The organism is Nocardioides sp. CPCC 206347 (assembly GCF_048654605.1).
Lineage (GTDB): Bacteria > Actinomycetota > Actinomycetes > Propionibacteriales > Nocardioidaceae > Nocardioides.
Genome location: NZ_JBMCYZ010000001.1, coordinates 227,477 through 341,188, shown reverse-complemented (window position 1 = coordinate 341,188; position 113,712 = coordinate 227,477). Strand labels below are relative to the sequence as shown.

The window sequence follows — 113,712 nt, the reverse complement described above, 5'->3', positions numbered from 1 at the left end:
GATCGGGGTCCAGATGCCGTCGCGCACGACGCGCATCGGCTTGTCCTTGAGGCCCTGGCCCCAGATGGTGTGCTCGAGCTTGTCGCCGGGCAGCGGACCCAGGTCGCGCAGGAGCACGACGGCCGGGAGACCGACCAGGCCCATCGCGCCGAGCAGCGAGTTGCGGATCAGGGGACGCCGGCCGATGCCGGACTCCTCGATGCCGACGTTGAGCGCCTCGAGCGTGGCGACGCGGTCCTCCTCGGGGGAGTTGGCCGGGTGGCGGAGCTCGGAGATCTCGTGGTCGGCCATCAACTTGCGCGACCAGTGGATGATCCCGATGCCGATGAACATCAGCGACAGGCCGAGGGTGGCGCCGAGCGCCATCGTCGAGGCACCGAAGCCGGCGAACACGTGCCAGTTGTCGTCGATGTCCAGGGTGAAGTACGCCACCAGGAACAGGACGGTGCAGATCGCGGAGAGCCCGAAGAATCCGGCGACCTGTCGCTCCGCGCGCTTCTCCTTGGCGGGGTCGACGTCCGTCGGCCGCCAGGTGTGCGCGGGCAGGCCCGGGTCGGCGATCGGGTCGGCGACCGCCAGTTCCCCTCCGTGGGGGTCGTTGTTGTGTGCGTCGCTCACGCTTCCGCCTCGTCCTTCTTGTTGCTCGAGCGGGTGGTGTGGGCCGCGATCCAGACTGCGAAACCGACCAGGGAGCCGATGCCGACGAGCCAGGCGATGATGCCTTCGCTCACGGGACCGAGGCCACCGAGGGTGAGTCCGCCGTAGCTGGGCGCCTTGTCGAGGGTGTCGAGGTAGGCGATGACGGCCTTCTTGTCCTCCGGCGGGATGTTGCCGTCGGAGAACGTGTCCATCGACTGCGGACCGGTCAGCATCGCCTCGTAGATGTGCTTGGAGTCGACGCCGCGGATCTTGGGGGCGTAGCCGCCGCGGGGCATGGCGCCGCCGGAGCCCTCGAAGTTGTGGCAGGCGGTGCAGTTGGCGAGGAAGATCTGGCCACCGCGGACGACGAGCTCCTCGAGCTCCTTGTCGCTCATGCCCTCGGTGGAGTACAGCTCGGTGTCCGGGATCTGCGGACCGGTGCCGAGGGAGCCGACGTACGCGGCCAGCGCGGCGGTCTCCTCCTCGTTGTAGGTGACCTCCTTGCGGGGGGCCTGCACGCCGGGCTGGGCCATCGGCATCCGGCCGGTGCCGACCTGGAAGTCGACAGCTGCCTCGCCCACATCGGTGAGCGCCGGGCCGTACTGCGAGCCGCCCTGGGTCAGGACGCCCTCGCCGTTCTGGCCGTGGCAGAAGGCACAACCCACGAGGAAGAGCTCGCGGCCCTCCTTGACCAGTTCTTCCTGGCTCTGGGCGGAGTCGGCCTGGGCCGGAGCGAACGCGGCGTACAGGCCACCGGTGAGCAGCAAGCCGCACACCAGGACCATCAGGCCGGCGATCGGGCCACGGCGGTGCCGGGAGAGGCGACCGGCGGAGCGGTTCAGAAGGCGCACAATCAGTCCTTGCGGGTCCGGGTCGGATCGGTGGGCGTACAACAGTTCTTCATCGCAGCGGTTCCTGGTGTCACTTGACCAGGTAGATCGTCGCGAACAGCCCGATCCACACGACGTCGACGAAGTGCCAGTAGTAGGAGACGACGATCGCGCTGACCGCCTGCTCGTGGGTGAAGCGTCGCGCGATGTACGTGCGCCCGAGCACGAAGAGGAAGGCAATGAGACCGCCGGTCACGTGGATCCCGTGGAAGCCGGTGGTGAGGTAGAACATCGTGCCGTAGCCGTCGTGCGGGATGGTCACGCCTTCGTGGATCAGCTCGGCGTACTCGAGCGCCTGGCCGCCGATGAAGATCGCGCCCATGACGTAGGTGAGGATGAACCACTCACGCAGGCCCCAGCCGGTCTTGCCGCCCCAGAACTTCCAGATGGGGCCGCCGCGGCCGACCTGCCCGCGCTCGGCGGCGAAGACGCCCCATTGGCACGAGAACGACGACAACACGAGGATCGTGGTGTTGATCGCGGCGAACGGCACGTTGAGCAGGGCGGTGTTGTCCGCCCACATCTCGGACGAGACCGATCGAATCGTGAAGTACGACGCGAAGAGCGCCGCGAAGAACATGAGCTCGCTGGACAGCCAGATGATGGTGCCGACGGCGACCATGCTGGGTCGGTCGTGCTGGCCGTGAAGGCGCGAGGCCGGGAGAGATGCCGTTGCTGTGGTCGCCACGGGCGTCATTATGGCGGTTCCTGACGGCATCGGCATCCCGACCCCCCGATCTGGCGCGTCAACGGGCACGACCTACGCTCGATCCAGTCGAGGAGGTGCCCCGTGGGGTTGGTCGTGACAGTGGCCGCAACAGCAGTGGAGACGCTGCCCCGGTTTGATCTCGGTGCCGTCTGGACCGAGTGGTCCCTGGCCCCCCTGCCGCTGATCGCGACCGTCTGGGGCGTCGGTCTCTACGCCCTCGGGGTGTCGGCGATGCGTCGCCGCGGGGACCGCTGGCCGATCGGGCGGTCGATCGCGTGGGGCATCGGGATGTTCGCCTTCTACTTCGCGACCTCATCGGGCCTGGCGGCGTACGACACCGTCCTGGTGAGCGTCCACATGGTCCAGCACATGGTGCTGTCGATGGTCGTCCCGCTGTCGCTCGCGCTGGGCGCGCCGGTGACGCTGGCGCTGCGCACGTTGCCGAAGACGCCTCGTGGCTGGCTGCTGGCGTTCCTGCACTCGCCCGTGGCGAAGGTCCTCGGCTTCCCGCCCCTCGCGTTCGCCCTCTACGTGCTCTCGCCGTGGGCGCTCTACTTCACTGGTTGGTACGACGCCTCGCTCGAGTCGGTCTACGTCCACGAGATGATGCACGTCCACCTGGTGGCGGTCGGCGCGCTGTTCTTCTGGCCGATCGTCGGGATCGATCCGCTGCCCGGGCGGGTCCAGCACCCGTTCCGGGTGCTCCTCACCGTGATGACGCTGCCGTTCCACGCGTTCCTCGGCGTGACGATCATGGGACAGAACACGCTGCTCGGCGGCGACCACTATCCGTCCCTGCACGACGGGCCGATGGGTGCGTGGCTGCCGGACCCGTTCGATGACCAGAACCTCGCCGGCGGGATCCTGTGGGCCGCGGGCGACCTGGTCGGCATCGGGTTCTTCCTGGTGCTGTTCATCCAGTGGGTGCGGGCGTCGATGAAGGAGGCCGAGCGCGAGGACCGCCGCCTCGACCGACTCGAACGGCAGCAGCAGGCGCGGACCGAGTAGCATCGCGCGGGTGACCTCACCGAAGACCCTGAAGGTGCTCGTCTACAGCGACGACGTGCACACCCGCGAACAGGTCATCCTGGCGCTGGGTCGCCGTCCGCACCCCGATCTCCCGGAGCTCGAGTACGTCGAGGTCGCGACCGAACCGGTCGTGATCCAGCACATGGATGCCGGCCACCTCGCGCTGGCGATCCTCGACGGCGAGGCCGTGCCGGCCGGCGGGATGGGCATCGCCAAGCAGCTCAAGGACGAGATCTACAACTGCCCGCCGCTGCTGGTGCTCACTGGTCGGCCGCAGGACGCGTGGCTCGCCACCTGGTCCCGTGCGGACGCCGCGGTGTCGCACCCGATCGACCCGATCGTGCTGGCCGAGGCCGTCGTCTCGCTGCTGCGCGCTCGCGTACCGGCCTGAGATGACCTGGCCAGATGTCCTCGGCTCGCTGGTGGCCGGGGAGAACCTGACGCCTGCCCAGTCGGCCTGGGCGATGGGCGAGATCCTCGACGGCGCGGCGACGCCCGCCCAGATCGCCGGCTTCGTGGTGGCGCTGCGCGCCAAGGGCGAGACCACCGAGGAACTCACCGGACTGGTCGACGCCATGTACGGCGTGATGACGCCCATCTCGGTGCCCGGCAGGTTGCTCGACGTGGTCGGCACCGGCGGTGACCGGTCGTTCTCCGTGAACATCTCGACCATGTCGGCGATCGTGGCTGCCGGTGCGGGCGCTCGCGTCGTCAAGCACGGCAACCGGTCCGCCTCCTCGCAGGCGGGCACCGCCGACGTGCTCGAGGCACTCGGCGTCCGGCTCGACCTGCCGGCCGACCGGGTCGCCCAGGTCGCGATCGAGGCCGGCATCACCTTCTGCTTCGCCGCCTCCTTCCACCCCGCGATGCGCCACGCGGCGGTGCCCCGCAAGGAGCTTGGTATCGCCACTGCCTTCAACGTGCTCGGCCCGCTGGCCAACCCGGCCCGCCCCGCGGCACAGGCCATCGGTTGCGCCGACCTGCGCCTCGCGCCGGTGATGGCCGGCGTCTTCGCGGACCGTGGCGTCGACGCCTGGGTGTTCCGCGGCGACGACGGCCTCGACGAGCTGACGACCACCACGACCTCGCAGGCCTGGGTCGTCCACGGTGGCGAGGTCGTTCCCACGACCATCGACCCCCGTGCGTTCGACCTGGCCCCGGCGACCCCCGAGGACCTGCGTGGCGGCGACGCGGCGCACAACGCGGACGTCGTACGACGGATGCTGGACGGTGTCCGGGGGCCGGTGCGCGACGCCGTGGTGCTCAACGCCGGCGCGGCCCTCGCCGTCTACGACGCGCCCGGATCACCGGTCCAGGAGGCCCTGGCAGCCGGCGTCGTCCGGGCGGCCGAGGCGATCGACTCGGGCGCAGCGAAGGCCACCCTCGACCGCTGGGTTGCCGCAGCTGCAGGCTGAGCCCGGACCAGTCGGTCAGTCCGTGCGGGGCTGGGTCAGGTAGACGAGGTCGTTGTTCGTCGTGACCGTGTCCCAGCCGTGCTCCTCGAGTGCCCCGGCCAGGGGCGCGTCGTCGGGAAGCAGCGCGACGTGTGCGTCGAGGTCGGCGAGCGTGGCCTCCCAGCCGGGAACCAGCTTGAACAGGTCGTCGTACGCGTTCAGCTCGTCGTCGGTGTAGACGTCGCCGTACCCGTGCATCGGGACGTCGAGGCCCGGCTCGGTCCAGAGCAGGACAGCGCCGTCACTGCGATCGGTCAGCACGACGGTGCCGTCGGGGAGGTCGTCGAGGAGGCTGGCGAACGGACGCAGGTCGTCGGCGGGGACATCGCGCAGCGGCAGTGCCGGAGCCAGTACGACGACCCCGACCGTCAGTGCGGCCACGACCGACAGTTCGCGCCGACCCGCCACGCGGGTGCCGGTCGCGGTGCCGCTCTCCCGGCGCAGGGCGGTCAGTTCGCTGGCGACGACGAGGGAGAGGACGACCAGGGCGAGCGGCAGCGTGCGGTTCGAGTAGATCGCGAACACGCAGCCGAGGCCGAGCAGCGCCATGTCGTAGGGACGCACCCCGTTGCGGCGGACGAGGAGCACGACGGCGACGGCCAGCAGGACGGTGACCGGCGCCGCGGCGAGGGTGATGAGCTCCGGCGCGCGCCACTCGCGGAAGTGATCGCCGCGTGAGTTGACCAGGAGGATCGCCGACACCAGTCGCGGACCGACCGGCGTGACGCAGGCGGCGAGCAGCATGCTGGCCGGGACGGCCAGCATGCGCAGGACCTCGGTGCGGGTGCCGCGGCGCTCCAGGCACACGGCCACGGCCAGGACCGCGCTGGCGCCGACCCCCAGGATCCACATGCCGTGGCTGGCGGCCCACACCCAGGCGAGCGGCACCAGCCACCAGGGGAGACGCCCGGTGCGGCGGGCCAGGCTCCAGGAAGCGAGCACGGCCACCAGGAAGAGGTAGCTGAGGACCTGGGGTCGCAACGAGAGACTGGGGAGGCAACCGAGCAGGGCCACGGCAGTGAGCGTGGCGGCGGTGCCGGGTGTGGTGTGCGCGCGGACCAGCAGGTAGACCGCGGCGGCGAATCCGCTGACGAGTGCAGCGAACAGGACGACCAGACCGGTGTCGCCGAACGCATCGGCCAGCCAGGACATCCCGATCTGGGGGAGCCACTGCGTCGGCGCCCAGTCGTTGGTCGAGGCGGTGCTCACCTGGCCGGGACGGGCCAGCGACCAACCGTTGCGGAACTCGTCGCCGAACCGCAGGTGGAAGTACGTGTCGAAGGCCCGGAACGGCCGACTCGCCAGCATGGCGAGGGCGGCGGCCACCAGTACCCCCGCGAGCGGTGGCCACGCGGCAGCGAGCAGCGGGAAGCGGCCGGCAACCTGCGTCGGCGGGGCCGTCGCCACCGTCAGTCGAGCCCGATGGAGAAGGCGGCCTCGAGGTCGTGGCGCGAGTAGGCCCGGTAGGCGATGTGGGTCTCGGTGTCGACGACGCCGTCCACCTTGTTCAGCCGGTCTGCGACGACCGTCGCGATGTCGTCGTGGCTCGCGACGCGGATCAGCGCGATCAGGTCGATCTGTCCGGTGACGGAGTAGACCTCGCTGACTCCCTCGAGGGCGGCGATCGCCTCGGCGACCTCGGGGATCCGCGCGGTCTCGGCCTGCACGAACACGATGGCGGTGATCATGCGCCCACTCTAGGAGACACCGGCGTGTGCAGGAGCGACTCCCGGTGTCGACCTGCTCCGGCCACCGGACACACCCACTCGCCGACGACGTCGACGAGCCGGATGCCCGGAGCCTCGAGCCAGCGCAGGATGCGCTCGGACTCCTCGGCGGTCGCCGCAGGTGCCGGACCGATGGACGGCACCACCGTCTCGGCGGAGGCGCGCAGGCCCGCCACGTAGGCGAGGGCGTCGCCACCCGTCGGAATCACGCCCGCTGCCGCCAGGCGGCCGTGGCGTACGACGTGGACCGACCAGCGGCCGTCGTCGCCCCGTCGTGCTGCGACCACCTCGGGGCAGCCGGTCAGCGCGGTCAGCCGTTGGGAGCGCGCGGCGCCACGGATGAAGTCGGCCAGCCGGTCGCGGTGGTGGGCGGCCTCCTCGAAGCGCTCCTGGTCGGCGAGTGCCGTCATCTTCGCCTGCACGAGGTCGACGACGTCGTCGGGACGGCGCAGCAGCGTGTCGCGCAGCTGGCGCACGACGGCGGCGTACGTCTGCGCGTCGGTGCTCCCGTCGCAGGGCGCGAGGCAGCGCGCCATCTCCGCGAGGACACAGGCCGACCGCGAGGGCCGCAGGCCGAAGCGGTCGTTGCACTGCCGGATCGGGAACACCTCGTGGAGGGCGGCGAGGGCGCTCTCGGCCGAGGACTTCGAGGAGAAGGGGCCGATGTAGTCGGCGTCGTCGTCCAGGACGCGCTTGACCAAGGACAGCCGCGGCCACGGCTCCCGGGTGAGCTTGAGGTAGGTGACCTTCTCCGGGAAGCGGGAGCGGCGGTTGTAGCGCGGCTTGTGCTCGGCGATCAGGCGGAGCTCACGGACCTCGGCCTCGAGCGGCGTCGCGCACTCGACACCGGTGACCGAGGTGGCGATCTGCACCATCTCACCGATCCGGGTCCGCTTCTCCGATGCGGTGAAGTACGACCGCACCCGTCGCCGCAGGTCCTTCGACGTGCCGACGTAGAGCACGTGCTCCTGTGCATCGCGGAAGAGATAGACCCCGGGAGCGTGGGGGAGTCGGTCCGCAAGGTGGCGCTTGCGACGCGCCGCCGGTGCCACCTTGGAGGAGTAGCCCTGCAGCTCCTCGAGGGTGTGGACGCCGAGTCCACCGAGTCGTTCCATCAGCCCGTGGAGTACGTCGACCGTCGCTCGCGCGTCCTCGAGGGCACGATGGTTCGGCGTGGTGCCGGCCCGGAAGACCCGGGCGAGCGAGGACAGCTTGTGGTTGGGCGCCTCGTCGCGGGTGACGACGTGGCGCGCGAGCTTGACGGTGTCGAGCACCTCGAAGTCGGGCCACACGAGGTCCTGCTCGCGGCAGAAGTGCTTGAGGAACCCGACGTCGAAGCGTGCGTTGTGGGCCACCAGGACGGAGCCGGCGGCGAACTCGAGGAAGGCCGGTAGCGCCGAGGTGATCCGCGGCGCGTCGGCGACCATCCGGTTGGTGATGCCGGTGAGCACCGCGATGAACGCCGGGATCGCGGTGTCGGGATTGACCAGCGTCTGGAACTCGCCCAGCATCTCGCCGCCCCGGACCTTGACCGCGCCGATCTCCGTGATCCGGTCGCCGTCACCCACCGAACCGCCGGTGGTCTCCAGGTCGACGACGCAGAAGGTGACGTCACGGAGCGGCTGCCCGAGCTCGTCGAAGGAACGCTGCGCCTCCCACCGGCTCGGCGGTGTGGTGGTGGCGCTGACGGTCATGTCCTCACGGTAGGCAGGACGTCCGACACGTCGTCACTCCCGCGCCGAGGAGAGGCCCGTGGTCGTCGGCCGGGCGCACCCGGCCGCCCATCAAGTGTCGGACCCCCCTGCGACTCTCGAGGCATGACAACGAGGATCGATTGCGACACGTGCGTGGTGCGCGGGCTCGCGTGCCACGACTGCGTGATCACGGTGCTGCTCGGGCCGCCGCCCGAGTTGCTCATCGACGACGAGGAGCTGCGCGCCCTGGACGTGCTGGCCGAGGGCGGACTGGTCCCACCGTTGCGGTTGGTGCTCCCCGTCGACGGCCCGCACGTCGAGTCGGCCTGACGGTGGGTCCTGGCGCGTTGCCCCCGGGGCATGTGTGACAGGTGTGGCCGGTGTGATGTGCGCCTCACCTGTTCGGTCCCCAACACGCCAGCTGAGGTTTGGCGTCCCCGCGACCCCCGATTAGGCTGCCCCCTCAGGTGTTCGAGGAAGTGGGTCGACCGACCCGCGCGGACACCGCGTTGAATCCAGGGCCGCTTGCGGCTCCGGAGCCGGGGAACCAACCACATCTGGGGTGAATCCCGCACGAGGTGCGACCTCGACAATCCCGACCGGATTGAAGAGGACGCGAGGAGTGCGGGTAGGGCAAGTCGTGCCCGAATCCGTCAGCTCACCCGGTAGGCGTACGACACGAAGGGGACCGCCAGCTCGTGCTGAACGGCCGTAACCGCACCACCGCTGCGCTCGCTGCGCTCGCTCTCACCGGAACCCTTGCTCTCTCCGTGAGCACCCCCGCCCAGGCGGAGCCCGACATCGACACCGTGCGTGATCGTGTCGAGAAGCTCCTCCACCAGGCCGAGCAGGCCTCGGAGCGCTACAACGACGCCAAGCTCGAGCTCACCGAGCTGAACCGCGAGCTGCGCTCCCTCAAGGCGGACCAGTCCCGTCAGGGCGACGCGCTGGACGGCGTCCGCTCCGATGTGCGCGACTCGATCATCCAGCGGTACCAGACCGGCGGCCTCGGCCCCACGGGCGAGCTGCTGTCCTCCGACTCCGAGGCCTTCCTCGACGAGCTCTCGACCCTGTCGACCATCACCGGCCTCCAGGACGGCTTGCTGTCGGACTACGACAACGAGCTCGAGGCCTACTCGATCCGTGAGAGCCAGACAGCCAAGCGCCGCAACGACATCGCCGACCTCAAGGCGACCCTGGCCGCGGAGAAGAAGGCCGCTGACTCCAAGCTGGCCAAGGCCGAGTCGCTGCTGTCGCGCCTCGAGGAGGAGGAGCGCGCGGAGATCCTGTCCCGTGACGGCGGCGTTCGCGCCCCCGATGCCTCCTCGATCCCGGCCTCGGGCCGGGCCGCTGTCGCGATCAAGTACGCCCTCGCCCAGGTCGGTGACTCCTACGTCTACGGCGCAGCCGGCCCCAACGCCTGGGACTGCTCGGGCCTGATGATGGTCGCGTGGGGCCAGGCCGGCGTCGGCCTGCCGCACTCCTCGCGTGCCCAGGCTGGTGCTGGTGCGCGAGTCTCGAAGAGCCAGTTGAAGCCCGGCGACCTCGTCTTCTACTACAGCCCGATCAGCCACGTCGGCATGTACATCGGCAACGGCATGATCGTCCACGCGGCCAACCCGGGCGCCGGCGTCAAGGTGTCCAGCGTCGACGAGATGCCCTACTCCGGGGCCGTTCGTCCTGGCTGACCAGGTGATCAGGTGACCCGCCGGGTCCTCCCGGGGGTCGTCCTCGTCGTCGCCCTGGCGACGGTTGGCTGTTCGCCCGACGAGTACGTCGCCCCGCCGCCGGCACAGGGCACCGAGGTCGCCGCTGCGGCGACCGCTGCGGACACGCTGGCCGCACTTCAGGATGCCGTCGCTGCCGGTGACGGTGCTGCTGCGTCCGATCTGGCGACCGCTGGCGCGCGGGCGCTCGTCGAGTCGGTCGCGACGAACGCGCACGCGATCGGCCTCACCGACGTCACGTTCCGCTACGTCACCGAGACCGGGCGCACGTCCGGAGCCGATGCCTGGGACGGGTTGGTCGCCCTGACCTGGCGGGTCGACGGCTTCGACGGGGCCTCCGCCCGTGCCGAGGTTCCCATGTCGTTCGCCGACGGGGGTCGCCGGATCGCCGCCATCGGTGACCAGACCGGTCGGCTTCCGGTGTGGCTCACCGGACCGGTGACCGTCGAACGGGTGCCGGGAGCCCTCGTGCTCGCCTCGGACGACCCGTCGGGCTCCCCGACCGGCCGGACGTCGTACGCCCGATGGGCCCGCAAGGCCGTGGCGGAGGCGCGCGCGGTCGTGGGTGGTCGGACCGGACTCGTGGTGGAGGTGCCTCGTGACGCGACCGCGCTGCACCGGGCCCTGGGAGCAGACCCGGGTTCCTACGGCTCCATCGCTGCTGTCACGGCACCGGTGGACGGGTCACGGGTCCCGGGGAGTCCGATCCACGTCTTCCTCAATCGCGCCGTCTACGACGACCTCGATGCAGTGGCCGCCCAGGTCGTGATGACCCACGAGGCGGTGCACGCCCTCACCGGGGCGGTGCTCGCCCGGAACGTGCCGCTCTGGCTGGTGGAGGGTTTCGCCGACTACGTCGCCTTGCGCGACGTGGGGTTGCCGTTGGCGAAGACGGCCGGTCAGATCCGGTCGCAGGTGCGCAAGAACGGTGTACCGAAGGCGCTGCCCGAGGACGCCGAGTTCAATCCGGCGGGGACTCATCTCGGCGCGGTGTACGAGGCGGCGTGGCAGGTCACGGTCACCCTCGCCCACCGCCGTGGCGAGCAGGCACTGGTCGACTTCTATCGCGCGATGCTGGGTGGCAAGAAGCTCGCGCCGGCGTTGCGTGCGGCTTTCGACTGGTCGGTCGCCGACCTCACCGCAGGATGGCAGGCGCAGCTGGCCATGTTGGCGGGCGTGCCACAGTAGGGCCGTGGATCCACGCCCTGCTGCCGATCGGGTGGCGCTCGGCACTGCCCTCCTCGGTGTTGCTGCCTTCGTGCTGATCGCGGCCAATCGAGTGCCCTGGGAGCCGGTCCCCGGGGGGATGCCCTCGCCCGTGGCTGCTTCCTCGGTGTTCTCTGCCGACGAGATCGCCCGTGCCGAGCACTTCGCCCAGTGGGGCCGGATCTGGAGCTGGTCCTCGCTGGCCGTGTCGCTCGCCGTGGCGGCCTGGTTCGGGTTCAGCCGGCGGGGGCGCCTGTGGGCCGACCGGATGCCGGGCTGGTGGTGGGTGCGCGTCCTGCTCGTCGTCGCGGCGCTGACCCTGGTCGCCCGGTTGGCGACCTTGCCGTTCGGGATCGCACTGCGTCGACTACGCCTCGACGAAGGTCTCGCTGCCGGCTCCTGGTCGGCGTGGGCACTGGATCTCGCGAAGGGTGAACTGGTCACCATCGTCTCGACCTCGATCGCGCTGATCGCACTGGTCGGTTGTGCGCGGCGCTGGCCGCGGATGTGGCCGGCGATCGGGGGAGTGCTCGCGGCGGCGCTGGTCGTCGCAGGGTCGTTCGTCTATCCGCTGGTCGTGGAGCCGCTCTTCAACCAGTTCGACCCGCTGCCCGACGGCGCACTGCGCACGGAGATCCTGGCGCTGGCCGACAGGGAAGGCGTCGACGTGGACGACGTGCTCGTCGCCGACGCATCACGTCGTACGACGACGCTCAACGCCTACGTGTCCGGGTTCGGGCACACGCGCCGGGTCGTTCTCTACGACACCCTCGTCGACGACACGCCCCGGGCCGAGACCTTGTCGGTGGTGGCGCACGAGCTCGCCCACGCGAAGTACGACGACGTCGTGACGGGAACGATGCTGGGCGCCGCTGGTGCGTTGGTGGGCGTCGGCCTGCTGGGGCTGCTGCTGCCGCGCCGACGCCTGAGCGGTGAAGTCGCAGACCCGCCGGACGTCGTACCGCGGGGGATCGCGATGAGTGCGGTCCCCACGGTCCTGGCGCTGGCAGCACTCGCAACGGTGCTCGCCGCGCCGGTGCAGAACGGCGTCAGTCGCAGGCTCGAGACCCGGGCAGACCAAACGGCGCTGGAGGTGACCAACGCCCCTCAGGCGTTCGTCGACCTCCAGCGCCGTCTGGCGCTGCGGTCCCATGCCGACCCCACACCCCCGGCATGGTCACAATGGTGGTTCGGTTCGCACCCGACCGTGCTGGAGCGACTCGCGCTCAGCGGGCCTCAGGAGCGGTGACCGGTCACCAGCGACTGTCGTTCGAGATTTCGAACAGGCCGAACACGCTGTCGCCGAAAAGGAGCACGGCAGTGATGATCACGCCGGCGATCAGGGCGATCAGGAGCGCGTACTCCACCGCCGTCGCGCCACGGTCGGACCGGCTAGCGGCAAGTGCGAACACGGGTTCCCCCCGGGGAATCGATGGGTCAAAAGCGGATCGGCCGCGCCACCGTGGTGACGCGGCCGATCACAGGCTTCGGTTTGCTCGATCAGCCGATGCTGCTGTTGACGTCGGTGAAGGCGTCCTTGAGGTTGTCACCCAGAATGGCGACGATGCCGACGATGACGGCGGCGATCAGGGCGACGAGCAGGCCGTACTCGACAGCGGTGGCGCCACGCTCGTCCATCTTCGCGATGCGGGCGTTGAGCAGGATGGTGAGGTACTGGACCATTGGGGTTCTCCCTTGAACTGTGGTGCTTCGGTGTCCCCGGGGAGTGTTCCCCGATGAGAGAACTCTGCCCGAGTTGACCGGGCCGCGGATCGGGAGTTCGTCTTGTCGCACCTAGTCACTTAGGACTACCGGTCGACGCGTTCCGGAAGCCCCTCAACGGGCCGACGGCTGGACCGTCGAGAGCAGTCCGATCCGCATCGCGGTGACCAGGGCCTGCGCGCGGTTGGAAGCGCCCAGCTTCTGGTAGATCCGGGCGATGTGCGACTTGGTGGTCGACTCGGACAGGTAGAGCTTCTGGCCGATGGCGGCGGCGTTGAGGCCTTCGGCGAGGAGGAGCAGTACGTCGTGCTCGCGCTCGGTCAGCGCGGTCGATTCAGCCGACTGGCGACGCATCATGGCGCCGACGAGGCCTGCGCACACGAAGGCCTTGGGGGACACCGCGGCGTGGCGGGCCGTCTTGATCACCTCGGTCGAGGGCGCGTCCTTGCCGACGAACCCTGACGCGCCGGCCTGCATCGCTGCGAAGATCTGCTCGTCGCCCGAGTGCATCGTGAGGACGATGAGCCCGACCGTGTCGCTCTCCTTGCGGATCGTGCGGACCACGTCGAGCCCGGTTCCGTCCTGCATCTGGAGATCGGTGATCACCACGTCGGGCTGGAACTGCCGCCACCGCTCGATGCCCTCAGCGACCGAGCCGGCGGTGGCCACGACATCGAGGTCCTCCTCGAGGTCGAGCACTGCCCCGAGCCCGTTGCGGATCAACTCGTGATCGTCGATCAGCAGGACCGTGATCTTGTCGCTCATCGCGTCTCCTCTGTGGTGGTCAGGGCCGGTACGGCGCCGACAGGATTCCGTGTGGTCTTCACCGACACCGAGACGGTGAGACCCCTGCTGGCATTGTCGCGTACCACGAGTTCCGCGCCGATCAGTCTTGCACGTTCGCGCATGATCTTGAGGCCGTGTGAGTCGCTGCGTGCGGTCTGGAGGCCGACGCCGTTGTCGGTGATGGTGATGATGGCGTCCGGGGCGTACACCTGGCACCGCACGTCGATCGCGGTGGCGCGCGCGTGCTTGACGGCGTTGTTGATGGCTTCCTGGGTGATCCGGAACAGTTCGGCCTCGACCTCGGGACGCAGCCGGGTCGGCTGTTCGTCGAGCCGGACCCTGATCGGGATGCCGGAGGACTCCGACAGGTGGCGGGCCACGCTGCTGATGGCTCCGCCCAGGCTTTCGTTCTCCCCGATGCTGGTGCGCAGGTTCATCACCGATTGCCGGACCTCGGCCACGACCTTGGTCACCCGCTCACGCAGCATCGCGAGGGCCTTGGCTTGTTGTTCATCGGCGGGCCGGGCCGCAAGCGCGTCGATGATGTAGCCGAGGGACGCAATGTCCTGCGCGACGCCGTCGTGCATCTCGCGCGCGAGCCGGTTCCGCTCGTCTGCCGTTGCTGCATCGCGGAACTGGGCGAACAACAGGGCGGCGTCCAGCTTGACGGCGTTGCCGGTGAGCTGGCTGGCCACGGCAGCGAGGGGGAGTGGTTCGGTGGTGTCCGATCCCGAGGGCCGCAGGCCGGCGACGATCGCCTGGTCGCTGACCCGGAAGGCGAAGCCCTGCCCGATCTCCACCGGGCCGGCCCTGTTCCCGGTGCTCTGGCGTACGTCGTTCGCCAGTGTTTCGCTGGCGACGGCATCGCCCGCTTCGAGCTCGACGGTCGAGGCGACGGGCGTCAGGGAATCCCCCCGGGCGACGTACAGGACCAGGCCACGGTTCGGGATCTGGTCGCTGACCTCGCTCAGGAGCTCGCCACCGAGCGCGCCGACGTCCAGCCCCGAGCTGAGGCTGCCGGCCAGGTCCAGGAGCTGCTTGAGGTGCTCCTGGGCGTCGCGATAGGGCGCGAGCGGGTCGGGGACCCGGTCCGAGGAGAAGGTCACTGCGGCGATCAGGCTCAGGCCCAGGCCGGCCATGATCCAGGTGAAGATGCCGACAGCTTGGTCGGAGGTGATCTTCTCCCACCACATCAGGCCGAGCGCGACCACGGCGATCAGCTCGACCAGGACGGTGCGCACCATCGTGCGCAGGCCAGCGACGGCGGTGGCGTACAGCGGCGGGACGACCAGTGCGGCGAGGACCGACGGCGCGTAGTTCATGCCGATGGCACCCACCACGCCGAGCGCGGCCGCCTCGGTCGAGGGGCTGAGCGAGAATCCGAGGTCCCGCCGGATCGACGTCACGCCCTGGTAGCCCCAGATGGCCGTGAGCGCCGCGAGCACCAGCAAGCCCTGCTCCTGGTGGAACCAGAGGATCGGTCCACCGATGGCGAGCAATGCAAAGAACCGCGACGCCCCGACGACCGCGTAGGCCTGGCTGCTGGGCATGTGCTCAGCCTAGGCCCAGCTACTGCGCATTGAAGCTGTCCATCGCCGAGAGGACGGGTGGACCCATGACGACGACGAACAGGCACGGCAGGATGAACAGGATCAGGGGGATCATGATCTTCACCGGGACCTGCTGTGCCTTCTCCTCGGCGTACTGCCGGCGCTTCGTACGAATCTCGGACGACTGCACGCGGAGCACCTGGCCGACGGGGATACCGAAGGCGTCTGCCTGCACCATGGCACCGACGAAGGTGTGCAGGTCCTCGACCTGGCTGCGGGTGCCCATTGCGCGCATCGCCTCCGAGCGCCCCATGCCCAGCTGCATCTCACGGAGCACCCGCGAGAACTCCTCGGAGATCGGGCCAGTGGTGTTGCGTGCGACCTGCTGGAGGGCGCCGTCGAACGCGAGACCGGCTTCAACGCTGATGGTCAGCAGGTCGACGGCATCAGCCAGGGTGCGCTTGATCTGGTCGGCACGCTTGGCCGCGGCCTGGTACAGGTAGAGGTCGGGTCCGAAGAAACCCAGCAGGAGGGCGGCGACAGCCGCGAGCAGCATCGTCGACACCGACAGGTTGAGAAGGGCGCAGTAGGCCAGTGCGCAGAGCGGCAGGACGACGGCGCAGATCACCTTGAGCGACACGACGCGGTCGACGGACCAGCCGCGGGGGTTCCCGGCGAAGTCGAGCTTGCGACGGATGCGTTCGGCCTTGTCGGCACCCGTGATCCGGCGCCCCAGGGTGAGCGCCCTGGCCTGCATCGGGTCCACGACGCGATCGGCAAAGGACCTGTCCGCCTCTGCAGCGAGCTCGTGGCCGGCCGTGCCGGACCTCTCGAGCGCCTGGAGGGCCCGCTCGAGGCCACGCGGCTGCTCCTTGGCGAAGGCAGCGGCAACGGCGGCGATGGCGCCGACGAACAGAAGGAAGGCAAGCAGTAGCAACATCAGGTTTCCACCTTCACCATGCGTGACATCCAGAAGGTCCCGATCGCCATCCAGACGACCCCGAAGCCCAGCAGTGCGTAGCCACGGACATCGGCGACGAGAGGATCAAGGAAGTCGCGGTTGGTCAGGAACAGATAAAGAGCGAAGACAGGCGGCAGCGCGCACAGGATCACGGCGGACATCCGGCCTTCCGCCGACAGCGCCTGCACGTGTCGGCGAAGGTACTGGCGTTCGCGCATGGTCGCCGCCACCGTGGTGAGGAGTTCGGCGAGGTTTCCGCCGACCTGGCGCTGGATCCGGATGGCCATCACGGCCCACGCGAAGTCCTTGCTCTGGAATCGCTCGGCGACGCCGTCGAAGGCGTCTTCAAGGGCCACGCCGATGCGGGCCTCGACCAGCACCCGCTTGAACTCGGAAGCGATCGGCTCGGAGCCTTCGCGGACCACTGTGTCGACGGCCTGGGCGAGGGACAGTCCTGCGCTCAGGGCGCCGGAAATCAGCTGCAGGACCTCGGGCAGCGCTTCATTGAACTTCTTGCGTCGCCGTCCCGCCTTGAATCGCAGGTAGACCGGCGGAAGGACGAACCCGAGGAGGACGAACAGGAGACCGATGATGATGTTGCCCTTGCCGAGCAGCAGCCCGACGACGCCGGAGGCGAGCACGACACCAACGTGGACGAGCAGCCATTCGGAAGGCTTGAACTCGCTGCCCGCGCCCGCGAGACGCAGGCTCAGCCGCTCATTGAGCGCGCTGTTGCGTTCCAGCACGCCGGCGGCGGCCGCCTTGGCCTGTTCGAGCACTGGCTCCCCGGCGGACTTCTCGTCCGACGGCTCGTCGCTGCGCGAGGTGAGGGTGCTGTAGGCAGTCACCCGGTCGGCAATGCTCATCGGTGCTGCAGGCGCAGGGACGAGGAGCATGGCTGCAGTCACGAGCCCGGCACCCATGACGGCAAGACCGACCCAGAGCAACCAGCCCGGTGCGTTCCAGCCACCCTCGTTGGGCAGGGTCGGGATCGCGTCCGGAAGGTCGGGCGTGCTGGCTGCCTCGATGGGAACCAGTCCCCGCGCCACCACCGGCTCGCCCGAGGTGGGGAGCGTGACGACGACGTTCGCGACATCGGCGTCGAAATTGGCGGGCAGGGGAGCGGTGACGAGCACCTGGTTCGCGATCGCCTGCGCCTGACTGGCGAACGCGTCGCCCAGCGCCGTTCCCGTGGAGGTGATGACGTCACCCTTGCCGGCGCGCGCAATGGTGCGCAGGGGGGCCAACTGCCGGTCGGCCAGGTCGAGGCCGATGATGTGGACGCTGGTCGCGTTGGTCTCGACAGCAGAGACAACGGCGTCGAGATCGGCCTTGCTCCCGGTGTCGGCACCGTCGGAGAGGACGAGCACGGTCCGCTGGCCGGATGTGCCCGCTGCGGTGACGGCGGCCATCAGGCCGTCGTACAGCAGCGTGTTCTGGCGCAGCGTCAGTCCGTCGATCACGGTCTCCGCGGCGCCACGGTCGGTCGTCGGCGCGAGGGCGACGTTCACCTCGGAGTCGAAGGTGACGATGCCGACCTCGACGTCTGGTGGCACGGTCTCCAGATAGGTCGTCGCCGCCTGCTTGGCCGCCTCGAAACGACCGGCCTCACGCATCGAGCGACTGGTGTCGATGGCGAGCACGGTGGTCCGCTTGATCACCGAACCGCTGCTCGTGGCCGACGCCGTCGCGTCCAGGTCCGTTCCCTCGAGTGTGGCGCTGACGCCGTCGAGGTCGGTCTGGACTCCGGCCGGTACGTCGACCAGGATCCGGAGGCCGTCGGCTGTGGACTCGACGTGGGCGATCGAGCCGTCCTCCGCCGACGCCGGGCTCGCAGGGAGCAGCAGCGCGGCGACCACGACGACGAGCAGCGCCGCGAGGCGGTGGAGTGCCCGACGCCCCGGCATCAGATTCGTTCCGTTCGGAAGATCGTCGGATCGACGGCGACGTTGGCGTAGGCGAGCTTCTCGAGGAACTTCGGTCGAAGTCCGGTCGTGCGCAGACGACCGAGGATCCGGCCGTTCTCGTCGAAACCGGCCGAGTTGTCGAAGACGAAGATGTCCTGGAGGGTGATGATGTCGCCCTCCATCCGCTCGACCTCGGTGATGTGGGTGATGCGACGCGAGCCGTCCTTGAACCGGGTCTGGTGCACGATCAGGTCGACAGCGGAGGACACCTGCTCGCGAATGGCCCGGATCGGCAGGTCCATGCCCGCCATCAGCACCATCGTCTCCATGCGGGCCAGCGTGTCGCGCGGGCCGTTGGAGTGCAGGGTGCAGATCGAGCCGTCGTGGCCTGTGTTCATGGCCTGGAGCATGTCGAGCGCCGAGGCGTCACGGACCTCACCGACGACGATGCGGTCGGGGCGCATGCGCAGACAGTTGCGGACGAGGTCACGGATGGTCACGGCACCCTTGCCCTCGATGTTCGCGGGACGCGACTCGAGGCGGACGACATGGTCCTGCTTGAGCTGGAGCTCGGCAGCGTCCTCGATCGTGACGATGCGCTCGTCGGTCGGGATGAAGGACGACAGCACGTTGAGCGTCGTGGTCTTTCCGGCACCCGTACCGCCCGACACGATGACGTTCAGGCGCCCTCGCACGCAGGCGTCGAGGAAGTCCGCGGTCTGCGGGGTGAGCGAGCCGAAGTTGATCAGGTCCTGCACCGTCAACGGATCCGTGGAGAACTTCCGGATCGTGAGGGCGGAGCCGTCGATCGCCAGCGGCGGGACGACAGCGTTGACACGGCTGCCGTCAGGCAGACGGGCATCCACCATCGGCGAGGACTCGTCGACTCGTCGGCCGATGCGCGACACGATCTTGTCGATCGTGCGGCGCAGGTGCGCCTCGTCGGCGAAGTGGGCATCCGACTTCGTGAGCCGGCCATTCTTCTCGAGCCACACGCTGTCGTAGCCGTTGACCATGACCTCGGAGACCTCGGGGTCGCGCAGGTGCGGGTCGATCGGTCCGTAGCCGAGGATGTCGTCGGTGATCTCCTGGGTGACCCGGCTGCGGTCGCCCGCGCTGAGCGGTCGGTCCTGTGCGCCCAGCACCTCGGACAGCACGGAGCGCACCTTCTGGTCCAGCTCGTCCTGGTCCATCTCGGCGTCGTACAGGTGCGGGCCGAGCTGCTTGAGCAGCTCGGCGTGCACGCTGCTCTTCAGCTCCTCGATGCGGTCGGCTTCCTGTGCCGCCATGGTCCGGCGTGCGCCGGGGCGCCCTTCGGTGGCGGCGACGGCGGTGCGCGAGGACAGCGGGCCGGGTGTCTTCGCCTTGGACTCCACTTCGGCCGCCGCGGTGGGGACGGGGGCGTCGGGGGTACCGGCTCCCTCGACCGCGAGGTCGTCCTCGGTGGAAGGTGCTGCGTGCTTGCCCTGGGCGGCGGCTGCTGCTTCCTGGCGTGCCGCGGCGAGGCGATCGGAGAGGCTGGACATCAATTCCTCCCGCGGCGGAAGAGTCCGCGCGACCGCGTGTGATCGGTCTGGTCGGTGGTTCTGGACTGGGGTACCGGGACCGGCTGACCGGTCACGGAGGCGGCAAGCCGGGTGTAGGCGATGCTGGCTGCGTGGCCCGGCTTGTGCGTGATGATCGGCGTGCCGGCGTTGGTGGCCGCCGCGATGTCGACCGCCGTGGCGACCTGCGCCGAGACGGGCATCGACAGGATGCTCTCCACCTTCTCGACACTGATCCCGACCTCGTCATCGGCACGGTTGAGCAGCAGGTGCCGGTGTCCTCGGGCGATGTTGAGCATGTCCATCGTCTCGAGTGCGACCTTGACGTTCTTCAGGGTCGGTACATCGAGCGTTGCGATGATGACGCACTCGTCGGTCTCGTCGAGGGCGGTGAGGGTCGCGTCGTCGAACGACGGCGAGGTGTCGACCACGATGTAGTCGAAGCCGTCGCGCAGGGTGCGCAGGATCCGTGAGATCAGCAGCGGGGTGATCCGCTCGCGGACGTCGGGATGGGCCGGCGCAGCCAGCACGACCAGTGAGTCCTGTGCGCGCGTCAACAGGCCTTCGATCATGCCGAGGTCGATCGAGTCCTCGGCGCCGACGGCCTGCTCGATCGAGTGCGTCGGGAACAGCTGCATGGTGATCGCGACGTCGCCGAACGCGAGGTCCAGGTCGACGAGGCACACCTTGCGGGCGCCGCCATCGGTCAGCGCGAGCGCCAGGTTCACCGATGAGGTCGTCTTGCCCACGCCGCCCTTGGGGGAGAAGACGGTGACGATCCGCCCCAGCTGGCGTGCCCCACCGGGGCCGCGCAGTGCCTGGTGCAGCTGGTGGGCGCGCTCGATGGCTCCGGTGAGCGACTTCTGGTCGGCTGCAACGACGACGTCGCGGACCCCGGCGTGCATGGCACGCGTGAGGACATCCGTGTCGTACTGGTCGCGGACGAGGACGACGCTCACGGTCGGGCGCTTGATCCGCAGGTCCTCGGCCGTGGCGAGTGCGACGGCGAAGTCCACGGACGGTCCGAACGCGACGACGTACTCGTCGGCGTGCTGGTCGAGCCAGGCGAGCCCGCGTTCGCTCGTCCCGACGGCCTGCGAGCCCGGCGGCATGCCACCGAGGAGCTGGTCGACGAGCGAGGAATCCTGTTCTACGAGAACCGGCATGAGGACCTCACCGAGCGTCGCGGATGGTGGCGCAAGGACCGGTCTTGTCGACCTTGACGTCACTTGCCGAGTTCAGCAGGGCGACGGACAGCACGCCGCGCTTCTTGCCGTCCTCGATCTGCTCGAACTGCTCCTGCGTGACCGCAAGGTGCAGCGCGGGCGATGCTCCGACCACAGGCGCTTCCTCGCCCTCGGGTACGACGGTGGTCGTCGCGCCGACGGAGATGACCGAGACACGGTCGATGAGGAGACAGGTCGGGGTGCTGGCGTCCGTGGTCAGGAAGACCGCGAGCTGCGAGCCCGGCAGGATGAACGAGCCCACCGGAAGGTCGAAGGACTGCGGCTTGGCGATCATGCCGGCCGGCAGTGGCAGCGTGGCGACGTCGATCGTGTCGCCCACCCCGCCGAACTTCGTCGACAGCAGTTGCTCGCCGGCGTACAGCGTGGTGAGTGCGACCTTGTCGTCCAGGCTGGTCAGCTCGCTCTGGCGAAGGGCACTCTCGAGGACCGAACCCTTCGGGACATCGGTCTCGCTGAGCTTGCCGGAGTCGAGCGCCGACTTGATGCTCTCACCCGGCAGGACGGTCTTTCCGGCAGCGACGGTGACGACCTTGGTCGTCTCGTACTTCTCGGCCGCCCTCGACTCTGCGCCGCGCGCAAAGATGAAGACGAGTCCGACACCGAGGGCTGCAATCACTGCAGCAACAACAAGCATCAACCTGCGACGGTCCACTTCAGAGCCCTCCCGCTCCCCATGCGTTGTCCGGGGCGATCCCTCCCAGGACCCCGGCAACAACTCACTCCGAAAGAAAATGTCAGTACGCCCGCCCTCCCCGGCTGTGGCGCATCGCGAGGTTAGCGAAAGACGCGGTATGGAGGTGACGAAAGTCGCAAAATCGCCACCATTCGATACCGGACCGAGACCAGACCCGGGACCGCCTGGTCAGATCGGATGGTTGAACTCTGACCGATCGGTGGTCGTCAGGCGTACAGGGCGGCGATCTCGTCCCGGCTCTCGCGCATCACGACGTTGCGCTTGAGCTTCAGGCTCGGGGTGACCTGGCCGGCTTCCTCGGTCCAGTCGTACGGGAGGATCGTGAACTTGCGGATCGACTCCGCCTTGGAGACGGCCTTGTTCGCCTCGTCGACCGCTGTCTGGATCGCCGCGCGCAGGTCCTCGTCCTCGACCAGGTCCGCGATCGTGCCCGACTTGCCGTGCTGGTCTGCCCATGCGGGGAAGGCCTCTTCGTCGATCGTCACGAGCGCCCCGATGAACGGCTGTCCGTCGCCGACCACCAGGCACTGGCTCACCAGGGCGGCCGAGCGGACCCGGTCCTCGAGGACGGCAGGGGCGACGTTCTTGCCGCCCGCGGTCACCAGGATCTCCTTCTTGCGACCGGTGATCCGGACGAAGCCCTCGTCATCGACCTCGCCGACGTCCCCGGTGCGGAACCACCCGTCGGCATCCAGCGCCTCGGCCGTGGCCGCATCGTTGTTCCAGTAGCCGGCGAACACCTGGCCACCGCGGAAGAGCAGCTCGCCGTCGTCGGCGATCCGGACGGCGACACCCGGCAGGGGACGTCCGACCGTGCCCACCTTCTGGGCGTCGGGCAGGTTCACGGTGAGGGCGGCCGTGGTCTCGGTGAGCCCGTAGCCCTCGAGGACCGTGACGCCGACACCCCGGTAGAAGTGCCCGAGGCGGTCACCCAGCGGTGCGCCGCCCGACACGGCGAACTCGCAGTGGCCACCGAGGGCTGCGCGGAGGCGTCCGTAGACGAGCCGGGAGAAGAGGGCGTGCTGGGCGCGGATCCGGACGGGGATGCGGCCGTTGTCCTGCGCGCGGGAGTAGGCGATCGCCGTTTCGGCGGCGCGGTCGAAGATCTTGCCCTTGCCGTCGGCCGTGGCGTTCTGGGACGCGGTGTTGAACACCTTCTCGAAGACCCGAGGGACGGCGAGGATGAACGTCGGCTGGAACGTCGCGAGCTGGGGGAGCAGGGTCTTGATGTCGGACGTGTGGCCGAGTCGGGTGCGGGACTTGATGCAGCCGACCTGGATGATCCGCGCGAAGACGTGCGCGAGCGGCAGGAAGAGCAGGGTCGAGGCGTCCTCGGAGTCGAAGAGCCGGTCGAGCTCGGCCACGGCCGTGGTCAGCTCGGTCTGGAAGTTCCCGTGGGTCAGCATGCAACCCTTCGGGCGGCCGGTGGTTCCCGACGTGTAGATGAGGGTGGCCAGGTCGCCCGGGCCGGCCGTCGTACGGCGGGCTTCGAGCTCCTTGTCGCTCACGCCGGAGCCGAGACCGGTCAGCTCGGCGACGGCGTCGCCGTCGATGGTCCAGAGGTACTCGAGCTCCGGCAGGTCGGGGCGCGAGGGCCGCACCCGGTCCGCGTGCCCGCGGTCCTCCACGACGATCGCCCGGGCACCCGAGTCGGAGAGGATCCAGCGGATCTGTTCCTCCGACGAGCTCTCGTAGATCGGCACCGTGGCAGCGCCGGCGAACCAGATCGCGTAGTCGAACAGCGTCCATTCGTAGCGTGTGCGCGAGATCACGGCGACCCGGTCGCCGGCCTCCACGCCGGCCGCCATCAGGCCCTTCGCGACTGCCGAGACGTCGGCGAGGAACTGGGCACACGAGACGTCGTACCACCCGCCGGCGTCGTCCGAACGGCTGAATTGTGCCTCGTCAGGAGCCTGTTCGGCGTTCCTGACGACATCGTCGGTCAGGTTCCCGGACGTCGGGATCGTGATCGTCTGCGGGGTGGAGTACTCGCGCACCGTTCCTCCTGCTGTGGGGCCGCACGAAGGGTACTCCGCCGTCCGGCCCCTGCCATCCCCAGGGACGAAGTCCGGTAGCCTGCCGCCATGGCCGAACAGACGTCTTCGTCGATCGTTGTCGACGCCCCCGCAGCGGATGTGATGGCCGTCATCGCGGACTTCCCGGCGTATCCCGCGTGGGCCAAGGGTGTCACCGTCGCGGACGTCACGGCATCCTTCGACGCTGACGACGATGCGCAGCGTGGCCGGGCTCGTGAGGTGTTCTTCGCGCTGGACGTGTCGCCGATCAAGGACGAGTACACGCTTGCCTATGAGTGGGACGGCGACAACCAGGTCACCTGGTCGCTGGTCGAGGGCAAGATGCTCAAGGCGCTCGAGGGCGCGTACGTGCTGCGTGAGACTGCGCCGAACACGACGCAGGTGACCTACCGACTGTCCCTGGACGTGTCGATCCCCCTGATCGGGATGCTCAAGCGCAAGGGCGAGAAGATCCTGATCGACACCGCGCTCAAGGGCCTGAAGAAGCGCGTCGAGTCCGGCGCCTGAGGCGCCGCGGATGCAGGACCAGTCCGTGCGGATCATTCTGTTCACCGGCAAGGGTGGCGTCGGCAAGTCGACCGTCTCCGCTGGTACGGCTGCGCTCGCAGCCGCCCGCGGACTGCGCACCCTGGTGATCTCGACCGACGCGGCGCACTCCCTGGCGGACGCCTACGGCGCGCCCGGTGACGCCCGCCCGTCCGAGCCGACCGAGGTGGCACCGAACCTGTTCCTCCAGCAGGTCGACGCCCAGCTGCGGTTCGAGCAGTCCTGGGCCGACATCCAGCGATACCTGTTGACCGTGCTCGACGCGGTCGGCATGGATCCGGTGGCGGCCGAGGAGATGACGGTCATTCCGGGCGCCGAGGAGGTGCTGGCGCTGCTCGAGCTGCGCCAGCACGCGCGCTCCGGCACGTGGGACGTCATCGTCGTCGACTGCGCCCCGACGGCCGAGACGCTGCGACTGCTTGCTCTCCCCGAGGCCCTCGGCTGGTACCTCGAGCGGCTTCTCCCGATCCAGCGCCGCCTGGTCAAGGCTCTGCGCCCGATCCTGAACCGTGCGGCCGGTGTGCCCATGCCGGGCGATGACGTCTTCGATGCGATCACCCGGCTCCACGCCGAGCTCGACGACGCGCAGGCCCTGCTGTCGGGCCCCGACGCCAGCGTCCGGCTGGTCCTGACCCCCGAGAAGATGGTGCTGGCCGAGGCCCGACGGGCGTTCACCAGCCTGTGCCTGTTCGGTTACCGGGTGGACGGCGTGGTCGCGAACCGGGTGTTTCCCGCCGACGCGGCCGACGAGTGGCGCGCCGGATGGGTGGCTGCACAGCAGGGCGTGCTCACCGAGGTTGCCGAGTCCTTCACCGGCCTGCCGATCTTCACGTCCGAGTACCAGCCGGCGGAGCCGGTCGGGGTCGAGGCGGTCGCTGCCCTCGCCGCAGCGTTGTACGACGGCGCCGACCCACTTGCCCCGCCGATCGGGGAAGGCCCGTTCCGGGTGTCCCGACCCGACGAAGGCGGGGCCGTGGTCCACTTGTCCCTGCCGTTCGTCACCCGCTCGGAGGTGGACCTTGCCCGCAACGGAGACGAGCTCGTCATGACGGTCGGTTCCTATCGCCGGTTGCTGACCCTGCCCGCCGGGCTTGCCCGGCTGCGGGTCGCCGGTGCGCGCGTGGTCGACGGCGAACTACGAGTCCGGTTCGCCGAGCCGACACCGGCGGCGGCATCTGCCGGCACAGGCGAGGAGCGCCGATGACCGACGAGAAGGAACCCGAGATCGGCAGCGTCGGCGAGGAGGCGATGAAGCTCTTCGGTGCCCTGGCCGATGCCGCGCGCCAGCAGGCGGGCGAAGCGGCCGGAAGCGCCGGCGGATTCGCAGCGCAGGCAGCCGCGATGGCCCACGAGGTCAGCGAGCACATCGCGACGGGCGAGGCGGAGTGCCGCTACTGCCCGGTCTGTCGTGTCGTGCACGCCGTGCGCCAGACCTCCCCGGAGGTCAAGACGCACCTGATGGTCGCGGCGTCGTCGTTGCTGCAGGCCGCTGCCGGACTCATGGAGACCCTCCCGCCGCCGCCTGGCGCGGACAGTGGGCATCCGCGGACTGCCGAGGTCGAGCACATCGACCTCGACGACGGAGACGAGACGACGTGACGACGATCCAGACCGGTGGCCTGACGTGCGGCATCGACATCGGCGGCACCAAGATCGCGGGCGCCGTGGTCGACGCCGAGGGCAGGGTGATCGCGGAGTCACGGGTGGAGTCGCCCGCCACGGACCCCGAGGCCATGGAGGCTGCTGCGGCAGGACTCGTCGCTGAACTGGTGGCGGAGCATCCGGTGACGGCCATCGGCGTGGGGGCCGCCGGTTACATCGCTTCCGACCGGTCGACGGTGCTCTTCGCGCCGAACATTGCGTGGCGCAACGAGCCCCTGGGCGTCGATCTGGCCCGGCTCACCGGACTGCCGGTCGTCGTCGAGAACGACGCCAACGCTGCGGCGTGGGGCGAGTTCCGGCACGGCGCCGGACGCGACGTCGACGACCAGTTGATGGTCACCGTCGGTACGGGTGTCGGCGGCGGAATCGTCACGGGTGGCCAACTGCTGCGCGGCGCCTTCGGCGTTGCGGCCGAGATCGGCCACCTGTGTGTCGTCCCGGACGGACGACTGTGCGGCTGCGGCAATCGAGGCTGTCTCGAGCAGTACGGCAGCGGCTCGGCGCTGGTGCGGGCGACGCGGGAGGCAGTCGCCGGGAGCTCGCTGCTCGCACAGGGCCTCCTGGACCGCGCAGGGGGCGACCCGTCCGCGATCACCGGTCCGATGATCACCCAGGCTGCCCAGGACGGTGACCGCTTCGCCATCGAACAGCTGGAGGAGCTCGGTGCGTGGCTCGGCCACGGCATCGCTTCCCTGGTGACTGTTCTGGATCCCGCGGTGATCGTCGTCGGCGGTGGCGTCAGCCTGGCCGGTGACCTCCTGCTGGACCCGTTGCGGGCGACCTTCGACCGCGAGCTGGCAGGGCGTGGATTCCGTCCGCGCGCCGAGGTGCGACCGGCAGCGCTCGGCAACCGCGCCGGCGTCATCGGTGCGTCCGACCTCGCGCGCATCTGAGGTAGCGCTGATGGCCGGGGACACGTGGGTCGGTGTCGACGTCGGTGGCACCAAGGTGCTGGCGGTGCGGGTGTCGGCCGACGGTGCGGTCGAGGCGATGGCGACCCGCCCGATGCCGGGCCGGAACGCCTCCGAGTCGGCCGTCGAGGACGCCGTCGAGCTCGCCGCCCGCGACGTGTACGACGACCGGGCGCCGGTCGCGCTCGGGGTCTCCGCCGCGGGGCTGGTCGACGCCGCCGGGGAGCGCTACCTGTTCGGCGCCCACCTGCCCTGGCGCAGTGCTCCCGTGCGGGAGCGGCTCGCGTCGCGGACCGGCCTTGTCGTCGTACTCGAGAACGACGCGAACTGTGCGGCCCACGCCGAGCTGGTCGTGGGGGCGGGGCAGGGTGTCGACTCGATGCTGATGATCACCATCGGCACCGGTATCGGCGGCGCGCTCGTCCTCGGCGGACGTGTGGTCCGCGGAGCCAACGGGCTGGCCGGAGAGTTCGGCCACATGCAGGTCGTGCCGGACGGCCTGGCGTGCGAGTGCGGGCTGCGCGGGTGCTGGGAGCAGTACTGCAGCGGGCGGGCCCTCGAGCGCGTCACGCGCGTGGCACTGGGCCGCCACCTCGACGGTCCCGAGGTCGCCGCCATGGCGTTCGCCGGTGACGAGGTCGCCCGGCAGGCCTTCGCGTCGATCGGCACCTGGCTGGGTGTGGGTGTCGCAGGACTGGTGTCCGCCTTCGATCCCCAGCTCGTCGTGGTCGGCGGCGGCGTCTCCGCGGTGGGGGACCTCCTGCTCGCTCCTGCGCGTGCCGCACTCGCCGACTCGTTGCAGGGAACCGCCTACCGTCCGGTTCCGCCGCTGGTCGCGGCGCAGAGCGGGCCCGAAGCCGGAGCCGTCGGCGCCGCGCTCCTGGCGCGCGACAGGGGAAGCCGCCGATGACGACGACGCGAACAGCCTGGCTGTGGTGGGCCACCACCCGACTGGTGCTGCTGATGGCCATGGTCACGGTCGAGACGGGTGTTGGCTTCGATCTGAACCATTACCGCGAGAGCCTCGCCGATCTCGGTGCAGACGGCGTGGCCGGGACACTGCGCGAGTACCCCGTGCCGGCACTCCTCGTCCTCGCGGTGCCCTACGCGTTGCTGGCCTTGATCGACGCCACCAGCTACTACTCGCTCGTCGTGATCCTGTTGGCCGTCGCGCTCGACGGGGCGTTCTTGCGCGTCCTCCTCGCGCGCAGGATCGTTGCGACACAAGGGCAGATGGGCGGACTTCCCCTGCCGTCAGCCGTCTGGCTGGCCGCCGTACCGGCCATCGGGTCGCTGACGTACGCGCGCTTCGACCTCCTGCCAGGTGTCCTGATCGCGCTGGCCCTGCTCGCGCTGGTTGATGCGCCGCGCCGGGCAGCCGTGTTCGGTGCCTTGGCGACGGGCGTGAAGTACTGGCCCGCACTGGTGCTGCCGACACTTGCCGCGACGCTGTCGAGCCGGGTTCGGGTGCTCGTGAGCGGTGCGGTGGCCGGTGCGTTCCTGCTGGGAGTCAGCTTGTTGCTCGGTGGCTGGGACCGGGTCGTGTCGCCTCTGGACTACCAGGGCGACCGTGGCCTGCAGATCGAGTCCGTCGCGGCCACTCCGGCGATGGTGCGCTGGGCCATCGACCCTGCGGCTTACGACGTCTCCTTCGCCAGAGCGCTGGCCTGGGAGATCGACGGACCCGGTGTCCCCGTCCTGATCACGGTTTCGACGATCGCGACGGCGGCGCTCTTGCTGGGCATGGTCGCGCTGTGGGCGCTCGGTTGGCGCTGCCTGAAGGATTTTCAGCACAGTCTGCCCGCGACGATCTGGCTGACCCTCGCGGCGGTGTCAGCGTTCCTCGTCAGCGGGAAGGTGTTGAGCCCGCAGTACCTCATCTGGCTGCTGCCGGCGTCGTGCGCCGGGCTGGCGCTGCTCGAGGACGCGGACGAGCTGCGGCGCCTGAAGCGCTGGACGGCCGCGCTACTGGTGACGGCAGTGGCCACGCACGTGATCTTCCCGCACGGCTATCTCGAGCTGGTCGAGCACACTTCGTGGAGCGGGGCAGTAGTGGCTCTGCTGGTGCTGCGCAACGTCCTGCTCGTCGGTCTGTGCGGCTACGCGTTCGCGTCCGCGACCAGGCTCGTCACACGACCGCGCCGTCGTCCCACGGATCACGCGGCGACCGCGGAAGCGTGAAGACGAGGTAGCAGAAGCCGAGGACGAAGCCGCCGACGAGGATCCAGCCGAGGACCTGCGGCATGCCGAGTCCCAGCACGAGGAAGACCAGCAGCACGGTCGGTGACCCGAAGACACCGAGCCAGGCCAGGAACCGGTCGGGCGGGGGCATCGGCACCGGCGGCGGGCTGTCGGGGACGAAGCGGTCGATCTCGTCGAGGGCGTCGTCGTCGAACAGGCTCGAACGCACCGGGTCCTCGTCGCGGAGGTCGGGATCGAGCGGGGTTTCGACGCGACCCTCATCGGCGCGGTCGTCGACAGCGTCGAGCTCGGCGCGTTCGCCGTAGTTCTCGACGATCTTCTGCCACGCGGAGTCCTGCTCCTCGGGGTTCTCCCGTTTCACGACTTCAGCCTACGCTGCGGGCGCTGACGCAGGTCGGTTCAGTCCGTGCAGAACGGGTGGTCGCCCACGGGGATGGCGTGGAAATGGGTGTACTTCCGTTCCCACCACGTCAGGGGATCGAGGGGGCGTTGGTCCGGTTCGGGGCCGAAGGTCACCCGTTCGCCGTGCAGGACGCCGGTGACGACCAGGTCGGCGTCGTCCATCGCCCGGGACCGCAAGGCCAGGAGCGGTACGGCGACGTCAGATCGGGCTGCGCGTTCGATCTCGCGATCGTTCGACGACTCGATGTACACGAGATCCTCCTGCCAGTCGGTCAGGTGGACCGAGGGCAGGAAGAGGTGATTGGCCTCCGTGCCTTCGGTTCGCAGGCTCGAGAACATCGTGAACGAGGCCGTGGTCCGCAACCCGAGGTAGGGATTCATCGCCCAGAACAGCGTCAGCACGATCATGGGGACGTGGATCCAGGTGATGCCCGCGAGGCGTGCCGGCGGCGCAGCCTGTCGCCAGGACCACACCGCCGCGATCACGATCGCGGCCAGCACCACCTTGCTGATCACGTTGGTCGCCGCCGAGGCCGCTGCGACGCTCGCGTAGCCGGCGAAGCCGATCACCGCGAGACCGAGGAGCGCCGCGAGGTGGGGGAACCGTCGAACGTCTCGCACCACCGCCGACTTCCCGGTGAGGCGCTGGAGTCGGTCAAGGAGGTGTTCGGCATCGGGTGCACTGAGGAACAGGAAGAACAGGGCGATGAGCGTCGCGCTGAAGTCCTGGACGCCGATGGCCGGACTGAGCGTGATCAGGCAGTGGAAGACCATGCCGACACGGACACCGTGACGTCGCGTCGCGGGGATCAGCAGCAGGATCGGGATCAGGCTCTCGGCCGTGATGGTGATCAGCATCCACGCCGGATCGAGCGGCAGGTCCCGGGTCACGCCGAACGATGCCCGGGACGCGATAGCGGAAGCGCAGCTGGTCACCGGGTCGAGGAAGGTGGTGTTGTACTTCGCCAGCGCCGCGGCCGAATAGGCGATCAGCAGGACGATCCGGATGCCCGGGACCGCGCGGCGCAGCGCGTCGAACGTGACCTCGCGGCGCAGCGCAAAGCAGGCGAGGATCGTCAGGCCGACGAAGCCGTCGAGCATCCAGTGGTTGGGGGAGTACGGCATCTCGGCGACCATGTCGGCGAGCTGCGCGACCAGCAGGACCCCGAAGAGGCGCAGGTCGTTCGGACGGATCAGTACGGCGAAGGCCAGTGCCGCGACCGCGATGCCCCACACGGTGTCCAGTCGGTGGCGATCGGCCATGCAGACGTGCAGCAGCAGCGCGAGGGCCCACAACCGTACGAAGGCCAGCAGCATCCGGTCGGAAGCGGTGCCGGTGCCGGTCGCAGTGGGTTCGGTGGCGGGTACGGTCACCCGGCCACCCGGGCGATGAAGGCCGCCGACTGCTCGAAGATCGTCGGGGCGTCGTTGTCGATCGTCGCGACGTGGTAGCTCTCCGGGAGCGGGACCCGGGTGACGTCGACCGACGAGATCTGCTTGCGGATGATCTTCTCGGAGGACTCATCGACGACGTGGTCGGCATCGGCCCGGAAGTAGATGACGGGAACCGTGATCTTCGGCAGTGCCTTGATGATGCCGGGCCACGCCTGCATCATCGAGTGGGCTGCCTTGAGGGGCGTCCGGTCGTAGCCGAGCTCGTCGGTGTCGGGCTTCTTGATGTCGTTCCCGATCGCGGGGAACGAACCGACGAGGTGCTTGAGGACCGGCAGCAGCTTCACGTCGAGCCGCTTCGTCGACACCGCCGGGTTGACCAGCATGACGCCCGCGATCTCGCTGTTGCGTGCGGCCGCCAGCTGCAGGACCTGGGCCCCACCCATCGACAGCCCGCCGATGACGACGGCGTCGTGGTCGGCCCGGAGCGCGTCGAAGGTGGAGGTGATCTCCGCGTGCCAGTCCGCCCAGGTGCGCTGGTTGAGGTCCTGCCAGGTGGTGCCGTGCCCGGGCAGGCGGGGTACGACGACGCCGTACCCGCGGTCGCCGAGGTACTCGCCCCACGGCCGCATCGAGGCCGGCGACCCCGTGAATCCGTGGCTCAGGAGGACACCGATGCGCCGGCCTCCGGTCAGCTCCGGTCGGGCGGCGATCGTCAGTGGCGCGGTGAGGGACGCGGGGCTCGGCGGCATGCCGCGATTGTGCCGTACGAACGCAGGCACGCGCGGGTGTCCGTGGAAGGCTGTGGAGGCACTAGGCTTCGTCGCAGGGAAGTCCAAGCGGAAGGTCGGTCGGTTGTTCTACTGGTTCCTCAAGTTCATCGCGCTCGGGCCGCTGTTGAAGTTGATCTTCCGGCCGCGTGCCGAAGGTCTGGAGAACGTCCCGCCGAGCGGTCCGGCGATCCTCGCCAGCAACCACCTGTCGTACGCCGACTGGCTGTTCATGCCGCTGGTCATCCCGCGGATGGTGCGCTTCGTCGCGAAGGCGGAGTACTTCACCTCGCCCGGCATCAAGGGCTGGCTGCAGAAGAACTTCTTCAGCGGCACGGGCAACATCCCGATCGACCGCACCAGCGGCGACGCCGCGTCCGGTGCCCTGGTCTCCGCGAAGCGGGTGCTGGCCGAGAACGAGCTCTTCGGCATCTATCCCGAAGGCACGCGCTCCCACGACGGCCGGCTCTACCGCGGCAAGACCGGTATCGCCCGCCTCACCCTGGAGACCGGTGTCCCGGTGATCCCGGTCGCTGTCGTCGGCACCGACGTGGTGGCGCCCCCGGGCAAGAAGTTCGGCCGGATCACCCGTCCGACCGTTCGCTTCGGCAAGCCGATGGACTTCTCGCGCTACGCCGGCCTCGAGAACGACCGCTTCATCCTGCGCTCGATCACCGACGAGATCATGTACGAGATCATGCGGCTCTCTGGCCAGGAGTACGTCGACATGTACGCCGGCCGCGCCAAGGAGGAGTCCAGGAAGGCCGAGCGCGCCGAGCGCGGCGAGCGCGGCGACGGCGACGAGCGGAAGATCGCGTCCTGACCGACTCCGTCGTGACCAGTGGTACGACGACCCGGGCTGCGGTCGCCGTCGAGAACCGGATGTTCCGGGCGCTCGCGGTGCTGCGGGTGGTCGTCCTGGTCTACGCGGTGACGCTCAACGCCTACCGCAGCAACTTCGAGCATCCCGCCCTCGGCTGGGCCTGTCTCGGGGTCATGGCGGCCGGCACCGTCGCGGCGATCGTCGTCTATGCGGCCCCGGAGCGCCGGGTCCCGGCGGTCCTGGTGGCCGACCTCGCACTGGCGGTTGCCCTGTTGCTCGCCACCCCGGTGGTGAAGGGGGAGTGGTTCCACGCGACCATCCCCGGCTACTGGATCGTCGGTGCGTTGTTGGCGTGGGCGGTTCGCTACGGCTGGCGCGGCGGCACGGTCGCCGCGGTGTTGCTCGGTGCGATCGACCTGCTCAGCCGCGCCGAGGTCCGCCAGCAGGACTGGGGAAACGTCTTCCTGATCCTGCTCGGCGGCTCGATGGTCGGCTTCGTGTGCGAGTCGCTCACGGCGATGGCTGCGGATCGTGACCGCGCTCAGAGCGAGGCCGCCGCAGCCGCCGAACGGGCACGCCTGGCCCGGGTGGTCCATGACGGAGTGCTTCAGGTCCTCGCGCTCGTCCAGCGACGCGGCGGCGAGCTCGGCGGAGAGGCGGCCGAGCTGGGCAGGCTGGCGGGAGCGCAGGAACAGGCGCTGCGCACGCTGATCCGGTCCCAGGACGCGGTCACCTCCGCCCGCACCACAGGGACGAGCGCCGACCTGGCTGCCGCGCTCGGGCGCCTCGGGGCCCGGCCGCACACCGAGGTGGCGCTGCCTGCGGGCGCGATCGAACTGCCGGCGCACGCGGTCGCCGAGATCACCGCTGCCGCGCAGGCCTGCCTCGACAACGTGAGCCGGCACGTCGGTGAGGACGCCCCGGCCTGGATCCTGCTCGAGGACCTCGGCGACCGGGTCGAGGTCACGATCCGCGACGAAGGCCCGGGCATTGCGGCTGGACGCCTCGAGGACGCCGAGCAGCAGGGCCGCCTCGGGGTGCTCGAATCGATCCGGGGCCGGATCAACGACCTGGGCGGGGAAGCCACCCTGGACACCGGGTCCTACGGGACGGAGTGGACCTTCGTGGTCCCTCGCGTCACCCCCTCACGAGGAGACCGATGACGATCCACAGCACGCACCCGTTCGCGGACGCCGATCCTGATCCGGCCCGGCGCTTCCGGGCCCGCGTCGGTGGTGCCGTCACGCTGTGGACCGCCGGTCAGGGCGGATCGCGAGCGGGGCTGACGGTCTCGTCGCTGATGGTCGCCCTCGGTCCGGCGCCGTCGATCCTGGCGCTCCTCGATCCCGACACCGACCTGCTCGACGTGCTCCGCGACGACGGTGTCGCCGTGGTGCAGCTGCTCTCGTGGGCCGATCGCGACCTGGCCGAGGCGTTCGCCGGCACCGCGCCGGCGCCCGGCGGGCCGTTCCGGCAGGCCGAGTTCGTCGACTCCGATCACGGCCCCCGGCTCGCTTCGGCCGACACCTGGGCCGCCGTGCGGTTGATCGGCGAGCGCGAGGTCGGCTGGTCCGTCGAGGTCGAGGTCGTGATCGAGCACGTCGAGATCGATGAGAGCGAAGCCGACGACGCGCTGCTGCACCGGCGAGGCCGGTTCCACCGAGCCTGAGCTCGCCGGTCTAGGGTCGACCCATGTCCGATCAGATCCGGGTGATGGTCGTCGACGACCACCCGATGTGGCGTGATGCGGTCGAGCGCGACCTGACGGCCGCCGGGTTCGCTGTCGTCGCCACGGCCGCCACCGGCACCGAGGCGATCAACCGGTTCCAGGCAACGAGGCCCCAGGTCGTCGTACTCGACCTGCAGATCCCGGAGCCCAGCGGCGTCGAGGTGACCGCCAGCGTGCTGGCCACCGATCCGTCGTCGCGGGTGCTGATCCTGTCGGCGTCGGGGGAGCAGGACGACGTGTTGGCGGCGGTGAAGGCTGGTGCCACCGGTTACCTGGTCAAGTCGGCGTCCGGGACGGAGCTGGTCGCCGCCGTACGCCGCGTGGCCGCAGGCGACAGTGTCTTCACGCCGGGACTTGCTGCGCTGGTGTTGGGGGAGTTCCGGCGGATGAACGAGCCGACCACGCCGCCGGGCGAGAAGCTGACCGAGCGCGAGACCGAGATCCTCAAGATGGTCGCCAAGGGGATGTCCTACAAGCAGATCGCCGAGCGGCTGGTGCTGTCGCACCGCACGGTGCAGAACCACGTGCAGAACACCCTGCGCAAGCTGCAGATGCACAACCGGGTCGAGCTGACCCGCTACGCGATCGAGCAGGGGCTCGATGACTGACGAGCTGACCGACGAGCTGCTGGAGATCGCCGACGAGCTCTACGCGCTGCCGCTCGCGGAGTTCACGCCCGCGCGCGATGCCCGGGTGAAGGAGCTCAAGGGCACGCCGCTGGCTCCCCGGGTCAAGGCGCTGCGTAAGCCGGCGACGGCTGCCTGGGTCGTCAACCTGCTCGTACGACGCGAAGCCGCGCAGGTCGACCAGGTGCTCAACGTCGGAGCCGCCCTCCGTGAGGCGCAACAGGCCATGTCGGCAGGGGAGCTGCGTGCGCTGACCAAGCAGCGACGCCAGGTCACCGCGGCCGTCACCACGCAGGCGCGCCGCCTCGCCGGCGACGAGGGCTTCCGGGTCACCGAGGCGGTGGCCGAACAGGTCGAGGCCACCCTCACCGCAGCAATGGTGGACGAGGCGTGCGGACGCGCGGTGCGCAGCGGACTGCTGGTCACGCCGTTGCACACGACCGGGGTGGAGCCGATGGACCCCGCCGACCTGGCCGGCGCGATCGCCGTGCCCGAAGCCCTGGGCTTCGAGGCGAGTGCCCGGGAGGCGGTGCTGCCCGGGCCGCCCGACCTGCACGTCGTCCCCGACCCGGACCGCGCGGCCAAGGCCATCGCGGCGGCCGAGGAACGGCTCGCTCTCGCTGTCGACGAGTACGACGACGCGAGCTCCACGCACCATGACGCGCTCGCCGAGGTCGAGCGGCTCTCGGCGCGGTCGCTGCAGGTGCAGGCGGAGATCGACGAGCTCCGCCGTCGGCTCGCCGACCTCGAGGAGCAGTCCGACGGGCTGGAGGAGGAGATCGGCGAGGCCGAGGAGGTCCGCGACGCAGCGGCCGCCGACCTCAGGACCGCGACGGCCGAGCGCGACGCGGCCCAGAAGGCCCTGGAGCGCGCAGCAAGCCGCTGAGCGCTGCGGGAGGATCAGCCGTCGCCGCGGACCACCGCGAGGATGCGTTCGTCGATCCACGAGAGGTCGGCTGCGACCCGCATCTCGTAGTTCTCGGTGCCGACCCACGCCGCGAAGTCGCGATGGCCCTCGCCGGCGGCGAAGGTCTCCAGCTCGGCACGCAGCGCGTCGTCGACGACCACCTTCTCGTCCTCGGTCGACGCCGTCAGGTAGAGCTCGTGCAGGTCCAGGAGGCGGGCCAGCTCGTCGATCGGTGCTTCGTGGTCATCGACCCGCAGGTCGACGGCCACGTCGTCGAGACCGCCGTACCCGGCACCGTCGCGGACCACCAGCATCGCCGCCGACTGTCGGCCCCGCCGGTCCCCACCCGCAGCGTCACCCGCGGCGAGGGCAGCGAGGAGACGGTCCTGCAGGGCCGCGTCGGCGTCGCTCTCGAGCCAGGCCTGTTCCATGGCGTCGACGACCTCGACGCCCGCCAGGCAGTTGCCCTGGATGGCCCAGCCGTCGCCCGTGCGGCTGCCGGCCCACGGGATGCACTCGGCGCCGGTGTGGGAGGCCGCACCGCCATCGAGGTCGACGATGCCGACCTGGCGCTGGGCCCGGCCCTCGTCCTCCTCGATCAGTCGCTGCAGCGCGACGGACGCGGTGGCGCCCTCGTCCAGGTGCGAGAGCGCCAGGCCCTTGTAGGCGACGTTGGCATCGGCCTGGGTCGCCACGGCGCCGACGCCGGCGACGGCAGCAGGAACAGCGGAGCCGACGGCCAGGAACTTCGAAGCGACGGCCACACCCCACGTGTCACCGTCGGCGGACCTGGCCACGATCGAGAAGGTCATGGCACAACCGTAGTTCCCGGAACATGGTTAGGGTCGAGACATGCGCGTAGGAGTGCTCACCGGTGGCGGCGACTGTCCTGGACTCAACGCGGTCATCCGCGCCGTCGTTCGCAAGGGCGTCAATGAACACGGCTTCGAGTTCGTCGGCTTCCGTGACGGCTGGCGCGGCCCGCTCGAGGGCATCACCATGCCGCTCGGCATCGAGCAGTGCCGCGGCATCCTGCCGCGCGGTGGCACGATCCTCGGCTCCTCGCGGACCAATCCGTTCGCCGTCGACGGCGGCGTCCAGCGGATCACCGACAACCTCGCGGCCGCCGGGGTCGAGGCGCTCGTCGCGATCGGCGGCGAGGACACCCTCGGCGTCGCCACGAAGCTGGCCGAGCTCGGCGTGAACGTCGTGGGTGTCCCGAAGACGATCGACAACGACCTCTCCGGCACCGACTTCACCTTCGGCTTCGACACCGCGGTCAACATCGCGACCGAGGCGATCGACCGGCTGCACACGACCGCCGAGTCGCACCACCGCGTGCTGGTCGTCGAGGTCATGGGGCGCCACGCCGGCTGGATCGCCCTGCACGCCGGCATCGCCGGTGGTGCCAGCGCCGTGCTGATCCCGGAGATCCCCTTCGACATCGACGCCGTCTGCGCCCACGTGCTGACGCGCTTCAAGAGCGAATACGCCCCGATCATCGTCGTGTCCGAGGGCGCCCTGCCGGCCGACGGCAGCGGCATGACCCTGGCCAGCGGGGAGAAGGACGCGTTCGGCCACGTCCGGCTCGGCGGGATCGGCGACCGGCTCGCCAGCGAGATCGAGCACCGGACGGGCAAGGAGGCCCGCGCCGTCGTACTCGGCCACATCCAGCGGGGTGGCACGCCCTCGGCCTTCGACCGCTGGCTGGCCACCCGGTTCGGGCTGCAGGCGATCGGCGCCGTCGCCGACGGTGAGTACGGCGTCATGGTGGCCCTGCGCGGTACGAACATCGTCCGCGTCCCGCTCATCGAGGGGACCGGTGCGCTCAAGGTCGTGAGCGCTGCCGAGTACGCCGAGGCGCAGGTCTTCTTCGGCTGACAGGTGCCGCGTGGCCCGTGACCGCGGCCCGTGACAAGGACGCCCGTTCGGGGCCACACTCGACTCGTGCAGGCGTGGCGTGCTCCCCGCGCGTTCGACGGCGACAGGTTCCTTCCGGGTGGGGCGACGGTGCTGGTCGAGGGCGACCGGATCGTCGGCGTGGAGTCGGCGGACTTCACTGCGCCGTCGGACTGCCCGGTCACCTCGTACGACGGAACCTTGATGCCGGGCCTGGTCGACGCCCACGTCCATCTCGTCTCGGACGGTTCACTCGGTGCCCTCGAGCGGGTCGGCGCGCTCGACGAGGAGGCCATCGATGCGGCGATCGTGCAGTCGCTGGCCGCGCAGGTCGCGGCAGGGGTGACCACGGTCCGCGACCTCGGGGACCGGGGCTATCGCACCCTGGTGGCACGGGATCGCGGTGCTGCCGGCTCCCCGCGAATCGTCGCCTCGGGGCCGCCCGTGACCACGCCGGGTGGGCACTGCCACTTCCTCGGCGCCGTCGCGGAGACCGAGGACGAGCTGCGGTCTGCGGTGATCGAGCGCCACGAGCGCGGCGCCGACGTCGTCAAGGTGATGGCCAGCGGTGGCTTCCTCACCCCGGGCACCGACATGGTCGGCGTGCAGTACGCCGTCACGGCCCTCAGGGCGGTGGTCGACACCGCGCACGATCGTGGTCTGCCGGTCCTCGCCCATGCCCATTCGCTCGCCGCGATCGAGGCGGCCCTGGCAGCCGGCGTCGACGGGATCGAGCACTTCACGGGGGTCACCGAGGACGGCGCCCAGTTGAGTGACGACCTGCTGGCACGCACGGCCGCGGCCGGCGTCGTGGTCGATCCGACGATGGGCAACGACATGTCACTCGTCGCGACCATGCCGCCGCCCCCGCCCCAGGTGCAGGCGATCATGGACCGGCTGGGGATGGACATGCTCACCTTCTTCGCCCAGCGGTCCGCTGATGTGGGCCGGATGCACCGACACGGTGTTCGGGTCGTCCCGGGTGTCGATGCCGGCGCGATGCCGCTCAAGGCCCACGGCAACGCCTGGCTCGCGGTGCTGGACCTGGTGGCTGCCGGTTGGACGCTCGAGGAGGCGCTGGCCGCGGGGACGGCCGGTGCCGCGGAGGCGTGCGGCCTCCGGACGGTCACGGGTCGGCTCCAGCGGGACCTCGCTGCCGACCTGCTCGTCGTCGACGGGGACCTGCACGCCGCGCCCCGAAGCCTCGGCTCACCCCTGGCCGTGATGGTGCGCGGCGACACGGCCGTGTCGCGGTAGCACGTCAGGTGCTTCACATTCGCGCCGCCGTGCGCGAGGGTGATCCGCGGGGACACAAGCCTTCTGACTCGGCAGGACGGGAAGCCCGATGACCACAGACACCACCAGTACCAGCGTTCCGGACCAGCAGGGACAGCCGGAGCTGAAGCGGGTCCTCGGGCCCGGGCTCCTCCTGCTCTTCATCGTCGGCGACATCCTCGGCGCCGGCGTCTACGCCGTCACGGGTCGCCTGGCCGGTCAGGTCGGCGGCATCGCGTGGCTGCCGTTCCTGGTCGCCTTCGCGGTCGCGACGCTGACGGCCTTCTCGTACCTCGAGCTCGTCACGAAGTACCCCCAGGCGGCGGGTGCCGCGTTGTACACGCACAAGGCGTTCGGCATCCACTTCATCACCTTCCTCGTGGCGTTCACGGTGATCTGCTCCGGCATCACCAGTGCGTCGACCTCGGCGAACCTGCTGGCCAACAACCTGTTGCTCGGCCTGAACGAGATCTGGTCGGGCGTGCCGACCACCCCCGGGTGGGCGCTCTTCGTCGCGCTGGTCTTCATGGGCCTGCTGGCCCTGATCAACCTGCGCGGTGTCGGCGAGAGCGTGAAGTTCAACGTGGTCCTGACCCTCATCGAGATGAGCGCCCTGGCGATCGTGATCGTCATCGGCTTCTCGGTGATCGCCAAGGGAGACGGCGACCTCGAGCGGATCACCGTGTTCGAGAGCCCGTCCGACAAGGGCATGTTCATGGCGGTCACCATCGCCACCGCCATCGCGTTCTTCTCGATGGTCGGCTTCGAGGACTCCGTCAACATGGTCGAGGAGACCAAGGAGCCGGAGCGGATCTTCCCGAAGATGATGCTGACCGGCCTCGGGATCGCCGTCGTGATCTACATGCTGGTGGCCATCTCGGTGATCATCGTGATCCCGCCGGGCGACATCGCGAAGCCCACCAACGCGGACGCCGGCATCCTGATCGACGTCGTGAAGCTCGGGGCGCCCGACCTGCCGATCGACGACATCTTCCCGTTCCTGACGGTGTTCGCGGTGGCGAACACCGCGCTGATCAACATGCTGATGGCCAGCCGGTTGCTCTACGGCATGTCGCAGCAGAAGGTGTTGCCGCCGGTCCTCGGCAAGGTCCTCCCGGGCCGGCGCACGCCGTACGCCGCCATCACCTTCACCACCCTGCTGGCCATGGGCCTGATCATCGCCGTGGTGCGGTTGCGGGACGCCAAGCTCGGGGACGCCGCCGAGGGCACCGAGGTCTCGGTCGTCAGCGCCCTGTCCGGCACCACGGGCCTGCTCCTGCTGGCGGTCTTCTCGATCGTCAACATCTCCTGCCTGATCCTGCGCCGCGAACCGGACAGTGGCCACTTCAAGGCGCCGACCGTCGTCCCGGTGCTCGGTGCGGCGTTCTGCCTGTACCTCCTCGGGCCGTGGGCACGGTTGGCGCCCGACCGCATCCAGTACGTCATCGCCGGGTTCATGTTGCTGCTCGGTGTGGTGCTCTGGGGCGTGACCCGGATCTTCTACAAGCCCGAGGGCGGACAGTTCGCCGACATCGAGCACATGGACATCGATCCCACGGACGACTGATTGATTTGCGCGAGCGCGTTTCCGGCGATGCCTTCGGGCGAGCAAGCTCGCAGCGATCGCCTCCCACCGCGCTGCCGCACGCGCCTTGTCCGCGAGGGGCCTCCCCCTCGGCGGGTCCCGGTGCCGCGCCGTACTCTTGGGGAGTGAGCAATCTCCCGTCCCTCGAGCAGTTGCACGCCATCGGCGCGAAGCAGCAGCCGTCGTACGACGACCCCGCGGCCCTGGCCGCGACCGTCGAACGACTGCGCACGCTTCCTCCGCTGGTCTTTGCAGGCGAGTGCGACGAGCTGAAGTCCAAGATCGCGGCGGCGAGCCGGGGCGAGGCCTTCCTGCTCTGGGGCGGTGACTGCGCCGAGACGTTCGTCGACGCGACGGCCGACAACACCCGCAACAAGCTGCGCGTGCTGCTGCAGATGGCGGTCGTGCTGACCTACGCCGCGTCCGTGCCGGTCGTGAAGGTGGGCCGGCTCGCCGGCCAGTACGCCAAGCCGCGTTCCTCGGACTCGGAGACCCGCGACGGCATCACGCTGCCGGCCTACCGCGGCGACGCGGTCAACGGCTTCGACTTCACTCCTGACTCGCGGCGCCACGACCCGCAGCGACTGCTGGACGTCTACCACGCGTCCGCGTCCACGCTGAACCTCGTACGCGCCTTCACCACGGGTGGGTACGCCGACCTCCGCCAGGTGCACACCTGGAACTCCGAGTTCGTCCGCAACAGCCCCGTCGGCCAGCACTACGAGGCGATGGCCGCCGAGATCGACCGCGCGCTGAACTTCATGCAGGCGATCGGCGCCGACCCCGACGAGTTCCACCGGGTCGACTTCTACTCCTCGCACGAGGCGCTGCTGCTGGAGTACGAACACGCGATGACGCGCATCGATTCGCGCACCGAGGCGCCGTACAACGTCTCGGGCCACATGGTCTGGATCGGTGAGCGCACCCGCCAGCTCGACGGCGCGCACGTCGAGTACTTCAGCCACATCCGCAACCCGATCGGTTGCAAGCTCGGGCCGTCGGCCACCGCCGATGACGCGCTGTCGCTGGCCACCAAGCTCAACCCGACCAACGAACCCGGTCGCCTCACCTTCATCACCCGCTTCGGTGCCAGCAAGATCCGCGACGGTCTCCCCGCGCTGGTCGAGAAGGTCACCGCCGAGGGCGTCGACGTCGCGTGGGTCTGCGATGCCATGCACGGCAACACCTTCGAGGCGTCGAACGGCTACAAGACGCGCCGCTTCGAGGACGTCATCGACGAGGTGCAGGGATTCTTCGACGTGCACCGCGCGCTCGACACCGTCCCGGCCGGCATCCTGGTCGAGAACACCGGCGACGACGTCACCGAGATCATCGGTGGCGGCGAGGAGCTCGACGAGCTCGGCCTCGCGCACCGCTACGAGTCGGTCGTCGACCCGCGCCTGAACCGCGTGCAGTCCCTGGAGTTGTCCTTCCTGGTGGCAGAAATGCTCCGCAAGGCGTGATCGACCTCCGCTCCGACACGGTCTCGCGTCCGACGGACGCGATGCGCGCGGCCATGGCCGCGGCCGAGGTGGGCGACGACGTCTACGGCGAGGACCCCACGGTCCGCGCGCTCGAGGAGCGGGTGGCCGGACTGTTCGGCCACGAGGACGCCCTGTTCACGCCGACCGGTTCGCTGGCCAACGTGCTGGCCGTCTCCCTGGTGGTGGCGCCCGGACAGGAGGTCCTCTGCGAGGCGCGCGCACACATCGCCCGCGCGGAGCTCGGGGCCCACGCCGCCGTCAGTGGCGTCACCATGCGCACCTGGTCCCACCCGCGCGGCCAGCTCGACCTCACGGCGCTCGACGACCTCTTCGCGCCCGACCTCGGCCCGTTCTTCGTCAGGACGGCCGCGATCTCGGTGGAGAACACCCACAACTTCGCCGGTGGCACCGTCGTGCCGCTCGCAGACCTCAAGGCCCTGCGCGCCTTCGCCGACGAGCGGGGCGTGGCCGTCCACCTCGACGGCGCCCGGATCTGGAACGCCCACGTCGCGACCGGCACACCGCTGGCGGAGTACGGCGCGGTGGCCGACGTGATGGCCGTGTGCCTGTCGAAGGGCCTCGGCGCCCCGGCAGGGTCGCTGCTGCTCGGCAGCCGCGAGCAGATGGTCGAGGCCCGCGTCCGGCGCAAGCGGCTCGGCGCAGGGATGCGCCAGGTCGGGATCCTTGCCGCGGCGGGCCTGCACGCCCTCGACCACCATGTCGAGCGGCTGGCCGACGACCACGAGAACGCCCGACTCCTGGCCGAGGCGTGCGGTGTCGACCCGGCCACGGTGGACACCAACATCGTCGCCTTCGACAGCGCCGATGCGCCCGGCTTCGTGGCCGCGGCGCGCGAGGCCGGCGTCCTGATCAGCGCCGTCGGTGCCCGCACGGTCCGCATGGTCACCCACCTCGACGTGACGCGCGCCGACGCGGAGAGCGCCGCCGCGGCACTCGCCGGACTCAGTCCGCGGTAGCTCCCAGGAAGCGGACCTCGCTGATCGCGGTGAAGTCGCGACCGTCCGTCTTGCCGGGTGCCGTGACGGTCAGCAGGTGGACCTTGATCGTCTGGGTCGTCACCGGACCGATGGCCGCCATCTGCATGGCCTGCTTGTCGCCGAACTCCTGCGTGATCCGGGTGCCGTCGTCGAACTCCCACTGGACCGCGCGGACGCGACGATTGCTGCGATACCAGTTGATCGGCCCGTCGACCTTGGCATAGCCGTTGATCATGCCGACGTCGGTGATGACGACCTCCTCGCCCAGGTCGAAGGTCAGCGTTTCGCCCGTGCCGTCGCCAGCCATCCGCCACGCGGTGCGGGGCCTGCCGTCCCACATGTTCGCGACCACGAACCTCACCGGCTTGCCCTTGCGGTCACGACTGGGCTGCGCGATCGACGGCACCGTGGCCGTGACGTCGCTGGTCAGGTCCTCGATGTCGTCGGGGTCGGGGGCATCGACCGGTGCGCCGGTGCCGGTGGCGTCGGGCTGCTCCGGAGCGCCCGGTTCGGAGCCCTCGCCGGACGGATCACCGCTCTGGCTCCGGTCGTCACGGCTGTCGTCGGCGGCCTGCTCGCCGTCGTCGCCGCCGAGGAGAAGGAAGGCGCCGAGGGCGGCCACGAGGGCGAGGACGACGAGCGCGATCACCCAGGGCAGCCAGGGTCGTGGGTCCTTCGGAGCGGCGGGGTACGACGGCGCCAGCACCGGGACCGGGGGCGGTGTCGGCTGCGGCCACGTGGTCGGGGTGGTCGGGGTGGTCGGGGCGGTCACGGTCGGCGGTGCGTCGGCGTACATCGGATAGCGCGCGGAGGGCGGGACCTGGTCGGCCGACGGCGGCACGACGGGTGCGGACCTGGGCTGCGGTGACGAGGCCGCCGACGGGGCTGCGGGCGCGCTGACAGTGGGCGTCGCCTCGGGGTGTCGGCCGGGGACGGGCCTGCCACAATTCGTGCAGAACCGGCCGATCCCGAGTTCGTGCCCGCAGTCGGTGCAAAAGGTCGGGGTGGTCATCGCGGGGGCAACGCTACCGCGAGCCAGCGTGGGGGGCGGCTTATCCAGCCATGGCGCGACGCCTGGCCTCGGCCTCGATGTCCTCCAGGTCGTGCTCCAGGACCTTGCGGGTGCGGTCGTAGCTGAAGCCGCCGAAGGCCGCCCAGATCGCGCGCGACATCGGTGAGCGATGGCTCATCTCCACCGTCGTCGTCATCGCCAGCCGGGTCTGGGCGCGGTCCTGCCCCGTCGGCGTGAGCCGGTACGCCGTCCGGATGATGTCGTGGCCGACCTCGGCCTCGACGACGGTGCGCAGCGGCGGCAGGGACTCGACGACCTGGATCTCCTCGGGACCGTGATGGCCGAAGAGGGTGCGCCTTTCGCGCCACGCCGTGCCGACGTCGTACTCGCCTTCGGTCAGCACCTCGGTCTCGCTGACGCTGCGGAGCACGTCGTCGGCATGGGCGATGTCGGTGATGACGTCCCACACCTGCTCGGGCGGAGCGGGGATCGTGCCGTGGACATGAATGACGTGACCAGCCATGGATTCACTCCTCAAGGTTCCCCCAGACCTCCATGGTGCGCCCGGTCGCCGTGGTGCGCCACCCCAGCGCGTGACAAAACTCGGACAGGAGCTCACACCGCGATGTGGGGTACTTCCCCCTCGATCTTGCGGCGGGGAATCGCCTCGACGACCAGCATCGCCGTCAGCACCATCGCGCCGCCGATCGCCATCCGGCCCGTCAGCGACTCGCCACCGAGCAGGACCGCGAAGAACGCCGCGAACACCGGCTCCATGCTCATGATGATCGCGCTGCGGGTCGGCGGCAGGTGCGCCTGAGCCCATGTCTGGGCCAGCAGCGCGGCGGCGCCCGCGACCAGGGCCATGTAGACGACCGAGGCCCAGTCCGCTCCGCGGTCCGGCAGTACGACGCCCGGCTCGCCCGTCACGAGCGCGGCCGCCGTGCAGATGGCGGCGATGACCAGCACCTGCAGGATCGACATGCCCAGGGCGTCGGCCGGCTTCGACCACGCGCCGAGCCCGACGATGTGGGCGGCGTAGAGCAACGCGGCCACGAGCGTGATGGCCTCGCCGTACCCGATCGAGAAGCCCTCGAGGGAGAGCACGCCGAGTCCGACGGTGGCCAGCACGACGGCTGCCCAGGTGGCCCCGGAGATCCGGCTGCGCAGGATGACGGCGGCGAACAGCGGGGTCGCGACGACGTACAGGCCGGTGATGAAGCCGGACACGCTGGCCGGTGTGTGGGCCAGTCCCGCCGTCTGCAGTATCTGTGCCACGCCGTACAGGCTGCCGAGGACGAGCGCGCGGCGGCGGACCTCGGGGGAGAGCCGGCTGATGGCGCGCGGGGCGACCAGCAGCATCGCGGCGCCGGCGATGAGGAAGCGGACGGCCAGGAAGTCGACCGTCGGTACCCGGTCGAGCAGGTCCTTGATGAGGAAGAACGTCGAGCCCCAGCAGGCCGTCATCGCGAGCAACGCGAGCGTTGCCAGCAGGGTGGTGCGGCGGCCGTCGGGCTGGGTCACCCTCAGACGATATAGAGGATGATCCGGCTGCCCTTCTTGACCCGTTCCCCGGCTTCCGGATCCGTGGCCCACGCCACCTGGCCGCTCAGGAAGATGGAGGCGTGCTCCTTCTTCACCTTGAAGCCGAGCGCCTCGAGCTTGTCGACGGCGTCCTTGGTGGAGAGGTAACGCACCGCCGGCACGGCCACGAGCTCGGGGCCCTTGGAGACGACCAGCTCGACGGTGTCGCCCTTGTAGACGACACCGGTCTTCGGGTTCTGGCTGATGATCGCGCCCTCGGCGATCTCGTCGCTGAACTCCGAGTCGGTCACCTTGACCTGCACGCCGCGGCTCTCCAGGCCCTTCTCGATCTTCTCTGCGTCGCGGCCGGTCCAGTCGCGCACCTTGATCGGCGTCTTGCCCTTGCTGACCACCAGGTCGACCGTCGTGTTGGGCGGCTGGGTCCGGGCGGCCGGCGTGCCGAACGCAGGGTTGGTCGCGACGACCTGGCCCTTCGGGACGGTGTCGGAGTAGGCCTCCGTGGTCTGGCCGAGGACCATCTTGACCTCGGCGAGCGCAGCTTCCGCCTCGTCGACGGTCATCCCGCGCAGGTCGGGGACGTCGTAGCGCTCCTTGCCGCGCGACACGGTCAGCTCGACGGTGTCACCGGGCAGGATCCGTTCGCCGGGCTTGGGATCCGTCGCGATCACGACGCCCGCGGCGACGCTCTCGGAGTAGACCTCCTGCTCGACGCTCGCTTCGAGGCCGGCGTCATCGAGCTTCGCCTCGGCGGCCGCCTGGTCCAGGCTCACCACGCTCGGAGTCGTCGTGTAGCGACCCCAACCGAGCCAGTAGCCGCCCGCGCCGAGCGCGGCGACGACCAGCGCCACCAGCAGGGCGAGTACGACGCCGCGTCGGCCGCGGCGCTCCCGGGGAGCCTGCTGCTGTGGTCGGGCCGGAGGGAGCGAGCGCGGCGCGGCCGGCATGGGGGCCGGGATCACTGTCGTCGACTCGCGATCCTCCGCAGTGGGCCGCCCATCGGACCGGGAGGGGACCAGGTCGGGCGTGCTTTCCCACAACGAGCTCACCGGCTCGGGCGTCGTGTCGTTGCCGGCGTCCCGGAGCTCGTCGGACTCGGCCACCCGCGCGTTGGGCAGAAGGTCGTCGACCAGTTCGGGATCATCGCGGACCCCGCTCTGCAGGGCATGGCTGACCCGGTGCACGTGGTGCAGCAGCACCGTCGCGTCGGAGGGGCGCAGGCTGGGGTCGCGTGTCGTTGCGCGCGCGACCAGCGCGTCGACGTACGCGGGAAGGCCGGGGACGACGCTCGACGGGGCGGGCACGTCGTGGTGGACGTGGCGGTAGGCCACGGCGATCGGGCTCTCGCCGGTGTGCGGCTTGGTGCCGGTGAGCAGCTCGAACAGGATCACGCCGACGGCGTACACGTCGGCGCGTGCGTCGGCGCGCTGCTCGATGACCAGCTCGGGAGCGAGGTACGACACGGTTCCGATGAGCACGCCGTTGGTCGCCGTGTGCTGGGTGTCGGAGCTCACTGCCTTGGCGAGGCCGAAGTCGGCGACCTTGATCCGGCCGTCGTCGGCGATGAGGACGTTCTCGGGCTTCACGTCACGGTGGATCAGGCCCGCCCGGTGGGCCGCGGCGAGCGCCGAGAGCACCGGGTCGATGATCGCCAGCGCCCGTTCGGGCGACATCGGCGCTTCCTTGGTGATCGTGTCGCGCAGCGTGTGGCCGGGGACGTACTCCATCACCAGGTAGATGGTGCCGTCGCCGGTCTCGTCCCGGCCCTGGTCGTAGACCGCGACCACGTTGGAGTGCGACAGCCGTGCCGCTGAACGTGCTTCGCGGACGAAGCGCCGGGCGAACGAGTCGTCGTCGTGGGACGTCGCGTCGCCCAGTCCCGGGTGCATGATCTTGACGGCGACGGTGCGATCCAGGCGGGTGTCGACGGCTTCGTAGACGCTGGCCATGCCGCCGCGGGCGATCCGCGAGCCGATCCGGTAGCGGTTGTCGAGCAGGCGCCCGCTCTGGTGGTCCTGGGTGCGGCGGGGGTCGCCCGGTCGCGCGGCGCCGTCGCCGCGGGCACGCTGATCGTCTCGCACAGCGACCCTCCTGTGCATGTTCCGCTGGGCCGGCCGGGGAAGGTGACCGGGAGGGACATCGTACGGCGCGAGGCCACGCTCACCGATCGGGCACGCCGTAGGGGAAGATGGGTCCATGAGTGAACCGCGACTGGCCGAACAGGACCTTGCCGCCCTCGTCTCCGACTGGTTGACGTGGGAGGAGGCGGCCGAACTGCTCGGCGTGACGCCCGCCAAGGCCCGCACGATGGTCCGCGACCACCAGCTCGCTGCCGCCGTCCCCGCCCTGGTGCCGACGACCGGTGTGAAGCAGGGGATTCCGTCGCTGTTCATCGTCGACGGCGAGCCGGTCAAGGGCCTCCCGGGGCTGCTCACCGTGCTGCACGACAACGGTTTCGACGACCGTGAGTGCATCGCGTGGATCTTCCTGGACGCCGACCTGCCCGGCCGGCCGATCGATGCCCTGCGGGAGAACCGCGGCGCCGAGGTCAAGCGCCGCGCCCAGGCACTGCTGCTCTGACCCGATGGTGCAGATGCCGCAGATGAGCCGGCGGACCCGACAGGTCGTCTCGACAGTTGTCACCGTGGCCCTGCTGCTGGCGGTCTGGTGGCTGCAGAACCGCGGCGCGGACGACGACACGAGGTCGCAGGGCCGCGACGACGCCAGCACGTCGTCGAGCCCGTCGGCCACCCCGTCGAACCAGCCGAAGCCTTCGCCGACCAAGGACGCAGGTCCGTCCGACCCGGCCACGTCGCGGACCGCCGGCGTCGGCAACGACAGCAACATGCCGGCCCAGGACCGTGACGGCTTCCGGTACGTCGCGGTCGACCAGCTGCCGCCCGAAGCGGCTGAGACGCTCGCGCGCATCGACGACGGCGGCCCGTACCCCCATCCGGGCAAGGACGGCTCGACCTTCGGCAACTTCGAGGGCGTCCTCCCGGACAGGCAGCGCGGCTACTACGCGGAGTACACCGTCGAGACACCCGGACTCTCGCACCGTGGCGCGCGGCGGATCATCGCCGGCGACGGGGGAGAGTTCTACTGGACCGAGGACCACTACGAATCCTTCGAGAGGATCTGGAGATGAGCCGGAGATGAGCGGACTGGCAGCCGTCCTCGCCGGACGCCACGCCCCGGGCGTGCACCGCTGGGAGTCCGGCCTCGACGTTGCCGACGTGCGGCACGCGGTGGAGCACGCCGGCTGGACCTTCGGGTACGTCGACGGCGTCGGTCTCGAGAGCCGCGCTGACGTGTTGCGTGCGATCGGGGAGGCGCTGGCGTTCCCGCCGCACTACGGCACGAACCTCGACGCCCTCAACGACTGCCTGCGCGACCTGTCGGGCCCGACGGTCCTGTTGTGGGACGCGTGGTCCGGCTTCGCCCGCGGCGCGCCGGCCGACTTCGCCCGCGTGACCCGGGTGCTCGGCGAGCGGGAAGAGAACGACCCCGTGCTGCAGGTCCTGTTGCGTGGACCCGGGCTGGAAGACGTCGTACCGCTGTTGGCCTAGTAGGCGCGGCTGGTCGCCGCGGCCGCCAGCTGCCGGAGCACCAGGCACGCCTGCGCGTTCCAGCTGCCGGCTGCCTGGCCGGCATCGAGTGCCGCCACCGCGCGGGTGGTCAGCTCCTCGATCATCGACTCGACCTGCTCGCGCGCCCCGCACCCGTCGATGACCGTGCGCAGCTCGGCGACCTCGGCCTCGGTCAGGGCCGTGCCGAGCGCTGCGTCCAGGCGAGCAGCGTCGGCGGGCGAAGCGGCGTCGAGCGCCAGCGCGACGAGCACGGTCCGCTTGCCCTCGACGAGGTCGTCGCCGGCCGGCTTGCCCGTGGTGGCCGGGTCGCCGAAGACGCCGAGCAGGTCGTCGCGCAGCTGGAACGCCTCGCCGAGCGGCAGTCCGAAGGCAGTGAGCAGGTCGAGGGTGGCGGCGTCGGCCCCGGCGAGTGCGGCGCCGACGTGCAGCGGTCGCTCGATGGAGTACTTCGCGGACTTGTAGCGCAGCACCGTCATCGCCTGCTCGACGCTGGCGCGGCCGCGCGCCTGGACGGAGACGTCGAGGAACTGGCCGGCGATCACCTCCGAGCGGCACAGGTCGAACACGTCGAGTGCCGGACCGACGCGGTCCCGGTCCAGGCCGCAGCGACGCAGCAGCTCGTCGGCCCACGAGAGGAGCAGGTCGCCCAGAAGGATGGCTGCCGCGGCGCCGTACTGCTCCGCGTCACCACGCCATCCGTCGGCGCGGTGCTCGGCCTCGAAGCCGCGGTGCGTGGCGGGACGTCCGCGCCGGGTGTCGGAGGCGTCCATCAGGTCGTCGTGGACCAGGGCGCTCGCGTGCAGCAGCTCCAGCGACGCGGAGGCGCGGCCGACGGCCTCGGCCTCGGTGCCGTGCGGGATGCCGGCGATCGCGGCGAAGCCCCAGTGGCAGAACGCCGCACGGAACCGCTTGCCGCCGGACACCAGCGCCCGGGCCTCGGCCATGAGCCGGGTGGCGTCGGTGCCCAGGGGAGCGAGGCGTGCTTCCTGCTCGGAGAGGAACGCATCCACCGTGGCCTGGACCGTCGTGCGAAAACTGGTCGGGTCCCACGCCTGCTCGTTCACCTGCCCGAGCCTAGTGAGGTGTCGGGAAGTCGAGACGATGCCCCCTGCCGTGCCCGCCACATCTAGACTTCCGCCCATGACTACCGGTGCTGGGCGCTCCCTCGGCGAGATCCTCCGTGATGGCGGACGGTCCTTCTCGTTCGAGTTCTTTCCCCCCAAGGATGACGCGGGCGAAGCCCAGCTCTGGGACGCGATCCGGGCCCTCGAGCCCTACCGCCCCACCTTCGTCTCCGTGACGTACGGCGCCGGCGGCGCCACCCGCGACAAGACGGTGTCCATCACCGGCCGGATCGCCCGCGAGACCGAGCTCGTCCCGATGGCCCACCTCACCTGCGTCGGGCACACCCGCGAGGAGCTCGAGGGCATCCTCGACTCCTACGTCGCCGAAGGCGTCAGCCACGTGATGGCGCTGCGGGGTGACCCGCAGGAGGGTCCGCGCGCCGACTGGACGCCCACCGAGGGTGGCCTCAACTACGCCGTCGACCTCGTCGAGCTGGCGCGCTCGCGCGGTGACTTCCGCGTCGGCGTCGCTGCGTTCCCCGAGGGCCACCCGTCCGCTGCGTCGCTCGACCACGATGCCGACGTCCTGGTCGCCAAGGCCGAGGCCGGTGCCGAGTTCGCCGTCACCCAGATGTTCTTCCGCGCCGAGGACTACTTCGGCCTCGTCGAGCGCGTCCGTGCCCGCGGTGCGGACATCCCGATCCTGCCCGGCATCATGCCGATCCTGAACCTGAGCGCGATCCGTCGCCAGGGCGAGCTGATCGGCACCAGCGTCCCCGACGACATCGTCGCGCGGATCGCCGCGTTCGACGGCGACCCTGCCGCCGTTCGCGCCGAGGGCATCAAGGTCGCGGCCGAGCTCTGCCACGAGCTGCTGGCCGGCGGCGCGCCGGGCCTGCACTTCTACACGCTCAACCGGTCGAAGGCGACGCTCGAGATCTTCGAAGCGCTGCAGATCACGGTCTGACCGACCGGTCCGAAGGCGTCAGGCGGGGCCGATCAGGCTCGCCACGAGCGCTGCCGACTGCGTCACGAACGGGACGCCGGCGCCCGGTGCGCCGTGCGCGCCGGCGACGTACACGCCCTGGACGGGTGTGGTCGGGCCGAGGCGGTGACGGACCGTGCCACGGCCCTGCCACAGCACGCCGAGCGGCGATCCGCGCCACTGCTCGACGAGGTCGCGCGGCGAGAGGTCGACGCGGGTGACGATGTTCTCCCGGATGTCGATGCCGTGCCGGACGAGGGCGTCGACCATGTCCTCGGCGATCTTGCCCCGACCGTGCAGCGTCCACGCGGCACCGCCCTCGGGTGCCTCCCCGCCCGGCCGCACGGTGATCAGCGGTTCGGCGTGGAAGACGATCTCGTGCGACAGGTCGGGGACGTCTCCCTCCAGGCCGAGGTGGGCCACGACCGGCGGAATGGCCGGCATGGTGCGTTCGACGTACGACGCCAGGGACGGCAGGCGACGCGGGTCGATCGCGACGACCACGGCGTCTGCGTCGGCCTCGCCCTCAGCCGTGCGGACACCTACGACGCGCCCCTCCCGGATGACCAGGTCGATGACCTCGGTGCCGGTGCGGACGGTGACCTCGCGCAGCGTCAGGCGCGTTTCGAGCAGCTCGAGCAGGCGACGCATGCCGCCGGGGATCCGCCAGCCGCCGAAGGTCTGCTCGAGGTACGACGTCACGCCCACCCAGGAGGGGGTGTTGCGGAGGTCGTGGCCCTCGGCGATGGCCAGGTGTCCGGCGATCAGCGCCAGGCGCTCGTCGCGGAAGTCGTGGCGCAGCCGCTTGTAGAGCGTCTCGCGGATGTCGAACAGGTCGTCGAGGTCCTTGGGGACGGCACCCTTCGTGCGCGGATCCCAGGGTGTCTCGACGTAGTGCTTGCGCAGCACGTCCCACACCGGACCATAGACGTCGACGTGGCGGGCCCACTTCTCGCCGAGGCCGGGACCGAGGGTGTCCATCGCGGTCATCTGGTCGGCACGCGAACCGCCGGGAACCTGCACCGACGTCCGGTCCGCGAAGCGGTGCTCGCGCAGGACGGGGAGCGGTTCGAGGTCGCACCCGAGCTCGGTCTCGAGCGGACGACCGGTCTTGCGGAACAGGTCGCGCAGCGCGGCCGGCACCAGTGTCGACGTCGGCCCGGCGTCCCAGGTGAAGTCGTCCTGGTGGACGGGCGCGAGCGCGCCGCCGAGGTGGCCGGCGGCTTCCAGCAGCGCCACCTCGTGGCCCTGCTTGGAAAGGCGGGCGGCGGTGGCCATGCCACCGAGTCCACCTCCGATGACGACGATGCGTGCCATGGGTGTCCGTTCTAGTCGACGTCGATCGGGGTGGCGCCGGTCAGCGCCAGGAGTTCGTCGTACGACGTCGAGAAGACCGCGGCCGGGTGACCGGCGGCGGCCCAGACGACGTCGTACTTCTTGAGCCATGAGTCGAGGTAGGTCGCGATCGGCGCCGGGTGGGCGATGGGGGACACCCCGCCGATCACCTGGCCGGTGTGCTGCTTCACGAAGTCCGGCTTCGCCCGTCGCAGCTCCGCGCCACCGATCCGCTCGCGGGTGAGCGCCGTGTCGACCCGGTGGGCACCCGAGGTCAGGATGAGGACGGGAGTTCCGTCGGCATCGAAGAGCAGACTGTTCGCGATCGCACCGACCTCGCAGCCGAGCGCCTCGGCCGCAAGTGCGGCCGTGTGGACCGTGTCGGGCAGAATGACAATCTCCCCGCTACCGCTGAGGCGCTCGTGTTCCTCGCGGAACCGGGCGATCGAGGGGTGGTCGGCCGACATGGGGAGACCCTATCGACCGGGCCCGCCCGCCGATGGACAGCCCGCTGATGCAGGAGGAACGATGACCAAGAGACCACCGGCAGTCGAGCTCGCGTGCTGGCTGTTGTGGTTCCTGCTGGCGGCCGGAGCGCTCGTGTGCGTGATGGTCGTGGTCAAGAGCGACGACCTCGGGGCCGTCTGGTCGCCCATGCAGGTCGGTGACAGCACCGTCCAGCCCGTCGAGTTCGTGCCCGTCATCCTGGTCCTGTACGGCGTCACGGCTGTCCTCGCGGCCACGCTGATCGCGCTCTTCCGCACGGGCAACAACTGGGCGCGCCACTCGCTGGCCTGCATCGTCGTCAGCATCTTCGTGGTCACCGTCGCGACCGTGCGGACCGACCCGCCGACGCTCGTCGAGTGGTCCGCGATCGCTGCGGCGGTGCTCAGTGCCGTGACGCTGGTCTTCATCTGGCACCCCCAGAGCCACCACTTCGTGCGCGACGCCGGTCGCGAGCTGGCGCAGAAGGACACGGCCCCGATCGACTCCTGATCGACTCCTGACCGACTCTTGACGTCGTGTCGGAGCCGGGGTGTACCTTCGAATCGTTCGAACAAGTGTTCGAACTTCGTTCGAAGGAGACCGTTCCGTGGACCAGCAGTTCGCCCCCTCGTTCCAGGTCGGCCCGCACACCCTGCCGGCGACCACCCACAACTACCTCCTTCGCGCGGCGCAGTCGCTCAGCGAGGCCGTGTCGGCCGGCGACGTCGCCACGCGCTACGCATGCGCCCACGTCGCGGCGCTCCGGGCGGCCGCTGCCCTGCTGTCGGCGCGGGCGCGCCCGGCCACGGGTCGGATGCGGCACCAGAAGAACGCGTGGGTGCTGCTGGCCGAGGTGGCGCCCGAGATGGGGGAGTGGGCGACCTTCTTCGCGGCCGGGGCCACCAAGCGTGCCGCCGCCGAGGCAGGGTCCTCCCGTGCGGCGTCGCCGCGAGAAGCCGATGACCTGGTCCGCGACGCCGATCGCTTCCTTGCCCTGGTCGAGCAGGCCCTGGGCCTGACCCCGCACGCCCCCGTCGGTGAGCAGCTGGTTGTCCGGGCCGTCGGCTGATCCGTCCCCGGGCCCACTAGTGTTTCCCGCATGGCCTCTCGCGAGCAGCGTGGTTCGGTGCGGACTGCCGTCGTCTGGGATGCGCTCGAAGCGGCCCTCGCCGACGGCCCCCGCGACGTGGTCGACCTCGGCGGCGGCACCGGCGGCTTCGCCGTACGCCTGGCCGAGTCGGGCCACCGGGTGCGCGTCGTCGACCCGAGTCCCGATGCCCTCGCCGCCCTGGGGCGACGCGCCCAGGAGGCCGACCTGGAGGTCTCGGGCCTGCAGGGTGACGTCACCGACCTGGTCGATGTCGTCGGCGCAGGCAGCGCCGACGTTGTCCTGTGCCACGGGGTCCTCGAGGTCGTCGACCCGGTGCTCGCGCTGGACCACATCGCGCAGGTGCTGCGGCCGGGCGGACTGCTCAGCCTCGTGGTCGGGCAGCGCCACGCTGCCGTCCTCGCACGGGCAATGTCCGGGAACTTCGCGCAGGCCCGCGCCCTGCTCGACGGTGTCGAGACGGTCGACCACCGCACCGGCCGTCGTTTCGCCCTGGGCGAGATCGAGGAGCTGCTCGCCGGCGCCGGCTTCGCGACCACCACGATGCACGGGGTGCGGGTCTTCACCGACCTCGTGCCCGCAGCGCTGGTCGACATCGAACCCGGTGCGGTCGCGGCCCTCATCGACCTGGAGCGCGCGGTCGCCGAGCGCCCGGAGTACTTCCACCTCGCCGCGCAGCTGCACGTGCTCGCTCGCTGGCAGTGACACCTGGGCGGTCGGTCGATGACCGCACCGCCCGTCTGCCCGATCCTCCACGTCGACATGGACGCGTTCTACGCGGCCGTGATGATCCGCGAGCGACCCGAGCTGCACCACGTGCCGGTGGTCGTCGGCGGCGGCCACCGCGGTGTCGTCCTGTCGGCGAACTACCCCGCGCGCCGCTTCGGGATCAGGTCCGGCATGTCCGGCACCGAAGCGCGCCGACTGTGTCCCCACGCGGTCACCATGCCGCCGGACTTCTCCGTCCTGACGCCGGTGTCGCGAGCCATCATGGAGACGTTTCGCACGATCACGCCGCTGGTGGAGGTGACATCGCTCGACGAGGCGTTCCTCGACGTGCGGGGAGCGGTGCGGCTGTTCGGCCCACCGGAGGACATCGCCGAACTGATCCGGGCGCGGATCCACGCCCAGCACCAGATCACGTGCTCGGTCGGCATCGCCGCGTCCATCTCGGTGGCCAAGCTCGCGAGCCGCCAGGCCAAGCCCGACGGGGTCCGGGTGATCTCCCCGGACCGGATCGTCGCCGAGGTGCACCCGCTCGACGTCGGCGTGCTCTACGGCGTCGGCGAGGCGACCCGTCAGCGCCTGCTGCGGCTGGGGCTCCAGACGGTGGGTGACGTGGCCGCCCTCCCGGTCGACCAGCTGCAGCGGATGGTCGGCGGCCACCTCGGCCATCACCTGCACACGCTGGTGTGGGGGACCGACCGCAGCGAGCTGGTGCCCGGCGGCGCCGGGGTGTTCGGGTTCGGCGAGGGCGAGCCCGAGGGGAGCATGGGCGCCCAGCACACGCTCGCCGTCGACATCCGCGATCGCCGCGCCCTCCATCGCGAGCTGCTGCGACTCGTGAGCCGGGTCGCCGCGCGCGTTCGTTCCGCAGGCAAGTGCGGCCGCACCGTCGCCATCACGGTCCGGTTCAGTGACTTCACCACGGTCAACCGGTCACGCACCCTGCGTGAGCCCACCGACGTCACCCAGGAGGTGTACGACGTCGCGGTGGCCCTGCTCGACCTGCTCCTCGACGCCATGGCCCCGCGGCGACCGGCAGTCCGGCTGGTCGGCGTGCGGGTCGAGGGACTGCGGGCCCGGCAGGGGGGCGACTCCCGGCAGCTGGTGCTCGGGGAGCGCGACCCGGGCTGGCCCGACGCCGACCGCGCGGTCGACCGGGCAGCCCTCCGCTTCGGCTCGAGTGCGGTCCGCCGCGCAAGCCTGCTGGGCGCAGGTGAGCGCCCTTACCCTCGCCCGGGGTGGCCCGAAAGGGCCACGGACTGAGCACGAACGCACTATTTCGCGGGACGCCCTACCCCGGCTGCGGATGCCCGCCTACACTTGGTGGAGAGCCAACGGGCGGATCTGCGCCCCGCATGTGTCGGAGGAATCGGTGCCACTCTCAGACGAGGAGCTGCGACTGCTGGAGCAGATGGAGCGCGCCCTCAGCGAGGAGGACCCGAAGTTCGCCTCGACGCTGCGCGGCACTTCACTGCGTCAAGCAGCTCGTCGGCGCGCCATCCTGGCCGGAGTGGTCTTCGCTGTCGGTGTCACCGTGATGATGACCGGTGCTGTCAGCGGCTACTGGCCGGTCGGCGTCGCCGGCTTCGTGATCATGCTTGCCTCGGCCACGGTGCTCCTCACCGCGCTCGGCGGCCGCCGCGGTGGCCCGGACCCCCAGGTCGCGGCCCACCCGTCCGGTTTCGGTGTCGTCCACGGCGGCCGGAGCAACAAGTCCCGCTCGGGCAAGTCGTCGTCCGGCTTCATGGACACGCTCCAGGCGCGCTGGCGCCGCAGGAAAGAGCGTGGCGGTTTCTGACTGATCGGCCCCCGGGCCTTCAGTTCCGCTTCCACATCGAGCGCGGCAACCACCGCGCGCGTTGGCGCTCGCGCGGGGTCACTCCTGCGGTGATGGAGGCCGCCACCAGTTCGGCGTCGGCGCTGAGCGTGGACCGCTCCAGGGTCGTGACCGCTCCGGGGCGCGCGTAGCGGGCCCGCTCGACGTGCAGCACGAGGCGCTCGAGCGCCTCCGCGGCGTCGGGCGCCACGTCCGGTCCCGTGCGGGGGCGTTCCTCGGGAGGACCGGCGGGGTCGGCGAGGTGCTCGACCAGGACGGTCCCGACCTCGCGGGGTGAGCGACCGTCGGGCCAGGGCACGCCGAGGTCGTGCGCGGTCGCGCGCAGCTCGGACCAGACCTCGTCGGGCCCGCCGTCCAGTCGGCTGCGCCGGGCCTGTCGCCGCAACGACCGGGGGCCGAACAGGAGCCCGACGACGAGCAACAGGACCAGTGCGAGGACACCGAGGACGATGAGCACGCGCTGGAGGGTGCTGCGACCGTCGTTCTCGTCCTGCCCGGCGTTGGGGTCCTCCGCGTTGGGGTCGGCGGGTCGTGTGGTCGGCGCGACGGTCGCCGTACCGCTCGGGCTCCGGGACGTGCTGTTCGTGGGGATGGACGGCTCCTCGCCGATCCCGTTGACGGGGACCCGCGAGTAGTCCGGCACGTCCTCCACCCGCTCGGACGGAGTGGGCTCGAAGCGCACCCAACCGGTGCCGGAGAAGTAGAGCTCGGGCCACGCGTGCAGGTCGTGGCTGCTGTACTCCCAGCGACCGTCACCCAGTGCAGTCGGTTCGAGGAACCCGACCGCGACGCGGGCGGGGATCCCGAGGGCGCGGGCCATCACGGCCATCGCCGAGGCGAACTGCTCGCAGTACCCGACCCTTCCCTGGGGGGACAGGAAGGCCTCGAAGGTGCCGTTGCCGGTACCGTCCGGGGCGCGGCTCACGTCGTAGAGGAAGCCGCCGTCGCGCCGGAACCAGCGCTGCAGCAGCAGCGCGCTCTCGTAGTCGTTCGATGCGGGCGCGGTGACGCTGCGGGCGAGGTCCCGCACGATGGCGGGCACGCCGCGGGGGAGTTCGAGGACCTCCTCGGACACGTCGCCGGCTCGCGAGTTGCGGAAGTACCTGCCGTCGGTGCCGTAGTCCGGGTCGAGGGAGGTCATCGAGTACGACAGGCCTCGAGTGTCGTTGTCCTTCGCGGCGAGGAAGTCCATGGTCGCGGGGTCGAAGCGCCAGTCACCCTCGGCGTCGACGGCCGCGGCGGGGAACTGCGTGGGCAACCAGGTGGAGTCGAACCGCTCGGAGATGTCCAGCTCGTAGTCGTACTCGGTGCGGGGCACGGACTCGGCAAGTCCCGGCGGCGGCGGCAGCTCCCCGCTCGCGGTGTTCTCACGGTCGACGTCGCGGTCGCCGTTGCTCCACTCCTGCCCGGTGAAGCGATTGAGCACCGCGACCCGGAGGTACTCGGGGTCGGGGTCGTCGGTCTCGACCTCGATCAAGGGCACGTCCTGCTCGCGTTCGAGGTCGCGTCGCATGTCGGCGATGGGCTTGCGGATCCGGATGTCGCCATTGCCCTGCCCGGCACCGAAGTCGAAGATGTCCACGCCGAGGACGGGCATGAACGCCGGGACGACGAGGGCCAGGACTGTTGCCGTGATCCCGATCCGGGCTGCACCGGCGCGGGCGGCCTCGCGGACCGGGTTGCCGTGGCCCCACAGCGAGTTGTCGTCGGGGCCGATCGTCCGGCCCCAGCGCTGCAGCTGGTCGCGGGCATCGAAGTGGAGCAGGGCGAGGAACCCGATGGCCGCCACGACGAAGCTTCCCCATCCGGGGCCGCCGTCGAGCAGGCCGCTGGGCACGGAGTAGACGGCGAGCAGGGCCAGTCCGGCGGCAGGGACCTTGCGGTACGTGCAGGCCACCACGTCGACGACGACGATGAACGCCGCCCCGCTCGCGACCAGGAGCGGCCACACGGGCCCGACCCGCGGACCGATCGGTGCGGCGTAGGTGCGCGCCACGTCCATGGCGTCCCGCAGGGCCGCGCCGAGCTCCGCGCCGGGAGCGCTGAAGAACAGGGGGGACCCGGTGACCTGATAGGTCACCAGGGCCGCCGCTGCCACGGTCTGCACCAGTGCGACCGCCCATCGAGGCGTGTTGCGCCAGCGCAGCAGTGCGCCGAGGACGCCGACCACCAGGGCGATCGCGGCCAGGCGGCGGAGGTAGGTGCCGGGCTCGGTCAGGAAGCCGTGCCACGCGGTGAGCGCCGCCCAGGTGGTGACCGCGGCGACCGCACCCATGATCAGGGTGGAGGACAGGGTGGGGCGCGGACCGCTCATCGGCTGGCTCCGCCCCGCGCGGGTGCGCGGCCGAGGTCGCCCCAGGCGGCATCGAGTCGATCACGCGGGCCCATGCCGACCGCGCGCCAGCCGAGCACGCCCAGCAGCGACGCAGCGGCGGCCGGCCCCGCACTGCCACGGGTCGCCGACCACTGCTCGACATCGAGCACGACGCCGAGGGCGACCCCGGCGTCGTGGCGGATCCGGCGCAGTGACGCCGTGTCGCCGCCGATCATCGCGCCGAGGACAGCGGCGACGACGCCACCGCGGGACTGGTCGCCGCACCAGCTGACGTCCAGGGAGCCACGGGTGGTCGTGGTGAGAACCGCGAGCTTGCGCAGCGATTCCTCGGCCCCGGACGCCTCGGTGCCGGCCGCGGTGGCGAGCTGGACGGCGTAGCCGTGCTGCTCGAGGTGGACCACCAGGGAGGCCGCCACGACGATGGCCGCCTCGAAGCTGGATGCGGGTCCCTGGCCGCGGTGGGCGTAGTTGCGGTTGTCGATCAGCACCGTGGCGTGGGCCTCCCACGGCTGCTCCTCGCGGCGCACCATCAGCTCACCCACGCGTGCGGAGCTGCGCCAGTGGACGCGACGAAGGTCGTCGCCGCGGCGGTACTCGCGCACGCTGACGTCCTCGGCCGAACCCGATGCGAAGGCCTGGGGCCGGTGCTCGCCCGCTCCCTGCCAGCCGCCGGTCAGGGGAATCGGCCGCAGGGGGAGCACCCGCGGAGTCACGATCAGCTCCGCCGTACCGGCGATCGAGCGGCGACGCTCGACCAGGCCGAAGGGATCGGTGATCCGGACGCTCAGCGGGCCGACGACGTACTGCCCGCGGAGGTCGGCGCGGACCGGGTAGCTCACGGTGCGTTCCCACCGCTGGCCCAGGCCCTGCAGCACGAAGCGCGGCCGGTTGCCGAGGGCATAGGGGAGGGCGTCCTCGACCAGGAGGGCACCGTCGGATCGCCCGCGGTCGCTGGTGATGGTCAGGTCGATGCGGGCGGACTCGCCGGCGCGCAGGAGCCGCGGCCACACGGACCGGGTGACGGCTGGATCGTGCTTGCGGCGGCTCACGACGAGGGCCGCGATGAGCGGCAGGCTGAGCACCAGCACTCCCACCCGCGTCAGCGCCGGCTGCCCGAACACCAGGGCGCAGGCCACCGCGGTCAGACCCGCCGCGACGAAGGCTCGTCCGCGGAGGGTCAGGGAGGACAGGCTGGGGCGCACCATGTCAGGCAGGGGAGTCCGGCACCGGAACCTGTGCAGCGATGGCCTCGAGGATCGACGAGGCGCCCCGACCGCCGACGGCGGCCTCAGCGCTCGGGAGCAGGCGGTGGGCCAGCACCGGCTGCAGCAGGGCGCGTACGTCGTCGGGGAGCACGTAGTCGCGGTGGTGCAGGGCGGCGCGGGCCTTCGCGGCGCGGACCAGGTGCAGGGTGGCGCGCGGCGAGGCGCCCAGCAGCAGTTCGGGGCTCTCGCGGGTCGCGACCGTCAGTGCGACGGCATAGCGCTGCACGGCGGGCGACACGTGGACGCGGGCGACGATCGCGCACAGGCGGCGGATCTCGGCGCTGTCGGTGACCGGGCCGAGGTCGTCGAGCGGGTTGGTGGTGCCGTGGCTCTCCAGCATCGCGATCTCGGCCGCGGGTACCGGGTAGCCGACGGAGACCCGGGCGAGGAAGCGGTCGCGCTGGGCTTCGGGGAGCGGGTACGTGCCCTCCATCTCGACCGGGTTCTGCGTCGCGATCACCATGAACGGCGACTCGAGCTGGTAGGTGACGTTGTCGACGGTCACCTGGCGCTCGGCCATGCACTCCAGCAGCGCTGACTGGGTCTTGGGGGAGGCGCGGTTGATCTCGTCACCGATGACGACGTTGGCGAACACGCCGCCCGGACGGAACTCGAACGCGCGCGTCGACTGGTTGTAGACGGAGACGCCCGTGATGTCCGAGGGCAACAGGTCGGGCGTGAACTGGATCCGGCGGACCGTGGAGTCGATGCTGCGGGCCAGCGCCTTGCTCAGCATCGTCTTGCCGACGCCCGGTACGTCCTCGATCAGCAGGTGGCCCTCCGCGAGCATCACGATGATCGAGGCGGTCACGACGTCGCTCTTGCCCTCGATGACCTTCTCGACGTTGGCGCGGATCCGGCCGGCAACCCGAGCAACGGACTCGACGTCGCTCTCGGTCATCGGTGGGCTGATCTGGGACTCCACGTCGTCTCCCTCGTCGTGCTGTGGATCGGTGGAGTCACCCTACGGCGCCAGTGGGTGCGTGCGCTGTCCTCCACCCCGATCCACCGGGGCGGCGTTTTCGCTCCACTTCTCCTCCACTTCGCTCCACCCCGCTCGTCAGGCGTCTGACCTGCGGTTTCTTGCGCGCTCCGGCTCGCCTGGGACCGCCCAGCGACCGATTTCGTGGTGAATGGTGGTTGACGGTGGAGCAAAGTGGAGTAGTGTGGGGGAAAGTGGAGGACAGACCACACGTTGACTGGCTGGGGGTGCCGGATGCTCTTCATGGGCACCTACACCCCGAAGCTCGATGACAAGGGCCGCCTGTTCCTCCCGGCGAAGTTCAGGGATCGACTGGCGGAGGGCATCGTGGTCACACAGGGACAGGACAAGTGCCTGGTCGTCTGGCCGACCGATGTCTTCGCCGCTGAAGCCGAGCGGGCCTCCGCCCGGCCGATGACCAACCGCGCCGCCCGCCGCTACGCCCGGGTCCTCTTCGCCGGCGGCGACGAGAGCACCCCGGACAAGCAGGGACGGATCGGGATCCCGGCACTCCTTCGCGAGTACGCCGCGCTCGAGCGCGACGTCGTCGTGATCGGTGTGCGCGACCGCCTCGAGATCTGGAACCCCGCCACCTGGCGCGAGTTCCAGCTCGAAGCCCTGGAGGAGTTCGCCGACCTCGACGAGGACGACGACTAAGCAGCACCGGCGCCAGCAGCGCCGTTCACAACTCAATCGCGGATCCGCAGGACGAGGTCTCAGCCCGCTCCCGCTCCCGGCACCCCGATGTCGACCCCCACCTGGGACACCTTCCCCGGTACCAGGCGGTCACGGCGACACCGGAAACCCGGCCTTCTGGGGCACTTCCCCGGCACCAGACGGCACCCGAACACACGCCGGCACGGGAGCGGGCAGGGACCTGGCTCTGCGGATCCGCGTATTTCCAGCACCAAGTACTCAAAGGGTCGAAACCATGAGCGTGATGCGCACGCACGCACCGGAAGTGTCCGGTGAGCGTTCGGTGCCGCCGCGCGTCCGGGAGCAGGCGCGTGAGGCGCTGGTCCTGATGGCCTTCTCCCTGGCGGTCTCCCTCGCCTGCTCCCTGCTCCTTCTCGCCACCCACCTCGCAGGGCGCTGACGCGAGATGAACGCTCCACGCCACGTCCCCGTCCTCCTCGACCGGGTCGTCGCCCTGCTGGCGCCCGCGCTCGACCACCCCGGCGCGGTGCTCATCGACGCGACCCTCGGGCTCGGTGGTCACAGCGAAGCCGTCCTGGAGCGCTGTCCGCAGGCCCGGGTGGTCGGCATCGACCGCGACCCGCAGGCGCTGGCGATGAGCCGCGAGCGGCTGGCGTCGTACGGCGACCGGTTCACCGGCGTGCACGCGGTCTACGACGAGATCCCCGACGTGATCGCCGACCTCGGCCTTCGTGAGGTCGACGGCGTGCTCTTCGACCTCGGTGTCTCCTCGATGCAGCTCGACCTGCCCGAACGGGGCTTCGCGTACTCCGTCGACGCACCGCTCGACATGCGCATGGACGGCACGACCGGTCCGACGGCGGCCGACGTCCTCAACACCTACAGCGCAGCCGACCTGACCCGCATCCTGCAGAGGTACGGCGAGGAGAAGATGGCCAAGCGGATCGCCTCCGCCGTGGTGCGGGAGCGTGAGATCGAGCCGTTCACCAACTCCGCGCGGCTCGTGGAACTCCTCTATGCCTCGATCCCCGCGCCGGCTCGCCGCACGGGAGGGCACCCCGCCAAGCGCACCTTCCAGGCGCTGCGGATGGAGGTCAACGACGAGCTCCGGGTGCTCGAGCGGGCGATGCCCGCGGCCGTCGAGGCGATCGGGCTCGGTGGTCGCGTGGTGGTCGAGTCGTACCACTCGCTCGAGGACCGGCTGGTGAAGCGGACGTTCGCCGACGCCACCCGCTCGACCGTCCCCGACGACCTGCCGTTCCTGCCCGAGGGATCCGAGCCGTCGTACCGCCTGGTCACGCGGGGCGCGGAACAGGCCAACGAAGCGGAGATCGAGGAGAACCCTCGCGCCGCCTCCGTCCGACTTCGCGCCATCGAGCGCACCCGCAAGAGCACACGTCAGGGCACCACCTCATCCGGCAAGGGAGCCGCATCATGAGCACCGCATCCGCCCTCCGCAGTCGCTTGCCGCATGCCGCGCCCCGGCTGGCCCAGGCCGCGCTGGAGCGTGCGCGGCTCACGGTGGTGCCGCGCCGTCGTACGGCGGCGCCCCGGGTGCCGTTCGTGACGTTCGTGAGCATCATCCTGCTCGCCGGAGTCATCGGGCTGCTGTTGTTCAACACCTCGATGCAGCAGGCTTCGTTCCGTGCGACGGCGCTGGAGAAGCAGGCGACCGACCTGAGTGCCCAGCAGGAGGCGCTCGAGATGGACATCCAGGAGCTGCGCGGGCCCCAGCGGGTCGCGCAGGCCGCCCAGAAGCTCGGCATGGTGATCCCGTCGACGCCCGCAGGCGTGCTGCACCTCGGGAGCGGCAAGATCTCCGGGAACCCGACGCCTGCGTCCGCCGAGGACAGCATTCCGCTGGCGACGCCGGGCCCACGCAAGCCGGAGTCCCTCAAGGCCAAGACGGTGAAGGTGAAGGTCGGCAAGGTCAACGCCGGCAGCGACGGCGCGCCCGCCCGGAATCGTTGATCCGTCCGCCTAGGTTGGACACTCCCCGGGCCCCTAGAACACGTCAGCGACCAGGACGAGAGCGTTGAGCCGAACGAATCCCCTCCGCCAGAACCGCACCTCCGGTGCGGTGCGTCGCGGATCGCCCCAGCGGCGGATGCAGATCGGCTTCCTGCTGATCGCGATCGTGCTGTCCGTGTTCGCTGCCCGACTGGTGCAGCTGCAGGGGATCGACCCCCAGGACTACGCCCAGATGGCGGCCGCCGAGGGGTCCCAGATCGTCGCGCTGCCGGCCACGCGCGGTGAGATCCTGGACCGCAACGGCGAGGCCCTGGCCGAGACCGTCGACGGCCGGATGATCGTGGCCGACCCGGCGGTCACCGCCGCGGTCGCCCCCGAGCTCGCGACCCTGCTGTCCGACCGCCTCGGGGTCGACTACTTCGAGACCCTCGAGCGACTCCGCACCAAGGGCAGTCGTTTCCAGTACGTCGCCCGGCAGGTCCCGGCCAGCAAGGCCGAGAAGGTCGTGTCGGACGTCGCCGCGAAGTTCAAGGACGCCAAGGGCCGCCCGTTCGCCGGACTGATGACCGAACGTGACCCGCTGCGGATCTACCCCAACGACGAGGTCGCCGCCAACGTGCTCGGCTTCCTGGGCACGCCCAAGAACGACGGGTCCGCCCAGGCGCTCGCCGGTCTCGAGGACTCGTTCGACCGCTACCTCTCGGGCAAGGACGGCGAGGCGCGCTACCAGGTCGGCGCCGGCAACCAGATCCCGCTCGGCGACAACACCGTGACGCCGGCCGTCGACGGCAAGGACCTGCGCACCACGATCGACCGGGACCTGCAGTTCTACGCCCAGCGCGTCCTCCAGCAGACCGTCGTCCGCGCGGCTGCGAAGTCCGGCATCGCGATCATCATGGACAGCCGGACCGGCCAGTTGCTCGCCCTGGCCGACTACCCGACCTACGACGCCTCGGATCCCTACGAGTACGCCGAGGACCTCTACAAGTCCTCCGCCCTCACTGACGTCTACGAGCCGGGCTCGGTCGAGAAGGTGCTGACGATCAGCTCGCTGGTCGACGCCGGGCTGGCGTTCAAGGAGCAGAAGTTCCGGGTCCCGGGCCAGCTGAACCGCCAGGACCGGCCGATCGGCGACTACTGGGACCACGGGACGATCAGGCTGACCCTGGCCGGCATCATCGCGAAGTCGTCCAACATCGGCACCGTGCTGGCCGCCGACCAGTTCAAGAAGGGCCAGTTGCGGTCCTACCTCGAACGGTTCGGCCTCGGCCAGCAGACCGGTGTCGGCCTCGGCGGCGAGACCAAGGGCCTGCTCCCCAAGGGCGACGCCTGGACCTCGCAGGTCGGCGACCGCATCGCCTTCGGCCAGTCGCTGTCGGTCAACGCGGTCCAGATGATCACGGCGATCAACACGATCGCGAACGGCGGCGTCCGGATCGACCCCAGCCTGGTCCAGGGCGAGGCGACGACGGATGAGGGAGCCAAGGTCGGCAGCGAGGCTGCCGGTAGTCGCCGGGTCGTCAGCGCCGATGCCGCCCGCGAGACCATGCTGATGATGGAGCGCGTGGTCGACCCGGACGCCGGTGTCGCCCCGCGCGCGGCGGTCCCCGGCTACCGGGTCGCAGGCAAGACCGGTACGGCGCAGCGGGTCGGCGAGGAAGGCCGGTACGACGGCAGCACCTCGGTCTCGTTCGCCGGTTTCGCACCCGCCGATGACCCGCGGTTCACGATCTACGTCGTCGTCCACAGCCCGCGTCAGGGCAGCGGTGGTGGCAGCGTGGCGGGTCCGGCGTTCTCGAAGCTGATGAGCTACACCCTGCGTCGGTACGGCGTTCCGCCGACCGGCGCCAAGCCCAACCAGACGCCGGTCGAGTGGTGAGCGGCCCGACCACCCGCCCGATCCACCCGCCGCTGACGTCCCTCGACGCCATCGCCCGGGCGCTGGGGCTGGCGCCCGTCTTCCCCGGGGTGAACCTCCTCGGGATGACGCTCGACTCACGCCGGGTCCAGCCGGGCGACCTGTACGCCGCACTGCCGGGCAGCCGCGCCCACGGTGCCTCGTTCACCGAGCAGGCCCGGGCCGGCGGCGCTGCTGCCGTCCTGACCGACCCGTCCGGTGTCGCCGACGCGTCGGGCTGGGACCTGCCGCTGCTCGTGGTGGACGATCCGCGGGCCGTCCTGGGGTCGGTGGCCGCGCTCGTCTACGGCGAACCCGCCGCGGCCCTGACGACCATCGGTGTGACCGGCACCCAGGGCAAGACCACGGTGACCCGGCTCCTCGACGGCGGCCTGCTGGCCAGCGGGATCCGCAGTGCCGTGGTCGGCACCGTCGGCACCCGGATCGCCGGTGAGGAGGTCAAGACCGCCCTCACCACCCCCGAGGCGCCCGACCTGCACGGCCTCTTCGCCCGGATGCTCGAGCTCGACGTGACGGCCTGTGCCATGGAGGTGTCCAGCCACGCGCTGGTGATGGGTCGCGTCGACGGCGTCCGCTTCGACGTCGCGGTCTTCACCAACCTGGGGCGCGACCACCTGGACTTCCATGCCGACGTGGAGGACTACTTCTCCGCGAAGGCGCTGCTGTTCACTCCCGGGCACGCCCGTCGCGGACTGGTCTGCATCGATGACGAGCACGGGCAGCGGCTGGCTCGCGAGGCGCCGATCCCGGTCCGCACCTACGGCGTCAGCCCGGCGGCCGCCGCGGCCGACTGGACGGTCAGCGACGTCGCGCTCGGTGCCGACGGATCCCGGTTCACGGTGCACGGACCGGACCGCCTCACGGTCGCCGGCGTCGTACCGCTGCCGGGGGAGTTCAACGTCGCCAACGCGCTCGCAGCCATCGCCTCCGCGGCCGAGGCCGGACTCGATCCGCAGGCCGTCGCGGACGGAATTGCCCGTTCCGGTGGGGTTCCTGGCCGCCTGGAGCGGATCGACACCGATCGTGACCTCACCGTCGTCGTCGACTACGCCCACAAGCCCGACGCGGTCGACGCCGTGCTCCGCACGTTGCGCCCGGTCACCCGCGGCCGCCTCGTCGTGGTGATCGGAGCAGGTGGAGACCGCGACCGCGGCAAGCGGCCCGTGATGGGAGCGATCGCCGCCGAGCTCGCCGACCTCGTGATCGTGACCGACGACAACCCTCGCTCCGAGGATCCCGCCGCCATCCGCGCCGAGGTCCTGGCCGGTGCTCGCGACGCCGGATCCGACGCCGAGATCGTGGAGATCGCGGACCGGCGTGCCGCGATCGCCGAGGCCCTGGCCGGAGCCGGCGACGGTGATGTCGTCCTGGTGGCAGGCAAGGGACACGAGACCGGCCAGGAGGTTGCCGGCGTGGTGCATCCGTTCGACGACCGTCAGGTGGTGCGCGACGTCCTCGCCGCACTGGACGGCCCCGCATGATCCCCCTGCACCTCTCCGAGATCGCTCGCGTCGTCGGCGGCACGCTGCACGGTGACGACGTCGTCGTCGCCGGTCCCGCGTACGTCGACAGCCGCTCGCCGGTGCCCGACGGGCTCTTCGTCGCGATCGTGGGGGAGCGGGCCGACGGCCATGCCTACGCCGACGGCGCGCACGCGGTGCTCGGCAGCCGCCCCACCGCCGCACCCACGGTCGTCGTGGAGGACCCGGTCGTCGCACTGGGGCTCCTGGCACGCCATGTCGTCGACCGGCTGGACACGACGGTCATCGCGCTCACCGGCTCCCAGGGCAAGACCGGCACGAAGGACTACCTCGCGGCGGTCCTGCGGACGCTCACCTCCGACCAGGCCGTGGTCGCCACCACCGCGAACAACAACAACGAGCTCGGCGTCCCGCTCACCGTGCTCCGCGCGGACGCGACCACCCGCCACGTCGTCGTCGAGATGGGGGCCCGCGGAGTCGGCCACATCACCTACCTCTGCGACATCGCGCCCCCACGGATCGCGGCTGCCCTCAACGTCGGCAGCGCCCACGTCGGGGAGTTCGGCGGACAGGACGTCATCGCGCGAGCCAAGGGCGAGATCATCGCCGCCCTGCCCGACCACGGGGTCGCCGTCCTGAACGCGGACGACCCGCTCGTGGCGGCCATGGCGACCCGCACCTCCGCCCGGATCGTCTCGTTCGGCACGACCGGTGCCGTGACCTGGCGCAACCTCACCCTCGATGCGCTGGGACGCCCCGCCTTCGAGCTCGGGTACGACGACCAGTGGCATGCCGTCTCGCTCCTGCAGTCCGGCGCGCACCAGGTGCTCAACGCCGCAGCTGCCGCCGCGATGGCGATCGGCGCGGGGTTCGCTCCCGCCGACGTGGCCGCCGCCCTCGGCACCGCTGCCGCGGCATCGCGGTGGCGGATGGAGGTCACCGAGCGTGCCGACGGGCTCGTCGTGATCAACGACTCCTACAACGCCAACCCCGAGTCGATGCGGGCCGCGCTGGAGGCCCTGGTCGCCATCGGCCGGGGCGACGGGGGTCCGCGCCGTCGTACGGTCGCGATCCTGGGGGAGATGAAGGAGCTCGGTGACGAGCACGATGCCGGCCACCGGGCGGTGGGACGCGCAGCAGCGGACCTCGGCGTCGACGTACTCGTCGTCGTGACCGCAGCAGCCCGCGGCATGGCCGAGGGCGCCCAGCCGGAGTCCGGTAACACGGTCGGTGAGGTGATCGTCACGGCGGGCCGGGACGACGCGGTGGACTGGGTGCGGCAGAATGCCGGACCGGAGGACGTCGTCCTCGTCAAGGCGTCGCGCGGCGCCGCCTTGGAGCTGGTGGCAGAGAGCATCCTGAAGGGGCCCATGCAGTGAGAGCGATCCTTCTCGGAGGCGGCATCTCGTTGTTGATCTCGCTGCTCGGCACGCGCGTGGCCATCCACTGGTTCACGCAGTGGGGCTATGGCCAGGAGATCCGCGACGACGGCCCGACCAGCCACCACACCAAGCGCGGCACCCCCACCATGGGCGGCGTCGTCATCATCCTGGCCGCGGTCATCGGCTACTTCGCGGCGAAGCTGATCACGCTGACCACGCCGAGCGCGTCGGCCCTGCTGTTGCTGTTCCTCTTCGTCGGGATGGGCCTGGTCGGCTTCCTCGACGACTTCATCAAGATCTCCAAGCAGCGCAGCCTCGGCCTGCGCAGCAAGGCCAAGATGGCCGGGCAGACCGTGATCGCGCTGGTCTTCGGCTGGCTCGCGCTGTCGACGTGGCTCGAGGACGAGAACGGCCGGAGCCCGGCGAGCGACAAGGTCTCGTTCCTTCGCGAGCTGGACTGGTTCGTCCTCCCGACGGTGCTGGCGCTGCTGTTCATCTGGCTGCTCGTCGCCGGTTTCAGCAATGCGGTCAACCTCACCGACGGGCTCGACGGCCTCGCCGCCGGCGCGTGCGTCATGGTCTTCGGTGCCTACACGCTGGTGAACATCTGGCAGAACAACCAGTTCTGCCAGGACGAGCCGAGCGCCTCCTGCTACAACGTGCGAGATCCGCTCGACCTGGCGATCATCGCGGCCGCCATCACGGGCGCCTGCTTCGGCTTCCTGTGGTGGAACGCCTCGCCCGCCAAGATCTTCATGGGTGACACCGGCTCCCTGGCCCTGGGCAGCGCGCTCGCCGGCTTCGCGATCCTGACGCGCACCGAGCTCCTGCTGGTGGTCCTCGGTGGACTGTTCGTCCTCGAGACGGCGTCGGTGATGATGCAGGTCGGCTTCTTCAAGCTCACCAAGGGCAAGCGCATCTTCCGGATGGCACCCATCCACCACCACTTCGAGATGCTCGGCTGGGAGCAGGTGACCGTGGTGATCCGCTTCTGGATCATCACCGGACTCTGTGTCGCCACCGGCCTCGGCATCTTCTACGCCGAGTGGGTCTCGCGGCTGTGACCCGCGACGTGTCCACCCTGGGCCGCAAGGACTCGTGGGACGGAGTCCGCGTCGTCGTCGCCGGCTTCGGCACGAGTGGTGCGGCGGCGGTCGACAACCTGCTCCACCTCGGTGCCGACGTGCACGCCGTGGCCGAGGTGGCCCGGCCCGCGATCCTCGAACGCGCCGAGCTGCTCGAGGTCCTCGGCGCCCGCATCGACATCCACGAGGGTGCGACCGCGAGCCTGCCCGAGGGCGAGGTCGACCTCCTGGTCGTCTCCCCGGGCTTCCGCCCGGACGCGCCGATCGTGGTGGCCGCCCGCGAACGCAATGTCCCGGTGTGGGGCGAGGTCGAGCTCGCGTGGCGGCTCCGTGACCCTGATTCCCCGGCGCCGTGGATCTGCGTCACCGGCACCAACGGCAAGACCACGACGGTGCAGATGCTCGACAGCATCCTGCGCGCCGCCGGGCTGCGCAGCGTCGCCGCCGGCAATGTCGGACTGCCGTTGACCGAGGCCGTCATGGACCCCGAGCCCTACGACGTCATCGCTGTCGAGCTGTCGAGCTTCCAGCTCCACACCACCGACACGATGGCCGCCGAGAGCGCCGTGGTGCTCAACGTCGCCGAGGACCACCTCGACTGGTACGACGGCACGGGCGGCATGGACGGCTATGCCCGTGACAAGGGGCGGATCTACACCGGCGTGCAGCGGGCGTGCGTCTACAACGCCAGCGACCCCGTCACCGAGCAGCTCGTGCGCGATGCCGACGTCGAGGAGGGCGCGCGGGCCATCGGCTTCACCCTCGGCCTGCCGAGCGTCGGGATGGTCGGTGTCGTCGACGAGTTCCTCGTCGACCGCGCGTTCATCGCAGAGCGTTCGACCAGCGCCGCCGAGCTGTGCACCATCGACGACCTCGCCTCGAGCGCGCCGCACTACATCGCGAACGCACTCGCCGCAGCGGCACTCGCGCTGGCCCACGGCGTCAGCCGGACCGCCGTACGCGACGGGTTGACGGCGTTCCGTCCTGACGGCCACCGGATCGCGGTGGTCGCCGAGCACGACGACCTGACCTGGATCAACGACTCCAAGGCCACCAACCCGCACGCGGCGGCGTCCTCGCTCGCGGCCTTCGCGCCGGTGGTGTGGGTGGCGGGCGGCCTGGCCAAGGGCGCGAGCTTCGACGACCTGGTCCGCTCCGTCGGATCGCGGCTGCGGGGCGTGGTCCTGATCGGCCAGGACCGGCAGGTGATCGCCGACGCGCTTTCGCGACACGCACCCGATGTGCCCGTGATCGACGCCAACAGCCCTGAAACTGGTGGGGTAGTTGGTGAGTCAAGTGACGACCTGATGAGGCGTGTCGTTGCGTTGGCTGCCGGGATGGCCCAGTCGGGCGACACCGTGCTGCTGGCGCCGGGATGCGCGTCGATGGACCAGTTCACCGACTACGCCGCCCGCGGTGATGCGTTTGCCGAGGCGGTCAGGGAGTTCATCACCAGGGACTGACACGAGGGACTGAGGGGGTCGTCATCACCACCGCGAACCCCGAGAGCACCCGTCTCTCGTTCCAGGGCCTGGTGCGACGTCGTCCCCGACTCGCGGCGCGGCGGCCGACCTGGACCCGCGCGCTCAAGGATGCCCTCGACCGCCCCCTGACGACGTACTACCTGCTGCTGGGCGCCACCGCCCTGCTGCTGACCATCGGCCTGATCATGGTGCTGAGCGCCTCCAGCGTCCGGGCCTACAGCGAGACCGGCGACTCGTACGCCGTCGTGAAGCGGCAGCTGATGTGGGTCGGCATCGGTGTTCCCTGCGCCTTCATCGCGTCCCGGGTGTCGACCAGCTGGGTCCGCGGCCTGGCCTATCCGGCCTTCTCGATCTCGCTGCTGCTGCTCGCGCTGACGGCCAAGCTCGGCGTCGAGGCCAACGGCAACACCAACTGGCTGGCGGTGGGCCCGATCCAGATCCAGCCGTCCGAGCTGGCCAAGCTTTCGCTGGTGATCTGGGCGGCGCACATCTACGCCAACAAGGAACGCCGGCTCAAGAGCCTGCACCAGATGCTGGTGCCCGTCGTCCCCGGCATGGTGCTGGCCACGACCCTCGTGGTCGTCGGTCGCGACCTCGGTACGGCACTGGTCTTCTTCGCGTTGCTGATCGGCATGCTGTGGGTGGTCGGCGCCCCCAACAAGCTCTTCGCCCTGGCCCTGGCCGGTGTCAGCGTGCTCGCACTGGGCCTGGCGGCCACCGACGGCGAGCGCCTCCAGCGGCTGGCGAACTTCACGGACCCGTTCAAGGACTTCCACGGCAACGGCTGGCAGCCCGCCCACGGCCTGTACGCCATGGCCAGTGGCGGCATCTTCGGCGAGGGCATCGGCGCCAGCCAGCAGAAGTGGGGCCAGCTGCCGGAGGCCTACACCGACTTCATCTTCGCCGTCCTCGGGGAAGAGCTGGGCCTGGTCGGCACGCTGCTGGTGATCTCGCTGTTCCTCGTCATCGCCTACGCCGGCCTGCGGGTCGCGCGCGAGACCAAGGACCCGTTCGTCCGGTACTGCACCTTCGGCATCGTGGTGTGGCTGCTGGGCCAGATGATCATCAACGTCGGCATGGTCCTCGCCCTGCTTCCCGTCATCGGCATCCCGCTGCCGCTGGTGTCGTACGGCGGCTCGAGCCTGCTGCCCACGTTGAGCGCGCTGGGCCTGGTCATCGGATTCGCCCGGCGGGAGCCCGCCGCGGCGCGCGCGCTCGCCCAGCGTCGTCGGGCCAGGTCGGCCGGACTCTCGGCGCGCGGGTAGGTTTCTCGCGTGCGCGTTCTGTTGGCCGGTGGTGGAACGGCGGGTCACACCTCGCCCCTGCTCGCGACGGCGGATGCCTTGCGCCGCCTCGATCCTGACGTCGAGATCACGTGCCTCGGCACGCCCCGCGGACTGGAGAACAAGGTGGTCCCCGCGGCCGGCTACACGCTGCGACTCGTGCCGCCCGTGCCCTTGCCCCGCAAGCCCGGCAAGGACCTGTTCCTCGTGCCGAAGCGACTCCGCGCGGCGGTGAAGGCGGCCCTCGAGATCATCGACGAGGTGCAGCCCGACGTGGTCGTCGGCTACGGCGGCTACGTCTCGATGCCCGCCTACGTCGCCGCGCGTCGACGCAGGATCCCGCTGGTCGTGCATGAGCAGAACGCCCTGCCCGGCATCGCGAACAAGGTCGGCTCACGCCTGGCCACCCGCGTCGCCGTCAGCTTCCCCGGCACCCCCCTCAAGAAGGGCGAGTACGTCGGCCTGCCGATCCGGCGCATGATCTCGACCCTCGACCGCACGGCTCTCCGGGCCGAGGCGCGCGCGTTCTTCGGCCTCGAGGCCGATCGTCCGACCCTGGTCGTCACCGGTGGGTCCCAGGGCGCACGGCGGGTCAACCAGGCCATCAGCGGCGCGGCCGCGGCGCTGGGCTCCGCCGGTGTCCAGGTGCTGCACGTGATCGGCCCGAACGGCGCGAGCGACTCCTCGTGGAACGAGCCCGTGGCCACCGGGGTGCCCTACGTCGTCCTCCCGTTCGTGGAGCGGATGGATCTCGCGCTGGCCGCGGCCGACCTGATGGTGTGTCGCTCCGGCGCCTCCAGCGTCGTCGAGGCGTCCGCGAGCGGAGTGCCCGCGATCTTCGTGCCGTTGCCGATCGGCAACGGCGAGCAGGCCCTCAACGCCCGCCCGGTCGTCGACGCCGGGGGAGCGCTCCTGGTCGAGGACGCCGACTTCACGGCCGACTACGTCGCGGACACGGTGCCGGCGCTGGTCACCGACGCGGCGCGGCTGGCCCGGATGGGTGCGGCTGCGGCCGACCTGGTGCCGCGCGACGCCGACGACAAGCTCGCGCGGATCATCCGCGACGTGGCTGCCAGCGCCGCCGGGGCTGCCCGGTGAAGATCCCCGTCCCCGCCGAGATCCTGCCCGCCGAGCAGCTCGGCCGGGTCCACTTCGTCGGCATCGGCGGCGCCGGACTGTCCGGCATCGCCCGGCTCATGCAACAGCAGGGCGTCGCGGTCACCGGGAGCGACGCCAACGACTCGGTCGTCGTACGGGCCCTGAGGGCCGAAGGCATCACCGTCCACGTCGGCCACGACGCCGCGCACGTCGACGGCGTCGACACCGTCGTGGCCACCACCGCGGCCCGCGAGGACAACCCGGAGATCGTCGCCGCCCAGGCGCAGGGGCTGCGGCTGTGGCCCCGTTCGGCCGGGCTGCAGTCGGTGCTCATCGGCAAGCGCGTGGTCGCGATCGCCGGCACCCACGGCAAGACCACGACGACCGCGATGCTCACCGTCGCGCTCCAGGAGGCCGGCCTCGACCCGACCTTCGTCATCGGCGCGGAGGTCGAGACCCTCGGCACGAACGCACGGCTCGGCACGGGCGACGTCGCCGTCGTCGAGGCGGACGAGTCCGACGGGGCGTTCCTCGTCTACACGCCCGAGATCGCCGTCGTGACCAATGTCGACGCCGACCACCTCGACCACTGGGGTACCCCCGAGGCGTACGCCGCAGCGTTCGCGACGTTCGTTGCGGGAGCGTCGTCCTCGGCCGTCGTGAACGCCGACGACCCCGGTTCGGCAGCGCTCGCCGCGGCCGAGGGCGTGGCCACGGCTGGTTTCGTCGACGGCGCCGACATCCAGGGCAGTGACCTCGCTGTCGTCGGCGGCGGTGCGACCTTCGACGTCCGGGCCGCGGGCAACGACCTCGGTGCCGTCACCCTGTCGGTACCCGGCACGCACTACGCCCAGGACGCACTGCTGGCGCTGGCTGCCGGCCTCGACCTCGGTGCCGATCCGGCCGCCCTCATCCGCGGCCTGGCCCGCCACCGCGGTGCCAAGCGCCGGATGGAGCTCATCGGCGAGGCCGCCGGCGTGCGGGTCTACGACTCGTACGCCCACCACCCGAGCGAGATCCGCGGCGACATCGAGGCAGCCCGGTCGCTGGTGGGTGGGACCGAGCGCCTGGTCGTCTGCTTCCAGCCGCACCTCGTGTCCCGGACCCGGATCTTCGGTGTCGAGATGGGCCAGGCCCTCGGTGCTGCCGACGAGGTCGTCGTCCTCGACGTCTACGTCGCGCGCGAGGACCCCGATCCTGCGGTCACCGGCGCCCTGGTCGCCGACGCCGTCCCGTTGCCCGCCGGGCAGGTCCGGTTCGTGCCCGTGCGCGCCGAGGTCGTGGCGACCTTGGGCGACATCGCCCGCCCGGGTGACCTGGTGCTCACCCTCGGCGCCGGGGACGTCACCGCACTTGCTCCCGAGCTCCTCGCCGTCCTCGCCGGGCGGGGCTGAGGGATGGCCCGCAGGGGACCAGCGCCGCGCCTGCGCCGGGGCGACGCCCAGGCACGTGCCCGCAAGGCCTTCGCCCGCCGTCAGCGCTCCCGTCGCTGGCTGACCTGGCGCTACATCGCCGCTGGGGTGGCACTCGTGCTCCTGGCCGGCCTCGGCGTCTACGCCCTCTACTTCTCGTCGTGGCTGCGTGCCGACGGCGTCCAGGTGGTCGGCAACGACCTGCTGACCGAGAAGCAGGTGCTGGAAACGGCCGAGGTGCGCACCGGGGGCCCGCTCGTCCAGGTCGACCTCGAAGCGATCGAGAAGCGGATGAGGTCCCTCGCCGCGGTCAAGAGCGTCGACGTCTCCCGCAAGTGGCCGCACCAGGTCCGCATCGAGATCGTGGAGCGAACGCCGATCGCCGTCCTCGACCTCGGCAAGCGCGAGGCGGCGCTCGACGCCGACGGCACGGCGTTCCCCGCACCGGACCGGGCCCGCAAGGGACTGCCCCGGGTGAAGGTCGGAGCCGGCGCGAACAAGGACGCCCTGCAGGAGGGCGCCGAGGTCGTCGCCTCGCTCGACCCCGAGGTCTCCGCCCTCGTCGAGTACGCCGAGGTACGCACCGTCGACGAGATCCTGCTCCACCTGCGGGACGGCCGCCTGGTGCGCTGGGGGAGTGCGGACCAGTCCGGGGACAAGGCCGCGGTCCTGCTGGAGCTGCTCAACGTCAAGGCCCAGACGTACGACGTCTCGGTGCCGGGTTCGCCGACCACGCGCTGATCTTTTTTCCCGATCCTCGGCGGTCGCGGCGTGTCTGCGCCGTGCGGGTCGCCGTCGTACCTACTGTCATGGACACGACGAGGTTGACATAACTATAACCCTCTACCTGAGGGTGACAGTTTCCGGAGCACAGCGTCGTTCCCCCAGCACACCGTCGATTCCGATCACACACCTGGAGAGGTGAAGCCGCCGTGGCAGCTGCACAGAACTACCTGGCCATCATCAAGGTCGTCGGCATCGGTGGCGGCGGCGTGAACGCCGTCAACCGGATGATCGAGGTCGGCCTCAAGGGCGTCGAGTTCATCGCCATCAACACCGACGCGCAGGCGTTGCTGATGAGCGACGCCGACGTCAAGCTCGACATCGGTCGCGAGCTCACCCGCGGCCTGGGCGCCGGCGCCAACCCCGACGTGGGTGGCAAGGCAGCCGAGGACCACGCGGAAGAGATCGAAGAGGTCATCAAGGGCGCCGACATGGTCTTCGTGACCGCCGGCGAAGGCGGCGGCACCGGCACCGGTGGTGCTCCGGTCGTCGCCCGCATCGCCCGCTCGCTCGGCGCGCTGACCATCGGTGTCGTCACCCGCCCGTTCAGCTTCGAGGGTGCGCGTCGCAAGAAGTCCGCCGACGACGGCATCGAGCGGCTCCGCGAAGAGGTCGACACCCTCATCGTGATCCCCAACGACCGGCTGCTGCAGATCTCCGACCGCAACGTCTCGATGCTCGACGCGTTCAAGCAGGCCGACCAGGTCCTGCTCCAGGGCGTCTCCGGCATCACCGACCTGATCACGACCCCCGGTCTGATCAACGTCGACTTCGCCGACGTCAAGGCCGTCATGAGCAACGCCGGTTCCGCGCTGATGGGCATCGGCTCGGCCCGCGGTGAGGACCGCGCGCTGGCCGCCGCCGAGATGGCGATCAGCAGCCCGCTCCTGGAGGCGTCGATCGACGGTGCCCATGGTGTCCTGCTCTCGATCGCCGGTGGCTCGGACCTCGGCATCTTCGAGATCAACGAGGCCGCCGCGATGGTGGCCGACGCGGTGCACGCCGACGCCAACATCATCTTCGGAACGATCATCGACGACGCCCTCGGTGACGAGGTCCGCGTGACGGTCATCGCCGCCGGCTTCGACGGGGGGCTCCCGAAGCGCCAGGACTCCGCCGCTCGGCGTGAGGCTCGCCCGCAGCAGACGCAGGCCGAGACCCGCGCCGCCGCCGGCGCCGTCGCCAGCCGTCGCGAGGAGACCCCCGCCCCCGCGCGGGAGTCGGCTCCCGAGCCGCAGCCCGTCGGCGCCCGGACCACCCCGGCGCCGATCCAGTTCGACGATGGTGACGACCTGGACGTCCCCGACTTCCTGAAGTAGGGATGTATTCATTCCGCATCACCACGGGCCCCGTCGACCTGGCCTTCACGGACCGGGTCGGCGGGGTCAGTGCTGCGCCCTTCGGCGAGTTGAACCTCGCCCGGGACGGTGGCGATGCGGAATCCGCCCGGGCGGAGAACCTCCGCCTGCTGCTCGACGACTTCGCGCCCGGCGACGACCTCGCTGACCTGCGCCAGGTCCACGGCAACGCGGTGGTCGTCGCGGACGCGACCCGCCCTTCGTCGTACGACGCAGCGCCGGAGGCGGACGCCATCGTCTCCGTCACCCCGGGCATCACCCTGATGGTGCGCGCCGCTGACTGCGTCCCGGTGCTCCTCGCGGACCCCGACGCCCAGGTCATCGGCGCTGCCCACGCAGGTCGGCTCGGCATGGCGCTCGGCGTGGTCCCGGCGACAGTGGCCCGGATGCGGGAGCTCGGCGGCGACCGGATCACGGCCTGGGTGGGCCCGCACATCTGCGGATCCTGCTACGAGGTCCCGGCCGACCTGAGCGACGAGGTGGCGGCAACCGTCCCGGCGAGCCGGTCGACGACGTCGTGGGGGACACCTGCACTCGACATCGGTGCGGGCGTGCGTGCCCAGCTCACCGCCGTCGGCGTCGAGGTCGTCGACGTCGGCCGCTGCACCCGTGAGTCGCCCGACCTCCACTCCTACCGACGCGACGGTGCACGCGCCGGACGGCAGGCCGGCATCATCCGGCTCGGTGGTCACCGATGACCCGGCGCGACGAGCTCGCGGCCAACCTCGCCACGGTCCACGCCCGTATCGACGCGGCCTGTGCGGCCGCCGGTCGCCCCGCGGGCGACGCACGCCTGGTCGTGGTCACCAAGTTCTTCCCGGCGACCGATGTGCGACTGCTCGCCGGGCTCGGCGTCACCGATGTGGGGGAGAACCGGCACCAGGAGGCTGAGGCAAAGGCAGCCGAGTGCGCCGACCTCGCCGTGCGCTGGCACTACGTCGGCGCCCTGCAGTCCAACAAGGCCGCCGCTGTCGCGCGCTACGCCGACGTGGTCGAGTCCGTCGACCGGCCCGGGCTGATCGCCCGGATCGCACGCGGCGCCGGCGAGCGGGACCGGTCGGTCGACGTACTGCTGCAGGTGAGCCTGGACCCGCCCGGGAGCGAACATCGCGCCGGCGCCGACCCGTCCGGGCTCGCCGACCTGGCGGCCGCCGTCGACCAGCATCCGGAGCTCGAGCTGCGTGGCCTGATGGCCGTCGCGCCCCGCGACGAGGACCCTGCGGAGGCCTTCGCGAGGCTGGCCCGGATCCGCACGGAGTTCCTCGACCACCACCCCGAAGCATCCGTCCTCTCCGCCGGCATGAGCGGCGATCTCGAGGCCGCAATTTCCGCCGGCGCGACACACGTGCGCGTCGGCACCGCGGTCCTCGGATCGAGGCCTGGAGTCCAGTAATGTCCAGAACACCACCAGATGTCCCAACACCTCGGGGCACGAATCACGGAGGCAACAGTCATGAGCGGTGCGATGCGCAGGATCGGCGAGTACCTCGGCCTGCTGGAAGACACCGGCTATGACGAGTACGACGACGAGGTGAACGAGCAGGCACCCGCGCGTGAGGCGCGCACTGCACGTCCCGTCCGCGCCGTGCCGTCGAACACGGTCGCCGACCTCGAAGAGCGTCGCCGTCCCGTCGCGGTGGCTCCGCAGCCCGTCGTCGCCGAGCTGTCCCGGATCACGACCCTGCACCCGACCACCTACAACGAGGCGCGCTCGGTGGGCGAGCAGTACCGCGAAGGCATCCCGGTGATCATGAACCTCACCGAGATGAACGACCAGGACGCCAAGCGCCTCGTCGACTTCGCCGCCGGCCTGATCTTCGCGACCCGCGGCACGATCGAGCGGGTCACCAACAAGGTGTTCCTGCTGTCCCCGCCGAACGTCACGGTCGCGGCCGAGGACAAGGCGCGGATCGCCGACAACGGGTTCTTCAACCAGAGTTGAGCCGATTCGACCGGGGGGCCAGCCGTTGGGCCGGCCCCGATAGATTGGTGTCGTGACAATCGCTGGGTGGATCATCGAAGGCCTGCTGTTCGCCTTCATCGCGTTCCTGTGGGTCCGTTTCATGACCGACTGGGTCCAGGTCTTCGCCCGCACCTGGGAGCCGCGCGGACCCGTGCTGGTCTTCCTGGAGACCGCCTACTCGGTGACGGATCCGCCGATCAACGCGTTGCGCAAGGTGATCAAGCCGATCCGGATCGGCAATTTCGCCCTCGACATCAGCTTCATCCTGGTCATGATCCTGGCCTACGTGTTGCTGTCGGTGAACCGGTCGACACTGCTGACGTGACGTGGGACGACACGCCCTTCGTGCGCTTGGTGTGACGGGTGATGCGGCCTTCTCGCCAGCAGGCGCTAAGGTTCCCCCAGATTAGTTTGACGAGACAGTTTGTCCTTAGAACTTCGAAGATAGGTGAGGTCATGCCGCTGACGCCTGAGGACGTGAGCAACAAGCGCTTTACGCCGGTCCGGCTGCGCGAGGGCTACGACATGGGCGAGGTCGACCAGTTCCTGGATGAGGTTGAGGCCGAGCTGGCTCGCCTGACCCAGGAGAACGACGACCTCCGCACCAAGCTCGCTGCCGCACAGTCCGGATCGTCTTCTGCGTTCGATGCTCCGACGCAGCTTGCGCCCGTTGCCGAGGTTGCTCCCGAGCCGCCCGCACCCGCGCCCGTCGAGGTCGTTGCCCCCGCGCCGATTCAGCCGGTGGCTGCGCCGAGCGTCGTGCCGTCCGGTGACCAGAAGATCCAGACGATCCGCGTCGAGACGGTTCCCGAGGCGTCCAACGCCGCGGCCCGCCTCCTCGAGATCGCGACGCGCAACGCCGACGAGCTCGTCGAGGACGCCAAGAACGAGGCCGACAAGATCGTCGGCGAGGCGCGCACCAAGTCCGAGCGCCTGGAGTCCGAGGCCAAGGTCAAGTCCGACCGCCTCGAGTCCGACGCCCGGACCCGCGCCGAGATGCTCGACGGCGAGACCGCCGAGCGTCGTACGCAGCTCTTCGGTGACCTGGAGAAGGAGCGCGACAAGCTCTCCGCCGAGGTCGAGACGCTGCGTTCGTTCGAGCGCGAGTACCGCTCGCGGCTCAAGAGCTACTTCACGCAGCAGCTCGAGGCGCTGCAGACCCCGGGCGACACCCTCGCCCCCGTCGAGGAGGCTCCGGCGCCCAAGCGTCTGCGCTCCATCCTCGGCGAAGAAGAGGCCTGAGCCCGACAACATCAACCGGTCGGTCCGCATCACGCGGACCGGCCGGTTCGTTGTTGTGCGGTGCGCCTGCTTGGTGAGGTTGGCGGAAGTCGTTACCCTCCGCATCACGCCCGTAGCCTTCCGGTCGCGTGGTGCCCGTTCCAAGGAGTCCGTGATGGCCCGCAGCACGAAGAAGTCTCTGGCCGGTCAGGCCGCATCTGCAGCGCGGAAGATGATCCGCCCGCGGAAGGCCGCTGCAGCGGCCGCGGCACCCACCACCCCACCTGCGAAGAAGGCTGCGGCGAAGACCGCCGTACCCGCCAAGAAGGCGGCTCCGGCCAAGAAGACCGCTCCCGCGAAGAAGGCGGCACCGGCCCCTGCCAAGAAGGCCGCTCCCGCCAAGAAGGCGGCACCGGCCCCTGCCAAGAAGGCCGCACCGGCCAAGAAGGCGGCACCGGCCCCTGCCAAGAAGGCGGCACCCGCCAAGAAGGCGGCACCGGCTCCGGCCAAGAAGGCAGCACCCGCCAAGAAGACAGCATCCGCACCCGTGAAGAAGGCCGCGCCCGCGCCGGCCAAGAAGGCGACACCCGCACCCGTGAAGAAGGCAACCCCCGCCCCCGCCAAGAAGGCCACCCCGGCGAAGAAGACCGCAGCGAGGAAGTCCACGCCCGCCGCCCTGGTCGTCCTCGACCACGAGGACGCCTGGTCCAAGGCCGAGCTCGCCGAGGTGATGGCCGCACTGCACGAGCAGCGCGTCCACAGCTCGGAGATCCTCGAGGCCCAGGAAGCCGACCTCACCGGCCTGCTCCGCGACTCCGGGGACGGCGCCGGGCAGGACCAGGCGGACCTGGGCGCGACCAGCTTCGAACGCGACCACGAACTGACGGTCCTGAACCACGAGCGGGAGAAGCTGGCCCAGATCGACCGGGCGCTCGCACGCATCGAGGACGGCACCTACGGGGTGTGTGAGTCGTGCGGCAACCCCATCGGGAAGATGCGGCTCATGGCGTTTCCGCGTGCCACACTGTGCATGACATGCAAGCAGCGCGAGGAACGCCGGTAGACGACCGCGACGACGGATCCCAGCCGGTTCGGCCGTCCCGTCTCGCCGCACCTCGCACCTGGCTCCTGTTCCTCTCGGTGGCCGTGGTCCTGGTCGCCATCGACCAGGTCACCAAGGTCCTCGCCGTCCGGCACCTGACCGGCGAGCCCGACAAGCAGGTCGTCGGCGATCTCCTGCAGCTGCACCTGACCTACAACCCGGGCGCCGCCTTCAGCCTGGGTACCCGCTTCACCGTGGCCCTCGCACTGTTGGCCTGTACGGCGACCGCGGTGGTGCTCTGGCTCAGCCGCAAGGTCGCGAACCGGGTCTGGGCGGTCGGCCTGGGCCTGTTGCTCGCCGGTATCGACGGAAACCTCATCGACCGTCTCTTCCGGGAGCCCGGGGCGTTCCGCGGCCATGTCGTGGACTTCCTGATGCTGCCGAACTGGCCGGTCTTCAACGTGGCCGACATCTGCATCAACGTCGGGGTCGGCCTGATCCTGATCCAGGTGCTCCGTGGCATCGCCATCGACGGCACCCGCCAGGAGAACGCATGACCAATCTCGACCACCGCAGCCTTCCCGTCCCCGACTCGCTCGAGGGCGAACGGATCGACGTGGCCATGTCCCAGCTGTTCGGCGTCTCCCGGACCCGCGCCGCCGAGCTGATCTCCCTGAACCACGTCCGGCTCGACGGGGCCGGAGTCAGCGGCAAGAGCGAACGAGTCCTTGCCGGCTCGGTCCTGGACGTGTCGATCCCGGCCGAGGCGAACCTGTTGGAGGTCGTGCCCGAGATCGTCGAGGGCATCAAGATCATTCACGACGATGACGCCATCGTCGTGATCGACAAGCCCGTAGGTGTCGCGGTCCACCCCTCGCCCGGCTGGCGCGGCCCGACGGTCGTCGGTCACCTCGCTGGCGCCGGCTTCCGGATCTCGACCTCCGGCGCCAAGGAGCGCGAGGGCATCGTCCAGCGCCTCGACGTCGGCACGTCCGGCGTGATGGTGATCGCGAAGTCCGAGCACGCCTACTCGATCCTCAAGAACGCGTTCCGGCACCGGACGGTCGACAAGACCTACCATGCCCTCGTGCAGGGGCACGCGGACCCGCTCGCGGGCACCGTGGACGCCCCGATCGGTCGGCACCCGGGCGCTGACTACAAGTTCGCGGTCCTGGAGGGCGGGCGCGCCAGCGTCACCCACTACGAGACCCTCGAGGCGCACCGTTTCGCCAGCTTGCTCGAGGTGCACCTCGAGACCGGCCGCACCCACCAGATCCGCGTGCACATGGCCGCCCTCAAGCACCCCTGCGTCGGCGACATCACCTACGGTGCCGACCCGACGCTGGCCAAGCGACTCAAGCTGACCCGGCAGTGGTTGCACGCCGTACAGCTCGGCTTCGAGCACCCCGACGGTGGCGAGTACGTCACCTTCAAGTCGACGTACCCCGACGACCTCGCGCACGCGCTCGAGGTCATTCGCGAGAGTGACTGACCTGCTGTTGCGTCCGGCGGTGCCGGACGACGCTCCAGCGATCGCGGACGTGCACCTCGCCGCGCGGGCGGCCGCACCCATGCCGGCCTCGGTCCATCCCGACGCAGACGTGCGGACCTGGCTGGCGTCCCGGTTCGGGGTGGACGAGATCTGGGTGGCCGAGATCGGCGACCGGGTGGTCGGCTACGCCCGGTTCACGCGCACCTGGCTCGATGACCTGTACGTCGACCCGGACCACGCCCGGGAGGGCATCGGACTGGCCCTGCTGGACCTGGTGAAGGCCCGGCACCCGGACGGCTTCGGGTTGTGGGTGTTCACCTCCAACCTGCCCGCCCGGGCCTTCTACGCTGCGCAGGGACTGCTCGAACGCGAGCACACGGACGGCTCCGCCAACGAGGAGCGCGCGCCCGACATCAGGATGGAATGGCCGGGCTGACCGTGGCGCCGATCGTGTCGGCGGTGCCTGTCATGATCACGATGTCGGGTCGCGTAGTCTGAACCTCTTCCCCGACCACCCGTCCACCAGCGACACCGCAAGGAGTCAGTACACCCGATGGCAGTCGGTTCCGGGGGATCGGACTTCGTCCACCTGCACGTCCACACCGAGTACTCCATGCTCGATGGAGCCTCGCTCCTGGACGGCCTCTTCACGCGCGTCAACGAGCTCGGCATGACCTCGATCGCGATGACCGATCACGGCAACCTGCACGGTGCCTACGACTTCTACAACAAGGCGAAGAAGTACGGCGTCAAGCCGATCATCGGCATCGAGGCCTACCTCACGCCGCAGACCCACCGCACCGAGCGGCGCCGGGTCCGCTGGGGCAAGGGCAACGGTGGCGAGGGCGGCGAAGAGGGCGGCAACGACGTCGCCGGTGGCGGCGCCTACACCCACATGACCATGTGGGCCGAGAACACCGAGGGCATGCACAACCTGTTCCGGTTGTCCTCGCGCTCCAGCCTGGAGGGCTTCTACTACAAGCCCCGCGCCGACCGCGAGCTCCTCAACGAGTACGGCAAGGGCCTGATCGCCACCACCGGCTGCCCCTCGGGGGAGATCCAGACCCGCCTCCGGCTGGGGCAGTACGACGAAGCCGTCCGCTCCGCCTCGGAGTTCCAGGACATCTTCGGCAAGGACAGCTTCTTCCTCGAGCTGATGGACCACGGCATCGACATCGAGAAGCGGGTGCGTGACGACCTGCTCCGGCTGGGCAAGCAGCTCGGCATCCCGCCGATCGCCACCAACGACTCGCACTACAACAACCCTGCGGATGCCGAGGCGCACGACGCCCTCATCTGCGTGTCCTCCGGCAAGCGGCTGGCCGACCCCAACCGGCTGAAGTTCGACGGCGGCGGCTACTACATCAAGTCAGCCGCGGAGATGCGCGAGCTGTGGGCCGATCGCTTCGCCATGCCGGAGGCCTGCGACAACACGCTGCTGGTCGCCGAGCGGTGCAACGTGGAGTTCACCGAGTCCACCGGCGGCTACATGGCCGCCGCCGACATCCCGGCCGGCGAGACCGAGGAGTCCTGGTTCGCCAAGGAGGTCTGGCGCGGCATCGAGGCGCGTTACCCGGGCGACAAGCTGACCCAGGCGGTGCGCGACCGGGTCGAGATGGAGCTCGGCGTCGTCGCATCGAAGGGCTACTGCGGCTACTACCTGGTGGTCGCCGACTTCATCCAGTGGTCCAAGGACAACGGCATCCGGGTGGGTCCGGGTCGTGGCTCCGGTGCCGGGTCGATCGCGGCGTACGCCTTGCGGATCACCGACCTGTGTCCCCTCGAGCACGGCCTCATCTTCGAGCGCTTCCTCAACCCCGAGCGTCCCTCGATGCCCGACTTCGACATCGACTTCGACGAGCGTCGGCGCGTCGAGGTCATCCAGTACGTCTCGCAGAAGTACGGCAGCGACCGGGTCGCCTACATCGCGACCTTCGGCCGGATCAAGGCCAAGCAGGCCGTGAAGGACGCGGCGCGGGTCCTGGACCACGGCTTCGCCATCTCCGACAAGATCACCAAGGCGCTGCCCCCCGACATCATGGGCAAGGGCGTGCCGCTGAAGGAGATCTTCAACGCCGACCACAAGCGCTACTCCGACGGCGGCGAGTTCCGCACGCTCTACGAGTCCGAAGCCGAGGTCCGCACGATCTACCAGACGGGCCTGGGGCTCGAGGGCCAGATCCGTCAGACCGGCGTGCACGCGGCCGGCGTGATCATGTCGAGCCAGCCGCTCATCGACATCGTGCCGATCATGAAGCGCGAGCAGGACGGCGCGATCATCACGCAGTTCGACTACCCGATGTGCGAGTCACTCGGGCTGGTCAAGATGGACTTCCTCGGCCTGCGCAACCTGACCGTCCTCGATGACGCGCTGATCAACATCAAGCGCAACCGGGGCGAGGACGTCGTCCTGGAGGACCTTCCGTTCGACGACCAGAACACCTACGACCTGCTCTCTCGCGGTGACACCCTCGGCGTCTTCCAGCTCGACGGTGGCCCGATGCGGGCGCTGCTGCGATCCATGCGGCCCGACAAGTTCGCCGACATCTCGGCCGTGGGCGCGCTCTACCGCCCCGGCCCGATGGGTGCGGACTCCCACAACAAGTACGCCCGCCGCAAGAACGGCCGCGAGCCGATCGACCCGATCCACCCGGAGCTCGAGGCGCCGCTGGAGTCGGTGCTGGGGGAGACGTACGGCCTCATCGTCTACCAGGAGCAGGTGATGGAGATCGCCCAGGTCCTGGCCGGCTTCAGCCTCGGACAGGCCGACAACCTCCGTCGCGCGATGGGCAAGAAGAAGAAGGAAGAGCTCGACAAGCAGTACGCCGGGTTCCAGGCGGGCATGCTCGGCAACGGCTACTCCCAGAAGGCGATCTCGACGCTGTGGGAGATCCTGCTCCCGTTCTCCGACTACGCCTTCAACAAGGCCCACTCGGCGGCGTACGGCGTCATCTCGTACTGGACGGCGTACCTCAAGGCCAACTACCCGGCCGAGTACATGGCGGCCCTGCTCACCAGCACCCGCGTCGACAAGGACAAGTCGGCCATCTACCTCAACGAGTGCCGCCGGATGAAGATCCAGGTGCTCCCGCCCGACGTCAACGAGTCGGTCTCCAACTTCACCTCCGTCGGCACCGACATCCGGTTCGGCATGGGCGCGATCCGCAACGTCGGCGAGCACGTCGTCGACGGCATCGTGGCGGCCCGCGAGGAGAAGGGGCGCTTCGTCGACTTCAACGACTTCCTGTCCAAGGTCCCGGCGCAGGTCTGCAACAAGCGGGTCATCGACTCGCTGATCCGCGCCGGCTCCTTCGACGACATGAAGCACAAGCGCCGTGCCCTGGTGGCGATCCACGAGACGGCCGTCGACCAGTACGTCGACATCAAGCGCAACGAGGCGATCGGGCAGGACTCGCTCTTCGCCGGCCTGGGTGACGACGACGAGGACGGCGGGTTCGGCGTCTCCGTCGCGATCCCCGACCTCGACGAGTGGGACAAGATGACCCTGCTCGGCCACGAGCGCGACATGCTCGGGCTCTACGTCTCCGACCACCCGCTGCTCGGTCTCGAGCACGTGCTCTCCAACGGCACCGACTGCACCATCGGCCAGCTGCTCACCGACGAGGACCGGCCGCACAACACCACCGTGACGGTGGCGGGCCTGGTCACCTCGGTGCAGCGCAAGATCACCAAGAACGGCGATCCGTGGGCGACGGTGACCCTCGAGGACCTCGAGGGTGCGATCGACGTGCTGCTGTTCCCGAGCTCCTACCGGCTGGCGGCGCCGTACCTCACCGACGACGCGATCATCCGGGTCCGCGGACAGCTCGACAAGGAGCGCGACACCGCCCAGCTGCGGGGCCAGGAGGTCACCCTTCCCGACCTCGAGCGCGGCAGTGACGGGCCGGTCGTGATCAGCCTTCCGTCGACGCGTTGCACCGGTCCGGTGGTCCAGTCCCTGCGCGACGTCCTGGCGACGTACCCCGGCCTGACCGAGGTGCGGCTGCAGTTGTTGAGCCGCGACTCCACCAAGCTCATGCGCCTGGGGGACAATCTCAGGGTGACTCCCAGCCCGTCCCTCTTTGCGGACCTCAAGCAGCTCCTCGGACCGGGGTGCCTGAGTTGACGGGCACGTCCTTCAAGCAATGGGTCTCGCCGGTCCTGGCGATCCCGGTCGCCCTCGGCGCTGCCCTCGGCCCGCTCGGTGGCTGGCTGTGGTGGACGTGGTGGGGCCCGGCGCCCGACGGCAAGATCTACGACACCCGGGTCGGCGCCAAGTGGTACCCCGACCCGTTCGACCCGGGCGTCGCCCGTGACTTCAGCGGTACGGCGACGTACGTCGTCGTGGGTGTCGGACTTGCCCTGCTGCTCGGGGTCGTCACCGCTGTGCTGTGCCGCCGGACCGCTGTCGCCGGACTCGTGGCCGTCGTCGTCGGCGCATCGGTCGGCGCTGCGCTGATGGTCCTGGTCGGCACCAGCTTCAGCCCGCCCGACCCGGCGACCCTGGTCGCGAGCCACGAGGTCGGCGACGCGCTGCCCGGACATCTCCACGTCGCGGGTTGGTCGCCGTACCTGATCTGGCCGGTCGGTGCGCTGCTCGGCTACTTCGTGGTGATGGTCAGCATCCTGTCGCCCTCCCAGGCGAGGGCTGCGGTCAGTTCGGAGACCACCGAGTCCGCGCGACCTCCGTCGCCGGCAGCGACCTGATCACGTTCATCACCCGCAGCTCCGAGCGCAGCAGGTCCGTGACCAGGACCAGTCGCTCGGCCGCGTCGGTCGCCTCGAGCAGCTGCTGGCGCTCGGCCAGGGGGAGCGGCGTGCACGCCGCGAGGGTCCACGAGAGGAAGACCGGGTCCCGTGGCAGGCTGCCCTCGAGCGGGTCGGTCGCGATGTCCTGGAGCACGTGACGGTAGGCAGCGAAGACGGCGCGGGCCTGCATGACGAGGTCGCCCGGGACCTCCGAGGCCACCTCGGGGAGCGCACTCACCTCGCCGAGGGGGAACGCGTCGGTGGTGCGCAGGCGGTTGAGCTGGATCCGGTCCCGGCCGACCGCGACGATGTCGAAGGTTCCGTCCGCGTGCGCCTCGACCTCGGTGAGCTGCACCCGCACGCCGACCCGGAACAGCGACTGGGCTCCGTGGTCGCCGACCTCGTAACCCTCGCGGATCGCGACGGTGCCGAAGACGCGCTCGGCGGGGTCCTCGATTCGCAGCAGGTGGTGCACGAGTGCGCGGTACCGGTCCTCGAAGATGTGCAGCGGCATGCTGACTCCCGGATACAGCACCGCGTTGAGCGGGAACATCGGAAGCTCGTCGGCCACGCCTACGACACTAGTGCCGGAGTGCCTCAACCACCGGGACGTGGCCGGGGGCGGACGCTCGCGCCCGTAGAATCGCCGCATGTCCCAGATCCGTCGCATCGACCTGCGTGACGTCGCCGACAACGTCGACTACCGCGCAGCTGTGCCCCGTGCCGACTTCGACATCGAAGCTGCGGTGCCGGCGGTGCATGCGATCTGTGAGGAGGTCCGCACCCGCGGCCTCGACGCGATCCGCGAGTTCGGCGAGAAGTTCGACGGTGTGGTGGTCGAGGACATCCGGGTCGCCCCGGAGGCGCTCAAGGAAGCGCTGGAGCAGCTCGACCCCGACATCCGGGCCGGGCTGGAGGAGTCGATCCGCCGACTCCGCCTGACCTGCGCCAACGAGCTCGAGCAGGACGCCGTCACCGACCTCGGTCCGGGCGCCCGCGTCACACACCGCAAGGTGCCCGTCGGCCGGGTCGGCCTCTACGTGCCCGGCGGCCTGGCCCCGCTGGTGTCGAGCGTCCTGATGAACGTCGTACCTGCACAGATCGCCGGCGTGCAGTCGATCGCCCTGTCGAGCCCGCCGCAGCGCGAGTTCGGCGGATCCGTGCACCCGACGATCCTGGCTGCGTGTGCGCTGCTCGGGGTCGAGGAGGTGTACGCCGTCGGCGGCGCACAGGCGATCGCGATGTTCGCGTACGGCGCCGGCTCCTGCGCCCGTGTCGACCTGGTCACCGGCCCGGGCAACATCTGGGTGGTCACCGCCAAGCGCATCCTCAAGGGCCAGATCGGCATCGACTCCGAGGCCGGTCCGACCGAGATCGCGATCCTTGCCGACGACACCGCTGACGCCGCCTTCGTCGCGGCCGACCTGATCAGCCAGGCCGAGCACGACCCGCTGGCGGCCTCGGTGCTGGTCACGACCTCCGAGCGGCTCGCCGCCGCGGTCGAGGTCGAGCTGGACGCGCAGGTGGCGGCGACCAAGCACAGTGACCGGATCACGACGTCGCTGCGCGGACAGCAGTCGGGCATCGTGCTGGTGCGCGACCTCGAGCAGGGCCTCGACGTCGTCAACACCTACGCTGCCGAGCACCTCGAGATCCACACCGAGGACGCCGCCGACTGGGCCGCGCGCGTGCGCAATGCGGGCGCGATCTTCGTCGGTCCGCACGCACCGGTCAGCCTGGGCGACTACTGCGCCGGCTCCAACCACGTGCTGCCGACCGCGGGCTGCGCCTGCCACTCCTCGGGCCTGTCGGTGCGCGCTTTCACCAAGTCCGTGCACGTCATCGAATACTCCCGCGAGGGCCTCGCGGAGGTCGCCGACCACGTCGTGACCCTCGCCGAGGCCGAGGACCTTCCGGGCCACGGTGCCGCCATCACCGTCCGGATGCAGTCGTGACCGGCGAGGCCACCTGGCCGCCCCTGCGTGAGGAGCTCCGTGGCATCGAGCCGTACGGCGCCCCGCAGCTGGACGTGCCGGTCCAGCTCAACGTCAACGAGAACCCGTACGGGCCCTCGGCCCTCTGCATCGCCGACATCGCGGCATCGGTCGCCGAGGCCTCGGCCACGCTGAACCGGTACCCCGACCGGGAGTTCGTGGACCTGCGCACTGCGCTGGCGTCGTACCTCTCCAAGGACACGACCGCCGGGATCGTGCCCGAGCAGGTCTGGGCAGCCAACGGCTCCAACGAGGTCATGCTGCAGCTGCTGCAGGCCTTCGGGGGACCGGGACGGACCGCGGTCAGCTTCGCGCCGACGTACTCGATGTATCCGGAGTACGCCCGTGACACCAACACGCGCTGGGTCGCCGGGCACCGGGCCGAGGACTTCTCCCTCGACCTCGACGCCGCGCGTGACCTGGTCAAGACCGAGCAACCGAGCGTGATCCTGCTGCCGAGCCCGAACAACCCGACGGGCACCGCGCTGCCGCCCGAGGCCGTCCGCACGTTGTGCGAGGCTGCCGGCGATGACGGGATCGTCGTGGTCGACGAGGCGTACGGCGAGTTCCGCCGCACCGGTGTCCCGAGCGCGCTCGAGCTGCTCCCGTCGTACCGGAACCTGGTGGTGACGCGGACGATGAGCAAGGCGTTCGCCGGCGCCGGACTGCGGCTGGGGTACCTCGCGGCCGACCCCGCGATCTGCGACGCGATCCGGGTGGTGCGGCTGCCGTACCACCTCTCGGCGGTCACCCAGGCGGTTGCGCTCGCGGCGCTGCGCCACGCACCGGAACTGCTCGGCAAGGTAGACGAACTGCGCGTCGAACGCGACGCGCTCGTGACCTGGCTGCGTGCCGAGGGGTACGACGTCGCCGACTCGGATGCGAATTTCGTGTTGTTCGGACGATTCGCCGACCGTCATGCTGTCTGGCAGGGTCTTCTGGATCAGGGTGTCCTGATCCGGGAGACCGGACCGGACGGTTGGCTCCGGGTGTCCGTCGGGACGCCGGCGGAGATGGACGCGTTCAAGCAGGCCCTGAGCAGCACGGCTGAAGATCGAACCCCCAAGAAAATCCAGAAGGTGGAGTCATGAGTCGTAGTGCGCGCATCGAGCGGCAGACGAGCGAGTCGAAGGTCGTCGTCGAGGTCAACCTCGACGGAACGGGCCGCCACGACATCTCCACGGGCGTCGGCTTCTACGACCACATGCTCACCGCGTTCGCCCGGCACGCGCTGGTCGACCTCACCGTCCAGACCGACGGCGACGTCCACATCGACGCCCACCACACGGTCGAGGACACCGCGATCGCGCTCGGCCAGGCCCTGCGCCAGGCACTCGGCGACAAGGCCGGCATCCGCCGCTTCGGCGACGCGACCGTTCCGCTCGACGAGGCCCTGGTGCACGCGGTTGTCGACGTCTCCGGCCGCCCGTACTGCGTCCACACCGGCGAGCCCGAGGGCCAGCAGTACGTCGCGCTCGGCGGTTCCGGGGTGTCCTACCTCGGTTCGCTGACCCAGCACGTCTTCGAGTCGATCGCCTTCCACGGCCACTTCGCGCTGCACGTGCGTGTGTTGGCCGGCCGCGAGCCGCACCACATCGTGGAGACCCAGTTCAAGGCGTTCGCGCGCGCGTTCCGTGACGCCGTCGCGATCGACCCGCGGGAGACGGGCATCCCGTCCACCAAGGGCGCTCTGTGACGCTGGGCAAACCGTCGGTCGTCGTCCTCGATTACGGCTCCGGCAACCTGCGTTCCGCCGTGCGCGCGATCGAGCGCGCCGGCGCGGACGTCACGTTGACTGCTGACGTGGACGCTGCCCTCGCAGCCGACGGGTTGCTGGTGCCGGGCGTCGGCGCCTATGAGGCGTGCATGCGCGGACTCCGGGCCATCCGGGGCGAGCGGATCATCGGCCAGCGGCTGTCCGGTGGCCGCCCGGTGCTCGGGATCTGTGTCGGCATGCAGATCCTCTTCGCTCGCGGCATCGAGCACGGTGTCGAGACCGAGGGTTGCGGTGAGTGGCCCGGTGTCGTCGAGCGGTTGCAGGCACCGATCGTCCCCCACATGGGTTGGAACACCGTCGACGTACCAGCGAGCTCGAAACTGTTCGCCGGCGTCGAGGACGAGCGCTTCTACTTCGTGCACTCCTACGGCGTACGTGACTGGACCCTGGTCACCAATGACCGGACCCCCGACAGCCACCAGCCGCGCGTGACCTGGGCCGAACACGGCCCCGTCGGCGCCGCTGACCGATTCGTCGCGGCCGTCGAGAACGGACCGCTGTGCGCCACGCAGTTCCACCCGGAGAAGTCCGGGGACGCGGGGGCACAACTACTGAGAAATTGGGTGGAATCACTGTGAGCACGGCCAAGACCCCGTACCTGGAAATGCTTCCCGCCGTCGACATCAAGGGTGGCCAGGCCGTCCAGTTGGTGCAGGGCATCGACGGCTCGGAGAAGGCCTTCGGTGATCCCATCCAGGCTGCACTGCGGTGGCAGGAGGCCGGTGCCGAGTGGATCCACCTCGTCGACCTCGACGCCGCGTTCGGCCACGGCAACAACCGCGCTCTGCAGGCCGAGATCGTCGGCAAGCTCGACATCAAGGTCGAGATGAGTGGCGGCATCCGTGACGACGAGTCGCTCGAGGCCGCCATGGCCACGGGTTGTCGCCGGGTCAACATCGGGACTGCCGCGCTCGAGCAGCCGGAGTGGTGCGCCCGCGCCATTGCGACGTACGGCGACCGCGTGGCCATCGGCCTCGACGTCCGGGGTACGACGCTGGCCGCCCGCGGCTGGACGCAGGAGGGTGGCGACCTCTACGAGACGCTCGCCCGCCTCGACGCCGAGGGTTGCGCCCGTTACGTGGTGACGGACGTCAACAAGGACGGCATGCTGCAGGGCCCGAACCTCCAGCTGTTGAAGGACGTGTGCGCTGCGACGGACAAGCCCGTGGTCGCGTCCGGTGGTGTGACGACGCTGGACGACATCGCCGCCCTGATGCAGCTGGTGCCGATCGGTGTCGAAGGTGCCATCGCCGGGACGGCGCTCTACACCGGCCAGTTCACCCTCGAGGACGCGCTCGCGCTGACCCGGGGTGGCTTGCTGTGACCCTCGCCGTCCGCGTGATCCCGTGCCTGGACGTGGACGCCGGCCGGGTGGTCAAGGGCGTGAACTTCCAGGAGCTGCGCGACGCGGGCGACCCCGTCGAGCTCGCTCGCCTGTACGACGCCGAGGGCGCCGACGAGCTGACCTTCCTCGACATCTCGGCCTCCCACGAGGGCCGCGCCACGACGATGGAGATCGTCTCTGCGACCGCTGAGCAGGTCTTCATCCCGCTGACCGTCGGCGGGGGAGTGTCCTCGGTCGAGGACGTCGACCGCCTGCTGCGTGCCGGCGCCGACAAGATCGCGGTCAACACCGCCGCGATCCAGCGGCCGCAGCTGATCGAGGAGATCGCCCAGCGCTTCGGCAACCAGGTGCTGGTGCTCTCCGTCGACGCGCGCCGCGTCCTGGCCGGCGCCGACTCACGTACCGATTCGGGCTTCGAGGTGACGACCCACGGCGGCCGGAAGTCAGCCGGCCTGGACGCCATCGAGTGGGCCGTCCGCGCCGCCGAGCTGGGTGCCGGCGAGATCCTCCTCAACGCGATGGACGCCGACGGCACCACGGACGGCTTCGACCTCGACCTGATCCGGCGCGTGCGCGCCGAGGTGTCGATCCCCGTCATCGCCTCGGGTGGCGCCGGTGCGGTCGAGCACTTCGCTCCTGCTGTCGAGGCCGGCGCCGACGCCGTCCTCGCTGCGACCGTCTTCCACTTCGGCACACTGCGGATCAGCGACGTCAAGGGTGCTCTCGCCGGTGCGGGTGTACCCGTCCGCTGAGCGGGCAGGGTCGCAGCCATGACGTACGAGACGTATGAGCCTGCCGCGGGCGCTTCGCCTGTTGCCGGTTCGGAGCCTGGACCGTGGCGGGTCGCCATCGAGTACTCCAACAAGGGGCAGGCGAAGCCGTCCACGATCGTGCAGATCGGCAGCACCGAGTTCGCGAGCCACGCTGACGCCCTCGCGACCGCCCAGCGCACGGCCTTCGAGTACAACCCGCCCGACCCGTGGTCCCCGCAACGTCGCGACGTCTTCCGCGATGGCCCGGACGGCTTCCTCGTCGTCATCCAGGGCGCGACCTCGACGTTCCACATGAGCGTGCGGCTCGTCGAGCACCTCGGCGGCGGCTAGAAGCCATCGTCGCCTCGTCGTGCGAGTGCTCAGGCGTCCCAGCCCTCGGGCCTCCGCGACTTCGGCAGCTTCGACACGACCATCCGGTAGGACTCGTCGACCGCCTCGAGGAGCTCGTCGTCAGGGATGGCGCCCGCGAGCACCAGGTCGTTCCAGCCCGAGCGGCCGATGTAGGCCATCACGGAAGCGTCCTGCGGATATCGCTGCAGCCACTCGTCGGCTACCTCGCGGGTCGCGCCGGCCTTCACGCCGAGGCTGTCGCGCCCGAGGAACGCGAAGATCTTCGCTCGCTCGCCCTCGCCGACCTTGATGACGGGGAACTCGTGGTCCCACGGGTTGTCGGGCCACGCGCCCGGCTTGGCCAGGCAGTACCGCTGCATCTCGTCGACGTCCACGTGCTTGACGCTACCGATCCGAGCACTCGGCGGCACACATGTCCCCGCGGCGGAATAGTCTCCGACCCACCAGGGGTTGTGACTGGTTGCGCCTCGCAGTCTGCGAGGTGCAGGACGAGGTGGGGAGCAGGAGCGGGTGGCGACGGCGAGCAGCGGTGCGGGTACGACGTCGGCCGGGTTCGCCGTCCTGTGGGTCGCCATCAAGCGCGAACCGTGGATCTTCGCCCTCTCGACGGTCGGGAGCCTGCTCTTCGGTGCCCTGACGGTCGCGGACGCGTGGGTGCTCGGTTGGTCGACCGACCACGTCGTCCTGCCGGCGTTCCGTGACGGCGAGATCGGGTCCGGACTGCTCTGGGCGGTGCTCGGCCTCTTCGTCGGGGTCGCGATCCTGCGGGCGGTGGGCATCGTGGCTCGCCGCCTCGGCGCCGGCATCATGCAGTACCGCATGCAGGCGCACAGTCGCCGTGCCGTCACCCGCCAGTACCTTCGCCTCCCGCTCGCGTGGCACCAGAAGCACCCGACGGGGGAGCTGCTGTCCAACGCGAACTCGGACGTCGAGGCTGCGTGGGGCCCGATCGCGCCCCTGCCGATGGCCGTCGGCACGGTCGCGATGATGGTGATCGCGGTCGTCCAGATGCTGCTGACCGACCTCGTGCTCGCTGTCATCGGGCTGCTGGTGTTCCCGCTCGTCATCGGCACCAACATCGTCTACCAGCGCCTCGCGCAGGGCTGGGCCACCCGTGCCCAGCAGCTGCGCGCCGAGCTGTCCGAGATCGCCCACGAGTCCTTCGATGGCGCGCTCGTCGTCAAGACGCTCGGGCGCGAGCCCGAGGAGACCGAGCGGTTCCGGGCCAAGGCGTTCGAGCTGCGCGAGGCCAACATCCGTGTCGGCCGCATCCGCGCGGCGTTCGACCCGACGCTGGCCGCGCTCCCCAACATCGCGGTGCTGTTCGTGCTCGTCATCGGGGTGCACCGCGTCATCGGCGGTTCGACGGGCGCGGGCGACGTCATCACCATCGCGTACCTGCTCACCGTGGTCTCCTTCCCGATCCGGTCGATCGGCTGGCTCCTGGGCGACTTCCCGCGCAGCGTCGTCGGCTACCGCCGCGTCGCGGCGGTGCTGAACGCCTCCGGCGCCATGGAGTACGGCGACCGGCCGGCCCCGCAGGCAAGCGGAGGCGCGCGGCTGGAGGTCGAGCACGCCGCCTTCGGTTACGAACCCGACCGCCCACTGCTGCGAGACATCAGCTTCGACGTCGAGCCCGGCAGGACGGTGGCCCTCGTCGGAGCCACCGCTTCCGGGAAGAGCACCCTCACCACGCTGTTCGCCCGCCTGGTCGATGTCGACGCGGGAGCCATCCGTGTCGACGGCATCGACCTGCGCGACTTCGAGCGGGGTGGCCTGGCCAGTGTTCTCGCCGTCGTGCCGCAGTCCGCGTTCCTGTTCGACGACACCGTGCGCGGCAACGTGACGCTCGGCCTCGACGTGTCCGACGACGAGGTGTGGCAGGCCCTGCGCACCGCCCAGGCGGACGGGTTCGTCGCGGCCCTGCCCGACGGCCTCGACGCTCGACTGGGCGAGCGCGGCACCACTCTCTCGGGTGGGCAGCGCCAGCGCCTGGCCCTCGCCCGCGCGCTGGTCCGTCGTCCGCGCCTCATGGTGCTGGACGACGCGACCTCTGCGGTCGACCCGGAGGTCGAGGCCCGCATCCTTGCCGGCCTCGGGGGTGACGACGCGACGTTGGTCGTCGTCGCGTACCGCAAGGCCACCATCGGTCTCGCCGACGAGGTGCTGTTCCTCGCTGACGGTGCGATCGCCGACCGGGGCACCCACGACGAGCTCGTCGCGCGCAATGCCGACTACGCCCGCCTGGTCAATGCCTACGAGACCGAGTCGGCGGAGGTGGTGGGATGAGCACCACCGAGCGCGCACCCGAGCAGACGCATCTCAGCAGCGGCGAGGAGATCGGCGCCTGGGCGACCATCCGTCGCGGCATCCACCACTCACCGGAGCTGAAGCAGGGCATCGGCTGGACGCTCGCCCTCGCCGTGCTCGCGTCTGTCGGCCAGGTGATCGTGCCGATCGCGGTCCAGCAGACGATCGACAAGGGACTGCGTGGGCCCGACGGTCCGGACCCGGCCTTCACGACCTGGCTCGCCCTCGCCGCCGGCGTCGCGATCGTGGTGACCAGCTGGGCGTCGTACGCGATGACTGCCCGGCTGTTCTCGACCGCGGAGCACGGTCTGGCCACCCTTCGGATCAAGGCGTTCCGCCACGTCCACGACCTGCCACTGCTCACCCAGAACACCGAGCGCCGCGGCTCGCTCGTCTCGCGCGTGACCAGTGACGTCGACCAGGTCAGCCAGTTCCTCGTGTTCGGTGGACTGCTGTTCGTGGTGAGTGTCGGCCAGATGCTCATCGCCACTGTCGTGATGATCGTCTACAGCTGGCAGCTCGCACTGGTGGTGTGGCTCTGCTTCGCGCCACTGTTCCTGAGCCTGCGGTTCTTCCAGCGCAAGCTCGCTGCCGCCTACGGGACGGTACGACGCCAGGTCGGCGCGCTGCTGTCGGCGGTGTCCGAGCCGGTGGTCGGCGCCACGGTCGTGAAGTCGTACGCGATCGAGGCCCGCACCCAGGAGCGGATCGACACCGCCGTCGAGGCCCACAAGGTCGCCAGCACGCGGGCGCAGGGCTTCACGGCGTTCTCCTTCAGCCTCGGCGGCATCTCGGCCGGATTCGCCAATGCCGCGGTGCTCGTCGTCGGCATCTGGCTGGGCCAGGGCTTCGCGTGGGGCGAGGGGATCAGCGCCGGCGAGGTGCTGGCCTTCGCGTTCCTGGTCACGCTCTTCGTGGGCCCGGTCCAGATGGGCACCCAGATCCTCACGGATGCGCAGAACGCGATCGCCGGCTGGCGGCGGGTGATCGGCATCCTCGACACCCCTGCCGACCTCGTCGATGCCGGACCCGACGGACAGTCACTGCCCCGGGGTGCGATCGACGTCCGGTTCGAGCAGGTCGCCTTCTCCTACCCGGGCGGCGCCGAGGTGCTGACCGACATCGACTTCGTGGTCCCTGCCGGTCAGCGTGTCGCGGTCGTCGGGGAGACCGGTTCGGGCAAGTCGACGATCGCCAAGCTGCTGACCCGGCTGATGGACCCCACGCGCGGACAGGTCCTGCTCGACGGCATCGACCTGCGCCGGATCGCCGAGAGTGCCCTGCGCAGCAGTGTCGTGCTGGTGCCGCAGGAGGGCTTCCTCTTCGACGACACGCTGGCCGCCAACGTCCGTTACGGCCGCCTCGGCGCCACGACCGACGAGATCATCGAGGCCGCTGAGGCCATCGGGCTGGGCGACTGGCTCGCCGGCCTGCCCGACGGCGTCGAGACGCGGGTCGGCCAGCGCGGTGAGTCCCTGTCGGCGGGGGAGCGGCAGCTCGTCGCCCTGCTCCGCGCCCAGCTCGCCGATCCGGACCTCCTCGTCCTCGACGAGGCGACCAGCTCGGTCGACCCGGAGCTCGAGACCCGGATCGGGCGGGCGCTCGAACGACTGCTGAGCGGACGGACCTCGGTCACCATCGCGCACCGCCTCTCGACGGCCGAGGCCGCCGACGTCGTGGTCGTCGTCGACCGGGGCCGGATCGTCCAGCACGGGACCCATGCCGAGCTCGCAGCACAGCCCGGTACGCCGTACGCGCGGCTCCACGCATCGTGGGTGCGGTCGTCCGGCTCCGGCCAACCCCGATAATGGAGCCGTGACCTCTCCCGACCCGGTACTCGACCCGGCCATCGCCGGCCGCCTGAAGCGCACTGCTGACGGCCTGGTCCCCGCGATCGTGCAGCAGTACGACACCGGCGAGGTGTTGATGATGGCGTGGATGGACGACGAGGCGCTGCACCGTACGCTCACGACCGGCCGGGCGACGTACTGGAGCCGCTCGCGCAACGAGTACTGGGTCAAGGGCGAGACGTCGGGCAACCCGCAGCACGTGCACGAGGTGCGCCTCGACTGCGACGGCGACACCTTGCTGCTCAAGGTCGACCAGGTGGGCGTCGCCTGCCACACCGGCGCCCGTACCTGCTTCGACGAGGGGTTGCTCGGTGCCTGACCACGACCTGCGCAAGACGTTCGGGCCGACCGTCCTGCTCGGCCTCGCCGGCAGCGGATTCGCCGCCGTGGCAGGGCACCGCGCCCTGCTCACCGTGCCCGACGAGTTCCTCAAGACGGCGGGGCTGGTCGGCTTCACCGGGCAGGACGACAGCGTCGTCGAGTTCCCGCTGGCCGGTGCGCTGGCGCTGGTCGCCCTCGCCTGCTGGGGCGTCCTGCTGGTCACCCGCGGCGTCGTACGACGGATCGTGGCCGCCCTCGCGGCGGTGGCTGCCGCAGGGATCCTCGCGGTGGTGGTCATCGGCGGGTTCGTCCAGAACGACGACGCAGCCGCCGACCTCAGCACCCGACTCGGCCTGGGCGGCGCGACGGTGCCGCTCGAGCGCAGTCCCTGGCTGTGGGTCGCCCTGGCCTCCGCGCTCCTGGCGCTGGTCGCGGCCGTCGTGGCCGTCCGGTGCGTCGGTTCCTGGCCCGAGATGGGCACCCGCTACGACGCCCCCGGAACGGACCACGCGCCGGTGACAGGTGACCCCGAGGAGCAGACGAACATCGACCTGTGGAAGTCACTGGACGAGGGCACCGACCCGACCGACTCGTGACCCCCTAGAATCGTCGCGTTCCACCGGCAGTCCCGAACACCAGCAATCCCGAAAAACGAGGAGCTCCACATGGCCGACGACCACGGCAACACCCCGGCAGCCTGGACTGCGGTCCTGGTTTCCCTCGTGGGCTTCACGATCGGTGCCGTGGGCATGTCGGTGACCCCGCTGAACTGGCCGCTGTTCTGGGTCGGCACCGTCATCGCGGTTGCCGCCCTGCCGCTGTTCTTCGTGCTGGTCAAGATGGGCCTGCACGAGTCGAGCCACTGAGCGCATGACGCTCACGGCGCCTCCGGTCCTCGCCAGCGAGCAGGCTCGCTGGCGCCGGATGGTGCCGCCCTCGCTCGTTGCCGGCGGCCTGTCCGCCGCGGCGCTGGCGCTGCACCTGCGCGATCCCCACGAGCAGGGTTCGTGGGGTCTGTGCCCGCTCGCCATGGTCGGGATCCACTGTCCCGGCTGCGGCGGCCTGCGTGCGGTCAACGACCTCGGCAACCTCCGGATCGCTGACGCGGCGAGCAGCAACCTGCTCTTCGTGCTGTCGATCCCGGTGCTCGGCTACGTCTTCTGGCTCTGGGCCTCGGGTCGTTGGTCGGGCCGCTACTGGGACCCGTCCGACCGCTGGCTGCGCAATGCAGGCATCGCGCTGGCGCTGGCGATGGTGGTCTTCACGATCCTGCGCAACACGACGGCGGGGTCCTGGCTCGCGCCGTAGCGCTCACCTGGACCCCGCCGTGACCGTGCGTGGTGGGAAACCTCAGAAGTCGCTGTAGAGGCTTCCGGAGAAGCTGTCGGTCGCGAGGACCAGGATCCAGATGATCACACCGAGGACGATCCCGACGATGCCGAGGATCAGGCCGGCGAGGGCGAGGCCCTTGCCGGTCTTCTTGCCCTCGTCGACCTCCTTCTTGCCGAGGAAGCCGAGGACGGTGGCGGCGATGCTGAACACGAACCAGTTGCAGCACAGCACGCCGAGGATTCCGGTGACGAGCGAGATGATCGCCAGCACCGAGGTCTGGGTCGGCTGGCCGCCGCCAGCACCGTAGGCAGGCTGGCCGTACGGCTGGCCGGGGCCGCCGTAGCCGCCACCGGGCGGGGGCGGGGGAGTTCCGTAGGGCGGTTCGTTGTAGCTCACGTGTCTGCCTTTCATGGGGTACGGCCGAGGATCGGGCGGTGTGTGGAACCCTAACGGCCGCATGCCACACTCGACACACCCCCTTTGGCGAGAGTCGCCAGAGGTTTCACCGACTTAACGGAGGCGACATGTCGGCCCCCCAGGCTTCCCAGCCCACGGTGCTCGACGGGATCGTCGCCGGAGTGCTCGAGGACCTCGCGGTCCGCCAGGCGTCCGTGTCCGAGGCCGACCTCCGCGCAGCCCTGGCCGATGTCGACGCGCCGCGCGACCCGATGCCCCACCTGCGCGGCGCCGGGTCGAGCGTGATCGCGGAGGTCAAGCGCAAGAGCCCCAGCAAGGGCGAGCTGGCCGAGATCGCCGATCCCGCCGCGCTGGCGCTGGAGTACGCCGCCGGCGGAGCCGCCGCGATCAGCGTGCTCACCGAGCAGCGCCGGTTCAACGGCAGCCTGGCCGACCTGCGGGCCGTGCGGGCCGCGGTCGACACCCCGATCCTGCGCAAGGACTTCATCGTCACCGAGTACCAGCTGCTCGAGGCGCGCGCTGCCGGCGCCGACCTCGCCCTGCTCATCGTGGCGTCGCTGCCGGGCGAGACGCTGTCGCGCCTCCACGACTACGCCCGCGAGCTCGGGCTCACGGTGCTGGTCGAGGTGCACGACGAGATCGAGGTGGCCCGGGCCGTTGACCTGGGTGCCGAGCTGATCGGCGTCAACGCCCGCAACCTCAAGACGCTCGCCGTCGACCCCGACACCTTCGGGCGCCTCGCGCCGCAGGTGCCGGCCGACCGGGTGCTCGTTGCCGAGTCCGGTATCACCGGGCCCGAGGACGTCCAGCGGTTCGTCGACGAGGGCGCCCGCGCGGTGCTCGTGGGCGAGGCACTGGTGAAGAACGGCGCGCCGCGTGACGCGGTCGCTGACATGACAGGTCTGCAGAGGACAGGGAATCGATGAGCACGTACGGCGCCGATGACTTCGGCTGGTTCGGGGGAGTGGGCGCCTTCGGCGGCCGCTTCATGCCCGAGGCACTGATCGCAGCACTCGACGAGCTGGACATCGCCTGGCAGAAGGCGATGGTCGACCCGACCTTCACCGCGGAGTTCGAGGGCCTGCTCACGAACTACGCCGGTGTCCCGAGCATGTTGTACGACGCCCACCGGCTCTCCGAGCACGCGGGCGCCCGGATCCTGCTCAAGCGCGAGGACCTCAACCACACCGGCGCGCACAAGATCCGCAACGTCCTGGGCCAGGCCCTGCTGACCAAGCGGATGGGCAAGACCCGCGTCATCGCCGAGACCGGAGCCGGACAGCACGGTGTCGCCTCGGCGACCGCTGCCGCGTACCTCGGCCTGGACTGCACCGTCTACATGGGCGAGGTCGACACCGAGCGCCAGGCGCTCAACGTCGCCCGCATGCAGCTGCTCGGCGCCGAGGTGATTCCGGTGACGAGCGGTTCGCGCACCCTCAAGGACGCGATCAACGAGGCGCTGCGCGACTGGGTCGCCAGCGTCGACCACACCGCCTACCTGTTCGGCACCGCCGCGGGTCCGCACCCGTTCCCCAGCCTGGTGCTGTCGTTCGTGCGCGGCATCGGCGACGAGGCACGCCAGCAGTGCCTGGACCTGACGGGCCGCCTGCCCGACGCGATCACCGCCTGTGTCGGCGGCGGATCCAACGCGATCGGCCTGTTCGCCGGGTTCCTCGACGACGCCGACGTGGACATCTACGGCTTCGAGGCCGGCGGAGACGGTGTGGAGACCGGGCGGCACGCCGCGACGATCTTCGCCGGCTCCATCGGTGTCCTGCACGGCGCCCGCACCTTCGTCCTGCAGGACGAGGACGGCCAGACCATCGAGTCCCACTCGATCTCCGCCGGCCTGGACTACCCCGGGGTCGGACCGCAGCATGCCGCGCTGGCCGAGGCCCGCCGGGCGACGTACCTCCCGGTGACCGACGCCGAAGCGATGGACGCGATGTCCCTCCTGGCGCGCACCGAGGGCATCATCCCCGCCATCGAGTCGGCGCACGCCGTCGCGGGCACGCTGAAGATCGCCAAGGAACGGCAGGGCGAGACCCTGCTCATCAACCTGTCCGGTCGTGGTGACAAGGACATGGGCACCGCGCTGGAGTACTTCAACCTCGGCACCGCTGGGGAGGCGAAGTGACCAGCAGCAGCATCGCGTTCGAGAAGGCCCGCGCCGCGGGCCGGGCCGCCCTCGTCGGCTATCTCCCGGCCGGCTTCCCCGACGTCGACGGCAGCATCGCCGCCCTCAAGGCGATGGTCGATGCCGGCTGCGACGTCATCGAGATCGGCCTGCCGTACAGCGACCCGGTCATGGACGGCCCGACCATCCAGGCAGCGGCCCAGCAGGCCCTCGAGGGCGGGATCCGCACCAGCGACGTGCTCCGCACCGTCGAAGCCGTTGCCGCCACCGGCACGCCCACGCTGGTGATGACCTACTGGAACCCCGTCGAGCGGTACGGCGTCGAGCGGTTCACCCGCGATCTCGCCAGCGCCGGCGGTGCGGGCCTGATCACGCCCGACCTGACGCCGGACTTCGCGCCCGAGTGGATCGCGGCGGCCGACGAGCACGGCCTCGACAAGGTGTTCCTCGTCGCACCGTCCTCCACGGACGAACGGATCGCCATGACGACCGCGGCCTGCCGCGGCTTCGTCTACGCCACCGCCGTCATGGGCGTCACGGGCGCCCGGGCGTCCACCAGTGACCTCGCCGGTCCCCTCGTCGCCCGCACCAAGGCGGCGACGAGCATTCCCGTCGGCGTCGGGCTCGGAGTCAGCAACGGTGCGCAGGCGGCCGAGGTGGCGTCGTACGCCGACGGCGTGATCGTCGGATCCGCATTCGTCCGCGTGCTCCTGGACAACGCGGGGGACCATGCTGCCGGACTGGCCGCGCTCTCGGCATTGACCGAGGATCTCGCGGCTGGCGTCGCCGGGGGCGTGCGTGCGTAGGACGTTCCGCCTCGTCGTACTGCTGATGGCCCTCGGTCTGCTGGGCACGGCCTGCGGGAGCGACCCGGAGGAGTTCACCGGGACCCGGCTCAAGAACCCCTATGCCGCTCCGGACATCGCGCTGACCGACACCGCCGGGCAGCCTTACTCGCTGGCCGCCGACACCGACAAGCCGCTCACACTGGTCTTCTTCGGCTACACCAAGTGCCCGGACTTCTGTCCGATGGTGCTCAACAACATCGCCGCCGCGCTGAACCGGGTCGACGAGGCCGACCGCAAGAAGGTCGACGTGGTGCTGGTGACGACCGATCCCGCGCGCGACACCCCCAAGGTGATGCGTGAGTACCTCGATCGCTTCAACAAGGACTTCATCGGCCTGACCGGCGACCTCGACACGATCATCGCGGTCGGCGACCCGTTGGCGGTCTACGTCAACGACGGCAAGCTGCTGCCCACCGGGGGATACGACCTCGGTGGACACTCGACCTTCACACTCGCCATCGACGGCGACGACGAGGCCATCGCACTGTGGAACCAGGAGACGTCGAACACCGAGTTCGCCGCCGACATCCACACCCTGCTGAACCAGGACGAGGACTAGGACCAACGACGTGTTGCCCCAGCTGATCACCGCCTCCATCCCGAGCCCGGCCAACGGGGTCTGGCACCTCGGGCCGTTCCCGCTCCGCGGCTACGCCCTGTGCATCATCCTCGGCATCATCGTCGCCATCTGGATCGGCGAGAAGCGCTGGGCCGCCCGCGGCGGCACCATCGGCGAGATGCAGGACGTCGCGATCTGGGCTGTCCCGTTCGGGCTCGTCGGCGCCCGGCTCTACCACGTCGCCACCGACTGGAAGGGCTACTTCGGGGAGGGCGGCGACCCGGTGTCGGCCCTGTACGTCTGGCACGGCGGCCTCGGCATCTGGGGCGGCGTGGCGCTCGGCGCTGTCGGCGCCTGGATCGGGGCCCGGCGCAAGGGCATCAAGGTGCTGCCCATGCTCGACGCCCTCGCACCCGGTGTGCTCGTCGCCCAGGCGATCGGACGCTGGGGCAACTGGTTCAACCAGGAGCTCTACGGAAAGCCGACCGACCTGCCCTGGGGCCTGGAGATCGACAAGGCCCACTTCAGCAGCTCCTACGAGCAGCAGCTTTTCGACGCCGGCAAGCCGCTGCCCGACATGGCGACGTTCCACCCGACGTACCTCTACGAGTTCTTCTGGAACCTCGCCGCGTTCGCGTTCATCATCTGGCTCGAGCGCCGCTACCGCCTGGGCTACGGCCGCGTGATGGCCGTCTACGTCATGGCCTACACGGCAGGGCGTGGCTGGATCGAGTACCTCCGCATCGACGACGTCCAGCTCGACAACGTGCTCGGCCTGCGCTTCAACGTGTGGACCTCGATCGTGCTCTTCGTGGCGGCCGCGGCGTACTTCATCTGGTCCTCCCGGAACCGACCAGGTCGCGAGGAAACGGTGTACGTCGACGGCCGGATCTCGGAGGTCGAGACTGACGTCTCAACGACCGAGAAGACGGTCACGGACGATTCCGATGTGACGGACGAGGCATCCACCAGCGACTAACGATTGGTCAGGGGCGGTTCACACGGTGGTAATCTGGGACTTCCGCCGCGTGGGCCAGTGACGTCCCTTGCGCCTCACCTTCTGTGGCCCCTTCAAGTGGAGTGCCCACAGACGTAGTCGACGGGAGAACCCTGGTGCCTTATACGCACGCGTTCCCGCCGCCGGAGGGTCTTTACGACCCGCGTCACGAAAAGGACGCCTGCGGCGTCGCTTTCGTTGCGACGCTCACCGGTATCGCCAGCCACGACATCGTGGTGAAGGCCCTCACGGCCCTCCGCAACCTGGACCACCGCGGCGCCGCCGGCGCCGAGGTCAACTCCGGCGACGGTGCCGGCATCCTGATGCAGGTGCCGGACGCCTTCCTGCGCGACGCAGCCGTCGAGGCCGGATTCACCCTGCCCGCCGCCGGCCGCTACGCCGTCGGTACGGCGTTCCTGCCGGGCGATGAGGAGCACGTCGCCAAGACGCGCCGCCGCATCGAGGAGATCGCCGTCGAAGAGGGCCTGACCGTCCTCGGCTGGCGCGAGGTCCCGATCAACCCCACGATCCTCGGCACCATGGCGCTCAGCGTCATGCCGACGTTCAGCCAGCTCTTCGTGCAGGCCAACCCCTTCGGTGCCGAGCCCGTCAGTGGCCTCGACCTCGAGCGGCTGGCCTTCTGCCTGCGCAAGCGGGCCGAGCGCGAGACCGACGTGTACTTCCCGTCGCTGTCGTCGCGCACCCTCGCCTACAAGGGCATGCTGACGACCGACCAGCTCGACAACTTCTTCCCCGACCTGGTCGACGAGCGGATGGCCTCGGCCCTCGCTGTCGTCCACTCGCGGTTCTCGACGAACACGTTCCCGAGCTGGCCGCTGTCGCACCCGTTCCGGTTCATCGCCCACAACGGCGAGATCAACACCGTCATGGGCAACCGCAACTGGATGCGGGCCCGCGAGGCGCTGCTCACGTCCGACGCGATCCCCGGTGACCTCGACCGGCTGTTCCCGATCTGCACCCCCGGTGCCTCGGACTCCGCGTCGTTCGACGAGGTGCTCGAGCTGCTCCACATGGGTGGGCGCAGCCTGCCGCACGCCGTGCTGATGATGATCCCGGAGGCGTGGGAGAACCACACCGAGATGTCGGAGCTGCGGCGCGACTTCTACCGCTTCCACTCCACGATGATGGAGCCCTGGGACGGGCCGGCGTGTGTCGTCTTCACCGACGGCACCCAGATCGGCGCGGTCCTGGACCGCAACGGCCTGCGCCCCGCCCGGTACTGGGTCACCGAGGACGGTCTCGTCGTCCTCGCCTCGGAGGTCGGCGTGCTCGACCTCGACCCGGCCACCGTGGTCCGCAAGGGCCGCCTGCAGCCGGGCCGGATGTTCCTCGTCGACACCGATGAGCACCGGATCATCGAGGACGAGGAGATCAAGGACCAGCTTGCTGCCGAGCGCCCGTACGGCGAGTGGCTGCACGCCGGCATGATCCACCTCGACGACATCCCCGAGCGTGAGCACATCGTGCACACCCACGCCTCGGTGACGCGTCGCCAGCAGGTCTTCGGCTACACCGAGGAAGAGCTGCGGATCCTGCTCACGCCGATGGCGAACACCGGGGGCGAGGCCCTCGGCTCGATGGGTACCGACACCCCGATCGCGGCCCTCAGCGAGAAGCCCCGGCTGCTGTTCGACTACTTCAGCCAGCTGTTCGCGCAGGTCACGAACCCGCCGCTGGACGCGATCCGCGAGGAGCTCGTCACCTCGCTCAACGGCAGCATCGGTCCGGAGTCCAACGTCCTGGAGCCGAGCCCGGCCTCGTGTCGTCAGGTCTCCCTGCCGTTCCCGGTCATCTCCAACGACGACCTGGCCAAGATCCGTCACATCAACCGCGACGGCGACCACCCCGGCTTCGTGACCCACGTGTCCCGCGGCCTGTACGCCGTCGAGGGTGGCGGAGCGGCCATGGCCGCCCGCCTCGACGAGATCTGCGCCGAGGTCAGCCAGGCGATCGCCGATGGTGCCCGCATCATCGTGCTCTCCGACCGTCACTCCACCGCCGAGCTCGCGCCGATCCCGTCGCTGCTGCTCACCGGTGCCGTGCACCACCACCTGGTCCGCGAGAAGACCCGCACCCAGGTCGGCCTGCTGGTCGAGGCCGGCGACGTCCGCGAGGTGCACCACGTCGCGCTCCTCGTCGGGTACGGCGCGGCCGCGGTCAACCCGTACCTCGCGATGGAGTCCGTCGAGGACCTCGCCCGCGAGGGGTACTACGTCACGACCGAGCCCGAGCAGGCGGTCAAGAACCTGATCAAGGGCCTCGGCAAGGGCGTCCTGAAGGTCATGAGCAAGATCGGTGTCTCGACCGTCGCGTCGTACACCGGTGCCCAGATCTTCGAGTGCATCGGTCTCTCGCAGGCCGTCGTCGACCGCTACTTCACCGGTACGACGTCCAAGCTCGGCGGCATCGAGCTCGACGTCATCGCCCAGGAGGTCGCCGCCCGGCACGCCAAGGCGTACCCGCCGGCCGGCATCGCGCCCGCGCACCGCGAGCTCGAGATCGGTGGCGAGTACCAGTGGCGTCGTGAGGGGGAGCCGCACCTGTTCAACCCGGAGACGGTCTTCCGCCTCCAGCACTCCACCCGTACCGGTCGCTACGACATCTTCAAGCAGTACACCGCTGCGGTGGACGAGCAGTCCGAGAAGCTGATGACGCTGCGCGGCCTGTTCCGGTTCAAGGACGCCGCGGAGTCCGGTCGCGCGCCGATCTCCATCGACGAGGTCGAGCCGATCTCGTCGATCGTGAAGCGGTTCTCGACCGGCGCGATGTCGTACGGCTCGATCTCCCGTGAGGCCCACGAGACGCTGGCCATCGCCATGAACCGGTTGGGCGCGAAGTCCAACACCGGTGAAGGTGGCGAGGACGCCGACCGCCTCTACGACCCCGAGCGGCGCAGCTCGATCAAGCAGGTCGCCTCGGGCCGCTTCGGCGTCACGAGCGAGTACCTCACCAACGCCGACGACATCCAGATCAAGATGGCGCAGGGCGCCAAGCCCGGCGAGGGTGGCCAGCTGCCCGGCAACAAGGTGTACCCGTGGGTGGCCAAGACCCGGCACTCCACGCCGGGTGTGGGCCTGATCAGCCCGCCGCCGCACCACGACATCTACTCGATCGAGGACCTGGCCCAGCTGATCCACGACCTCAAGAACGCCAACCCGTCGGCCCGCGTCCACGTGAAGCTGGTCTCCGAGGTCGGCGTCGGCACGGTCGCTGCGGGTGTGTCGAAGGCGCACGCCGACGTCGTCCTGATCTCCGGCCACGACGGCGGAACGGGCGCCTCGCCGCTGACCTCGCTCAAGCACGCCGGTGGTCCCTGGGAGCTCGGCCTCGCCGAGGCCCAGCAGACCCTGCTGCTCAACGGCCTGCGCGACCGCATCGTCGTGCAGACCGACGGTCAGCTCAAGACCGGCCGTGACGTCGTCATCGCTGCCCTGCTCGGTGCCGAGGAGTTCGGTTTCGCGACCGCTCCGCTGGTGGTGTCGGGCTGCATCCTGATGCGCGTGTGCCACCTCGACACCTGCCCCGTGGGCGTCGCGACGCAGAACCCTGTCCTGCGCGAGCGGTTCAGCGGCAAGGCCGAGTACGTCGTCAACTTCTTCGAGTTCATCGCCCAGGAAGTTCGCGAGCTGCTCGCCGAGCTCGGCTTCCGCAGCATCGAGGAAGCCGTCGGCCAGGTGCAGGCCCTCGACACGGTCGGTGCCGTCACGCACTGGAAGGCGGCGGGCCTCGATCTGGCGCCGATCCTGCACAAGGTCGACGTCGCCGAGACGCACTTCCCTGACCAGGACCTCCGCAACACCGGCACCCAGGACCACGGCCTGGACCGGTCGCTGGACGTCACGGAGATCCTTCCGCTGGCGCAGCCGGCGCTGGAGTCCGGAGAGCCGGTGCGCGCTCAGCTGAGCATCCGCAACGTCAACCGGACCGTCGGCACGATCCTGGGCCACGAGGTCACCAAGAAGTACGGCGGCGCGGGCCTGCCCGACGGAACGATCGACCTGACGTTCATCGGTTCGGCCGGGCAGTCGCTGGGTGCGTTCGTGCCGAACGGCATCACGCTGCGACTCGAGGGCGACGCCAACGACTACGTCGGCAAGGGCCTCTCGGGCGGCCGGATCGCGATCCGTCCCGACCGCAACGCGTCCTTCCGTGCCAACGAGCACATCATCGCGGGCAACACGATCGCGTACGGCGCCACGTCGGGCGAGATCTTCATCCGCGGCGGGGTGGGCGAGCGCTGCTGCGTCCGCAACTCCGGTGCCACGGTCGTCACCGAAGGTGTCGGCGACCACGGGTGCGAGTACATGACCGGCGGTCGGGTGGTCGTCCTCGGCAAGACCGGGCGCAACTTCGCGGCCGGCATGTCCGGCGGCGTCGCCTGGGTGCTCGACCTCAAGCACAACCGTGTCAACGGCGAGCTCGTGGAGCTGGGTCCGGTGACCGGTGCCCATGCTGACGAGCTCGAGCAGATCGTTCGCACGCATCACGAAGAGACCGGTTCGGACGTGGCTGCCGAGCTGCTCGCCGACTGGACCACCGCACTGACGCGGTTCACCGAAGTCATGCCGCGCGACTACCGGATCGTGCTCGAAGCCAAGGCCAAGGCCGAAGCCGAGGGACTCGACGAGGATGGCGTGGCCCACGCGATGATGGGGGCCCTCCATGGCTGATCCCAAGGGATTCTTGAAGAGCGACCGTGAGGTCGCGACCCGCCGTCCCGTCGAGGAGCGGATCCAGGACTGGAACGAGGTCTACCCGGGAGGGATCGGCCGCGCCCTGCTGCCGATCATCAACGTGCAGGCCAGCCGTTGCATGGACTGCGGCATCCCGTTCTGCCACCAGGGCTGCCCGCTCGGGAACATCATTCCCGAGTGGAACGACCTCGTGTTCCGCAACGACTGGGAGGGCGCGATCGAGCGCCTGCACGCGACCAACAACTTCCCGGAGTTCACCGGTCGCCTCTGCCCGGCCCCGTGCGAGACCGCTTGCGTGCTCGGCATCAACCAGCCGGCCGTGACGATCAAGAACATCGAGGTCTCGATCATCGACAAGGCCTTCGACTCCGGCTTCGTGCGGCCGCAGCCGCCGGAGTGGCTGTCGGGCAAGACGATCGCGGTCGTCGGCTCGGGTCCTGCCGGCCTCGCTGCCGCCCAGCAGCTGACGCGTGCGGGTCACACCGTCGCCGTCTACGAACGGGCCGACAAGCCCGGTGGGCTGCTGCGCTACGGCATCCCCGAGTTCAAGATGGAGAAGAAGCACGTCGACCAGCGCCTCGAGCAGATGAAGCGCGAGGGCACCGTGTTCCGTTCGGGTGTCGAGGTCGGCAGTGGTGACCTCACCGGACAGGCCCTCAAGGACCGGTACGACGCCGTCGTGATCGCGATCGGCTCGACCGTTGCGCGTGACCTGCCGGTGCCCGGACGCGAGCTCAACGGCATCCACCAGGCGATGGAATTCCTCCCGCAGGCCAACCGCGTCGCGCTGGGGGAGACCGTCGAGGGGCAGATCCGTGCGGACGGCAAGCACGTCGTCATCATCGGTGGCGGTGACACCGGCGCCGACTGCCTCGGCACCTCGGTGCGCCAGGGCGCGGCCTCGATCACGCAGCTCGAGATCCTGCCGGAGCCTCCGGTCGACCGTCCCGCGGGACAGCCGTGGCCGACGTACCCGATGACGTTCCGGATCTCCTCGGCCCACGAAGAGGCCGGTGACCGGGTCTACTCGGTGTCGACCAAGGAGTTCCTGGGCGACGAGGACGGCAACGTCCGCGCGCTGCGGATCGTCGAGGTCTCGTTCGAGGGCGGCAAGCTCGTCGAGAAGGAGGGTTCGGAGCGGGAGATCCCGGCCGACCTCGTCCTGTTCGCGATGGGCTTCGTCGGACCCGAGCAGCCCGGTCTGGTCGAGCAGCTCGGTGTCGAGCTCGACGAGCGCGGCAACATCAAGCGGTCGAACAACTACGCGACCTCGGTCGACGGCGTGTTCGTCGCCGGTGACGCCGGTCGTGGCCAGTCGCTCATCGTGTGGGCCATCGCCGAGGGCCGTGCGGCCGCCGCTGGTGTGGACGAGTTCCTCACCGGCAGCACCCAGCTGCCCGCGCCGATTCCACCCACTGCTCGCCCCTTGGTGGTCTGAACGTTCCAACGAGCCGATAGGGTGCACACGTGCGGAGAGCCAAGATCGTGTGCACCCTGGGGCCGGCCACCAGTTCCGAGAGGCGGATCCGCGAGCTGGTCTACGCCGGGATGGACGTGGCCCGGCTCAACATGAGCCACGGCAGCCACGAGCAGCACGCGGAGGCCTACCGGCTGGTCCGCGAGGCCTCGGACGCCAGCGGCCACGGCGTCGGCATCCTCGCTGACCTGCAGGGCCCGAAGATCCGCCTCGAGCGGTTCTCCGGCGGCCCGGTCCGGCTCACGCGCGGACAGCGCTGGACGATCACCACCCGCGACGTCGACGGCAACGCCGAGATCTGTGGGACGACGTACAAGGGCCTGCCCGGTGATGTCGCCCCGGGTGACCCGCTCCTGATCGACGACGGCAAGGTCCGCCTGCGGGTGGTGGAGGTCGTCGACGGCACGGACGTGGTGACCGAGGTCCTGGTCGCCGGCATGGTGAGCAACAACAAGGGCATCAACCTGCCCGGTGTCGCCGTATCGGTGCCGGCCCTGTCCGAGAAGGACATCACCGACCTCCGGTTCGCCCTGCACCTCGGTGTCGACTTCATCGCCCTCAGCTTCGTGCGGAACGCCCAGGATGCCGAGGACGTGCGCGCGATCATGCGCGAAGAAGGCATCATGCTGCCGATCATCGCCAAGATCGAGAAGCCCCAGGCCGTCGAGAACCTCGACGAGGTCATCAAGGCGTTCGACGCCTTCATGGTGGCTCGCGGCGACCTCGGTGTGGAGTGTCCGCTGGAGGAGGTGCCCTTCCTCCAGAAGAAGATCATCGTGGCCGCCCGGCGCAACGCGAAGCCCGTCATCGTGGCGACCCAGATGCTCGAATCGATGATCACCAGCCCGGCGCCCACCCGCGCCGAGGCCAGTGACGTCGCCAACGCGGTGCTCGACGGCGCCGACGCCGTGATGCTCTCGGGGGAGACCGGTGTGGGAGAGCACCCGATCCACACCGTGGAGACGATGGCCCGGATCATCGCCGCCACCGAGGAGCACGCGCTCGTCGACGACACGTTCAGCCGGTTCGGACGCATCGAGTGGGACCCGCACACCCGTGCCGGCGTGATCACCAAGGCGGCCGAGGAGGTGGCCCAGCGGGTGAACGCGAAGTATGTCGTCGCGTTCACCCAGTCCGGTGACTCGGCCCGTCGCCTCGCGCGGCTGCGCAGCTCCATCCCGGTGCTGGCCTTCACCCCCGAGGCCCGCTGCCGCTCGCAGCTCGCCGTCACCTGGGGCGTCGAGGCCTTCCAGACCAAGACCGTCGAGCACACCGACGAGATGGTCCGCCAGGTCGACGAGGAGCTGCTGAAGATCGGCCGCGTGCAAGAAGGCGACCTGGTCGTGATCGTCGCCGGCAGCCCGCCGGGCATCCCCGGCTCTACGAACGCGCTGCGCATCCACCGGATGGGCGACGCCATCAATGAAGCCGCCCCGGCGTACCGAAGGCGCTGAGCGTCAGCTCTTCAAGCCGATCAGCTCGTCGAGTCGAGCCACGGCCTCGCGTCGGGACACGCTGATCACCCGGACGTTCGACTGACGCCACGGGATGTCAACGAGGTCGAGCGCCCAGCAGCAGAGCTCACGGATGTCCTGGGACGCATTCACGAACTGCCAGCGGGGATATTCGTAGGTCTTGAGCTGTCCTGCCACCGGCCTGCGCGCCCAGTTCTTCACGCGGCTCCCGTCGGAGTGGAACAGCCCACGCAGGAAGGGCCCGGGGTGGTCCTCGACGATGGTGCGCTGCCATTCCTCGAGCAGGATCGGGCGCAGGTGTTTCGGGCCAGGGCCGTGTTGCGGAAAGAGACAAGGCCAGTGCTGCCATCGGGACTGGACGTTGACGCATCCCGGTCGGCGGAGCAGCGCTTCCCGGCCCGTCGGATGCACGGCGGCCATGCATGCTGCGACGTCCTCGATGATTGATGGGTACGTCGCGTCGCAGCTGACGCGGAGGGCGTAGTAGCGCTTGCCGCGAGCAATGTGCCCGTCGCCGAGGTAGAACCCGAGCAGCGCGGCGTACGCCTCCTCCGGGAGAACCGCCGATCCGCAACGAGCACAGGATGCTCGACGTCGCGCGAACGCCTCCGGATCCTTGGACCAGCCGATCACCGTCGAGAGACTGACACCGGTCTCACCTGACACCGTGGTCCAGGTGGCGCCGGACTGCCTGAGCGCCATGGCTCGATTCCGCATGTGTTCCGAGTACACAGCGTCGATGCTCGCGCGAGGCTCCGACACTTCAGGTGCCCCGGGTGAGATTCGAACTCACACTGGATGTGGTTTGAGCACATTGTCTCTGCCGTTGGACTACCGGGGCCGGTGACCGTCGAAAACCGTAGCCGAGACGCCTGTGCAGCGCCGCATCGCCCCGCCCCGATAGCCTTGCCTCGTGACCGAGACCGCCGCGACCCCTTCGCCCTCGACCCCACGGCAGCGCACCGTGGTGATCGCCGAGGACGAGACCCTGATCCGGATGGACCTTGCCGAGATGCTGGCCGACGAGGGGTACGACGTCGTCGGCCAGGCCGGCGACGGGCAGCGTGCGATCGAGCTGGCCGAGGAGCACCGTCCCGACCTGGTCATCCTGGACGTGAAGATGCCGGTGCTCGATGGCATCGCGGCCGCCGAGGCGATCGCCGGCAAGCGGATCGCGCCGGTCGTGATGCTGACCGCGTTCTCGCAGCGCGACCTGGTGGAGCGGGCGCGTGAGGCCGGCGCGATGTCGTACCTCGTCAAGCCGTTCTCGCAGACCGACCTGGTGCCGGCGATCGAGATGGCGGTCAGCCGGTTTGCCGAGATCACCCAACTGGAGAGCGAGGTCACCGACCTCAAGGAGCGCCTCGAGACCCGCAAGGCCGTGGATCGTGCCAAGGGGATCCTCCAGGAGCAGCTCTCGCTGTCCGAGGGTGACGCATTCCGGTGGATCCAGAAGACCGCCATGGACCTGCGGATGTCGATGCGCGAGGTTGCCGACGGAATTGTCACGCACGGCGTCCCGGGCGGGACATCTGCGTAAATAATCCGTGTGATGCGGCTCTCAGGTAACAGATTCATCAGGATTCGACCTCAGAGCCGCCGAGTTGCTTCCGCCCCACCCGAATGCGGGTGTAGGTTCCCGCGGCAGGACACGT

General features: G+C 70.1%; 113 protein-coding genes, 1 tRNA gene and 1 riboswitch (1 of these 115 running past the window's edge). Of the genes, 79 read left to right on the top strand and 35 right to left on the bottom strand.

The features are described from left to right. The 3 genes from ACOACQ_RS01585 to ACOACQ_RS01575 form a co-directional block, all read right to left on the bottom strand. Positions 1-618: the 5' portion of a ubiquinol-cytochrome c reductase iron-sulfur subunit gene (locus ACOACQ_RS01585; protein ID WP_378597452.1), read on the bottom strand. It extends 483 nt beyond the left edge of the window; only the first 618 of its 1,101 coding nucleotides appear in the window; the start codon lies at positions 616-618; its stop codon lies off the left edge, out of view. After that, a complete protein-coding gene (locus ACOACQ_RS01580; protein WP_378597453.1) occupies positions 615-1,490 on the bottom strand; it encodes a c-type cytochrome in 876 nt (291 codons plus the stop codon). Before ACOACQ_RS01580 ends, ACOACQ_RS01585 begins: the two co-directional genes overlap by 4 nt. A 70-nt stretch (positions 1,491-1,560) precedes the next feature. After that, positions 1,561-2,151: a cytochrome c oxidase subunit 3 gene (locus ACOACQ_RS01575; protein WP_378597533.1), complete on the bottom strand. Its 591-nt coding sequence runs from the start codon at positions 2,149-2,151 to the stop codon at positions 1,561-1,563. 168 nt (positions 2,152-2,319) lie between these two features. Here ACOACQ_RS01575 and ACOACQ_RS01570 point away from each other — a divergent pair, with 168 nt between their 5' ends. Genes ACOACQ_RS01570 through trpD form a run of 3 tightly spaced genes read left to right on the top strand, consistent with a single transcriptional unit; the run spans position 2,320 to position 4,682 of the window. Beyond that, the gene (locus ACOACQ_RS01570; protein ID WP_420287455.1) at positions 2,320-3,246 is read left to right on the top strand and encodes a cytochrome c oxidase assembly protein; all 927 of its coding nucleotides are present in this window, start codon (positions 2,320-2,322) and stop codon (positions 3,244-3,246) included. Between the two features lie 10 nt (positions 3,247-3,256). Then, positions 3,257-3,658, top strand: coding sequence for a hypothetical protein (locus tag ACOACQ_RS01565; protein ID WP_378597455.1), 402 nt, complete (start codon positions 3,257-3,259; stop codon positions 3,656-3,658). 1 nt (position 3,659) lies between these two features. After that, a complete protein-coding gene (gene trpD / locus ACOACQ_RS01560) occupies positions 3,660-4,682 on the top strand; it encodes an anthranilate phosphoribosyltransferase (protein ID WP_378597456.1) in 1,023 nt (340 codons plus the stop codon). 15 nt (positions 4,683-4,697) lie between these two features. On the opposite strand, the gene ACOACQ_RS01555 is transcribed toward trpD, so the two are convergent. The 3 genes from ACOACQ_RS01555 to ACOACQ_RS01545 are packed head-to-tail and all read right to left on the bottom strand — an operon-like array spanning position 4,698 to position 8,142. Further along, positions 4,698-6,128, bottom strand: a complete 1,431-nt coding sequence (locus tag ACOACQ_RS01555) for a hypothetical protein (RefSeq protein WP_420287454.1) — start codon at positions 6,126-6,128, stop codon at positions 4,698-4,700. A gap of 2 nt (positions 6,129-6,130) precedes the next feature. Continuing rightward, positions 6,131-6,409 carry an Lrp/AsnC family transcriptional regulator gene (locus ACOACQ_RS01550; RefSeq protein ID WP_056706115.1) on the bottom strand — a complete coding sequence of 93 codons (279 nt, stop codon included), beginning with the start codon at positions 6,407-6,409 and terminating at the stop codon, positions 6,131-6,133. Further along, positions 6,406-8,142, bottom strand: coding sequence for a DEDD exonuclease domain-containing protein (locus ACOACQ_RS01545; protein WP_378597458.1), 1,737 nt, complete (start codon positions 8,140-8,142; stop codon positions 6,406-6,408). Before ACOACQ_RS01545 ends, ACOACQ_RS01550 begins: the two co-directional genes overlap by 4 nt. Before the next feature lie 123 nt (positions 8,143-8,265). Here ACOACQ_RS01545 and ACOACQ_RS01540 point away from each other — a divergent pair, with 123 nt between their 5' ends. From ACOACQ_RS01540 to ACOACQ_RS01525, 4 genes are all read left to right on the top strand, one after another. Next, entirely contained in the window at positions 8,266-8,472 is a 207-nt protein-coding gene (locus tag ACOACQ_RS01540) for a hypothetical protein (protein WP_378597459.1), read from the top strand. A gap of 179 nt (positions 8,473-8,651) precedes the next feature. Beyond that, positions 8,652-8,830: riboswitch (cyclic di-AMP (ydaO/yuaA leader) on the top strand. A gap of 10 nt (positions 8,831-8,840) precedes the next feature. Further along, positions 8,841-9,830, top strand: coding sequence for an NlpC/P60 family protein (locus tag ACOACQ_RS01535; protein ID WP_420287453.1), 990 nt, complete (start codon positions 8,841-8,843; stop codon positions 9,828-9,830). A 12-nt stretch (positions 9,831-9,842) separates the two neighbouring features. Continuing rightward, a complete protein-coding gene (locus ACOACQ_RS01530) occupies positions 9,843-11,057 on the top strand; it encodes a hypothetical protein (protein WP_420287452.1) in 1,215 nt (404 codons plus the stop codon). 4 nt (positions 11,058-11,061) lie between these two features. Then, complete coding sequence (locus tag ACOACQ_RS01525) at positions 11,062-12,324, top strand: M48 family metalloprotease (RefSeq protein ID WP_378597462.1); 1,263 nt, start codon at positions 11,062-11,064, stop codon at positions 12,322-12,324. A 4-nt stretch (positions 12,325-12,328) separates the two neighbouring features. Here ACOACQ_RS01525 and ACOACQ_RS01520 read toward each other — a convergent pair whose 3' ends face one another. The 10 genes from ACOACQ_RS01520 to ACOACQ_RS01475 form a co-directional block, all read right to left on the bottom strand. Continuing rightward, complete coding sequence (locus ACOACQ_RS01520; RefSeq protein WP_378597463.1) at positions 12,329-12,487, bottom strand: Flp family type IVb pilin; 159 nt, start codon at positions 12,485-12,487, stop codon at positions 12,329-12,331. An 88-nt stretch (positions 12,488-12,575) separates the two neighbouring features. Next, positions 12,576-12,758, bottom strand: a complete 183-nt coding sequence (locus tag ACOACQ_RS01515) for a Flp family type IVb pilin (RefSeq protein ID WP_378597464.1) — start codon at positions 12,756-12,758, stop codon at positions 12,576-12,578. 153 nt (positions 12,759-12,911) lie between these two features. Beyond that, the gene (locus ACOACQ_RS01510; RefSeq protein WP_378597465.1) at positions 12,912-13,562 is read right to left on the bottom strand and encodes a response regulator; all 651 of its coding nucleotides are present in this window, start codon (positions 13,560-13,562) and stop codon (positions 12,912-12,914) included. After that, entirely contained in the window at positions 13,559-15,133 is a 1,575-nt protein-coding gene (locus tag ACOACQ_RS01505) for a sensor histidine kinase (RefSeq protein WP_378597466.1), read from the bottom strand. The genes ACOACQ_RS01510 and ACOACQ_RS01505 overlap by 4 nt, the downstream gene beginning before the upstream one ends. Positions 15,134-15,152: 19 nt before the next feature. Further along, positions 15,153-16,073: a type II secretion system F family protein gene (locus ACOACQ_RS01500; RefSeq protein ID WP_378597467.1), complete on the bottom strand. Its 921-nt coding sequence runs from the start codon at positions 16,071-16,073 to the stop codon at positions 15,153-15,155. Continuing rightward, positions 16,073-18,001, bottom strand: a complete 1,929-nt coding sequence (locus ACOACQ_RS01495; RefSeq protein ID WP_378597468.1) for a type II secretion system F family protein — start codon at positions 17,999-18,001, stop codon at positions 16,073-16,075. The genes ACOACQ_RS01500 and ACOACQ_RS01495 overlap by 1 nt, the downstream gene beginning before the upstream one ends. Then, the gene (locus ACOACQ_RS01490) at positions 18,001-19,527 is read right to left on the bottom strand and encodes a CpaF family protein (protein WP_378597469.1); all 1,527 of its coding nucleotides are present in this window, start codon (positions 19,525-19,527) and stop codon (positions 18,001-18,003) included. The genes ACOACQ_RS01495 and ACOACQ_RS01490 overlap by 1 nt, the downstream gene beginning before the upstream one ends. Then, complete coding sequence (locus tag ACOACQ_RS01485; protein ID WP_378597470.1) at positions 19,527-20,711, bottom strand: AAA family ATPase; 1,185 nt, start codon at positions 20,709-20,711, stop codon at positions 19,527-19,529. The genes ACOACQ_RS01490 and ACOACQ_RS01485 overlap by 1 nt, the downstream gene beginning before the upstream one ends. A 7-nt stretch (positions 20,712-20,718) precedes the next feature. After that, entirely contained in the window at positions 20,719-21,408 is a 690-nt protein-coding gene (locus tag ACOACQ_RS01480; protein ID WP_420287451.1) for a hypothetical protein, read from the bottom strand. Between the two features lie 284 nt (positions 21,409-21,692). After that, a complete protein-coding gene (locus ACOACQ_RS01475) occupies positions 21,693-23,483 on the bottom strand; it encodes an AMP-dependent synthetase/ligase (RefSeq protein ID WP_378597472.1) in 1,791 nt (596 codons plus the stop codon). Positions 23,484-23,570: 87 nt separating this feature from the next. On the opposite strand from ACOACQ_RS01475, the gene ACOACQ_RS01470 reads away from it, so the two are divergent. From ACOACQ_RS01470 to ACOACQ_RS01445, 6 genes are read left to right on the top strand one after another with little or no spacing between them, the layout of a single operon-like run. Then, the gene (locus ACOACQ_RS01470; RefSeq protein WP_378597473.1) at positions 23,571-24,029 is read left to right on the top strand and encodes an SRPBCC family protein; all 459 of its coding nucleotides are present in this window, start codon (positions 23,571-23,573) and stop codon (positions 24,027-24,029) included. Positions 24,030-24,039: 10 nt separating this feature from the next. Beyond that, positions 24,040-25,272 carry an ArsA family ATPase gene (locus ACOACQ_RS01465; RefSeq protein WP_420287450.1) on the top strand — a complete coding sequence of 411 codons (1,233 nt, stop codon included), beginning with the start codon at positions 24,040-24,042 and terminating at the stop codon, positions 25,270-25,272. Next, entirely contained in the window at positions 25,269-25,667 is a 399-nt protein-coding gene (locus ACOACQ_RS01460; protein ID WP_378597475.1) for a hypothetical protein, read from the top strand. The genes ACOACQ_RS01465 and ACOACQ_RS01460 overlap by 4 nt, the downstream gene beginning before the upstream one ends. Further along, positions 25,664-26,623, top strand: coding sequence for an ROK family glucokinase (locus ACOACQ_RS01455; RefSeq protein WP_378597476.1), 960 nt, complete (start codon positions 25,664-25,666; stop codon positions 26,621-26,623). The genes ACOACQ_RS01460 and ACOACQ_RS01455 overlap by 4 nt, the downstream gene beginning before the upstream one ends. 10 nt (positions 26,624-26,633) lie before the next feature. Further along, positions 26,634-27,551, top strand: a complete 918-nt coding sequence (locus ACOACQ_RS01450) for an ROK family protein (RefSeq protein ID WP_378597477.1) — start codon at positions 26,634-26,636, stop codon at positions 27,549-27,551. Then, positions 27,548-28,822, top strand: coding sequence for a hypothetical protein (locus ACOACQ_RS01445; protein WP_420287449.1), 1,275 nt, complete (start codon positions 27,548-27,550; stop codon positions 28,820-28,822). The genes ACOACQ_RS01450 and ACOACQ_RS01445 overlap by 4 nt, the downstream gene beginning before the upstream one ends. On the opposite strand, the gene ACOACQ_RS01440 is transcribed toward ACOACQ_RS01445, so the two are convergent. Genes ACOACQ_RS01440 through ACOACQ_RS01430 form a run of 3 tightly spaced genes read right to left on the bottom strand, consistent with a single transcriptional unit; the run spans position 28,770 to position 31,389 of the window. Then, positions 28,770-29,204, bottom strand: coding sequence for a hypothetical protein (locus tag ACOACQ_RS01440; protein WP_378597479.1), 435 nt, complete (start codon positions 29,202-29,204; stop codon positions 28,770-28,772). The two genes, ACOACQ_RS01445 and ACOACQ_RS01440, sit on opposite strands and share 53 nt — an antisense overlap. A gap of 38 nt (positions 29,205-29,242) precedes the next feature. Next, positions 29,243-30,619 carry a hypothetical protein gene (locus ACOACQ_RS01435; protein ID WP_420287448.1) on the bottom strand — a complete coding sequence of 459 codons (1,377 nt, stop codon included), beginning with the start codon at positions 30,617-30,619 and terminating at the stop codon, positions 29,243-29,245. After that, entirely contained in the window at positions 30,616-31,389 is a 774-nt protein-coding gene (locus ACOACQ_RS01430; protein ID WP_378597481.1) for an alpha/beta hydrolase, read from the bottom strand. The genes ACOACQ_RS01435 and ACOACQ_RS01430 overlap by 4 nt, the downstream gene beginning before the upstream one ends. Before the next feature lie 103 nt (positions 31,390-31,492). On the opposite strand from ACOACQ_RS01430, the gene ACOACQ_RS01425 reads away from it, so the two are divergent. The 5 genes from ACOACQ_RS01425 to ACOACQ_RS01405 are packed head-to-tail and all read left to right on the top strand — an operon-like array spanning position 31,493 to position 35,471. Next, positions 31,493-32,230, top strand: coding sequence for a lysophospholipid acyltransferase family protein (locus tag ACOACQ_RS01425; RefSeq protein ID WP_420287447.1), 738 nt, complete (start codon positions 31,493-31,495; stop codon positions 32,228-32,230). Positions 32,231-32,241: 11 nt separating this feature from the next. Then, positions 32,242-33,393, top strand: coding sequence for a MacS family sensor histidine kinase (gene macS / locus ACOACQ_RS01420; protein ID WP_420287446.1), 1,152 nt, complete (start codon positions 32,242-32,244; stop codon positions 33,391-33,393). Further along, a complete protein-coding gene (locus tag ACOACQ_RS01415; protein ID WP_420287445.1) occupies positions 33,390-33,899 on the top strand; it encodes a flavin reductase in 510 nt (169 codons plus the stop codon). Before macS ends, ACOACQ_RS01415 begins: the two co-directional genes overlap by 4 nt. A 23-nt stretch (positions 33,900-33,922) precedes the next feature. Next, positions 33,923-34,567 (top strand): response regulator, encoded by a 645-nt coding sequence (locus ACOACQ_RS01410; RefSeq protein ID WP_378597485.1) that lies wholly within the window; start codon positions 33,923-33,925, stop codon positions 34,565-34,567. Continuing rightward, entirely contained in the window at positions 34,560-35,471 is a 912-nt protein-coding gene (locus ACOACQ_RS01405) for a hypothetical protein (protein ID WP_378597486.1), read from the top strand. The genes ACOACQ_RS01410 and ACOACQ_RS01405 overlap by 8 nt, the downstream gene beginning before the upstream one ends. A 14-nt stretch (positions 35,472-35,485) precedes the next feature. On the opposite strand, the gene ACOACQ_RS01400 is transcribed toward ACOACQ_RS01405, so the two are convergent. Beyond that, positions 35,486-36,304 carry a DUF1028 domain-containing protein gene (locus ACOACQ_RS01400; RefSeq protein WP_378597487.1) on the bottom strand — a complete coding sequence of 273 codons (819 nt, stop codon included), beginning with the start codon at positions 36,302-36,304 and terminating at the stop codon, positions 35,486-35,488. Between the two features lie 40 nt (positions 36,305-36,344). On the opposite strand from ACOACQ_RS01400, the gene ACOACQ_RS01395 reads away from it, so the two are divergent. From ACOACQ_RS01395 to ACOACQ_RS01375, 5 genes are all read left to right on the top strand, one after another. Then, positions 36,345-37,373 (top strand): 6-phosphofructokinase, encoded by a 1,029-nt coding sequence (locus ACOACQ_RS01395; protein WP_378597488.1) that lies wholly within the window; start codon positions 36,345-36,347, stop codon positions 37,371-37,373. Positions 37,374-37,439: 66 nt separating this feature from the next. Beyond that, the gene (locus ACOACQ_RS01390; protein WP_420287444.1) at positions 37,440-38,648 is read left to right on the top strand and encodes an amidohydrolase family protein; all 1,209 of its coding nucleotides are present in this window, start codon (positions 37,440-37,442) and stop codon (positions 38,646-38,648) included. Positions 38,649-38,736: 88 nt separating this feature from the next. Further along, entirely contained in the window at positions 38,737-40,233 is a 1,497-nt protein-coding gene (locus ACOACQ_RS01385) for an APC family permease (protein ID WP_378597490.1), read from the top strand. Between the two features lie 143 nt (positions 40,234-40,376). Continuing rightward, entirely contained in the window at positions 40,377-41,714 is a 1,338-nt protein-coding gene (locus ACOACQ_RS01380; RefSeq protein ID WP_378597491.1) for a class II 3-deoxy-7-phosphoheptulonate synthase, read from the top strand. Then, positions 41,711-42,712 (top strand): threonine aldolase family protein, encoded by a 1,002-nt coding sequence (locus tag ACOACQ_RS01375; RefSeq protein WP_420287443.1) that lies wholly within the window; start codon positions 41,711-41,713, stop codon positions 42,710-42,712. The genes ACOACQ_RS01380 and ACOACQ_RS01375 overlap by 4 nt, the downstream gene beginning before the upstream one ends. Here ACOACQ_RS01375 and ACOACQ_RS01370 read toward each other — a convergent pair. The 4 genes from ACOACQ_RS01370 to pknB form a co-directional block, all read right to left on the bottom strand. Next, on the bottom strand, positions 42,699-43,745 hold the full coding sequence (locus ACOACQ_RS01370) for an NADase-type glycan-binding domain-containing protein (protein ID WP_420287442.1): 1,047 nt from the start codon (positions 43,743-43,745) through the stop codon (positions 42,699-42,701). The two genes, ACOACQ_RS01375 and ACOACQ_RS01370, sit on opposite strands and share 14 nt — an antisense overlap. Before the next feature lie 40 nt (positions 43,746-43,785). Further along, positions 43,786-44,268 carry an SRPBCC family protein gene (locus tag ACOACQ_RS01365; RefSeq protein WP_378597494.1) on the bottom strand — a complete coding sequence of 161 codons (483 nt, stop codon included), beginning with the start codon at positions 44,266-44,268 and terminating at the stop codon, positions 43,786-43,788. A 92-nt stretch (positions 44,269-44,360) separates the two neighbouring features. Further along, entirely contained in the window at positions 44,361-45,269 is a 909-nt protein-coding gene (locus ACOACQ_RS01360; protein WP_420287441.1) for a DMT family transporter, read from the bottom strand. A 2-nt stretch (positions 45,270-45,271) separates the two neighbouring features. Next, on the bottom strand, positions 45,272-47,368 hold the full coding sequence (pknB, locus tag ACOACQ_RS01355) for a Stk1 family PASTA domain-containing Ser/Thr kinase (RefSeq protein WP_420287440.1): 2,097 nt from the start codon (positions 47,366-47,368) through the stop codon (positions 45,272-45,274). Between the two features lie 115 nt (positions 47,369-47,483). On the opposite strand from pknB, the gene ACOACQ_RS01350 reads away from it, so the two are divergent. The 3 genes from ACOACQ_RS01350 to ACOACQ_RS01340 are packed head-to-tail and all read left to right on the top strand — an operon-like array spanning position 47,484 to position 48,856. After that, positions 47,484-47,867: an Rv2175c family DNA-binding protein gene (locus ACOACQ_RS01350; protein ID WP_378597498.1), complete on the top strand. Its 384-nt coding sequence runs from the start codon at positions 47,484-47,486 to the stop codon at positions 47,865-47,867. A gap of 4 nt (positions 47,868-47,871) precedes the next feature. Then, a complete protein-coding gene (locus tag ACOACQ_RS01345; RefSeq protein ID WP_378597499.1) occupies positions 47,872-48,435 on the top strand; it encodes a ribonuclease domain-containing protein in 564 nt (187 codons plus the stop codon). 7 nt (positions 48,436-48,442) lie between these two features. Then, the gene (locus ACOACQ_RS01340; RefSeq protein WP_420287439.1) at positions 48,443-48,856 is read left to right on the top strand and encodes a barstar family protein; all 414 of its coding nucleotides are present in this window, start codon (positions 48,443-48,445) and stop codon (positions 48,854-48,856) included. On the opposite strand, the gene ACOACQ_RS01335 is transcribed toward ACOACQ_RS01340, so the two are convergent. Further along, positions 48,853-49,941: a polyprenyl synthetase family protein gene (locus ACOACQ_RS01335; RefSeq protein ID WP_420287438.1), complete on the bottom strand. Its 1,089-nt coding sequence runs from the start codon at positions 49,939-49,941 to the stop codon at positions 48,853-48,855. The genes ACOACQ_RS01340 and ACOACQ_RS01335 overlap by 4 nt on opposite strands. Positions 49,942-50,017: 76 nt before the next feature. Here ACOACQ_RS01335 and metF point away from each other — a divergent pair, with 76 nt between their 5' ends. Beyond that, positions 50,018-50,908: a methylenetetrahydrofolate reductase [NAD(P)H] gene (metF, locus tag ACOACQ_RS01330; RefSeq protein ID WP_420287437.1), complete on the top strand. Its 891-nt coding sequence runs from the start codon at positions 50,018-50,020 to the stop codon at positions 50,906-50,908. 18 nt (positions 50,909-50,926) lie between these two features. Here the strand turns inward: metF and ACOACQ_RS01325 are convergent, their stop codons facing one another. Together ACOACQ_RS01325 and ACOACQ_RS01320 are read right to left on the bottom strand one after the other, a co-directional pair. Continuing rightward, positions 50,927-52,243: a phytoene desaturase family protein gene (locus tag ACOACQ_RS01325; protein ID WP_420287436.1), complete on the bottom strand. Its 1,317-nt coding sequence runs from the start codon at positions 52,241-52,243 to the stop codon at positions 50,927-50,929. A gap of 11 nt (positions 52,244-52,254) precedes the next feature. Next, positions 52,255-52,728, bottom strand: coding sequence for a YbaK/EbsC family protein (locus ACOACQ_RS01320; protein ID WP_378597504.1), 474 nt, complete (start codon positions 52,726-52,728; stop codon positions 52,255-52,257). A gap of 61 nt (positions 52,729-52,789) precedes the next feature. Here ACOACQ_RS01320 and ACOACQ_RS01315 point away from each other — a divergent pair, with 61 nt between their 5' ends. From ACOACQ_RS01315 to ACOACQ_RS01295, 5 genes are all read left to right on the top strand, one after another. Further along, positions 52,790-53,257 (top strand): hypothetical protein, encoded by a 468-nt coding sequence (locus ACOACQ_RS01315; RefSeq protein ID WP_378597505.1) that lies wholly within the window; start codon positions 52,790-52,792, stop codon positions 53,255-53,257. A 97-nt stretch (positions 53,258-53,354) separates the two neighbouring features. Further along, the gene (locus ACOACQ_RS01310; protein WP_378597506.1) at positions 53,355-53,816 is read left to right on the top strand and encodes an SAV_6107 family HEPN domain-containing protein; all 462 of its coding nucleotides are present in this window, start codon (positions 53,355-53,357) and stop codon (positions 53,814-53,816) included. Positions 53,817-53,846: 30 nt separating this feature from the next. After that, on the top strand, positions 53,847-54,560 hold the full coding sequence (locus ACOACQ_RS01305; protein WP_378597507.1) for a methyltransferase domain-containing protein: 714 nt from the start codon (positions 53,847-53,849) through the stop codon (positions 54,558-54,560). An 18-nt stretch (positions 54,561-54,578) separates the two neighbouring features. Continuing rightward, on the top strand, positions 54,579-55,844 hold the full coding sequence (gene dinB / locus ACOACQ_RS01300; protein WP_420287435.1) for a DNA polymerase IV: 1,266 nt from the start codon (positions 54,579-54,581) through the stop codon (positions 55,842-55,844). 109 nt (positions 55,845-55,953) lie between these two features. After that, on the top strand, positions 55,954-56,379 hold the full coding sequence (locus ACOACQ_RS01295; protein WP_378597509.1) for a DUF3040 domain-containing protein: 426 nt from the start codon (positions 55,954-55,956) through the stop codon (positions 56,377-56,379). A 19-nt stretch (positions 56,380-56,398) separates the two neighbouring features. Here the strand turns inward: ACOACQ_RS01295 and ACOACQ_RS01290 are convergent, their stop codons facing one another. Genes ACOACQ_RS01290 through ACOACQ_RS01280 form a run of 3 tightly spaced genes read right to left on the bottom strand, consistent with a single transcriptional unit; the run spans position 56,399 to position 60,919 of the window. Further along, the gene (locus ACOACQ_RS01290) at positions 56,399-58,732 is read right to left on the bottom strand and encodes a transglutaminaseTgpA domain-containing protein (protein ID WP_378597510.1); all 2,334 of its coding nucleotides are present in this window, start codon (positions 58,730-58,732) and stop codon (positions 56,399-56,401) included. Continuing rightward, positions 58,729-59,958 carry a DUF58 domain-containing protein gene (locus ACOACQ_RS01285; RefSeq protein ID WP_378597511.1) on the bottom strand — a complete coding sequence of 410 codons (1,230 nt, stop codon included), beginning with the start codon at positions 59,956-59,958 and terminating at the stop codon, positions 58,729-58,731. Before ACOACQ_RS01285 ends, ACOACQ_RS01290 begins: the two co-directional genes overlap by 4 nt. A gap of 1 nt (position 59,959) precedes the next feature. Continuing rightward, entirely contained in the window at positions 59,960-60,919 is a 960-nt protein-coding gene (locus tag ACOACQ_RS01280; protein ID WP_378597535.1) for an AAA family ATPase, read from the bottom strand. A 315-nt stretch (positions 60,920-61,234) separates the two neighbouring features. On the opposite strand from ACOACQ_RS01280, the gene mraZ reads away from it, so the two are divergent. The 25 genes from mraZ to ACOACQ_RS01155 all read left to right on the top strand — a co-directional run bounded on the left by mraZ (position 61,235) and on the right by ACOACQ_RS01155 (position 87,337). After that, positions 61,235-61,657, top strand: a complete 423-nt coding sequence (gene mraZ, locus ACOACQ_RS01275; protein ID WP_378597512.1) for a division/cell wall cluster transcriptional repressor MraZ — start codon at positions 61,235-61,237, stop codon at positions 61,655-61,657. Positions 61,658-61,931: 274 nt separating this feature from the next. After that, a complete protein-coding gene (locus ACOACQ_RS01270; protein ID WP_378597513.1) occupies positions 61,932-62,096 on the top strand; it encodes a hypothetical protein in 165 nt (54 codons plus the stop codon). A 6-nt stretch (positions 62,097-62,102) separates the two neighbouring features. Continuing rightward, the gene (rsmH, locus tag ACOACQ_RS01265; RefSeq protein ID WP_378597514.1) at positions 62,103-63,095 is read left to right on the top strand and encodes a 16S rRNA (cytosine(1402)-N(4))-methyltransferase RsmH; all 993 of its coding nucleotides are present in this window, start codon (positions 62,103-62,105) and stop codon (positions 63,093-63,095) included. Beyond that, positions 63,092-63,628 (top strand): hypothetical protein, encoded by a 537-nt coding sequence (locus tag ACOACQ_RS01260; protein ID WP_378597515.1) that lies wholly within the window; start codon positions 63,092-63,094, stop codon positions 63,626-63,628. The genes rsmH and ACOACQ_RS01260 overlap by 4 nt, the downstream gene beginning before the upstream one ends. Positions 63,629-63,692: 64 nt before the next feature. Continuing rightward, positions 63,693-65,507 carry a peptidoglycan D,D-transpeptidase FtsI family protein gene (locus ACOACQ_RS01255; protein ID WP_378597516.1) on the top strand — a complete coding sequence of 605 codons (1,815 nt, stop codon included), beginning with the start codon at positions 63,693-63,695 and terminating at the stop codon, positions 65,505-65,507. Between the two features lie 32 nt (positions 65,508-65,539). Further along, on the top strand, positions 65,540-67,027 hold the full coding sequence (locus ACOACQ_RS01250; protein ID WP_378597536.1) for a UDP-N-acetylmuramoyl-L-alanyl-D-glutamate--2,6-diaminopimelate ligase: 1,488 nt from the start codon (positions 65,540-65,542) through the stop codon (positions 67,025-67,027). Further along, on the top strand, positions 67,024-68,406 hold the full coding sequence (locus tag ACOACQ_RS01245; RefSeq protein ID WP_378597517.1) for a UDP-N-acetylmuramoyl-tripeptide--D-alanyl-D-alanine ligase: 1,383 nt from the start codon (positions 67,024-67,026) through the stop codon (positions 68,404-68,406). The genes ACOACQ_RS01250 and ACOACQ_RS01245 overlap by 4 nt, the downstream gene beginning before the upstream one ends. Beyond that, a complete protein-coding gene (mraY, locus tag ACOACQ_RS01240) occupies positions 68,403-69,473 on the top strand; it encodes a phospho-N-acetylmuramoyl-pentapeptide-transferase (protein WP_378597518.1) in 1,071 nt (356 codons plus the stop codon). The genes ACOACQ_RS01245 and mraY overlap by 4 nt, the downstream gene beginning before the upstream one ends. Continuing rightward, entirely contained in the window at positions 69,455-70,957 is a 1,503-nt protein-coding gene (gene murD, locus ACOACQ_RS01235) for a UDP-N-acetylmuramoyl-L-alanine--D-glutamate ligase (RefSeq protein WP_378597519.1), read from the top strand. The genes mraY and murD overlap by 19 nt, the downstream gene beginning before the upstream one ends. A 71-nt stretch (positions 70,958-71,028) precedes the next feature. Then, positions 71,029-72,243 (top strand): putative lipid II flippase FtsW, encoded by a 1,215-nt coding sequence (gene ftsW / locus ACOACQ_RS01230; protein ID WP_378597520.1) that lies wholly within the window; start codon positions 71,029-71,031, stop codon positions 72,241-72,243. Positions 72,244-72,252: 9 nt separating this feature from the next. Further along, positions 72,253-73,359: an undecaprenyldiphospho-muramoylpentapeptide beta-N-acetylglucosaminyltransferase gene (gene murG, locus ACOACQ_RS01225; RefSeq protein WP_378597521.1), complete on the top strand. Its 1,107-nt coding sequence runs from the start codon at positions 72,253-72,255 to the stop codon at positions 73,357-73,359. Beyond that, positions 73,356-74,753 carry a UDP-N-acetylmuramate--L-alanine ligase gene (murC, locus tag ACOACQ_RS01220; protein WP_378597522.1) on the top strand — a complete coding sequence of 466 codons (1,398 nt, stop codon included), beginning with the start codon at positions 73,356-73,358 and terminating at the stop codon, positions 74,751-74,753. Before murG ends, murC begins: the two co-directional genes overlap by 4 nt. A 3-nt stretch (positions 74,754-74,756) precedes the next feature. Further along, a complete protein-coding gene (locus tag ACOACQ_RS01215; RefSeq protein WP_378597523.1) occupies positions 74,757-75,512 on the top strand; it encodes a cell division protein FtsQ/DivIB in 756 nt (251 codons plus the stop codon). A 191-nt stretch (positions 75,513-75,703) separates the two neighbouring features. After that, entirely contained in the window at positions 75,704-76,873 is a 1,170-nt protein-coding gene (gene ftsZ, locus ACOACQ_RS01210) for a cell division protein FtsZ (RefSeq protein ID WP_378597524.1), read from the top strand. Between the two features lie 2 nt (positions 76,874-76,875). Continuing rightward, a complete protein-coding gene (gene pgeF, locus ACOACQ_RS01205; protein ID WP_378597525.1) occupies positions 76,876-77,610 on the top strand; it encodes a peptidoglycan editing factor PgeF in 735 nt (244 codons plus the stop codon). Continuing rightward, positions 77,607-78,305, top strand: coding sequence for a YggS family pyridoxal phosphate-dependent enzyme (locus ACOACQ_RS01200; protein ID WP_378597526.1), 699 nt, complete (start codon positions 77,607-77,609; stop codon positions 78,303-78,305). The genes pgeF and ACOACQ_RS01200 overlap by 4 nt, the downstream gene beginning before the upstream one ends. Before the next feature lie 60 nt (positions 78,306-78,365). After that, positions 78,366-78,854 (top strand): cell division protein SepF, encoded by a 489-nt coding sequence (locus ACOACQ_RS01195; protein ID WP_378597527.1) that lies wholly within the window; start codon positions 78,366-78,368, stop codon positions 78,852-78,854. Between the two features lie 52 nt (positions 78,855-78,906). Further along, positions 78,907-79,200, top strand: a complete 294-nt coding sequence (locus ACOACQ_RS01190; protein WP_378597528.1) for a YggT family protein — start codon at positions 78,907-78,909, stop codon at positions 79,198-79,200. Positions 79,201-79,331: 131 nt separating this feature from the next. Then, complete coding sequence (locus tag ACOACQ_RS01185) at positions 79,332-80,117, top strand: DivIVA domain-containing protein (RefSeq protein ID WP_378597529.1); 786 nt, start codon at positions 79,332-79,334, stop codon at positions 80,115-80,117. A gap of 154 nt (positions 80,118-80,271) precedes the next feature. After that, complete coding sequence (locus ACOACQ_RS01180; protein WP_420287434.1) at positions 80,272-81,159, top strand: TraR/DksA family transcriptional regulator; 888 nt, start codon at positions 80,272-80,274, stop codon at positions 81,157-81,159. Then, positions 81,132-81,695 (top strand): signal peptidase II, encoded by a 564-nt coding sequence (lspA, locus tag ACOACQ_RS01175; protein ID WP_378599946.1) that lies wholly within the window; start codon positions 81,132-81,134, stop codon positions 81,693-81,695. The genes ACOACQ_RS01180 and lspA overlap by 28 nt, the downstream gene beginning before the upstream one ends. Then, positions 81,692-82,630 (top strand): RluA family pseudouridine synthase, encoded by a 939-nt coding sequence (locus ACOACQ_RS01170; RefSeq protein WP_378599943.1) that lies wholly within the window; start codon positions 81,692-81,694, stop codon positions 82,628-82,630. The genes lspA and ACOACQ_RS01170 overlap by 4 nt, the downstream gene beginning before the upstream one ends. Beyond that, positions 82,623-83,066: a GNAT family N-acetyltransferase gene (locus tag ACOACQ_RS01165; protein WP_378599941.1), complete on the top strand. Its 444-nt coding sequence runs from the start codon at positions 82,623-82,625 to the stop codon at positions 83,064-83,066. Before ACOACQ_RS01170 ends, ACOACQ_RS01165 begins: the two co-directional genes overlap by 8 nt. Positions 83,067-83,183: 117 nt before the next feature. Beyond that, the gene (gene dnaE / locus ACOACQ_RS01160) at positions 83,184-86,756 is read left to right on the top strand and encodes a DNA polymerase III subunit alpha (protein ID WP_378599938.1); all 3,573 of its coding nucleotides are present in this window, start codon (positions 83,184-83,186) and stop codon (positions 86,754-86,756) included. Next, positions 86,744-87,337, top strand: coding sequence for a hypothetical protein (locus ACOACQ_RS01155; protein WP_378599936.1), 594 nt, complete (start codon positions 86,744-86,746; stop codon positions 87,335-87,337). The genes dnaE and ACOACQ_RS01155 overlap by 13 nt, the downstream gene beginning before the upstream one ends. On the opposite strand, the gene ACOACQ_RS01150 is transcribed toward ACOACQ_RS01155, so the two are convergent. After that, positions 87,285-87,950, bottom strand: a complete 666-nt coding sequence (locus tag ACOACQ_RS01150) for an LON peptidase substrate-binding domain-containing protein (protein WP_378599933.1) — start codon at positions 87,948-87,950, stop codon at positions 87,285-87,287. The two genes, ACOACQ_RS01155 and ACOACQ_RS01150, sit on opposite strands and share 53 nt — an antisense overlap. Positions 87,951-88,029: 79 nt before the next feature. Here ACOACQ_RS01150 and hisD point away from each other — a divergent pair, with 79 nt between their 5' ends. From hisD to ACOACQ_RS01115, 7 genes are read left to right on the top strand one after another with little or no spacing between them, the layout of a single operon-like run. Further along, positions 88,030-89,334 (top strand): histidinol dehydrogenase, encoded by a 1,305-nt coding sequence (hisD, locus tag ACOACQ_RS01145; protein ID WP_378599931.1) that lies wholly within the window; start codon positions 88,030-88,032, stop codon positions 89,332-89,334. Then, complete coding sequence (locus tag ACOACQ_RS01140; protein WP_378599928.1) at positions 89,331-90,464, top strand: histidinol-phosphate transaminase; 1,134 nt, start codon at positions 89,331-89,333, stop codon at positions 90,462-90,464. Before hisD ends, ACOACQ_RS01140 begins: the two co-directional genes overlap by 4 nt. Beyond that, on the top strand, positions 90,461-91,069 hold the full coding sequence (hisB, locus tag ACOACQ_RS01135) for an imidazoleglycerol-phosphate dehydratase HisB (protein ID WP_378599926.1): 609 nt from the start codon (positions 90,461-90,463) through the stop codon (positions 91,067-91,069). The genes ACOACQ_RS01140 and hisB overlap by 4 nt, the downstream gene beginning before the upstream one ends. Before the next feature lie 2 nt (positions 91,070-91,071). Then, positions 91,072-91,728, top strand: coding sequence for an imidazole glycerol phosphate synthase subunit HisH (hisH, locus tag ACOACQ_RS01130; RefSeq protein ID WP_378599965.1), 657 nt, complete (start codon positions 91,072-91,074; stop codon positions 91,726-91,728). A gap of 26 nt (positions 91,729-91,754) precedes the next feature. After that, positions 91,755-92,474 carry a bifunctional 1-(5-phosphoribosyl)-5-((5-phosphoribosylamino)methylideneamino)imidazole-4-carboxamide isomerase/phosphoribosylanthranilate isomerase PriA gene (gene priA, locus ACOACQ_RS01125; protein ID WP_378599959.1) on the top strand — a complete coding sequence of 240 codons (720 nt, stop codon included), beginning with the start codon at positions 91,755-91,757 and terminating at the stop codon, positions 92,472-92,474. Further along, positions 92,471-93,247 carry an imidazole glycerol phosphate synthase subunit HisF gene (gene hisF / locus ACOACQ_RS01120; protein ID WP_378599923.1) on the top strand — a complete coding sequence of 259 codons (777 nt, stop codon included), beginning with the start codon at positions 92,471-92,473 and terminating at the stop codon, positions 93,245-93,247. Before priA ends, hisF begins: the two co-directional genes overlap by 4 nt. A gap of 18 nt (positions 93,248-93,265) precedes the next feature. Continuing rightward, the gene (locus ACOACQ_RS01115; RefSeq protein ID WP_378599921.1) at positions 93,266-93,598 is read left to right on the top strand and encodes a hypothetical protein; all 333 of its coding nucleotides are present in this window, start codon (positions 93,266-93,268) and stop codon (positions 93,596-93,598) included. A 29-nt stretch (positions 93,599-93,627) separates the two neighbouring features. Here ACOACQ_RS01115 and ACOACQ_RS01110 read toward each other — a convergent pair whose 3' ends face one another. Further along, the gene (locus tag ACOACQ_RS01110; protein WP_378599918.1) at positions 93,628-93,993 is read right to left on the bottom strand and encodes an MmcQ/YjbR family DNA-binding protein; all 366 of its coding nucleotides are present in this window, start codon (positions 93,991-93,993) and stop codon (positions 93,628-93,630) included. Between the two features lie 136 nt (positions 93,994-94,129). On the opposite strand from ACOACQ_RS01110, the gene ACOACQ_RS01105 reads away from it, so the two are divergent. The 6 genes from ACOACQ_RS01105 (at position 94,130) to ACOACQ_RS01080 (ending at position 99,408) form a co-directional block, all read left to right on the top strand. Next, entirely contained in the window at positions 94,130-95,908 is a 1,779-nt protein-coding gene (locus ACOACQ_RS01105) for an ABC transporter ATP-binding protein (RefSeq protein WP_378599915.1), read from the top strand. Then, positions 95,905-97,737, top strand: coding sequence for an ABC transporter ATP-binding protein (locus ACOACQ_RS01100; protein WP_420287433.1), 1,833 nt, complete (start codon positions 95,905-95,907; stop codon positions 97,735-97,737). Before ACOACQ_RS01105 ends, ACOACQ_RS01100 begins: the two co-directional genes overlap by 4 nt. A 7-nt stretch (positions 97,738-97,744) precedes the next feature. Further along, entirely contained in the window at positions 97,745-98,098 is a 354-nt protein-coding gene (hisI, locus tag ACOACQ_RS01095) for a phosphoribosyl-AMP cyclohydrolase (RefSeq protein WP_378599910.1), read from the top strand. Then, positions 98,091-98,696 (top strand): Trp biosynthesis-associated membrane protein, encoded by a 606-nt coding sequence (locus tag ACOACQ_RS01090; RefSeq protein ID WP_378599907.1) that lies wholly within the window; start codon positions 98,091-98,093, stop codon positions 98,694-98,696. Before hisI ends, ACOACQ_RS01090 begins: the two co-directional genes overlap by 8 nt. A gap of 69 nt (positions 98,697-98,765) precedes the next feature. Then, on the top strand, positions 98,766-98,966 hold the full coding sequence (locus ACOACQ_RS01085) for an HGxxPAAW family protein (protein WP_056705935.1): 201 nt from the start codon (positions 98,766-98,768) through the stop codon (positions 98,964-98,966). 4 nt (positions 98,967-98,970) lie between these two features. Further along, positions 98,971-99,408, top strand: coding sequence for a DUF2752 domain-containing protein (locus tag ACOACQ_RS01080; protein WP_378599904.1), 438 nt, complete (start codon positions 98,971-98,973; stop codon positions 99,406-99,408). Between the two features lie 42 nt (positions 99,409-99,450). Here ACOACQ_RS01080 and ACOACQ_RS01075 read toward each other — a convergent pair whose 3' ends face one another. Next, a complete protein-coding gene (locus tag ACOACQ_RS01075; protein ID WP_378599902.1) occupies positions 99,451-99,828 on the bottom strand; it encodes a DUF4190 domain-containing protein in 378 nt (125 codons plus the stop codon). A 128-nt stretch (positions 99,829-99,956) separates the two neighbouring features. Here ACOACQ_RS01075 and trpC point away from each other — a divergent pair, with 128 nt between their 5' ends. The 8 genes from trpC (at position 99,957) to pyk (ending at position 112,036) form a co-directional block, all read left to right on the top strand. Then, a complete protein-coding gene (gene trpC, locus ACOACQ_RS01070) occupies positions 99,957-100,775 on the top strand; it encodes an indole-3-glycerol phosphate synthase TrpC (protein ID WP_378599899.1) in 819 nt (272 codons plus the stop codon). Beyond that, the gene (trpB, locus tag ACOACQ_RS01065; RefSeq protein ID WP_420287432.1) at positions 100,772-101,986 is read left to right on the top strand and encodes a tryptophan synthase subunit beta; all 1,215 of its coding nucleotides are present in this window, start codon (positions 100,772-100,774) and stop codon (positions 101,984-101,986) included. The genes trpC and trpB overlap by 4 nt, the downstream gene beginning before the upstream one ends. Beyond that, positions 101,983-102,792 (top strand): tryptophan synthase subunit alpha, encoded by an 810-nt coding sequence (gene trpA, locus ACOACQ_RS01060; protein ID WP_378599956.1) that lies wholly within the window; start codon positions 101,983-101,985, stop codon positions 102,790-102,792. The genes trpB and trpA overlap by 4 nt, the downstream gene beginning before the upstream one ends. After that, positions 102,785-103,393 (top strand): SCO family protein, encoded by a 609-nt coding sequence (locus tag ACOACQ_RS01055; RefSeq protein ID WP_378599894.1) that lies wholly within the window; start codon positions 102,785-102,787, stop codon positions 103,391-103,393. The genes trpA and ACOACQ_RS01055 overlap by 8 nt, the downstream gene beginning before the upstream one ends. 10 nt (positions 103,394-103,403) lie before the next feature. Further along, complete coding sequence (gene lgt / locus ACOACQ_RS01050; RefSeq protein WP_420287431.1) at positions 103,404-104,372, top strand: prolipoprotein diacylglyceryl transferase; 969 nt, start codon at positions 103,404-103,406, stop codon at positions 104,370-104,372. A 134-nt stretch (positions 104,373-104,506) separates the two neighbouring features. Then, positions 104,507-109,081, top strand: coding sequence for a glutamate synthase large subunit (gene gltB / locus ACOACQ_RS01045; RefSeq protein WP_420287430.1), 4,575 nt, complete (start codon positions 104,507-104,509; stop codon positions 109,079-109,081). Further along, positions 109,074-110,543, top strand: coding sequence for a glutamate synthase subunit beta (locus ACOACQ_RS01040; protein ID WP_378599887.1), 1,470 nt, complete (start codon positions 109,074-109,076; stop codon positions 110,541-110,543). The genes gltB and ACOACQ_RS01040 overlap by 8 nt, the downstream gene beginning before the upstream one ends. A 29-nt stretch (positions 110,544-110,572) precedes the next feature. Next, positions 110,573-112,036, top strand: coding sequence for a pyruvate kinase (pyk, locus tag ACOACQ_RS01035; RefSeq protein ID WP_378599884.1), 1,464 nt, complete (start codon positions 110,573-110,575; stop codon positions 112,034-112,036). 3 nt (positions 112,037-112,039) lie between these two features. Here pyk and ACOACQ_RS01030 read toward each other — a convergent pair whose 3' ends face one another. Then, positions 112,040-112,759 (bottom strand): transcriptional regulator, encoded by a 720-nt coding sequence (locus ACOACQ_RS01030; RefSeq protein WP_378599882.1) that lies wholly within the window; start codon positions 112,757-112,759, stop codon positions 112,040-112,042. Positions 112,760-112,825: 66 nt separating this feature from the next. Next, positions 112,826-112,898 (bottom strand) — tRNA-Leu (locus ACOACQ_RS01025). Positions 112,899-112,970: 72 nt separating this feature from the next. On the opposite strand from ACOACQ_RS01025, the gene ACOACQ_RS01020 reads away from it, so the two are divergent. Continuing rightward, positions 112,971-113,597: an ANTAR domain-containing response regulator gene (locus ACOACQ_RS01020; protein ID WP_378599879.1), complete on the top strand. Its 627-nt coding sequence runs from the start codon at positions 112,971-112,973 to the stop codon at positions 113,595-113,597. Positions 113,598-113,712: the final 115 nt, after the last annotated feature.

Coding starts and splice junctions, on each gene's coding strand:
- ACOACQ_RS01340 (WP_420287439.1), top strand. CDS start 48,443: ATGAGCGGACTGGCAGCCGTCCTCGCCGGACGCCACGCCCCGGGCGTG.
- trpB (WP_420287432.1), top strand. CDS start 100,772: ATGAGCACGTACGGCGCCGATGACTTCGGCTGGTTCGGGGGAGTGGGC.
- priA (WP_378599959.1), top strand. CDS start 91,755: ATGCTTCCCGCCGTCGACATCAAGGGTGGCCAGGCCGTCCAGTTGGTG.
- ACOACQ_RS01270 (WP_378597513.1), top strand. CDS start 61,932: ATGAGCGTGATGCGCACGCACGCACCGGAAGTGTCCGGTGAGCGTTCG.
- ACOACQ_RS01510 (WP_378597465.1), bottom strand. CDS start 13,562: ATGAGCGACAAGATCACGGTCCTGCTGATCGACGATCACGAGTTGATC.
- ACOACQ_RS01485 (WP_378597470.1), bottom strand. CDS start 20,711: ATGCCGGTTCTCGTAGAACAGGATTCCTCGCTCGTCGACCAGCTCCTC.
- ACOACQ_RS01505 (WP_378597466.1), bottom strand. CDS start 15,133: ATGCCCAGCAGCCAGGCCTACGCGGTCGTCGGGGCGTCGCGGTTCTTT.
- dinB (WP_420287435.1), top strand. CDS start 54,579: ATGACCGCACCGCCCGTCTGCCCGATCCTCCACGTCGACATGGACGCG.
- ACOACQ_RS01465 (WP_420287450.1), top strand. CDS start 24,040: ATGCAGGACCAGTCCGTGCGGATCATTCTGTTCACCGGCAAGGGTGGC.
- ACOACQ_RS01200 (WP_378597526.1), top strand. CDS start 77,607: ATGACCCGGCGCGACGAGCTCGCGGCCAACCTCGCCACGGTCCACGCC.
- ACOACQ_RS01195 (WP_378597527.1), top strand. CDS start 78,366: ATGAGCGGTGCGATGCGCAGGATCGGCGAGTACCTCGGCCTGCTGGAA.
- dnaE (WP_378599938.1), top strand. CDS start 83,184: ATGGCAGTCGGTTCCGGGGGATCGGACTTCGTCCACCTGCACGTCCAC.
- ACOACQ_RS01115 (WP_378599921.1), top strand. CDS start 93,266: ATGACGTACGAGACGTATGAGCCTGCCGCGGGCGCTTCGCCTGTTGCC.
- ACOACQ_RS01500 (WP_378597467.1), bottom strand. CDS start 16,073: ATGTTGCTACTGCTTGCCTTCCTTCTGTTCGTCGGCGCCATCGCCGCC.
- ACOACQ_RS01085 (WP_056705935.1), top strand. CDS start 98,766: ATGGCCGACGACCACGGCAACACCCCGGCAGCCTGGACTGCGGTCCTG.
- ACOACQ_RS01405 (WP_378597486.1), top strand. CDS start 34,560: ATGACTGACGAGCTGACCGACGAGCTGCTGGAGATCGCCGACGAGCTC.
- hisD (WP_378599931.1), top strand. CDS start 88,030: ATGTCCCAGATCCGTCGCATCGACCTGCGTGACGTCGCCGACAACGTC.
- ACOACQ_RS01030 (WP_378599882.1), bottom strand. CDS start 112,759: ATGGCGCTCAGGCAGTCCGGCGCCACCTGGACCACGGTGTCAGGTGAG.
- metF (WP_420287437.1), top strand. CDS start 50,018: ATGACTACCGGTGCTGGGCGCTCCCTCGGCGAGATCCTCCGTGATGGC.
- ACOACQ_RS01410 (WP_378597485.1), top strand. CDS start 33,923: ATGTCCGATCAGATCCGGGTGATGGTCGTCGACGACCACCCGATGTGG.
- ACOACQ_RS01395 (WP_378597488.1), top strand. CDS start 36,345: ATGCGCGTAGGAGTGCTCACCGGTGGCGGCGACTGTCCTGGACTCAAC.
- hisB (WP_378599926.1), top strand. CDS start 90,461: ATGAGTCGTAGTGCGCGCATCGAGCGGCAGACGAGCGAGTCGAAGGTC.
- ACOACQ_RS01215 (WP_378597523.1), top strand. CDS start 74,757: ATGGCCCGCAGGGGACCAGCGCCGCGCCTGCGCCGGGGCGACGCCCAG.
- ACOACQ_RS01495 (WP_378597468.1), bottom strand. CDS start 18,001: ATGCCGGGGCGTCGGGCACTCCACCGCCTCGCGGCGCTGCTCGTCGTC.
- ACOACQ_RS01170 (WP_378599943.1), top strand. CDS start 81,692: ATGACCAATCTCGACCACCGCAGCCTTCCCGTCCCCGACTCGCTCGAG.
- ACOACQ_RS01445 (WP_420287449.1), top strand. CDS start 27,548: ATGACGACGACGCGAACAGCCTGGCTGTGGTGGGCCACCACCCGACTG.
- ACOACQ_RS01400 (WP_378597487.1), bottom strand. CDS start 36,304: ATGACCTTCTCGATCGTGGCCAGGTCCGCCGACGGTGACACGTGGGGT.
- ACOACQ_RS01430 (WP_378597481.1), bottom strand. CDS start 31,389: ATGCCGCCGAGCCCCGCGTCCCTCACCGCGCCACTGACGATCGCCGCC.
- ACOACQ_RS01290 (WP_378597510.1), bottom strand. CDS start 58,732: ATGAGCGGTCCGCGCCCCACCCTGTCCTCCACCCTGATCATGGGTGCG.
- ACOACQ_RS01545 (WP_378597458.1), bottom strand. CDS start 8,142: ATGACCGTCAGCGCCACCACCACACCGCCGAGCCGGTGGGAGGCGCAG.
- ACOACQ_RS01185 (WP_378597529.1), top strand. CDS start 79,332: ATGCCGCTGACGCCTGAGGACGTGAGCAACAAGCGCTTTACGCCGGTC.
- ACOACQ_RS01315 (WP_378597505.1), top strand. CDS start 52,790: ATGACCAAGAGACCACCGGCAGTCGAGCTCGCGTGCTGGCTGTTGTGG.
- ACOACQ_RS01550 (WP_056706115.1), bottom strand. CDS start 6,409: ATGATCACCGCCATCGTGTTCGTGCAGGCCGAGACCGCGCGGATCCCC.
- ACOACQ_RS01450 (WP_378597477.1), top strand. CDS start 26,634: ATGGCCGGGGACACGTGGGTCGGTGTCGACGTCGGTGGCACCAAGGTG.
- ACOACQ_RS01180 (WP_420287434.1), top strand. CDS start 80,272: ATGGCCCGCAGCACGAAGAAGTCTCTGGCCGGTCAGGCCGCATCTGCA.
- lspA (WP_378599946.1), top strand. CDS start 81,132: ATGCAAGCAGCGCGAGGAACGCCGGTAGACGACCGCGACGACGGATCC.
- ACOACQ_RS01350 (WP_378597498.1), top strand. CDS start 47,484: ATGAGTGAACCGCGACTGGCCGAACAGGACCTTGCCGCCCTCGTCTCC.
- ACOACQ_RS01305 (WP_378597507.1), top strand. CDS start 53,847: ATGGCCTCTCGCGAGCAGCGTGGTTCGGTGCGGACTGCCGTCGTCTGG.
- ACOACQ_RS01345 (WP_378597499.1), top strand. CDS start 47,872: ATGGTGCAGATGCCGCAGATGAGCCGGCGGACCCGACAGGTCGTCTCG.
- ACOACQ_RS01575 (WP_378597533.1), bottom strand. CDS start 2,151: ATGGTCGCCGTCGGCACCATCATCTGGCTGTCCAGCGAGCTCATGTTC.
- ACOACQ_RS01080 (WP_378599904.1), top strand. CDS start 98,971: ATGACGCTCACGGCGCCTCCGGTCCTCGCCAGCGAGCAGGCTCGCTGG.
- ACOACQ_RS01460 (WP_378597475.1), top strand. CDS start 25,269: ATGACCGACGAGAAGGAACCCGAGATCGGCAGCGTCGGCGAGGAGGCG.
- ACOACQ_RS01245 (WP_378597517.1), top strand. CDS start 67,024: ATGATCCCCCTGCACCTCTCCGAGATCGCTCGCGTCGTCGGCGGCACG.
- ACOACQ_RS01325 (WP_420287436.1), bottom strand. CDS start 52,243: ATGGCACGCATCGTCGTCATCGGAGGTGGACTCGGTGGCATGGCCACC.
- mraZ (WP_378597512.1), top strand. CDS start 61,235: ATGCTCTTCATGGGCACCTACACCCCGAAGCTCGATGACAAGGGCCGC.
- ACOACQ_RS01370 (WP_420287442.1), bottom strand. CDS start 43,745: ATGACCACCCCGACCTTTTGCACCGACTGCGGGCACGAACTCGGGATC.
- ACOACQ_RS01470 (WP_378597473.1), top strand. CDS start 23,571: ATGGCCGAACAGACGTCTTCGTCGATCGTTGTCGACGCCCCCGCAGCG.
- ACOACQ_RS01260 (WP_378597515.1), top strand. CDS start 63,092: ATGAGCACCGCATCCGCCCTCCGCAGTCGCTTGCCGCATGCCGCGCCC.
- trpD (WP_378597456.1), top strand. CDS start 3,660: ATGACCTGGCCAGATGTCCTCGGCTCGCTGGTGGCCGGGGAGAACCTG.
- ACOACQ_RS01280 (WP_378597535.1), bottom strand. CDS start 60,919: ATGACCGAGAGCGACGTCGAGTCCGTTGCTCGGGTTGCCGGCCGGATC.
- ACOACQ_RS01540 (WP_378597459.1), top strand. CDS start 8,266: ATGACAACGAGGATCGATTGCGACACGTGCGTGGTGCGCGGGCTCGCG.
- ACOACQ_RS01365 (WP_378597494.1), bottom strand. CDS start 44,268: ATGGCTGGTCACGTCATTCATGTCCACGGCACGATCCCCGCTCCGCCC.
- ACOACQ_RS01040 (WP_378599887.1), top strand. CDS start 109,074: ATGGCTGATCCCAAGGGATTCTTGAAGAGCGACCGTGAGGTCGCGACC.
- ACOACQ_RS01490 (WP_378597469.1), bottom strand. CDS start 19,527: ATGTCCAGCCTCTCCGATCGCCTCGCCGCGGCACGCCAGGAAGCAGCA.
- ACOACQ_RS01320 (WP_378597504.1), bottom strand. CDS start 52,728: ATGTCGGCCGACCACCCCTCGATCGCCCGGTTCCGCGAGGAACACGAG.
- ACOACQ_RS01100 (WP_420287433.1), top strand. CDS start 95,905: ATGAGCACCACCGAGCGCGCACCCGAGCAGACGCATCTCAGCAGCGGC.
- ACOACQ_RS01285 (WP_378597511.1), bottom strand. CDS start 59,958: ATGGTGCGCCCCAGCCTGTCCTCCCTGACCCTCCGCGGACGAGCCTTC.
- ACOACQ_RS01415 (WP_420287445.1), top strand. CDS start 33,390: ATGACGATCCACAGCACGCACCCGTTCGCGGACGCCGATCCTGATCCG.
- trpC (WP_378599899.1), top strand. CDS start 99,957: ATGTCGGCCCCCCAGGCTTCCCAGCCCACGGTGCTCGACGGGATCGTC.
- pgeF (WP_378597525.1), top strand. CDS start 76,876: ATGTATTCATTCCGCATCACCACGGGCCCCGTCGACCTGGCCTTCACG.
- ACOACQ_RS01515 (WP_378597464.1), bottom strand. CDS start 12,758: ATGGTCCAGTACCTCACCATCCTGCTCAACGCCCGCATCGCGAAGATG.
- rsmH (WP_378597514.1), top strand. CDS start 62,103: ATGAACGCTCCACGCCACGTCCCCGTCCTCCTCGACCGGGTCGTCGCC.
- ACOACQ_RS01385 (WP_378597490.1), top strand. CDS start 38,737: ATGACCACAGACACCACCAGTACCAGCGTTCCGGACCAGCAGGGACAG.